The organism is Pelagerythrobacter sp. Soil_C_18 (assembly GCF_057657235.1).
The window spans coordinates 1-115343 of record NZ_JBDGIU010000001.1; the positions used below are offsets into that span (position 1 = coordinate 1).

A 115343-nucleotide genomic window follows, 5' to 3' on the forward strand; every position below is an offset into this window, starting at 1 on the left:
GCCCCCCGCGCCGTGGCCGCGACGCCGCCGAGACCGGCAGCGACCGAACGCGTGCCCGCCGTCTCCTGCCCGAGCCGGTATCCGCTCGCCGCGGCGCTGCCCATCGCTGTGCCCGCGCGCAAAGCTCCGAGCGCAGCGCTGCTGCCAGCGCGGGCAAGACCAAGAGCCGCCCCGCCGCCGACGATCATCGTACCGGTCGCGGCGGCCGCGGTGCCGGCAGCGGCGCCGGCGCCAAGCTGCGGAGCGCCGGCGACGAGGCCTGAGGCGATTCCCGGGCCGAAGATGCCAAGGCCAAGCAGCGCGAGCGATGCGAGGGCGAGCGACATGGCGCCGGCCAGATCGATCTCGCCGCCGCCGAGCAGGCCCGCGAGTTCGGGCAGAAAGCCCGAGCCGATGCCGACGATGACGCCCAGCACCATGACCTTGACGCCCGAGGCGACGACGCTGCCAAGGACGCGTTCGGCGAGGAACGCGGTGCGGTTCCAGAGCGCGAAAGGAACCAGGGCAAAGCCCGCGAGCGTGGTCAGCTTGAACTCGATGATCGTGATGAACAGCTGCACTGCGAGGACGAAGAATGCGAGGATGACGATCAGCCAGGCGATCAGGAGCACGGAGATGGTGAGGAAGTTCTCGAAGAAGGCGATCGGACCGAGGAGTTCGCTGATCCGCACCAGCAGCGGATGGGCCGCTTCGAAGCCGGCCGCCGCCAGACGTCCGGGCTTGAGGAGCTCGTCGGCCGTGATCGCGCCGCCCCCAGCGGTCAGCCCGAGGCCGGCAAAGCTGCGGAAGATGACGTCTGCAAGCGCCGCAAATCTGTTCAGAATGAACGCGAAAACACCGACATAGAGGATCTTCCTGAGGAACCGCGCGAGAACGTCGCTTTCGCCGCCGAGGGCCCAGAACAGGCCCGCGAGGGTGATATCGATGCCGATGAGCACGCTCGTGAGGAAGGCGACGTCGCCGCCCAGCAGCCCGAAACCGCTATCGATATAGCGGATGAAGATCGCCAGGAATTCGTCGATGATGCCGAGATCGTCCATCGCTTCGCTTTCGGTGAAGATGCCGCGGGGCCCCGGGGGGAGCGGGCGGAGCCCCGCGGCGGGCGGCGGCGGGAGCGGGACAGCCCGGCCGCCCATGAGGAAGGATCAGTCGCCGCGATAGGCCGTGCCGTCGCCGAGGAAGCGCTGGGTTGCCCCGTCCGCCTCGGCTTCGATCTGTGCGGCGCGAGCGCGCTCGAGACTCTCGGCCTGGAATTGCGCGGCCATCATCTGCTGGAGCTGCATCTGCTGTTTGGTAGCGAGCGCGAGGATCTGGTTGGTCGCTTGGGTCGCTGCGAGCGAGCCTTGGGCCGCGCTGCTGCGCGCGGCAAGCGCGGCGAGCCGCGCGGAATCCTCGCGCACATTGCCGACGATTTGCGCCTGCACACGCAAGGTGCGACGGTAGGCCGCGCGCGCCGCCTCGAGCCGGGCTCTCGCCCTGGCTGCGGGGGAGGCTTGGTCGCCGGTCTGCGGAAACAGGGCGTCGAGCCGGGCTTCGAACGCCTCGGCATCGAGGGCCGCGCCATCGGCCTGGCGCATGAGGGCGTCGATCCGCACCAGGTTGTCGCGCAGTTTCTCGAGCTCGGGAAAGTCGATCCTTTCCAGGTTCCTGCCCATCATGGCGAGCATCGCGGTTTCGTTCTGGAGCGACTGGATCTGCTGGTTGATCTGCCGGAGCGTGCGCGCGGCGGTGAGCAGGTTCTGCGCATAGTTGGCGCTGTCGAACACCGGGATGGCGCGTGCAGGCGCGCCCGGCAGGCTAGCGGCGGTGCCGAGCGCACCGGCCAGAAAGGCGAAGGCGAGCCTCGCGGTCATGATCGTTCTCCTGCGGAAGGGTATGGCGTGGGGGAAAATCCGGCGGCGAGGTCGGCCGCCCAGTCGAGGCCGGCCGCCGCGAGCAAGCGCGCCAGGAATTCGGCCCGCGGATAACGGGCAAGCAGCGCGTCGATGCGGTTGTGGCTGGCGGGATCGGACGCCCCGCACAGCGCCAGGGCGACAGGCCCGAGGCCGAGCTCGAACAGGCGGTTGCCGCGCGCGGATTGGAGGTAATAGTGCCGCTTCGCGCTGGCGCGCGCGACCAGCTCGATCTGGGCTTCGTTAAGCCCGAACGCGGCGTAGGCGGCCCGGCCCTGGGGTTCGGCCGCACGCGCATTGGGCAGAAGGATGCGCTGGGGACAGCTTTCGATGATCGCCGGCGCGATGCTGCTGCCCGCGATGTCGGCGAGACTCTGGGTCGCGAATACGACCGCGACGTTGCGCTTGCGCAGGACCTTGAGCCACTCGCGGATGCGGGCCGCGAAGAGCGGGTTCTCGAGGAAGACCCAGGCCTCGTCGAGGATGAGGAGCGTGGGACGGCCGTCGAAGCGCGCCTCGATCCGGTGGAAGAGATAGGACAGCACCGGCTCGGCGGCCCCGCCCTCCCCGAGAATGCCTTCGGTTTCGAAGCACTCGGCATCGCCGAGGTCGAGGGCGTCCTCGGCGGCATCGAGCAGCGCGCCGTGCGGCCCCTCCAGCGTGTAGGGCTGGAGCGCCGTCTTCAGTGCGTTCGACTGGAGCAAGAGCGAAAGCCCCGTCAGCGTGCGTTCGCCCGGAGGGGCGCTGGCGAGGCTCGCGAGCGCCGACCAGATGCTCTCCTTCACCTCGGGCGTGACGGAAACCTTCTCGTACGCGAGCAGGCCTGCGATCCAGTCCGCCGCCCAGCTTCGCTCGGACGCGAGATCGATCGAGCGCAGCGGCTGAAAGGCGAGCGCGCCCTGCCCCAGGGGGTGATGGGCCCCGCCCATGGCGAGCGTCGCCGCGCGCGCCGAACCGCCCTTGTCGAAGATGTAGACCTGAGCGCCGGGATAGCGCCGGAACTGGAGCGCCATGAGCGCGAGCAGGACCGACTTTCCCGCGCCCGTCGGCCCGGCGACCATCGTATGGCCGACATCGCCGACATGGAGCGAGAAGCGGAACGGCGTCGAGCCGCCGGTCTCGGCGTGGAACAGCACCGGTCCGCCCAGGTGCGCGTTGCGCGCAGGACCCGCCCAGACCGAGGACAGCGGCATGAGGTGCGCCAGGTTCAGCGTGTGGACGAGCGGCTGGCGCACGTTGGCGTAGACGTGGCCGGGGAGGCTGGAGAGCCAGGCCTCGACGGCGTTGACGCTTTCGCGGATCGCGGTGAAGCCGAGCGAATGGACCACGCGCTCGGCCGCGCGCAGCTTCTCTTCGGCCCGCGCCCTGTCGCAGTCGGAGACCGTGACGGTCGTGGTCAGATAGCCGAAGGCGACATGGTCGCCGCCCAGCGCCTGCAACGCCGCATCGGCGTCAGCGACCTTGTTGTCGGCGTCGCCGTCGAGCAGCTGCGCGGGCTGATTGTAGAGAACCTCGCGCAGGAGCGCCGAGACCGACTTGCGCTTGTTGAACCACTGGCGGCGGATGCGCGTCAGCGCCGCGTTCGCCTCGTCCTTGTCGAGCGCGATGAAGCGCGCACTCCAGCGGTAATCGAACCCCTGCCGGTTGAGTCCATCGAGGATACCGGGCCGGCTGTGCCCGGGAAAGCCGAGGATGGTCAGGCTCCGCAGATGCCGGTCGCCGAGCATGGGCTCAAGCCCGCCGACGAGCGGCGTGTCGGCGAGCAGCGCGTCGAGGTAGATCGGCGTGGCCGGGACCGCGAGCGCCTGGCGCACGGTCGATACCGTCCGGTGGAGATAGCTCAGGGTCTCGGCGTCATCGAGCGCGCGCACCTCGGGCATGAACCCGGCCATCAGGTCGCGCGCCCGATCGGTCTCGGCGACGAACCCGGCCAGCGCCTGGCGCCAGTCGCGCCCCTTCGCGTCTTCCGGCCGGTCGACCAGCACGCGCCCGGCCCGGTCGGTCTGATCGACCGGCGGCATCCACACGAGGGTCATGTGGAACCGGCTTTCGAAGTGGCGCCCGGCCGCGGCGTCGAACGCCGCGCGCCGCTCCTCGTCGACGAGCCACGAAGCCGCGTCCGGAAAACACGAGGGAGGATAGCCGGCGGCGGCGCTGCGCTCGGCCTCGAAGAACAGCGCCCAGCCCGACCCGAACCGGCGTAGCACGTTGTTCATGCGTGCGGCGACGCTGACGAGCTCGGCCTGGGTGGCACTGTCGAGATCGGGCCCGCGGAAGGCGAAGCTGCGCTGGAAGCTGCCGTCCTTGTTGAGGACGACGCCGGGAGCGACCAGCGCAGCCCATGGCAAGTGGTCGGCCAGCCGATCGGACCGCTGGCGGTATTCGGCGAGGTTCAGCATGTATAGCCGCCCTTCTGCCGCAGGTGCCGCATGAGAATCGGCGCGAAGTCGGGATCCCGCCGGGCGGCGAACACGAGGAAGGTGTGGCCGAGCAGCCAGACGGCGAGGCCGGCGATCCACTGCTGCAGCCCGAGACCGAGCGCGGCGGCCAGGGTCCCGGCGAGAATCGCAAGTCCGCGCGGCGCGCCGCCGAGCAGGATCGGCTCGGCGAGTGCGCGGTGGACCGGCACCTCGAAGCCCTCGATCGGCGCATCGCTCATGCGACGAGCGCCCCGCCGCCGAAGCTGAAGAAGGAGAGGAAGAAGCTCGAGGCGGCAAAGGCGATCGAGAGGCCGAAGACGATCTGGATCAGCCGCCGGAAGCCGCCCGAGGTCTCGCCGAACGCCAGCGTGAGCCCGGTGGTGATGATGATGATCACCGCGATGATCTTCGCGACCGGTCCCTGGACCGACTCGAGCACCTGCTGGAGAGGCTCTTCCCACGGCATGCCCGAGCCTGCGGCAAGCGCCGAGGCGGCCATTGCGAGCCCGAGCATGAGCCCGAAGAGCGGCTTCACCGGTGATCGAAAGGCAAGGCGGTTCAGGGACATGGTCATTCTCCTTCAGGAGTTCTCGAACATTCGATGGGGAGCGCCGTGAGCGCGTAGGCACCGGCCCGATCGAGGCCATCGACACGCGCGAGCGTGGCGATGCGGCGGCCGGTGCCCCGCCCCGCGATGAAGACGACGAGGTCGATGGCCTCGGCGATCAGTGGCCGCGGAACGGTGACGACGCACTCCTGGACGAGCTGCTCGATGCGCGTGAGCGCCGATGCCGCGCTGTTGGCATGCAGCGTGGCGATGCCGCCGGGATGGCCGGTGTTCCAGGCCTTGAGCATGTCGAGGGCTTCGCGGCCGCGGACTTCGCCGACGATGATGCGGTCGGGGCGCAGACGCAGGGTCGAGCGCACGAGATCGGCCATCGAGACGGCGCCGGCGCGCGTGCGCAGTTCGACGCGGTCGGGGGCCGGGCATTGCAGCTCGCGGGTGTCCTCGATCAGGATGACCCGCTCGTCGATGCTCGCCATCTCGGCGAGCAGCGCGTTGGCGAGCGTGGTCTTGCCCGAGCTCGTGCCGCCGGCGATGAGGATGTTGCGGCGCTCGACCACGGCCAGCGCGAGCAGCCGCGCCGCTTCCGGGCTTGCGATGCCCGCGTGAACATAGTCGATCAGCCTGTGGACCTGCGCGGCCGGCTTGCGGATCGAGAAGCATGGGCCGCAGCTGACCGGCGGCAGGATGCCTTCGAAGCGCTCGCCCTTCCCTTCGGCGTGCGGCGGCAGCTCTGCGCTGACGATCGGCGCGCCCGGGTGGACTTCGGTGCGCACGTGGCTCGCCACGAGCCGGACGATCCGCTCGACCTGCTCGGCCGGCAGGCGGACGCCGGTGTCGATCCGCCCCTCGCCGAGGACGTCGAGACGCAGGGCGCCATCGGGATTGACCATGATCTCGGCGACGTCAGGTCGCGCGAGCGCGGCGGCGATCGTCGGGCCCATCGCCGAGCGCAGCATGGCGCGGCGCCGCTCGGTGGACAGTTCGGCGCTCATTGCTTGCGCTCCACCCCGAAGCTGCCCCGCCCCTGGCGGAAGGCCTCGGTCACTTTCATGGTGAACCACTCGAAGCGCTCGCGCCCTTGCGCGCGCGCGACATCGTCCCCTTCGGGCACCGGCGGGACCGACGCGAGCACGTAGCGCACGAAAAGGGCGAGGATCTCGATCTCGATCTGGGTGTTGCGCTCGACCCGCGCGAGCTGGCGGCTGAGCCGGTCGAGGCGCATGCCGAACCGCTCCTGAAGCGCGTCCGCGCCCTTGCACGCGAGCGCGTCGCTCAGCGCGTCGGCGAGGATCGCGGATTTGGTGACGCCGGGCTCGGCCGCGAGCGCACAGAGGCGCTCGCTGAGCTCGGCCGAGAGGAACAGCTGGTGGCGGACCTTCCGCTGGCCGCGCGCGCTCATGGCGTGAACTCCAACCGGGCACCGGTTTCCTGCTCGAGCGTGCGGGCCGCCTGGACGGGCGCCAGCGGATGGGCGCGTACAGTCATTCGCGGGAGCTCCTGATCGTCGTCATCATCGATGTTGCAGGGATTGGTCCGGCGCGCGGGCGGCTTCGCGCCTGAATCAACCGCGAGCTCGGGTTCGCGCGCGCGCTGCGAACCGCCGGACGGCTGCGTGCGGGATGGCGGCTCGTCTTTCTCCGGCGAGGCGGCGTCTGCGGGTGCTGCGCGCTGCGTCCAGTCGTCGCTGCGCGGCGGCGGCCGGCGGCACGCCTGGGCCTCGTCCGGCGAAGGCGCAGCCAGGAGCCGCGGCGTGAAATTGGCGTCCTCGTAGTAGCGCAACTTGCGCGCGCGGATCGGCGGGAGGCCGGAGACGAGCACGAGCTCCTCGTCGGGCGGGAGCTGCATGACCTCGCCCGGAGTCAGCAGGGCGCGCGCGGTCTCCTGGCGGCTGACCATAACATGGGCGAGCCAAGGGGCGAGCCGGTGACCGGCATAGTTGCGCATGGCGCGCTGCTCGGTCGCCGTGCCGAGCGCGTCCGAGATGCGCCTGGCGGTGCGCTCGTCGTTGGTCGCGAAGGCGATGCGGACGTGGCAATTGTCGAGGATGGCGTTGTTCTCGCCGTAAGCCTTGGCAATCTGGTTCAAGGATTGGGCGATGAGGAAGGCGCGGATGCCGTAGCCCGCCATGAAGGCGAGCGCGGTCTCGAAGAAGTCGAGCCGTCCGAGCGCGGGGAACTCGTCGAGCATCAGGAGCAGCTCGTGCCGGCGCCTGGCGGAGCCGGGTTCGCCAAGCCGTTCGGTCAGGCGCCGGCCGATCTGGTTGAGGATCAGGCGCACGAGCGGCTTGGTGCGGCTGATGTCGGACGGCGGAATGACGAGATAGAGCGACACCGGGCATTCGCCGCCGGTGAGATCGGCGATGCGCCAGTCGCAGTGCGAGGTGACCGCCGCGACGGTAGGGTCCCGGTAGAGACCGAGGAACGACATGGCGGTGGACAGCACCCCCGACCGCTCGTTGTCGCTCTTGTTGATGAGCTCGCGCGCGGCCGAAGCGACGGTCGGATGGACTTTGGGCGCCTCGGCGGTGCCCAGGTGATTGGTGCGCATCATTGCGGCAAGCGTCGTTTCGAAGCTGCGCGAGGGATCGGACAGGAACCTCGCCACGCCAGCGAGGGTCTTGTCCTTTTCGGCATAGAGGACATGCAGGATTGCGCCGACGAGCAGCGCGTGCGCGGTTTTCTCCCAGTGGCTGCGCCGTTCGAGCGCACCTTCGGGATCGACGAGGATGTCGGCGATGTTCTGGACGTCGCGTACTTCGTCCGCGCCGCGCCGGACTTCGAGAAGCGGATTATAGCGCGCGGACCGGATGTCGGTCGGGTTGAAGCAGAGGCAATGGGAAAAGCGCGCGCGCCAGCCGGCGGTCAACTGCCAGTTCTCGCCCTTGATGTCGTGGATGACCGCGGAGCCGGTCCAGCCGAGCAGAGTCGGCACGACCAGCCCGACGCCCTTCCCGCTTCGGGTGGGCGCGAAGGCCATGACGTGTTCGGGCCCGGCATGGCGCAGATAGTGGCCGCGCAGCTGGCCAAGGAAAACCCCGGCATCGCGGGTAAGCCCCGCGCGCGCGATCTCGCGCGGACGTGCCCAACGGGCGGAACCGTACGTGGTGACCAGACCACGCTGGCGTGCGCGCCAGAGCGATCCGGCAATCGCCGCAGCGCACCCGGCAAACCCGCTCGCGGCGGCGAGCAGGCCCGCCTTGTCGAAGACCCCGGGGGCATAGGCCTCGTAGTGGTACCACCAGCGGAACAGTGCCCAGGGGTGATAGGCCGGCATGCCGCGGATGCTGAACCAGGGGGCGCCGAGCGCGTCCTGGTAGCCGAGCATCGCGGCGGCCCACTGGGTGGCCGTCCAGAGCCCGAGGATGACGATTGCGATGACGACGAGGATCTGGCCGATAAGCAGTTTGGTCGGTGTCATGGGCAGCTCCCTCCCGGATGAGACGAACCCCGGGCTTGCCGGCAGATCATCGCGCGGCAGCCGCGGATCGGACACTGCCGCTCCGCCGCACCGAACTACGCCTCCGCCGCAGCTCGAACGAGAAGCCGAGCTCGGTCTGGCCGCGCGGCGCCAGATGGGTCATATCCGCCGACATGAGCCTCCTGCTTCTCGCTGCCGCGGCCGTGGTGCCTGCGGGCCAATCCTTCGAGTGCACACCGACGCGCGTGTGGGACGGCGACGGCCCGATCTGGTGCGCGGAGGGTCCGCGCGTTCGCCTGTCGGGGATCGCTGCGCGCGAGATCGACGGCACCTGCCGCGCGAACCAGCCGTGCCCTGACACAGACGCCAGGCAGGCGCGCGACGCCCTGGTCGACTTGGTAGGACATCCGCGCGGCCGCAGTGCGCAAGGGCACGTCCTGGTCAGCGGCCCCACGATGCGCTGCCGCAGTGTCGGTTCGGGCGGCGGCGACAGGACAGCCGCATGGTGCGTGTCGCCTCGCGGCGGCGACCTCTCCTGCGCTATGGTGACATCCGGCCAGGCGCTGGTGTGGAAGCGCTACTGGCGGAAGCACCAATGCGACTGAAGCGCCCGATCGGGGGCACTATCGAACTTGTGGTCGTCGGCGGAGTCGTGGCTCTCGGGGTCGCTACGACGCTCGCGGCACTCGCCGATCACCTCGTTCGTCTGTTGGCCTGGGCGACTGCGTAGGGCGCCAGCGCTCTGACGAGCGCACGTGGCGTTGAGGCGCAGCCTGGCACACGGGAGAGCGAGCCGAGACAGCTCGTCAGGGCGAAAGCCGGTCCCCCAATGCCCGCCGCGCGAGGTAGAGCGGATCGTCGCCTCCCGGAACATCGGGATGAACGGCCGAGCTTTCCCGGTTGGCGCCAGTTGCGCGCGCGCCGGGGCGCGAACCAGATGCTGTGCGGTGCGTGTATCGCCCCCTCCGTTCCCTCTCAGATCGATGATGAGACCTTCGTGTCCGACAGCAGCGCCGCAGCGCCCTCCAGTTTCGGCTTGGCAAGGCCCAGGGATAAAAAGCTCGAGATCTGCAGACAGCCGACATTCCCCTCCAGCACCCTCACCTCGCGGACGCCGGCGTTGACGGTTGCGCTTTCCGCACGCCAAGCCCTCAGTTCGCGAAAGGCCGGCGAAAAAGCATCGCCCGCCCATCAGGCGTGAGCTACCAAAGGGTTATGGACACGACCTGGCTTTCGGATTTTCTCGCGCTGGTGGAGCACGGCGGATTCTCTCGGGCGGCGGAAAGCCGCTCGGTGAGTCAGCCAAGCTTTAGCAGGCGGATCAAGTCGCTCGAAGATTGGATTGGCGCTCCGCTGATCGATCGGCGGACGCATCGTATCGGCCTCACCGCTGCCGGAGAGAGTTTCCGTCCGGTTGCGGAGGAGACATTACGGCGCCTGCAACTCGGACGGGAAGCCGCCCGGGCCGCAGACAAGATCGACCAGGAAACGCTTCATTTTGCCTCAACCCACGTTCTATCGCTGACCTTCTTCCCGCGCTGGCTCCGTCGTCTTGAGGAGGAGAAGCCGGTCGAGGCAACAATCGCCCTAACGGCCGATCACATGGTCGCCTGCGAGCGGCGAGTGATCGAGGGCAAGGCACAGTTCCTGCTCTGCCATCACCATGAAGGCGCGCCAACGCAGTTCGGCACTGCTTTCCGATCCGTGCAGCTAGGTCACGATCGTCTGTTGCCGGTCGCCGCGCCCTCCCTCTTGAAGAGGTGCGATCCGGCGGATGCGCCGCAGCTCGCGTTCACGGCCGAGTCCGGGATGGGCCGTATTCTCGCTTCGGCATGGGAACGGGAGAACAGGCCCCGTCCCGCGCAACCGGTCTTCTCATCTCACTTGGCCAGTGTGTTGACGGCGATGGCGCGCGACGGCCGCGGTGTGACCTGGACGGCACTGAGCTTGATCCAGGAGGATCTGGACGAAGGGCGACTGGAGCGAGCCGGATCGGAAGCTGAGGACGTGGTCATCGAGATACGTCTCTGGCGTCCGCGGACGCGCCAGTCGCCCGCCGCAGAGAAGTTCTGGTCCCGAATCGTGAGCAGCGGATGTACGACGGGGTCGTAATCACTCCGCGCGCCGGACTGCCCGAACCTCGACGCATCAATTGATCGGCTTTCCGCATTGGTCTGGCGCTGGGCACGTCCCTAACAATCCTCGCGCAGGTTACCGCGAAGGGAGTTGTCATGCATAGCCGGCGTGTCGTCGTCACCCAGCGCTTTTTCGATGCAGAGGCGATTGCCTACCTTGAAAACCACGGGTGCGAAGTGTCGCTCGCTCAGCTGCCGCCTGGGAAGGCAGATGGCAACCTCGAACATGGCGATTTGGTGCAGCTACTCGAAGGTGCCGCAGGCTGGATCGTCGGCCATGCGCGGGTCACCAGAGAGCTGCTGGAAGTGCTGCCCCAGTTGAAGGTGATCTCGCGCCGCGGGGTCGGCTACGAACGAGTGGATCTCGTTGCGGCGCGCGATCTCGGTAAAGTCGTGTGCATCGCGGCGGGCGGTAACGATGCGTCGGTGGCCGATCACGCAATGGCGCTGATGCTGGCCGTCGGCCATCGCTTTCGAGAAACGCAGTCGCGGATGGTCGCGGGTGACTTTTCCATCCTGATGGGCCGCGACTTGTGCGAAATGACTGTCGGGGTCGTCGGCTTGGGACGCATCGGGCGCAGGCTGGCCCGGCGGCTCTCCGGGTTCGACTGCCGGATCCTCGCGGCCGTGAACGGAGCGTTGCCCGGGGAAACACCCGCCGGTGTCGAGCCGGTAGCCCTCGACGCGCTGGTGCGAGAAAGCGACTACATATCCATCCATGCGCCGTTGACGGCCGAGACGCGGTTCATGTTCGACGCCGACCGGATTTCGCGGATGAAGCCGACGGCTTTCCTTATCAACACCGCGCGGGGCGGGTTAGTCGACGATGCGGCTCTGCTCTCCGCGCTGAAGGCGGGCACAATCGCAGGCGCGGGTCTGGACGTCTATCTTAGCGAGAGCGATCCTTCCTACGAGCAGGTGACGAAGGAGCTTATCAGCCTGCCCAACGTGGTTGCGACGCCCCACGCGGCGGCCTCGACCCACGAAGGCTTGGCGCGAACGAACATGGTGGCAGCGCGTTCCGCCGTGGCGATCCTGGATGGGGGAAATCCCGCTCCCGGATGCGTCGTCGCCGACGGGCGCGCGCCGCATGATCGAACCCCGAGTTGACGCCGTGACGGGCGCGACGAGCGATCAGGACGGCGTCGGAGCATCCTGCCCTCGGCGGCAGCTGCTCCGCCGTCTCTTCGATGCGGCGGTCGCGAGCGCCCAGCCGGATCGCTGCGTTCCACCAGCACTGCCGTCGCCACCCAAGGGACGCACGATCGTCATCGGCGCGGGTAAGGCGGCAGCGGAAATGGCGCGAGTGGTCGAGCAGCACTGGCCGCGGCCCGTGGAAGGCCTTGTCGTCACGCGTCATTCGCATGCGGCCGCGTGCAAGCGGGTAAAGGTGCGCGAGGCAGGGCATCCCGTCCCCGACGGCGCCGGCCTCGCAGCAACCCGCGAGATGTTTTCCGAGCTCGCGGGCGTCACGCAAGATGATCTCGTGCTCTGCCTGATTTCGGGCGGCGGGTCGTCACTGCTGACGGCGCCCCCACCGGGCGTGGCGCTCGCCGACCTTCAATCGCTCACGAATGACTTGCTGCGATCCGGCGCCACCATCGCCCAGATGAACTGCGTCCGCAGGCATCTTTCACTGGCTGCCAATGGCAGTCTTGCCACTCGCGCCCAACCGGCCAGAATTGTGACGCTCGCCATCTCCGATGTGCCGGGGGACGATCCCGCGATGATCGCCTCGGGCCCCACGGTTGCGGATGGGAGCTCGGGCGAAGATGCTCTCGCGACGCTCGATTTGCTGGGGATCGCGCCATCCTGTGCGATCCGCCACTGGTTGGAAGGCGCGCCGCGAAGCTGCCTGGCAGACAGCTCGGACGAATTCCGCCTGGTCGCCAGCCCGCAGCTGGCGCTGGATGCGGCGGCGAGGGTCGCACGTGAGGCAGGGTATACCCCGCTGATCCTCGGGAGCGCGATCGAGGGGGATGCGCGCGAGGTGGCGAAGGTCCATGCCGGCATCGCCCTCCAAGTAGCGCGCCGCGGACAGCCGCTTGCACCGCCTTGCGTGCTCCTCTCCGGCGGCGAAACCAACGTGACCGTGCGCGCGAGCGGTCGCGGGGGCCGAAACAGCACATTCCTGCTGTCCTTGTTGCAGGCGCTGGACGGCGAACCCGGCATCTATGCGCTCGCTGCAGACACGGACGGTATCGACGGAACGGGCCCTCACGCCGGGGCGTCGCTCGGTCCCGAGAGCGCCGCACTGGCGCGAACAATGGCGATATCTCCCGAGAAATCGCTGGCCGCGAGCGATTCCTACGCGTTCTTCGAGGCCATCGACTCCCTTGTCGTCACCGGCCCGACATTCACAAACGTCAACGATTTTCGCGCCATCCTCATCGAAGCGGCGCCTGGCGAAAGGAGCCGGTCTGAATGACACGATCGCACGCACACCGCATTGCCGTCCTCGCCGGGGATGGGATCGGACAGGAAGTCGTACCAGAGGGCCTACGCGTGCTCGAGGCTGTTACTCGAAAATTCGACTGCGCGTTCAACTTCGATCATTTCGAGTTCGCCTCCTGCGACTACTACCGGGAGCACGGCAAAATGATGCCCGACGACTGGAAGGCCTGGATCGGGGGGCATGATGCGATCTTCTTCGGCGCGGTCGGCTGGCCCGAAACGGTGCCGGATCACGTCTCCCTCTGGGGATCGCTCATTCAGTTCCGCCGCGAGTTCGACCAGTACGTCAATCTCAGGCCTGTCAGGCTGATGCCGGGCGTGCCCACGCCGCTGGCGGGACGCGTGCCGGGCGACATCGATTTTTACGTGGTGCGAGAGAATACCGAAGGAGAGTACTCCTCCATCGGGGGGCGGATATTTCCGGGCACAGAGCGCGAGGTCGTGATCCAGGAGACTGTCATGACCCGCGTCGGCGTCGATCGTGTCCTTCGCTATGCCTTCGAGCTGGCGCAGCGCCGTGAGAAGAAGCACCTGACATCCGCCACCAAGTCCAACGGCATCTCGATCACCATGCCCTACTGGGACGAGCGGGTCGAAGCGATGGCTACCGATTACCCTGAGGTGCACTGGGACAAGTATCACATCGATATTCTGACCGCGCACTTCGTGCAGCATCCCGACTGGTTTGATGTCGTCGTCGCTTCCAACCTGTTTGGAGACATTCTTTCCGATCTCGGGCCGGCGTGCACGGGAACGATCGGGATTGCCCCTGCGGGTAACATCAATCCGGAGCGGCGATTTCCGTCACTCTTCGAGCCGGTGCATGGATCGGCTCCCGATATAGCGGGTCAGCACATCGCCAATCCCGTGGGGCAGATATGGGCGGCCGCACTGATGCTCGATCATCTGGGCGAAGGTCCGGCGGCGGCGGCCGTCGTCAGGGCTATCGAGGAGGTCCTCGCGGTGCCGGAATACCGTACCCGCGATCTGGGCGGAGAGGCGAGCACGGCAGAGTGCGGCATGGCAGTCGCCGACGCAATCTGCGCGTGAACGCAGAACGAGCGGCGGTCTATTGGTCCGAACCGCGCATCGCAGCGAATAGCAGTTCGAAGCTCGTCTGTTGCTCGAGAGCGTTCGCGAACCCGAGCACCCGGTCCTGCGCTGCGGGCGAAAGGTGCGGCGCCGCCATCTTGCGGAACTTCCGTTCGAAATCCCCATCCGTCATCGGCCTTTCGGGTGTTCCCGGACCCGTGAGCACCTCGCGGGCCAGGATTTTGCCGTCTGCCATTTCTACGGTGACGCGGTTTGCCAGATGCTGCGGGAACAGCGCCGTCAGCCGCGTGTCCTCGAAGACGGTTGTCATGTCCATGAGCGCGCGGACGTCGGCAGCACCGATGTTCTCGGCCGTATAGGATTCTAGCGTGATGTCTCCGTCAAGGAGCGCGCGGGCCACATTGTACGGTAAGCTGTGGTCGGCGGTCTCCCGGGTCTCGGGCCGCCACTTCGCTTCGTCGGCGAGGACGCGGCGGTTGAACGCCGATGTGTCGATACGGATGCTCCGTATCGCTGCCAGGTCAGAGATCCTTTCCCTTAGATCGAGCGCCGCCCAGATCGCCGTGTGCAGCTCGCCATTGGTGGGAAACGACTTGGTGAGCGATCGAAGGATCGCGTAGTCGCCGTTGGCCGGATTGCCGAACGCATCGACATCGAGCGTGAGCGGTCCGCTTACCTGCTCGAAGAAGCCCATTTCGCCCTCGAAGATCGGCGATGGGCCGGTAAGCCCGCCGCGCGCCAATTGGGCCGCAAAGACAGCGTTCCTTGCCGCATTCGCGGCCGAACATCCCTTCCAGTCCGAAAGCGCGCCGCACCGCGCCTGACGCATCGGAATATGACCATTGAGCGCTAGGTTGATGGCGTGGGTTGTCCGCGATGCATCCAGCCCCATCAGGCGCGATGCTGCGGCGGCACTCGCCGGGAGAACATAGCAGGTATGATCCCATCCTCGCTTGTTGAGACCGGCTGCGTCCTGCAAGCGCATCTGAATCTCGTAAGCGATCACCACAGCGGCTATGAACTCCCGCGGGCCAGCCCCTTCTGCCTCCGCCACTGCCAGGCAAGCTGCGATATTGTCGCTCGGGTGCCCGGGCTCCAGGCCCATGTAGCCGTCATTGTAATCGAGAAAGCGGATCATGACCCCGTTCGCAAAAGCGGCGAGGTCCGGGGTTGTACGATGAGGCGCACCAAACACGCTCGCGCCCTCCACCGGTGCCGCGGCCGCAACTTGCCTCGCCACACGAACCGGTTCGGCATCATAGGCCCCGAGCGCGCACGCGAGGCTGTCGAGAAGACGGCGGCGCACGCATTCTACGACCGGCGCGGGTAACCGCTTCGAATCGAATGCACCGGTGTACCGCGCCAACTCATCGGCGAGCATGACGCCCCCTTTTCCGCCCACGCCGACCTCCTCAGTCCAGATCCACGTCGAGGATGCGCACGTACTGCTGACCGGAGTGCATGTCCCGCTCCTCCATCCCCCCTTGGGGGGTGGCCCGCGGATAGGAGATCTTCACCATCGAGAGCCCCTCCACCGGGATGCGTTTCACCAACGTCGCATCGGTTCCGTAAAGGCGCGCGAAGAGCGGCGGCGAGAGCGCGGGGCTGTCGTGGTATTTCCGATAATTCTCCGGTCCATCGAAGAAGAGGTCGAAGGTGACCCAGAACGGGCCCGCGTTCTTGGAGCGGACATGGCGGCAGACATCGCGAACCTTAGGCATGGGCGGCCTCTGCAGTTGCTACCCGTGTGGCCTGCGGCGTGACCCACTCGGTGCGAACCAGGTCCCGCCAGTCGTCCACTTCGACGACATGGTTCAGGCGGAATTCGTAGACAGGTCCGCGAGGTACGTCGGCGGGGCTGAACGCGAAGCCGTAGCTCGGCAGTTCCTTGTCCATGACGCTTGGATAGTGGAAGAAGTAAGGGTTGCAGGCGTGGGCGATGCTGTTTGCCAATTCCTGCGTATCTGCCGTGGCCACGAACAGCATGCCGATCTCCGGGGGCGGCGAAGTCCGCGGTGCCACTGACACACCTGTGACACCGTTCCAGCCGTACATGCGCAGGGAAATATGGAACGTTCCGAGCTCCTCGGCGGGAATTGCGCTTCGCGTGCGCTGGTAGAGAGCCGCGAGCAAGCGGTCATGGAAGCCTTCGATGTCGCGCAGCACGTCGGGATCCTGAATGCCGACAAGCATCAAGGTCTGGTACTGCCCCCTCCCCGCGCCTTCGAGCTTCATCGTGTAAGGTCGCGGCTCCCACATGGATCCGGTGACACCGACCGAGCGCTCGTCGAGCTGGACGTAGCGCGCCTCGCCGACATCCAAGACGCCGCCCGGCTCGACCAGCCGGAACGGGTCGGTGTTCTCATAGAGCATGTGAGCCGAGACGCTTTCGGGCGTGCAGCGGTTGCTCTCGCTCAGGGGCTCGACCTCGAACGAGTCCGCGTTGACCGTCAGCAGAACCCCTGAGCTTTCACGTTCTTCGGTGCACTGGGCGCCGCACTCACCGATCTTGCCGGCGTGCCACGCGGGACCCCACGGCGCCCCTTTCCAGATCGGATATGCGGCGAGCACTGCCGTATCGGTCGATCGGCCGCCAAGCACGATGTCCGCTCCGGCTTCCAGCGCAGCGACGTAGGGCTCCACGCCGAGCACGGCCACGATGTGATCGCATGCATCGATGGTCGAGTCATCAAGCGGACCGAGCGGCGACAGAGGTTTGACCCGGCCGGCAGCGTTGAACTGCTTCACGGCCTCCCTGCTCTGCTCGCAGCGAAGCAGCGCGATCCGAGGAGAAAGGCCCATCTCGCGCGCCAGTTCGAGCACGATGTCGCGGGTCCAATCGAGGTTGATGTCGCCTCCAGCCTGTCCGGCGGTGCCGATGATGATGGGCATTCCCGTGTCGGCTTGCGCCTTCATCAGTATGGCGAGATCGCGTTTCACGGCGCCGCGATTGTTCTTCGACTTGCCGGTCGCGAGGTACGCCGCGCCGCTGTCGGTCGAGCCCGCATCGCACGCGATCACATGGGCGCCGCGGGCAAGGCCGTAGGCGACCTCGTCCTCCCGAACCCCTGCCCCCAGCGAGCCGGTGGGCACCAGAACCTTTACGCCGTCGGCGAACCGTTCATCCATCCGCAAATCCAACTCCATCTCTGCTTGTCATTATCCGGGTTCCGCCTGCGTCAGTATTCCCACCGCAGCGTCGCACCGTAGGTCCGCGGAGGATTGAAGGCGGCAAAGTGCGCGCCGAGGAATATGGCCTGCCAGGTTCGGGTCCGCTCGTCGGTGAGGTTCTTGCCCCACACCGACAACGAAAGGTGGTCGGCGATCCCCTCGATCATGACGCGGGCGTCAACAAAATGCGTGGCCGGCCTGATTTCCGGCGGCTGATTGCTGTTGTCGTCGAAGATCAGGCTCTCGTAACGGTAATCCGCTGCGAGCGTGAGATCGACACCGCTTGGAAAACTGTAGGTGTAGGACGGGGAGACCGAAACTTTGTGCCTAGGTGTCCGCGAGATACGGTTGCCCGAAAGGTCGACTCCGTTCTCGACGTAGTCGTCGAACGTGGCGTCGGTATAGGCGTAAGCGAGCGAAAGATCGAAGCCGTCGAAAGGACGGGCAAGGAGCTGTGTTTCGTAGCCTTTGATAGTCGCAGCGCCGGCGTTGGTGGTGAAGATGCCCCCCGTCGCCGGGTCCGTCTGCCGCGTCTGCAGGTCCTTGTAGTCAAGGTAGAACAACGTGTTGTTCCAGATCAGCCGGCCGTCGATGATCGTGCTCTTCTGCCCGATCTCGTACTGCGTTGCGGTTTCGGGCTCATAGGCCGTTGCAGCATCGATGGCGGACTCAGGCGTTTCCTGGAAGCCGCCGCTTTTGAAGCCTCGCGACACCATCGCGTAAAGCAGATGGTCCGGTGCCGGTTGGAAGTTGATGCCGGCCCGGTAAGTGAGCGCATCGAAATCCGCCGAGGTGGTGACGTCGAAAAATTCGCTGCCACGCAAAGGCACATCGCTGCGGGTGTTCGCGACGTGGTAGCTCTTGTCGTCACGCGTATAGCGTAAGCCGCCGATCAGCGAGAGGCTGTCGGTGATCGGTACGGTCGCATCGCCGAACACCGCGACGCTGTCGAGGGACGAGCGCTGGTCATATATTTCGGTCAGCGGAATCGGCGCGATCGCGGCCGTATCGAGGATAAAGATGTCCTCACGCTGGACCTGCTGGTTGTAGTGGTAGAAGCCGACCACCCAGTCCACGCGGCTGCCGGGAAGCGAAGCGATCCGCAGTTCCTGGCTGCTGAACTCGGATGTCTCGTCCTGCCCGCCGCCGATGTTCACGCCGTTGAAGGCAGGCGAAGCCGGGTCTGCGTTGCCCCCGTCGAAATCGTAGCGCAGACCATAATCCAGATCGCGGTAGGACCCGAGGAACGTCACTTGGGCGAACGGCAGATCGTAGCTGATCTCTCCGCGAAGTCCGATCGTGTCGCGATTCTGATAACCTGGTTCCGAGCCGTAGGTGACCTCAGGATCAGCATTGATGCTGTAGAGTGCCGATATCGGGTCGGACGTGTCGCGCCCGACGACGTGATTGGCGGGGCCGGTGGCACGGTCGCGGGTGCCGTCGAGTGTCAGGTGGACCCTCAGTTCAGGCGTCGGCTCGCCATAAAATTGAACTCGCCCGCTGAGTGTCTCCTGATCCGCGACGCGCTCGCCGAGATACGCGTTGCGAACATAGCCGTCGTGGCTGCGGTAGGCGCCACTCACCCGGATTGCGCCGGTGTTCCGGGCAAATGGGACGTTGACGAAGCCGGCGGTGTCGATCCGATCGTAGTTGCCATAGGTCGCTTCGACCGAAGCATCGAAGGCGGACACGTCGGGCTTGCGGGTGATCACGTTTATCGCACCGCCGACCACGTTACGGCCGAACAAGGTACCTTGCGGCCCCTTTAGAACCTCGATCCGTTCGATGTCGAACGCGTCGAACGCGATTGCCGCCGGACGTCCCAGGTAGATGTCGTCAAGGAATACCCCTGCACTGGGATCGCCCGCGGCACCGCGGTCGGATGAACCGATCCCGCGGATGAAGAGCCGGGGCTGTGCAGAGGGAAACGCATCGAAGCTCAGCCCGACGGTGCGAGTGACGATATCGTTGACCGCCTGAATGCGCGCGGTGGCGACTTCCTCAGCGCCGAACACCGTCACGGTCACCGGCACGTCCTGCAGATCCTGGTTGCGGCGCTGAGCGGTGACGACGATGACAGGCGTGGGCGCGGCTTCATCCTCTACCTGCGTGGCGGCCGTCTCGCCTACCCTTTGCCGAGTCTCCTCACCCTCCTGGGCGTGTGCCGCGCTCGTCCACGCCAGCGCGCCCGTTGCCGCGCAGAGTAGGAAGCGCGTTGATCGTCCGTTCATCGTCACCCTCTCCTAGTCACGTCGCCTTTTTTGGCGTCCGGAAGACGGGAGAACGACATCGCATCCGATTTGTCAATCTTTTGGATTCAGTTTTAGATTTCTTCGCGCACCAATCGACGCCTCACGCGCCTTCGGAGGAGGTCGCGATCCGCAATATGCATCAAACTATGTGAGAATTCCTAGGGCGTCGGCGCTATTCCGCTTTCAACCGGACTCCCAGGAAAAATGGATTCAATCTTGACGGATGAAGCGCTGAACGACAGGTCCGAGATCTATCGCCGGATTGCTACAGCCGCCAGCCGATGCTTCGATTTCAGCACATGAGCCAGCATGGACCACTCTGCACGTTCCGCTTCCTCGCTCGTGATCGCATCGAGGATGTCCTCGTGATCGGCTTGCGATTCCAGGATATGCTGCGGGGGTGTTTCCGGCACGGCACGGTAACGCTGCGGCACGTATTGCGACACGGCGGGGCAAAGCCGTGCCACGTCGCCGAACACTGGATAGATCAGCGTCATCCTGATCGCGTTGCGAATTGCCGCATTGCGCGACGCGCTGACGATCAGCGAATGAAAATCGCGGTTCGCCTGATACCACTTGCGCTCGAGCGCCTCGGACCATTCTCCGGCAGCGACGATTGCGGCGCCCTCGGTCACTGCGACGCGAAGCAGTTCGAGTTCCGAAGCCGCCCAGCCGTAGTCGATCGACAATCCGCACGCCCTCGCCTCGAGAACGGCCCGCGCTTCGATCGCATCGAGCACGTCGCGAAGTTCGATATGGCGCACAGCGTAGCCGCGGTTGACGTGGTACGAAGCCAACCCTTCGGCCGTCAGCACCGCAAGCGCGCTGCGCACCGGAGTCCGCGAGACGCCGAGGTCCTTCGCGATGGTTTCGGTCGTCAGGCGCGCGCCGGCAGGAATTCGGCCTGTCACGATCAGCTCGCGCACACGCGTGAGGACGGTCAAGGTGGCCGGCTCGGCGTGCTGCCCGGGTTCCCTTGCAAAATGATCGGTCGGCTTGGTTTTCTGCATGGTCGGAGCGCTGTTAGCACCGCCATACCGGCTTACGAAATCCTGATTTCGTACGCCGACCGAGCGCGGATGGCCGCAAGGCGATAGAAACGGAATATCGGGAGAGAGAACAATGAACCTTGCCGTCCTCGGCTTTGTGACGGTGGCGACATTCATCGCGCTGATCATGACCAAACGACTTTCAGCCGTTGCGGCCCTGATTGCCGTTCCCATCCTGTTCGGTTTGCTCGCGCAGGGAAATGCCGATCTCGGGGAGATGATCGTAGAGGGCATATTGCAGGTGGCGCCGATCGCCCTGCTACTCTCCTTCGCAATCCTCTTCTTCGGAATCATGATGGATGCCGGCCTGTTCGACCCGCTTGTTCGCCGCATTCTGCACCTGGTTGGCAACGATCCGCTGCGCATCTCTATCGGAACCGCAGCCCTGTCGGCTTTCGTCTCCATGGATGGTGACGGCACGACCACGGCGCTGATCGTGATCACCGCCCTGCTTCCAGTCTATCGTTCCGTGGGCATGAACCCGCTCATCCTGGGAACGCTCCTCGGCTTGGCAAATGCCGTAATGAACTGGGTGCCTTGGGGAGGACCATCGGCGCGGGCCGCCGCCGCGCTGAACGTCGACCTCGTCGATGATCTTTTTCTCCCGCTCCTTCCTGCGATGGCCGCCGGTCTTGCGGCGACATTCGCCCTCGCCTGGCGTTTCGGAATTACCGAGCGGCGCCGTCTCTCTTGGACGCCCGCCCAGATGAAGAGCGGCGCTCTGGTCGAGATGGCTTCCTCGCCGGAACGCCGCCCTCATCTTTTCTGGCCGAACCTGCTACTTACGATCGGCCTCATGGCTGCGATGTTTACCGGGTTGGCACCGCTTCCAGTGCTGATGATGGGCGCGTTCGCGATAGCGGCGACGATGAATTATCCGAGCCTGGCTGCGCAACGCGAGCGCATTGAGGCCCATGCAGGAAATGTGGTGATGGTCGTCGTGCTCATCTTCGCAGCAGGCTCGCTGACAGGAATCTTGAATGGCACCGGCATGCTCGAGGCTATGGCGCGGTCGCTCGTCGCCGCGGTACCCCAAACGATGGGCCCCTATCTGGCCTCGGTCACGGCCGCGCTGAGCCTGCCGCTGACGTTCGTGATGTCCAACGACGCCTACTACTTCGGTATCGTTCCGGTCCTTGCGGAGACTGCCGCATCTTTCGGCATCGCACCCGAGGTCATCGCCCGCGCATCGATGATGGGGCAGCCGGTGCATCAGCTCAGCCCGCTGCTCGCACCGGTCTACCTTGCCTGCGGTCTGCTCGGCCTCGAGGTCGCCGACGTGCAGCGCTTCGCGCTCAAGTACGCGGCGCTCCTCTCACTGGTCCTTTTCGCAGGCGCGCTGGCAAGCGGAGCGATACCTTTGCCACCCCCAGTGCCGAGCGAGATGGCAGCGTAGATCGGGAAGTCGACACGAGCCACAACGCGACCGAGCATCGAGCGAGATGCGCGCATCGGCCCCGGGCGTGCCGAAAGCGATCGATGCCCCCGCCTATCGGTGTGCAGCGACACGGTTGCATCGGGGAACTACTCGGCGCCCTCCGCGGCTTGTTCATTAACAGCGTGCTCGATGGCCTTCTGAAGCTCCGCGTCGCTTTCCGGAATGTCCTGGACATTCAAACTCTGCAGATAGGTGCGGATATCGTTCAACTGAGGCGCACTTAGCGAAGCGAGCGCAGTGGCCGGCATCGTCAGGTTCTCAGCTGTTTCGCCAACATTTGCCCACATGGCCGCGAGCTGGGATGCTGACAAAGGTTTGCCGGCCGTGCTTTGGTTCAGCGCGAGCTGGCAAAGATAGAAGTACCCTGCATTTGCATATGCGGTTTGAACGCTGGATGCATTGAGCGCCATAACGGCCTCGGCAAAGTTCACCGCACCGTTCCCGCGAGAGTCAATCTTGTCGACAGCCGCTTCCAGCGCAGCCGAGAATGCCATCGATTTGGCTGTAAGCGCGCCTTGAACGCACAGGCCACGCGAGTTTCCGACGCCCGCGCTGTAAGTGGAATCCCACGCAAACACGCGTGAATACGTCGCTTCCTCGTCCTGGACGCGATCCGGGTACGATGTGGTACTTCGACGACGGTGGGCCCGCCCGCCCGGCCTGCGACGCTGCCATCATGGTACTGATCGCACTCCTGGCGCTTTCCGAGCTGCGACAGCTTTTCGCAGGGAGCATTCTTGTCGGAGCCGTCGAACCACAGGAGGATCTGCTGCGGTCCATTCTCGCGATTGCCGTCGCGCTCGGATTTCTCGGCTGGGGCGCGCGATCGGGACAGCGAAGCTGGCGCATCGGCTCGCTGGTCCTGATGCTGCTCGCCGTGTTCAAGGTCTTCATCTTTGATGCGGCCGGCCTCGACGGACTGGCGCGGATCGCGTCGTTCCTCGCCCTGGGCGTGTGCCTGATCGGGATCGGCTGGTTCTATTCCAGGCAGCTTGTCGTCACTCGTGGTGGCAACAGCGGTGTTCACGCGCCGGCGCAGAGTGGACAAGCGGCCGTCGGATCCTTGTGACCGAGGAGCGCCGAGCGCACAGGTCCGCTCCTGCCATGCGAGTGTTCCGCCTGCGCGACACGCAGGTCTCGTGTAGCTCCTATTGTGGTGAGGAGGGCAATAGGGGAGGATTTCTGTGAGCAAGATTAGAGTTTCGACAGCCGTTTGCGTGCTTCTGATGTCGGGCGCTGCCCACGCCGGGGGACCGTATGAGTTTCCGCTCCGCGCTAGCGATCTCAAGCCGAACGAGCGCTATTCTACGGTCGATCATGGAGGAGACATCCAGACCGAAGGAAAGGATATCGGCGCTCAACGTCATCAATCCGGCTCGACCTGGTCGCATCTGAAGACGGACGGCGCCGATGATGCCCTCAATGCAAACTGGCTCGTGTACGGCAAGCCTTTCTACGCGATGGCGCCGGGCACGGTGGTCGCCTGCTGGCGCAATGCGCCCGACGATCCGGCCAAAGGTGACCACCCTGACTCGGGGCGAATGCCGTCATCCGGCAACCATCTTTGGATCCTGCAAGACGATGGGGTCTACACATTGTATGCCCATGCGAAACCAGGCTCGATTCCTTCGCGCCTATGCCCGCACAACGCGGCGCTGCTTACCAGTATGGCTCGTACGAAAGGAAATCCCGCAATGCGTCTCGAGGCGCAGGTCACCAATGGCGCCAGAGTCAAAATTGGCGAACGGCTTGGAGAAATCGGCAACACGGGCAGCTCGGGAGGTCCCCATCTTCACGTCCATATGGAAAAGGACGGCAAACCCGTCGCCATGATCTTCAAGCGCGGCATGACGACATCCTTCGCCGACTGGAAGGGCAACATCAACGGCCCGTGGAGCCGGTTGGCCGGCAAGGCGATATCGAACGATCGCGTGCTGGTCTGGGCACCCAGAGGAGTTGGAAACTACACGTTCAAGGGTGTTGCAAGCGCCAACTACCAGCGCATGGTCGAGCACCTCAGGGACTCGGGAATGATGCCTAATCTCATAACCTGCAAGGCCAACGGGGCGAGCTATGATTCCACCTGGGTACCGGCCAAGGGCAGCTGGGCAAGCTTCCACGGAATGACGGCGGCCGAGGCAGCGGCGAAGCACGCCGACTACACCGCCAAGGGCTTCAAGCGGACATCATCGTTCACATGCGGCAACACAAGCGTCGCTGTGTGGCGGAAGAGCTAACACGCCCGCCCGAGCGTCGGACGGGGTCATGCCGAAACGCGCCCTAAATCTGCGATAGAATGTCGAAGGTTCAACCAGTCCAACTGCGAACGCGATATCGGCGACGGGAACCGCCGCCCAAGTGGGACTGCGCAACCGTTGCCAGACGCGGGCCAGCCGCCGCTCGGTAACGTAGTCGGAGAAGGTGGTTCCTTCGGACGCAAACAGCCGGCGGATGTATCGCGGACTCAGATTGAGGCCCCTGCCCGCCGTCTCCGCGGATAAGCGACAGTTAGCCAGATGCTCTTCGATATGTTGCTTCAGCGACCGCAGACGCGCCGCGCGGATGCCGCGCTCCTCGGCATTGTGCCGCGCGTCCTTCGACGTTCCGATAGAGACCGCCAGCAAGTCGAGGATATGCTGCGACACGACTGCTCGCAGCGCCGGTGTCATCGGCGCCCGGCTGACTGCCGAGACATAGTCGAGAAGCAACCGGCCTTCAGGCGTGTCGCGGCCGATCGCTTCGGCGGGTGCATCGTCGATCCCTTCGATGAGCGGGCGGAGCGCCGAACGCGGTATCTGGAGACAATAGGTCCAAGTGCCATCGAAGGTCTCAGCCCGCCACCGGCGATCCATCGGCATGATGCAGGCGGCGCCGGGCGCGATTTCGACCGTCTCGCGTCGGCCACGATCAAACCGGTATCCCCCCGCCATCCAGGAAATAGCGATGTCGTCATTGGCATCGTTCATCAACGCATCGGTCCGCTCCCACGACATCGGCGCAACCGCGCCGTGGGTGAGGCGCAGGTTCGGAAGCTCTGTGGTCGACGCGTCGAGACGAAGGTGCGACTGTGCCGCGGGCTGGAGATCCAGCCGCATGCAAATGCGACCGTAGAAATCCCTGATCATCGCATCGCGCTCCAGAGCGGCGATCTCGTCGGTAGAAAGGGTGATGCGCTGCGGAGGAACGTCAGAATTTAGGGGCATGCCAACACCTCCCTCTGATGTCGTGCGATATGTGTACGCTAAGCCAGCGCTCCGCGCTAATGTTTGGGACAGTGCACAGGAGCGGCAAGCTATCCTCGATGCACTGCCTCCTGGCTATGTGTTTTCGAATTGTGATGATGCTCAAGCCGCAGGTGTAGCCCCTCTCTATAGGTACGATCGAGGCTCTTCTGGACGTCTAGATGGCGACGGAGACCGGATCGGCTGCGAGCCTTATCGAGGCCGGTAACGCCGACATAGCCGTCGTTCAGCGGCCCAACTCAGCTCCCCGATACCCGTCGTCTATTCATCGTAAGATTAGGCAATGAGATGCGCATGTTTGGCCCGGAGTGGACTGTCGTGCCACACGCGGTCTTCAGGACTTGGAACCCCGGCCCGTCCGGATTTACACTCCACAAATCCTGCGGACGGAGGCTGCTGATGCCCATTACAGTGATCCAGTTCTTTTCCGTTCTGTTCACGGCGCGTGCGCTCGTTCCAGTTGGTGATCACCTTCTTGAACTCCCAAAATACCCGTCCAACGCTCGTAATGGAATGCGCGAAGGTGGGTAGCGACCTATCAACGGCTTCATGGCGGCCGTCTCACGCGACGGTCAGCGTTCGGCGATCCTGATTTGACCTGGCAAGACGCGGTCCCCAAGGAATCCAGGTCGGGCTCTAGGTCAGAAGTGACTGATAGCTTCCGACCGGGCGAGTCTCGACAAAGCATCTCAGCGTTGTTTCGATGCTCGATAGGATCGAAGCCTTGGTTACGTCGCCAGGATGCACGGCCACGCGAACCGTTCGCAGCGGATGAAGCACTTGGCGGGCGAGCCCCGCGAAGGCCAGGGATGACGCCATCCTTGCAGTCGATCTGCTGGCCCAAGTGATCACCGGTCCGCGTGCCACGACCTGACCTGTTCGCGGGATCCAGACTTTTATGTGATCCTCGGCGATATCAAATGTGCTATCGCGCAAGGCGTCCATGGCTCCCGACCCATAAAGCCATGCTGGTGCGATGAATCCGGCGGTTTTTCGGCCGATGATATCCTCGACGAGCGCCCGCCCGTCTTCCATTCTGCGTGCCGCCTCGCTGTAGGAAAGGCCGAGAAATTCGCCTTCGTTCGCTGTCATGTATCTGGCCTTCAGGCCGGAGAAGCCGGGATGCTCGACGGTGTCCTTGTGATACCAGCCATGAACAAACATCTCGATTCCGCTGTCGGCCCATGCCTTGAGACGGCTGGCGAACGGGCTGCCCGAACGGATCGGGTGGCGCCCCCAATGATCGGGCACGACGAGCATGGCAAACCTGGAACATCGGAGCGTATCCGTCAGCAGTCCGGCGAGCCGGTCAACTTCCCGTTCGACCCCAGGGCTGACATCGTGAATCGATGCAAGGAGTGAGCGGCTGTCAGAACCGGGCATCGATCCCGATCCTGACCGTCCTCGGCCTCAATGGCGTGCGCTGATTCCCATCCGCTACGGAAAAAGGGTTGCCGTACGAGAAGCGATTGGCCCGACTGTCCAACAGGTTTTCGATGTCCAGCGAAAGACCCCAGCGTCCAAATTCGGCCCGTGCTCCGATTGCCGCCTCGATATAATCTCCTTGCGAAAGATCGAAGGGAGCGCTGACACCCAAATACGAGGTGCCGATGTAACCGACCGTGCCGTCGAGAGTGATTTTCGTATCCGCGATCCCGGGTTCGAAACGACCCGTGAGCCGCCAGCCGCTGTCGGCTATGTTGGGCAGCCCTCCTTCCGCGTCGGTTTCGAACCCAGGTGCAGGTCGATCAAGGTGGCTGGTCGTGTAAAAACCGGACGTTTCAAGGCTGAGTTCCGGTGTGGGCTTCCAGGCGAGATTGGCCGATATGTAGTTCACCTGCGCCGAGCCGAGATTGGCGACATAGGGAAAGCCGGCACTCGTAACGAGATCGGCTTGCACCCTGCTCCACCTTGAATAGGCGTAAGAAAGTCCGCCTGACAGCCGCGAACCGGCGTCGGTGCCAAAGCGCATGCCAATCTCGGCCGTGCGGACCGCGTCGGGCTGGAAGCGGGTCACCGTGGCTTGATCGCCGCTTCCTGTCAGCTGCTGCGCTCCTGGCCTGAACCCTTCCTGATAGCGTAGATAGCCAATCATCCCGTGCCGGGGCTTCCAGGAAAGTGCAGCGGACGGCAGAAACCTTATCTCGAGACGGTTTAGGTCAACCGGGTCTCTGTCCGATTGGGTATTGAATTCATCGAATCGTGTAAAAAGCGACAGGCGCCCTCCCCCTGTGATCGAGACATTACGCCAGAGAGGCAGCGTCGCCTCGCCGAACAAGGCAGCGTCCAGGGTTTCCGATTGAACATTGGAGATTATCGCGAGCGCACCTTCGGGACCGAGAAACCGATCTATGTGATTGATGTTGTGGGCAAACGAAAAGCCCGACACCCAGTTCGAAATCCCGTCCCTAGATCCCGAAATCCGCGTCTCGTGGGTCAGCAGCTTTACCCGCATGCCCTCTTCAAAAATTGTCGGAACCTGCGTCGTGGGCGGCGTGGCGTCGAACACCGTGTCGATCGGGTGATAAGTATAGGAGGTGTTCGACACGAGCTTGGCGAAGCCGACGCCGGCCCGGAGAGTTCCAAACATGAGGCGGTAGTCATTATCGAACGGTTGGGCGAGAAAAGACCGGCGCGTGAGCGCGGACGACCGTGGGTCGTCGGCGTACTGGCCGTCGTCGCTTCCGATGTCCTGCGACACGATTCCGGCATCGATGCTCAATCCGTCATTGAGCTCCATTCGAAAGGTTGCCCGCACTCCAAACACGCTCGTGCGGTTGACGTCGGACAGGCCACGTCTGACATCATCGATGTAGCCCGGACGGAGAATGCGATAGCCGACAAGTCGGACGGCGGCGCGTGCGTCAATCGGAATGTTGACTACCATGGCGCCGTCGCCACCCAAGTTCTTGCCGGTCACCCCAATCGCTGCGGTTCCGCTGGCCGAGAACTCGCCAGGCACGGGAAGACGAGGCACAATGCGGATTACACCGCCCAGCGAGCCCGCGCCATAGAGGGTCCCCTGCGGGCCTTCGATGACTTCGACCTTCTCGATATCATAGAGCGCGAGGTCGGGATCAGGAGCGCTGTATGTGAGTCTGCTTTCTCCGAAATATTGGCTAATTGTCGATTGCAGCTGGCCGTTGAAGCTGCTGTCGGCAATTCCCCGGACGAATACCTTGTTGCGACCGGAACCAAGATTGGTTGAAGCCAAATTCGGAAGCTCTCGAAGCAACGCCTCACTGCCCCTGTTTCCGGAACGGAGGCTTCGTGCTTCATCGAAAGAAGCGGCATTGAATGCGCCGGGGTAGTCGGTCAGCGCAACATTCTGCTTACTTGCAGTGACGATGATCGGTTCGGGCGGTGGATGGACCGGGCGCGGAGGCAAAGGGGAGGTCGCGGCCCTTCGCCGGTCAGGAAGCGTTGGTTCGGCGCGACGGGTAGGCCGGCGAAGCACCCTCACCACGTTCCCGCGCGAAATGCGAAAATCGTATTCCGTACCTTGCAAGAGTCGGCGCAGCCCTCCGCGAAGTGTAAAACGTCCCCTCAGGCCACCAACGCGGACCGCTCGTAGGGCCGGATCACTGGTGTCAATGGAAACGCCGGCCTGAGTGGCGAAGGATATCAGAGCGGCATTCAGTGGCCCGGCAGGAACATCGAAGGCCATCTCTTCGGCAGCGTGCGCCGGGTAGATCGCCGCTGCGCAGACGATCGGCGCGCTCGCAAGGAGCCATTTTCTGCTCACCGAGCTTCGACGGACCAGCGTGCACCGTCAGCGACAATTTTCTTACCGATCAGTTCTTCCAGCCTGGCGCGCACTGCATCCCGTTCTCCATCAGTCTGGATCACGCCTGAGAACTTGTTGGAACGCATTGCCCGTGGAAGCTCGAGCGATATGCCGATCGACCGGGACAGATCGTCGGCGACTTGTTCCAGAGGAGCCTGATCATAGACCAGTACGCCGTCCGCCCAGCTTCCAATCGATGCGATCGGACGCTGCGAAATTTCGATCCTCCCGCGATTGTCTGCTGAAAGACTGTCGCCGGCGCGAAGCTCGACCGTTCGAGCCATACCTTCATAGCGCACCGCGCCTTCCGCCACGCCGACGCGAAGCTGACGATCGGTACGAACCACATTGAACACGGTTCCTATATCGACCAGACGCTGCTCACCAGCGACGACGGTGAACGGATCAGCGTCGTCGTGCTTGACGGCAAATCGTGCTTCGCCCCGGGCAATCTCCACCAATCGCGTGTCGCTCTTGTCAAGGACAATCCTGGTGCTGCCGTTGAGCTGGATTTCGCTTCCGTCCGCGAGTGAAACGGTTCGCGTCTCCCCCACCGACGTTTCGATCGGATAGGTCGCGTTCCAGTTGGGCATGATTTGAATCCCCAGGAGACCTGCCACCGCTATCGAAGCGGCAAGCGCACCCCAGCGCCACGGGCTCCGGCGAGCAACGTCGCCTCTGCCACCGTAAGACGGCGCATTCCGGTCACTACCGAATTCTGGTGCTCGCTCATGGTCATCGCTTGCCGGGAAGGCTGCTCTCTCGAGCACAGGCAACATACGCTCATCACCGTCCGCGACGGCTTCATAGACGCCGTTATGGGCCGGATCGGCGCTCAGCCATTCAGCGAATTCAATCCACGCGTCCTCGTCCGCGTCCTTGAGCCGAAGATGCCAGGCTATGGCCTGCTCCACCATTGCGCGATCAGGAAAAGCTGACATCGTCGGCCTCCTTTTGCGAGAGCTGAGGGGTGCCATCCAATTCTTCGCGCAAAAGCAGGAGCTTTCGATAAGCCCGCTGGAGATGCTTTTCTACCGCGCTCAAGCTGAGGTCCAAGCTATTGGCGATAGCCTTTTGCGACATACCGTCGAGCCGATACATCTTCAAAATCTGCGCGGTCCGGTCCGGCATCAGCGCAATCGCCTCATTGACCCGGTGAAGTTCATCGCGCGCGATTGCGCTCTCTTCCGGCGAAGGTCCGGCGTCCTTTTCAGGGTCGGATCCGATCTGATTGCGCGCCCATTGATCGTCTCGCGCCTGCTGTCGTCGACGCCCGCGGCGATGGTCGTGCAGGAGGTTGTTCGCCATCTGGTAAAGATACGCACGCGGGTTGCTCACAGGACCGGTACGAACGATGGATAGTTTTACGTACAAGTCCTGCAACAGATCTTCTACTTCGGCAGGGTTGCATTGGCGCACAAGCATGAAACGCAGCAATTCAGAACGCATTTCGTCCAGTAGTTGCGTAAGGCCCGCCTCGCCTGTGCTAAATTCTTCATACCCTCGTGCCATAGGACTTCCATAAGAGCGGGGCCACCACTTGGACAATGCTTTCGATGTTGAGGCGAGCTCTTGAACAGCTTCCGGCATCACCAGCGGACCCTGTCAGATATCATAGCCGATGTACCCGACCTTGCGGCGGTACTCCCACGGTCCACTCGGAGCTTGAAGTTCGCCTCCTCCCGGTCATTGCCTGGCCGAAACTCAAATCTTCCGATCTCGATCACGGCGCCTTTGCGCGCTGCAAGCTCTCCGGTCGCACCTGCAGACCATCCACCGTTATCGAAGGCGATCACTCCGATGCAGGAAGAGTCGCCTATCTGCACAGCGCGATAAGCCTTTTTTGCTACAGTTTTTGTCGGGTTGGTGAGCAGAGGGCCTTCAGCCACTGCGCTGCTTGTGGGATCGAGGCCTGCTGCGGCTTGAAAGGCGATACCCGCAACTGCCCCCTCCCCGACACCCGCATCTGCCGCACATGCCCGCTGCCATCGACTTCCAAGGCGAACGATATCGGTCGGCTTGCTCCCCCGCTTCGGAGCTTCCCCCCGCAGCGCGAAGCCACCTGTCCCCCGGTCGGGCATGTCCGACAGGACATTCCTGCGCAGCTGGCCGCATCCGGATATCATGGCGCGCGCCGCTCCTGAAACGGAACTGTGGCTCGTGTATCAATCGAGATCCGGTCCATTGCGTTCGCATTCTCCTGCGCCAGTGCCGTAGCGCCCGAGGAAGAGAGCGACAGCACGCCGAGCGCAGATATCCAGCCCCAGTCGATGCTGCCCATACCGGTCCCCATGGCGGTCCTGGCCTCTAGACGCCGCCGACTGCGCAGAACCGCACTTGCAGGGAGACGGTGCGGAAATCGGCCGAGGATGGCGTCTTGCGCTCACGAACTGCCGAAGACGCAAGAACATGATCGGTCTCAGAACTCTTGCCTTGTTCACGACAGCGACTCTTCTGGGTGCGTCGGCCGCGTCGGCACCCAGCTATGACGTCGCACTGCCTGACAAGTCCACATGGCCGGCACCAGCCGGATCACTCTCGATCATGTCGTACAACATCAAGGGCCTGCCCTGGCCGATCGCCGTTGGCCGCGAAGACGCCATTTCCGCGATTGGACAGCTCCTTGCTGCCATGCGGTCCAGCGACGCCCAACCCCATGTCGTCGTGTTGCAGGAAGCCTTCGGTGACACCGCGAATGCGCTCGGCCAGGCTGCCGGCTATCGATTTGTGGTCACTGGCCCTCAAGTCTCCAGCTCCCAGGAATCGCAACCGTTGGGACAGGCGTTCGCCGAGAGTGCACAATGGACCAAGGGTGAGGAGAGCGGCAGCCTGATCGATAGCGGACTTGCAATTCTCTCGGATTATCCAGTCGTCAGGATCGAGCGCTATGCCTTTCCCGAAGGCGCATGCGCAGGCTACGACTGCCTTGCAGCAAAAGGCGTTCTTGTAGCGTGGATCGATGTGCCCGGCGCCGGCGAACCGATCGCTGTTGTCGATACCCACCTTGGTTCGCGCCGCGCAACGCATGTGGCGAGCGAACGGGCTGATCGTGCCTACACCTGGCAAGTCGCCGCAGTGCGGAAATTCCTGTCGGGCGTGCTATCGTCCGGCACCCCCGTCATCTTCGGCGGAGATTTCAACACAGGACAAGCGCCCGCGCGCGTCGCGGCCGTATCGCAGCCGTTTGTCGATGGCGCTCAGATCGATGGTCTCAGGACCGTTCTTGCTGAAGGCGGGGTCATCGCCGGCTCGCAGAATGAAGCGCAGCGGATAGCGGACCGGAACAAGGACAAGATCCTCTTCCGCGATGGGGAGCGGGTTGCGCTGCGACCCCAACGAGGGTGGGTCCCGTTCCCAGTCGCCTCGCAAGAGCCCCTCTCCGATCATGCCGGTTTCGTGATAGACATCTCGCTCGAACGATGATTCAGCCGGCGCTTGCGATTGTTTTGGAAAATCGTGATCGTGCTGGCGTGCGAAAGGACTGAACCGAACAGGTCAGCATCGACCTGCTCGGAGGCTCGCCATGAATTCACGCGTTCGGGCGGCCGACGTTCTGGAGAATCCGACTGGCCCAACGATCGACAAAGCCCTGACCGAAGACCTCCTCGGCTCTGATCAGCGCGTAAACGATTAGGCCCCAGCTTGCGAGAATGCCGGCCGCCAGCGCTTCGGGTTGGTTCGAGTGACCGTCCATCAACGGAGTTACCGTCCTCAGACCCAGCACCAGCGAGATCACCCCCACGAGGATTCCCACCGCTCCCGACTCTCTTCTCGGTGGCTTGCCCAGGCTCAGCGCCAAGGGCGGCAAAAACAATACGAGCGCCGCCCAGAGACATCGTCCATAGACAGCCGAACGACTGGACGCGGAGCCGTTCGCCCAAAGCAATCCGATATCGGATTGCTTTAGAGAGTTGTCCTTGGGTTCCTCTTCCAGGGCGCCCTCCAGCCCCTCAATGCGGTACCGGAAGCGGGCAAAGTCGAGGACTCTTGCAAAGCGTTCTTGAATGACCTGTCCATCGCGCAATTCGATTACTGTCGTGCCGGAGGGAAGCCGCCAGAAGCGGCCACGCCGAGCGGTGAAGATGTTCCCTTCTGTCCGGAGGAACAGCCCGAGAAGTTCGCCATTTACCGCATCGACTTGCTGAAACTGCAAAACGCTTCCGGATCCAAGGTCGATGAGCTCGCCGGCTGGTAGCCGATGACCGAATTCGCCGGCCTCCATGCGCTTGCCGATTTTCGCAAGTTTGCTCTCGCCGGCGGGCATCAGCCAGCCTTGATTTATTATCGTCGCGATACTGACCATCGCAGCGAGGGCGAGCGGAAAAAGCATCCACCGTAGAGGAGTAATTCCGCACGCCTCGATCACGTCCAACTCTCCGCGAAGAGCAAGCCGGCGGACCGTCAAGGCGATGCCCAGAAACAGTCCGACAAGTAAGCCGATGCCGCCATACTCCGGGAGCAAGCCGGCAACAGTATGCACGACTATATATCCGCGGTGCCCAGAGAAGCGCGTGAGTTCCAGGAGACGGGGAAGGTGCTCAAGAACCATCAGCGACATAACGACGGCCAGCACACCGCACATCGTTCCGAGCATTTGGCGCAGGATATAGCGATCGAGGACAAGGGGCCGAAAGGCCATTGCCGCGCTCACGCCGCGAGGGAGACTTCGCCCGAGTTCAAGTCTTGGTAGATCGCGAACAAAGCTGCAAAATGGTCGTCCATCGCTCGCGCTGTGCAGCCGCTCGAGCGGGCGACAAAGCGGTCTGGCAGGGCAAGAATGGCGCGCACCAGGTCCGCATGATCCGCCGCACGATAAGACAGCCCCATCTCGCCCTTGGCGAAGTCGGCAGCACCGCCGCGATCAGGTACGATCACCGGGACGCCGCTAGCGCTTGCCTCCGCTGCAGTCATACAGAAGGTTTCTGCTTCACAGCCATGCAGAAAGGCGTCGGCACTCGCCAGAACGCTGGCAAATCTCTCCCGGTCGCGTTCCGGACGAAACAACCGGATATGGGGATTCCCTCCGATTGCCCGCAGGACGTTTGTATCGTCTCGTCCTTCGCCGAAGATCGCCAGCCCCACCTGGCGATGCCGACCAGCGATCGTCACCGCCTCGACCAGCATCGGCAAGCGCTTTTCTGGCGCAAGCCTGCCGGCGGCAACGAGCAATGTCGCGTCGGGGTTGAGCCCGCATTGGGCAAGAAGGCTTGCGCGCAGATTCTCATTGCGCTTGCCTGTTGAGAAGCGTTGCGCCTCGACACCCATCGGGACCGTCACAACATTCCCCACGCCGCCTGCCTTCATGCGCGAAGCCAAGTCGTCGCTAGCACAAACGACGGCGTGATAAAGGCGTCCAAGCTGCCGCAAGTGATCCCAGTATCTCACAAATCGTCGGTCGATCGCCTCACGACTGCAGAGGGGTTCCAGCCACCGATAAGCGTAGGCGGACAGGGGATCGGCGTGCATGATAAGCGCCTTTGGTGCCCCTGGCCGCCAATTTGCCACCATGAGGGGGCTTCGCCACGGCGAGGAAGCTTCGACGATATCGGGTGCCAACTTGTCGAGCGCCGCGTGGAGCGCTCGCTCATCTCTGAAATACCAGTATTTACGGTCAAGTGGGAAACGCGGGGAGGCAATCGTCTGTATGCGAGCGCAGGGGCCGATCTCGACAACGGCATCGTCGTCGCCAGGGGCCACGATAGTGATATCCTGCTTCATTCGTTCTGCCATCGCCAGCTTCTGGCCGACATAGGTTTTCACACCGCCGCCTCTGGGTGAATAGAACGCGCAGACATCAACGATCTTCATCGGCAATTTCCTATTATCGGATTGGGCGCATGCTGAGGCCACGGCGATAGTTCATCACGATCTCGATCCGTGTCGGGCCCGCGCGAGCCACCGCGCTGGCGTCGGAAGCGTCAGGCTTGCTCCATCCGAGCTTGGGATTGCCGGCAAATCCAATTCCATCGACGCGCCAGCCGAACTTCCGGTTGCCGTCCCGGTCATGCAGCAGACTCACCGCATAGCGACCTGCCGCAGGAACCCGCACACAGAGCTGCACCGGTCCCGAAGCGGGGATTGACTGTTCAACCCTGCGGAAGGTCTTGCCAGCTGAAACCAAGACATTGTCGTCTTCCAAGAAGTCCGCATCATTGGCGGGGTAGACTTCGAGCTTGAGCTTGCCGCGCCGGTCCTTGAGCCCTTCGACGTTGACCAGGAACGAGGGACCAAGCTCATTGGAACGGCACCTGCCTTCAGCCGTCCCAAGGTCCGGCGTCGACGGAATGGTAGCGGCAACCAGCAGGGGGATGGCAGCGAGCCCAAAGAGCGGGCGTTTCATGGCTTTTTCCCCTTCGAAAGCAGGTCTGCAAATGCGAAGCTCAGCCCGACAAGCACATGGGCCGCGAGGATCAACCCCGCCATGAGCGCCATCAGTGCGGACATTTCGGCTTCGCCGCCGAGTGCGAGGACCGCTATTCCGGCGAACACGACGTCCTTGTTCGGAACGAAGGGCAGCCGGGAGATCAGAAGACGGATGGTCGCCAGAACGAGCCACCACCCGAGTGCGACCTCCGGCAGCACGAGATGCCACAGCGCTGCCGAAAGAACGGTCGTCGCAAGAATTCGGAAGAGATGGACCGTGACGACCATCATGAGTTCTCTTCTTTCGAGCGAAAAAAGAGAACGGCGCAGCAGCATGACCGCAAGCGAGGTCCCGATCACGAACGCGAGCGACCAACCGATTGCGTTCACATGGTCGTGCAGAGGCAGCAGCTTCATGAACGGAAACGCCGCAGCGAGGAAGGCAAGGGTCGTTACATTGCCGGCGACAGCCGACAGCACGGCCACGTCCTTGACCGCTCCGAACGGGGTGGTCACGAATTTGAGGTTATGGCGTGCCCAACCGTAGAAATAGACCTCTCCGAGGTACCCCACCAGCATTTCGTTGTAGATGAGCTTGCGGATCAAAGCACCCAAGGCGCTGGCCCCCACCCCCCAGAGGCGTTGGAAAATGAACCAGTCGCTTGCCGGTCCGATCAGGTAACTGATGGCGAACAGGCCCCAGAATGTCAGCGAAGTCGGTACAAGCCCGAGTATCTTCGCAAAATCGAGGCCCCGCGCCTGGTAGATTGCTGCCCCGACCACGATGAGCGATAGGATCGTGCCGACAACTCTTTCGCCAGTTGGCATTGGCTTGCGATCCTGCGGTTCGAATGCGTACGTTTCAACCGGCGCAAGCGCTAGAACTTGATTGGGCATTCCTGAGCCTTGCTCATTGGTAAGGCCCGCTAGACGCCGCCATCGCGCCATACCCGCACACTGCTGCACATTTTCTCCAGGCGCTGACGGTGAGCATCGCTGACCAGAGCCGTCAGCTCGGACAGATAGAGCTGACCAGAGCTTTCCAACGTGAACCTGGCGGCAAGGCGTTGCATGGCGCTTCGATCCGGCCGCAGATGCCTCGCGGCGTTCATCGCTAAGCCTAGCGTAGCGGGATCGCCCGGAGGAACTACCACGCCAAATTGCCCGTAGCCTGTCAGCCACTCCATGCTGGTGCAGCAGTTCGTCGCAGCGATCGGCAGACCCGCAGCCAGCGCCTCCAGAATAGCTGCAGGCACTCCTTCGTAGCGGGACGAGAGGACAAAGACGTCTGCTTGTGCGTACAGGGCTCGAACATCGTCAACGTGCCCGACAAACCGGACTTGCGATCGCAGGCCTGAAGCGTTTGCCCGTTTGAGCAATCGTTCGCGCTCGGGACCATCTCCAGCAATGACCAGCGTGTCTTCAGGCCGGGCATGGCGTGCGAACGCCTCGAGAAGCAGTATCTGGTTCTTCTGCGCGGCAAGCCTTCCGACCGTGAGGAAGCGGCAACCAGTTTGCGAATTCCTGGCCAATCTCGAACCAGCCAGCCGATGCAGTTCGAATTCGGACAGCGCCGGGTCGGGAATGACGCTGACCCTGTTTTCCGGGACCGCCAATTCGCGCTCGAGTTCGGCACGCATCGGGTCCGCGATCGCTATGAAGCGCTCGAGGACTGCGCCCTGGACTCTTAGCCACCAGCGATAAAATGGCCGGACAAACTTTGGGAGATCGCGCCGCTCCAGATCGTTGCTGATCTTGACGAGAACAGGAGGGCATCTCTCACCGTGGAGAAGCTTCATAGCCACGCAAACAACGGTGTAGGTGTTGCCAGGACAAAAAACGGCATCGACCTTTTCCGCAAGGAGAAACTGGAAGAATGACCAGATCATCCAGATCGTCTCCCACCCGTCGGTTGAAAACGGTTCTTTCATGACACGGTAATGGAGGTCAGGAACGGTAGCAGCACATGCTCCGCGGCTTCGGCCAAGGATAATGACAGGATCATGCCCCGCGTCTCGCCAATGTTCGGCAAGGCGCAGCGCCACACGCTCGACCCCTCCTGGTTCGAAGCTATGGATGGGAATGGCGATCCGCATGCCGACTAGACGCCGACCCTGTCCGAAACCCGCAATGCATTGCGGCGCGCATCCGGAGTCCAGCTGCCAAACGACGTCCGAGCGCATCGATGATGACCCGGAGACGATCTGCTTCGGCGCGGCGGATTACCAGTTGGCCGGCGCCGTCGACAATCCGGTCGTTTAGCTGCCCGGATCGTCCTTTCGAAACCGGCCACACGTTCACGCAGAGATATCGGGCGGCGACTGCGCGCGCTTAGCGGCAGAATTCAGGTGGTTATGCGACAGGCCGCCTTCGGACGACGGATTGTGATAGCGGCCGGTCCGAAAAGGATGATGAAGCGGGGAAGGCTCCGTCCCGGCGCTACTTCCCAACCGTTGCCTTGTTGAGGAGGACATCCATTCGGTAGACGTGGGCAGGATACGCGAGGATCTCGTTCATCCGGGCGTTGTCGCGGAAGATGTCACCGCCTCCACCAGCCACGTGCGCGTCTCGGCCCCTGATGTTGGGGAACGCCTCGAAGATACCGAAAGTCGTCTGCGAGTAGCGGACACCGAACCACGGGCCGGTTGCCGGTTCATCCACCACACACCCGTAGATGTCGCGCAGCATCTGTACGACATCGTCTTCCTTGCCCGGCCTGGCTTCGATGTGGATGTAGAACGCCTTGCGTCCATCCTCGCCGTTCTCGCCCGTCACGAGAACACCCTGGTGAGGAGCGTTTGATGATTGTTCCGGATGCTGGATCGGGCCAGGCACGGTGGCATGGTCTTCGGGGCGGGTTGAAGGCGGAGGGGCTTTCGTCATGGCTACACCTTTGCGGATTGTAGGCCTTCACGGCCTATGAAATCATAAGCTAGGCCTGTGTTCAGCTACCATTGCGAAGCTCGACGCTGCCTTTCACTTTTTGCAAGTCAGCAATGGTGCTAGCGTCACCGTCGATGCATCTCCCCTCCACCCGTACCCTTCAGGCGTTCGTTACAACGGCACGGCTCGGCAGCCTTGCTGCCGCAAGTGCGCGTGTCGCCATGTCGGTACCAGCGTTGTCGCGACGGCTCGCTCGCCTGGAGAAGGAGTTGGGTGTCCGCCTTCTGGAGCGCGTGCCGCGGGGTGTGGTGCTGACCAGCGCCGGCAATGATTATCTGACCCACGCGGTCGCGGTTCTCGACCGGCTGCAGGCCGCGGCCGCAGAATTGAAGCAGGACGCCGCGATCGTGCGGGTGACGACGATCCCTGCTTTCGCAACGCGATGGCTGCTACCACGGCTGCCGGCATTCAGCGCACGGCACCCCGGCATCGAAGTGGACGTGCGGACCTCGATCGCATTTGAGCGGCTCGACGTCGGGCAGTATGACTTCGCCATCCGCCTGGCGCTCGATCACGAGATGACGACAGAGCCGTTGCTGCCGATCCACCTCTCGCCGGTCTGGAGCGCTGCCCATCCGCGCGCGATCAAGTACCCCAAGGATGTGCTGCATCATCCGCTACTCGGACCGGATCATCGACCAGAATTTTGGCAGGAATGGCTTCGCGGTGTCGGGCTGGGGGATCAAGCGGCTCGACCGCGCGAGATCGACGCCCTGCTTCTATACGAGCAAACCTTGAGCGGTGCCGGCGTCGCAATCGGAATCGAGCCGCTGATCTCGGGTCTACTACGCGACGGGCGACTGAATGCGCTCGAAGCGCACCGGCAACGGTCGGCACGCAGCTTCTTCCTTGTCGAACCTCCCGAGACGCGCACACGCGCCGCGCGTCTCTTTCGCGGATGGCTACGGAGTGAAGCACAGGACTGACCGATGCCCGCAAGGGACCGCCGCCGGTGAGAAGAACGGCCGCCTTGAGGCAGCCGTGCCGCTCTCCGAACGGCCGGCCCAGATCGCGCTGTCGAAACCGGCCGTAGGTTCACACAGAACACTGTGATTCCAATGACGGGTATCAGGCAGATCCTGGGGCACGCTCAACGGTCAAGCGGCCTTTTTGCGCGAAGTGTGTCTTTGAACAGTTGGAAGGCCGTCGTGCCCTGCCGATCGGGGTAATAAAGGTGGTAGCCGGCGAACGGCGCGCACCACGGCTCCAGCAGGCGGGTGAGACGCCCATCGGCAATCGGCGCCGCCACCAGATCCTCCAGTATGTAGAGGATGCCGAAACCCTCAAGCGCGGCGGCCACCAGCAGGTCGCCGTCGTTGAACACCGGCCCGCGGCCTGGAGTGACCGTCACCGCATGGCCGTCACGCTCGAACGACCAGGGAGACAGGTTGCCATGCGCGTCGCGGTAAGCGATACAGCGATGGCCTGTGAGGTCGGCGGGATCCATCGGCGCCGGATGGTCACTGAGATAACCGGCAGCGGCCACCACCGCAACGCGCAGCGGAGGCCCGACCGCCAGCGCGATCATGTCTTTCTCCAACCGCTCGCCGAGCCGGATGCCTGCATCGAAGCGCCCCGCCACGACGTCGGTCATACCGCCCTCCACGCACACCTCCACCTCGATGCCGGCGTGGCGGCGCATGAAGGACGGGAGCATCGGCCACAGCACAGTGTCTGCGGCGTGCTTGCCCGTCGTGATCCGGACGGTGCCGATCGCCGCCCCGGACGCTCGGGACAGCGCCTCGATCTCGTCGTTCAACCCGGCCAGCGCCGGCGCCAAGGTGGCGAGCAGGCGCTCGCCGGCAGCGGTTGGGGCGACGCTGCGCGTCGTGCGGGAGAGCAGACGAAAGCCGAGTTGGCCCTCCAGCCGCTTCATGGTCTGGCTCAACGCCGACTGCGTGACTCCGAACCGCTTCGCCGCACGCGTGAAGCTGCGGTCGGCGGCAATCGCAGCGAAGACGGCAAGGTCGCCGAGCTGATCCGGGCGCATTCATGATCCCAGCTACTGGGGCCCATTACTGATTAGGCGGTTATCTTGATCCATTAGCATGTCTACTTGAGTTGTGACAGTTAAAGGAAACGAGGAGCAGGCGATGGGCAAGGTCTGGCTGGTGACGGGCGCAAGCCGAGGGCTTGGACTCGAGATCACGCGTGCGGCGCTCGGTGCTGGCGACGCGGTCGTAGCGACGGCACGCTCCGCCGATGCGGTGCGCGATACTTTCGGGGGTGAACACGATCGCCTGCACGCGCTCGCTCTCGATATCACCGACGCCGAAGCCGCGAATGCGGTCGCCGCCGAGACCGACAAGCAGTTCGGTGCGATCGACGTGCTGGTCAACAATGCCGGCTATGCCGAACTCGGCTTCTTCGAGACCTTCGCCGATGCCGCGGTGCGGCGCCAGTTCGAGGTCAACCTGTTCGGCACGATGAACGTCACCCGAGCGGTCGCCCCCTATATGCGTGCGCATCGCTCAGGCCTCATCGTCACCATCTCGTCGGTCAGCGGGCTGGTATCCAACGCCGGAGGAGCGGTCTACTCGGCGTCAAAGTTCGCGGTCGAGGGGTGGATGGAGGGCTTTGCGCAGGAACTTGCACCGTTGGGCGTCCGTTCGCTTCTGGTCGAACCGGGGATGCTGCGCACCGACTTTATGGACCGGAAGTCAGCGAGCTTCGGCAGCATCGACATTCCCGACTATGCCGAGGCGATCGCGCAGTATCGCGCATTCGTGGACGAAGCCAACGGCAACCAGCCGGGCGACCCGAAGCTGCTCGCCACTCGGATCGTGGCGCTTGCTTCACAGGACGATGTGCCATCGCGGCTCGTGTTCGGCGACGATGCCCGCGAGTGGGGCGGCGCGAAGGTCGAACAATTGCGGCAGGAGATCGCCCAGTCCGCCGATCGCGGCTGACACGACAGACGGGAAGGTAGGAGTAGAAGATTGCCCGGTACTAGTCGTCACCCTCGGACGCTTCCGCCGATAATAGCGGCCGTTCAGACCGAGACCTTGGCTTCCCAATAGCTGCCGTCGGTTCACCTTAGTCTATCGACCGCTCTTAGGAGTTGACGCGCTCGACACGCATGGCGTGATTGTTGTGGGAAGGGGACGTTCCCGCAATCACCGTTACTTGGTATCGCGGTTGGATGCGTAGCAAACTTGCTTTGGTCTTATCGGCACTTTTCGCCGCGGGGTGCACGCCCGATCAAGACGCGGCACGCTATGTCGAGGCGATAGAAATTCCACTTGAGGTTACTACTGAGCGAGAAGAACTGGTGGATTTGTTAAGCGCCGAAGCTCGTCGGCATCCGGGGCTTCACGTAGACGATGTTAGCATTCGTTATGCACGCTACCATGAAGATATTGATCTACTAGAACCTAGTCAGCGCCCGACCCTCTCCATCTCTGTTTGGCGAGGAGAAGACGATGATGAATTGGTCGCCACAGTCGGCGATGTTTTTCATCGAGGTAGGGTTTGGGCGACATTCCTTCGCGGCGAGAACCCCGATCAAGAGACACCATTTAGAGAAGCGGCCATTGAACTGATCAGAGAACGATGGCCGAACAGCAAATCATTGCCAATTCTCCCCTCAGGCGGGCTTCCAAACGATGAACACTTCGTCCTTACCGATGAAGGATACAAGCTTCGTAGGTCGGAAGCGCACAATTACGACCTACCACCGGATTCCGAACTTTTCGCTGCAAACTGACCATGTCCCAATGTCCGCAATCAGGTCGGCTCCGGCCAGGCAGGTTATCAGGTGAAAACCAGAGAAGCGGTCGTTCCCTTTCGCCATGGCTACTCGGTCAGCAGCCGCCGACATAGCCGACATTCGCTGGCTTAGAGTGGATCGTCGAAACCTGCCCTACATTCATATTTAGGCTGAGGCCGCAACGGGACTGCTTGCGATCGCGGCTGGGAGCTATATCGACGGCCTCGCGGCGACTGAGGGCGAGAGCCTCGCGGCGATGGCGCTCTAAGCAGGTTAGCCAAGCGAACGCCGTACCGTTAGTTCTTGTAGAAGCTTCGCGATATGATCCTGGCCTTCTGAAGCCGGTTCAGAGCCCGATACCTATTGCCGCTCCTTCCGCCCAGTCATGGCTCCGCCCGTGGGTCTGCAAAGAGAAGCTCACTCTGGCGGAACGCAAAGCGCCATCTCCCGTCTTTGCCTCGCTGAAACACTTCGCGATACTCCCCCACCGATCCCGGTTCTGCCGGAAACGGCGGGGTGCCGCCGTCGCCGCGAAAATAGAGGATAGTCCGCGTTCCTGACGCGCGATCAGGAGTTTCGAAGACAAGACGCAGGTTCGTCGAGATGTGCCGCGTTGTCCGCGGCTCCGTGGCGCGTTGTGCAAAATAGGCGCGAATGGCAGCGTGCCCTACGGCTCTCAATCCTACATTCGGATTGTCGAATACCGCATCGGACGTGAACAGGGCAGGGATTTCTGACGCGCGCCCGTGATCCAACAGATAGTAATACTCGATCACTAATCGCTCTATCGCTACACGGTCCACCATCTCGTCGCGCACGACTGCAGTGGTGGAAGATCGATCTTGAGCATTCAATCCGCAGACAGGCGCAAAGCTTGCGCATAGAGTCAACAAGACGGCTCGTCGACAAACCCAATTCTTCACAAAATCCACTTCACGCTCTCCTTTCCGCGTATTTCTCGCGCCCGGAGGCTGTCGACTGGTCGGCGGCTACGGCTCTCTAGAAACGCAAGCGAGCTCCCACGGTGTAGCGACGTCCGATCTTATCGTAATATTGCCCGTTCACTGGCGCATTCAAAACGAAGTAGGGCGTCGCACGAGGATCCTGATTTAGCAAGTTGTTAACGGCCCAGAAGAATTCGTACTGCTTTTCAGTTCCAGCAAAGAACCTGCCGTTCAAATTGAAATACCAAGTTGCTGGTACATGGTTATTATTGATCGTCGGCCCATCAGGCGTGTTATAGGTGGTGTCCTGAACACCAGAGCTAATGTAAAGCGTCTGCAGCGATATCTGCCAGTCGTCGTTGCCCAAGGTCTGCGACAGGTCGCCACGGAAAGTGGGGATTGCGCCGAGTGTATAGGGGTTCATCGCTCCGGCATGATCCAGGGGAGTCGATCCGACGGTTCCCAGATCGACGATCGAATGAATCACGTAAGTACCACTTGCGGAGGCCCGGTAACTGCCGCCAGATCCGAGAAATCCGACCTCGGTGTTGTAGCCCAGCGTCATGTCGATTCCTTCTTGCGAGAAAGAACCGAGATTGAGGGTACCGGCAAGAAGCGCGGTGTGGATACGTTCGCCTGGGTTGGCTGGGTCGGGTCCGTAAGTAAACGCGTTGCAGAAGGCTTGATCACCCGCGCTGCATAGGGCCGCAACTTGAGCACCGGTCGGATTGGAGATCGCGTCCCTGATATCGATCTTATAGTAGTCTATCGACAGACCCAATCCCCGAAGGGCGCCGCTGCCTTGGTAAGCAATCCCGGCCGTCCATGTATCGGCGAGCTCGGGCTTAACGTCGGGATTTCCCGCAGTGGCGTTCTGCGGAATGATATTCGTCTTGCTGACGCCGTCGACGACCAAAGTCAGCGGATTGATCACCGGACTGCCAGGGCCGAACAGTTCGTTTAGCGCAGGTGCGCGAATATCGCGCGATCGCGAAACACGGAAATTCAGCCCATCAATGGGCTCATAGACCGCACCCGCTTTCCATGTGGTCTGTCCGCCAGCCGTGCTGTAGTCAGCGTATCGCACGGCGCCGTTTGTGGTGAATCCGGAGAAGATCGGAACGGTCGCTTCAAAGTAGCCTTCTTTGACGTTGAAGCTGCCGTTCCAGGCTGCAGCATTGCCGGCGCCTTCATAGCCGTTGGCAAGGGCGATCGGGTCAGCCGTCAACTTTTCGGTTTCCTTGCGATATTCGCCGCCGATGGCCACCCGGACAGGGCCGGCGGGAAGATCGAAGATGCTGCCCACAAGGTTGGCCGCGACGGTGAATTGCGTATATTTCACGTCGGACATGGGCTCGCCCCAGATATAATCACGGGCTGCGGCGCTCGTGTTGCCTTCGCCGAACAGATTGAGTGGCGCGCATCCGGCCGCGTCCGGATTACCCTGAGCGACGGCACGGCACACGATATTGCCGTTTGGAGTCCCGGTCAGGAACTGGCCTTCGTCCACGGCATCGATGGCAAAATCGAGATTGTCGGAGATCAATACTCTTGAGGCGCGCAGCTTGTTGTAATTGACGCCGTAACTGCTGTGTGCATCCCAGCTCCAACTATCGCCGAGTTCGCCTTTCAGCCCGACCGTGCCGTGCGGGGACTCGTTGCTGACCCGATATTGGTTGTTGCCGATGTCGAAGCCGATACGACTGATATTCATCGTCTGATCAGCCGGAAGTTGCGCCCGGACCTCCGCGGGAAGGAATGCATTGTCGCCGTGGATTGGCTGACGACTAAGGCGCAGAACCGCGCTCGTGATCGTGCCATCCGCCTTCGACCACCCCCCCTCGACATAAGCGGTGAGACTATCCGAAATGTCGTAATAGATACTGCCGTAAGCTGTTATACGCTCGACACCGGGGACGGTGTCTGTTTGCGCATTGACCGACTTGCCTTCACCTCCAACCATAACCCGGCCGTCGATGGGACTGCCGTAATCGAACGGCCGCAAGGAGCCATCCGGATTGAAGGTCATCCCGACCAGGCTGGCCGGTCCGGAGATGATCACACCGCCCGCACCAAGCGAGTTCACGACATTGTCTGCCAGCAGGAGCTCAGTCGCACCTCCAGTCCGATCGGTGACGATCAGCTGCTCACGTCGGCCCCAATCTCGGGTGTAAAAGCTGCCGACTCCCTCAACCTTCGAGTAATCAATGCTGACAACGACGTTTCCGCGGCCGCTGGAAAAGTTCGTCCCGGCAAGGAAGCCCGCGCGGATTCGCTGATCGTCTCCCTCTTCTGAAATACCGGTCTGCACTCGGGCATCGATGCCATCATATTTCGTCTTCAGGATCAGGTTGACGACACCCGAGACCGCATCCGAACCGTACAAGGCCGAGGCGCCGCCGGTCACCACGTCGACGCGGTCGATCATGATCGTCGGAATCAGGTTGAGATCGGTCGTAGTCGGCACGCTTCGGTTAACTGCCGGAGCAAAAGGCACGATCCGTGAGCCGTTCACCAGAACAAGCGTTCGCTGACCGCCTAATCCCCGCAGATCAGCAGTGGCCTGCCCCGGGCTTGAAAGATTGGTGGCATTCGCGTTGGGTGATCTCGACGCTTTGAATGCCGGGTTCTGGTTCAAGACGTCCATGACCGTCTCCGCCCCTTGGCGATCGATGGCCTCCGAACCGATAACCTGCGTCGGCGTGGGTGCATCCAGGCCGCTTTGCGCGGTGCGCGATGCAGTAACGATGATCTCACCACCGCCTGCCGGCTGCGATTGCGAGGCCTCCTGGGCCTGCGCGACCGTGGGATAAGAAATTGTCATCAGGACTCCGACGAGTACGGCCCCCATCCGGTCTCGGTTACGAAAAATGGAACGCGACGCGCTACTATCCTGCATGATCAATCCTCCCCTTTTAGAAGCAGTCCGGACGGCTTCGGCCGCTCTCTATCGATCGAAATATTCTTGAGCCGATTAGGTCCGACCAGACCGAGTGCTCCGCCGCCCGGCTCCGCTATTCTGGCTGTGGCAGGCCAAGCAGCGCCGCCGGGTTTTCAACCATCATTTGGTGGAGTTCTGCGGCCGTGAGACCTTTGGCGCGCAGTTGACCCGCCACCAGCGCGATCAGCTCGTCGGGCATATCGCGGCGACCGAGCTGCCCACCATCGCTACTCAAGATGACGTTCGCGGGGCCAAGCGAGCGAATTGCGTCGTGGTATTGCTGCACGGTAAAACTGGCTCGCTCGCCGACGAGGAAGCCCGCGACGAACTCGATATAGGCACCTAGACCAACCGCTGCCTTCATCTGCGACATTGTCATGTCGATGGGATGGCCGATCGCATGGGTCACAACGATCCGCTCGATCCCCTGCCTCTTAGCCTCGCGAACCACCATCAGCGCCTCGTCCGCCGAGACATGACCGGTGGCGAGCGCCAGTTGCGCATCGCTGTCGCGGATCTTGGCGCTCGCAATTGCGGCGATGGCCGCCTTGGTCGCGGGAAGTAATTGGCCGTTGCTCGACACCGGCACAAAGGCCCTGTCTGGATTGCGGGACGAGCGCACATAGTTCTCACTGTCCCATGTCGGCATGCTCACGATGCGCGCACGGCCGCCCTTCACCTCCCCGAAATGATAGATGGCGGCCGGATTGAGGCCTCCCACCGTCAGGTTCAGACATAGTTGGCCGAACACCTCCACCCCGGGTACCGCCTTGTTGGCGAGGTAAGCGAGTTGCGCGCTCTGGTCGTAATGCTGCTTGACGACAAAGCCGCGCATACCCGCTTGCTCCGCGCGCTTGGCCATATCGATCACGTCGAGACCTCGCCGCGCCTGAGAACTGTGGGGACCGAAGCTGTCGGGATCGAGATGAGTGTGTATGTCGATCGCATCCTGGAGAAGGGCCCGATCGACGTCGGTGGGCGGCGGAAGATCGCCAAGCGGTTGGTCTTGCGCCGTCGCCGTGCTCGCCACGAGCAAGAGCATCGGTGCAAGAATCGCGGTCATCCTCGTGTTCGCTCGGTCCGGCATCTTCGGTATCTCCCTAGTTTGTCTGCGCGCAATCGTGCCGTCGCGCTCGTCCCGTCTGGCGGATCGGCTACCGGTACTCCGCTTTCACGGCCGGCGCCGGTCACAGCCGCAATCGAGCGCCGATGACGAAGAAGGTGCCCCGATTGTCGAAGAACGGCGAGTTGGCGATGGTTGGCGTGGTGATCCCGTTGGGCGCGATCGGCGGATCGACGTTGAACAGGTTCTCCACGCGGCCATAGAGCTCCGCCTCGGGGGTCAGTTCATAAGATGCGGACAGATCGACATAGCTGCGGCCGGGAACGGTGTTGTCGATCAGATCGAGCCTGTCGATGTTGAAACTCGTGTCGAATTTGCCCCCATCGATATACCGGTAGCCCACTCCCAGTCGGAAGCCATCGATCGAATAGTTCGCATCGAGATTGATCCGCCATTCCGGAACCCCCTGCGGGGGTCCCGGACTACCGGCATGCCCGACGTAGTCCTGGGTTTCTCCGTCCGAGGTGATCGACAAATCGATCACATAATTCGCCAGGCCGCGCAGGCTGACCTCACCCTCGCCGAGGCCGAAGCGATACTGCAGTTCGCCATCGATCCCGCTGGTCTTGAGCGAGTCGGCGTTGAACGGGATAACGTTGATCCGGGTGATGAGCCCAGAGGATGGGCTGCGGATCACTCCCGAACAATATTCGGTCCGGCCGGCTTCGCAGAAGTCGACGATATTTTGTGGCGCGACCGTGGTGATCGCTTCGTCGATCGAGATACGATAATAATCGATCGACGCTCTGAAGCCGGGAATAAAACTGGGCTGAAAGATCGTGCCGACCGTGAATGTGTCAGCCTTCTCGGGCTTCAGAGCGGGATTTCCGCTGGTGATCTGAAGGGTGTTGCGGCCGAGATTGTCGCGCGGATCCACGATCGAGTTGATGACCTGTCGACCGCGTGAGAACAGTTCGAAATTGTTCGGCGCGCGAATATCCCGCGACACCGTCGCGCGAAATCGGAGATCGGGGATCGGAGAATAGTTCGCTCCGAGCTTCCAGGTCGTCACGCCGCCGCTCAACGAATAATCGGTGTAGCGAATTGCACCATTGAGCTCGAGGTTTTCGGCGAAGCGGCTGCCGCTCGCCAGCGGCACTACGACTTCGGCATACCCTTCCTTGACGTCGAATTCACCAGTGAAAGGCTGGGAGTTGATGGATCGCCAGCGGCTCAGCGCCGAATCCTCGTCAGCGGTCATTTCGGTGAATTCGCGGCGATACTCGGCGCCGACCGCCAATTTCACCTCGCCCGCCCAGGTCGAGAAAGGGCTGCCCGAGATATTCGCCGCGAACACATCCTGCTCCTGGCGCGATCGCGTCCAGGACGTGCCCCGGTAATAGGCCAGCGCGCGTCCGTCGATCGAGCCGGCGCCGAACAGATTGATGGGCACGCAATCGCGTATATCCCGGTAGGGATCCTCCGCGTCGGAAGGATTTGGATTGTTCAGCAGCGCACGGCAGATCGGCTGGCCAGTCACGGGACTAATGACGGCGTCGGTACCCAAGGTCCAGCGATCGGAGATGCGGTTGTAATGGCTCAGCGATTCGTAGCTGTTGCGGCCGATCTGTCCCGAGATATCCCAAGTCCAGCCATCGCCGAACGTGCCCTCCAGGCCAAAGGTCCAGCGGCGGACTTGCGTCGTGTTGTCGAACACGGAAATTTGATCTTCCATGTTCATGCGCCCGAGGGCAACCGTCGTCAGGCCGGCAGCCGCCATTGCATCGCGAACCGAATTTGGAAGAAACGCATTATCTGTGCGGATGGTAATGCCGCGATCGTCACGGTTGGGCGACAGGTCTGATAGGACATTGACCCGCGAATAGAGAAAATCGGCGAAAAACGTGACACTGTCGGTGACATCGAAACGCAACCCGCCGTAGCCGGTGAAACGTTCGATCTCCGGCAGCAGATTACCGTTGTCGACCTGCGAAGCGCCATCTCCGCCTGTCATATAGGTTCCGCCGATATTGGTTCCGTAGTTGAACGGGATCGGGTTGCCGCTCACGTCGAACTGGACCCCCGTGCCTGTGGGGAAACCCAGCTGCTGGGCGATAATGAGACCTGTCGCGCGCGTCAGCACACCACCTTCGGTCATCTGCGTGTAGCGCGCATTGTCCGAAATGATCAGCCGCGGCTCGCCGTTGGTCGGGGTGTAGGCCGGGTTGGTGAGCAACGTCGTGCCGTTCCGGCCCCACGGCCTGGAAGCCTGCATCGTCTGCCCGTCGTTGTGCATGTAGTCGCCGGCGACCGTCAGATGCAGCCGATCGTCCATCAGGCCGACACCGTAGGCAGCGCTGACGGCCGGACGATGATAATCGTCGTAGGTCGTTTGACCGTAGGATACGTCGAGCTTCAGTCCGTTCAGGTTTTTGTCGAGGACGAAGTTCACGACGCCAGCGACAGCATCGGAACCATAGGCCGCCGACGCGCCTCCGGTCACGATCTCTACATCGCTGATCAGCGCGACGGGGACGATGTTGGTGTCAATCGTGCCGGCCGGATCGGTAAAGGCGACGCGGCGACCATCGATCAATACCAGTGTGCGCTGTGTGCCGAGCCCCCGCAGGTCGGCGTTAGAACCGCCAACCGGCTCACTCGACTTGCCGATGTTCTGATTGATGCGCAATTGAGGTACATCATCAAGCAATTCCGAAACCGTGCTGACAGCCTTCGCCTCGATTTCCGCTTGGCTTATCGCCGTGACAGGGGTCGGCGCGGTGAAGCCGCTGATGCGAGTGCCCGTGACCACGATCGGATCGCCCTCAGCGTGGTTTTCAGGAATGGGCTGTGTTTGCTGCTGCTGTGGTGCGGCGACGGAAGCTTCCTGAGCCTGCGCTGCGGCAGCGGACAGCGTCGGCATGCCTGCGAGGACAGCGCACAGTGCGGTGGTTTGGAGCGACCGCGTTCGCATGGGTGCCGAACGTAAAACCTGTCCCCAGGCGACTCCATCGCCAACAATCTGGCGCACGAACGCCGTCCGTACATCGCTCGCCATTATCCACTCCCATGCTTTATTCGTTTTTATCAGGCTACATTTGTCTATAGCGAATAGTCTAATGCTGATTTCGCTGGCCACCAATGCCGGGGAGGCATCATATGAACGGCTAACGCGCCGGCAACGTCTTCACACGCCGGGCGAGTCCGCGGAGCGAGAGCGCAGCAACGTGCTGTATTATCCAGATAATCTGGTGGGTCGCGAACCGACCTCATCCCGGCTGCCGCGCCGGCGGCCGGGGCGGAACTTCCGCAGCAAGTCGGATGTGAAGCGCGCGCTCACCGCGCCAAGCTCCTTCGGTCACCGACGACACAAGCATCTACCTCTCGTTTGCTATCTCTTCCCAGTCCTCGTTGGTACGCCGAATGAGGTATGCGTGGATCGCTTCAGCATCGGCTTGGGTCAGCACATCGCCAAAACTTGCCATTCCAGCCTCGCGGCGTGTGCCGCGCAGGACGATATCGTAGAACTCGGCATGGGTCGCGCTGGTCATGCGGCGCAAGTCCTTGACGCCGCCGCGCGCTCGCTCACCATGGCAACTCGAACATTGCTGCGCGTAGACTTGTTCACCCCGCGCGATCACGCGAGGCTCGACATCAAGCTCGGTTGGCCGGTCCAGCGCGAGCGCCTCGCCATCAATCGGAGGAAGCGCTTCAGTTCCGCCGAGCCTGAACACAAGCAAGCGTGGGTTGGACAGCGGGAAGCCCAGCGACTTGGCGCTGGTCGAATGTGTAAGCCCGCCTCCCCAGCCAGCGTTAACCGCAATGTACTGCACCCCGTCCACCATATAGCTGACGGGGCCCGCGATCGGGACCTGCTGGACGGGCAACTCCCAGACTTTCTCGCCGGTGTCAGCGCGAAAAGCGGCGAACGTACCGCCAACTGTCCCCTGGAACACCAAGTTGCCACCGGTCACCAACACGCCGCCGCTGCCACGCATCGGGTAGGGAACTCGCCAGCGTTCCTCCTGCGCAACGGGATCCCACGCCGTGAGCCAAGCTTTGTTGTTGGCAGCGGCGAAATCGGCGGCGGCCTTGCGGGTCAGTTCAAACCCCGTCGTCGAGATTCCAAGTTGGCCCATGTTCCCTGGGGTCTGCTTAAAATCGGGATTGACCGAAAACGCGGCATACATCTCAGTTACCGGAAAATAGGCCAGCCCCGTCTGGGGACTAAACGCCATCGGATGCCAGTTATGGCCACCCCCCGGGCCCGGTGTGACAATAACGGGTACCACGCCGTACCGAGCCTCCGGGTTCACGATCGGACGGCCGGTCGCCATGTCGATGCCTTCAGCCCAGTTCATTGCGACATAGGGTTTGGCGGAAATCAGCGCTCCCGTCGCACGATCGAGGACGTAGAAAAAGCCATTCTTTGGCGCCTGCATCAGCACCTTGCGCAGCCTGCCATCGATGGTCAGGTCAGCGAGGATCATCGGCTGCGTCGCGGTATAATCCCACTGTTCGCCCGGGGTGGTCTGATAATGCCAAACGTACTCGCCGGTGTCGGCCCTGAGCGCGACAATCGAGGAGAGGAAGAGGTTGTCGCCGCCTCCCGGGCTGCGGTAGACTTGTGGCCAAGGTCCCCCGTTGCCTACTCCAATATAAACCAGATCCAGTTCGGGATCATAGACGATTGAGTCCCAGACCGTGCCGCCGCCCCCGCGCTTCCACCATTCGCCCGTCCAGGTCTTGGCCGCCATCTCCAGGATTTCGTTCTCCTGCGGCTTCGACGGGTCGCCAGGCACGGTATAGAAGCGCCATTGCCGGTCGCCGGTCTCTGCGTCGTATGCTGTCACATAACCGCGGGCTGCACCTTCAGCGCCAGAATTGCCGATCAACACCTTGCCGTCGAACACGCGCGGGGCGCCCGTAATCGTATAGGGCCAGACCGGCTCGAGTGTGTTCACGCTCCACACCTGTGTGCCGGACTTCGCATCCATGGCGATCAGCCGGCCGTCGAGTGTCGCTATGATGATCATGCCGTTCCAGGCTGCTAAGCCGCGCGTCACGATATCGCAGCACGCCTGGCGCCCCTTTTCTCGATCAACCTGAGGATCGAAGCGCCACAGCTCTTTGCCGGTCGTCGCATCATACGCTGCGGTGACGTTCCATGGCTCTGTGTTGTAGAGCACGCCGTCAATTACCAACGGCGACGCTTCGACTCCCCGGTCGATCGGCAGATCCGCATACCAGGCGAGGTTTAGCGCCGAGACGTTTGTATCGTTGATCTGGCTGAGAGGGCTGAAACGCTGTTCGCCGTAGGTTCGGCCCGGTGCCATCCAGTTCCCGGGGACTTCGTCTGCCGCAAGCATCCTTGAATGATCGACATCTGCCGCGCCATCTACTGCAGTCTGGCCGATGCTTTGCGCCGCGAAACCTGCGCAGCCCAGTGCAAGAGCAACGCGCCAGTGCGTCCGTGCCATGTCCTATTCCCCTTCCCTAGCCATCGTTATCCGGCCGCGGTCGCTCACAAGCCGTCGGTGCAGCGCCACAAGGTCGCGCCGGTTGCTCACACCCAGCTTGCTGTAGGCACGACGCCGATAGGTAACGACTGTCGCGGGCGAAAGGTGCTTGGCCTTCGCGATCCCAACCTGGGTTTCACCCAGGATGAGCGCCGCGGTGATCTCAGCCTCGCGTGCGCTGAGACCGCAGTTAAGCGTTGTGAGCGTGCCGGCGAGTGTCGCCTCGTCGATCTGCCCAACCACGGCGAGCCCGGCGCGCAAGTGTTGACGCAGTCCCGCGACCAGCAGACTGGCATGCAGTTCAAGTCGCTCGACATCCCTGGGAGCGAACGGTGCGCTTCTCACTGAGCGATAGCCATTGATGATGAGGCACGAAGGCTCCGATGATATTATCGATATGCGTTCATCGACCCGAGCGCGATCGTAGCAAGCCGTGCGATAAGCGGGGTCAGCAATATCGACCGCGCGCCGCCGGGCCAGCACCGGTTCGTTTGCGGACAACCTCGCTAAGCGCTGCAATTGGCGGTCGGAGCGCCAGAAGCGACGGGAATAGGCATGTGACGCCTGCGAGGTGAATTCAGGAAACCCAGGAAGTTCGCCGTTCGCAAAGATGAGGTCGACTTTCTCCGGATTGCTGCGTTCGAATACCGAGCAAAGCTCCACACCTCCCAACACATGCAAGGTAGCAAGCAGCCGACGCGGAAACTCCGCGCTATCGATCGCAGCTACGAAATCGGCAAGCGCGCGAGCGATCACGCGATCGTCCACCTCAGCGTGTGTCGCACTGGCCGATTGGTGAGGCGACAAGCCATCGCTCATGGCGCGAGCCCTTCTCACGCCTCAAGCAGTTCCTTGCGTCGGCTCCATCCTATTACCGCAGCGAGACAGTCAGCGAGGAGTTGCGGCTGACCGAGGTAGTAATGCGTCGCCCCCTTGAGCCGGACGTATTCCTTCTCCGGGGTTGCCAATGCCTCGAAAATCGCGGGATTGTGCGTCGCCGGAACGGCTTCATCAGCCGTATTCTCGATCAGCAGAACGGGCGTTCGATGTATCTTGGCGGCGTTGAGCGGCCCCTTGGCATTGGATTTGTCGTAGCTCCACTGGCTCAGCCACGACCGCAACGTGGTGAAGCGCGCCAGCCCTACCGGTCCGACATTCACCGCGCGTGGATCACCCATATAGGTCCAGCCAGGCCGCCGGTCGGACGGATCGACCTTGGGATCAAGCCACCGCACGTCGCACATGGTTCGGTGGACAATGAATGCCCGTTCCTGTTCGGACCCACCGACGGCTTTGAGACGTGTCAGTTGCTCTTCGACCCATGAGGTGATTTTTCGATTGCGAGCGATTTGCGCAGCTCGAAAGCGCGCGACGAATTCGGGCGAGTACGGTGGCTGGTGTGGACAGTCGGACGAGTAGATGTCGAATTCAGGATCGCGATCATCAGGATTCAGTTCGTTGACAACCGAAGGATCGAGCCATTCGGTCAGCGTTTCCGCGCGGGAGAGATGCGCCGCGATAAAGATCACGCCATCCGCCGGCTGCAGCCCCGCATCAATCAGGTTGGCCGGATCACCGGCCGGGGTTTCGGTGATGCTCGGATTCTCGGCCTGTGCTTGGTAAAAAAGCGAGAGGGATCCTCCCCCCGACCAGCCGAGAAGCACGACCTTTTCATAGCCGAGTTCCTCGCGCGCATATGCAATCCACTTGCCCAGATCGATCGCCACTTTTTCCTGAATTAGAGCAGTGTCGTTGCGTGGATAGCGGCTGGCCGCGCAGAGCACGTCGAGTCCTGCATCGGCGAGAGCAACCGGCATCGGCAGTAGATGCAGGATCGAGGTTGGATGCATGAAGATGTAGACGGTGCGAGAGGTAGAATCCGGGCTTCGCATCAACTGCCCTTCGAGATTCACATGCCCCGAATTTCCGGCAAAACCATAGGTTTCATTGAACTTCGGCTGGTCCGGGAAGGACAAGATAAGCGGTGTACGCTTCCATCGGGTTGTGGGCTCGGCTGAAAACATGGGCAGTCTCTTGTGGGTGGTCATGCGGCGGCGGATGCTAACGGGACGCCCGTCGGATCATACTCGAACAGCCATTCGTAACGCTCGACGACCTTCTCGGCCGCCCATTGTTCGTCGACGTAGATTTGCGCACCCTGGGGATCCGCAAGCGTCGGGTTGTGGAAACGCTGCGTATTCGCGATCGCCCCTTCAACCGCGCGCGTCGTGCGAGGAATCCGCATGCGTTGATAAGATTCCAGCGCAGCGTCGATCGTGTCGAACTCCTCGAATGCGCGAGCGAGGATGCATGCATCCTCCAGTGCCATCACAGCGCCCTGCGCGAGGAAGGGTAGTGAGGGGTGACACGCATCGCCGAGCAGTGCGACGCGACCTTGCACCCACTCCTGCATCGGTGGTCTTGCGATCAGCGCCCATTTGAACGGTTGCGGAATGGCCTGAATGTAGGCGTGCACGTCGGCATGCCAACCGGGATAGTCGTCATGATATTCTTGGTTGGTCCCGGGAGTGGACCAGGACTCGATCTTCCAGTCCTGTCGTTCGATCACACTCGTGAAATTAATGAGCTCGCCGCGGCGGATGGGATAGTGAATGACATGCCCGCCAGGTCCGACCCAGTTGGTGCCGATCGGCCGAGTTAATCGCTCCGGGAGCAGCTCCGCCGGTATCACGCCCCGCCAGGCAACGATGCCTGTGAATCGGGCCGGGCCAGCACCGAATAGAATCTCGCGCATCTTCGAGTGGACACCGTCGGCGCCGATCACAACGTCGAAATTTGCAGACGGTTTGTCATGAAACGCCAACGCTACGTTCTTGTCGCGCTGCTCGACGTCGACGAAACGGTGATCGAGTCGGATCGTCTCGGGCGAAATCGCCTCGATCGCCTTGACCAAGGCTTGATGCAAATCGTTGCGGTGGACGGTGATATACGGAAAACCATAGCGCACCTGTGATTCAACGCCGAGGTCGAACAGCTTCCAGGTGTCACCTGTGTTCCAGAGGCGGATTTCCTTGCCTTCCGGCTCGAAGCAGATCGCGCGGATTTTGTCCTCAAGGCCGAGGTCGAATAATACGCGGACACCGTTGGGACTGATCTGCAGTCCAGCCCCTACCTCCTGAAGCTCGCGAGCCTGCTCAAAAACTGTGACGTCGTGTCCCTTGCGCAGGAGCGCGAGCGCGGCTGTCAAACCGCCAATGCCGCCGCCAACGATTCCAATTCCGGGATTGGTCCTCAAAGCGAAACCCCCTTGCTGCGTGCGATATCGCCATGACGAACGACGTTCGTCAGATTTCTGAAGCGCGAGCGAAATTCTCGGTGCATCTGTGGTCCTGTTCTTCTGGATTCCCGGGGTTGCGCCTTAGAGGGCGATCGCCACCGCTTTGGTCTCGGTGTAGGCGTCGATTCCCTCGCGTCCGTTCTCTCTGCCCCAACCCGAGTGTTTGAAGCCGCCAAAGGGGAGCGCGGGGTCAAGTCCGCCACCATTCACCCGCACTGTGCCGGCCTTGATCTTGCGTGCGAGCCGATGCGCAGCGGAAAGATTGTTGGTCCACAACACAGCGCCAAGTCCGTAATCGGTGTCGTTTGCCTCCGCTGCGATGCGATCGAGATCCTCGTTGCCGAAGGACATCGCGCACAGAACTGGGCCGAATATCTCCTCTCGCCGAACAGACATCTCGGCGCTCGTGCCGGTCAGCACAGACGGTGCGACGAAAAAACCATTGCCTTGAATCGGACTCCCGCCCGCGCGCAGCGCCGCCCCCTCGTCCAGACCTTTTTGGACGTAACCCATGACCCGCTCGCGCTGTGCAGCAGAGACTAGCGGCCCCATTTGCGCATCCGGATCGAAGCCGGACCCGAGTTTGATCGAATCTGCGATCTTGGCGACTCCGTCCACCACCTCGTCGAACAGACGTTCGTGAACAAACAGTCGCGAGCCCGCGTTGCAGACCTGCCCCGCATTGGTAAAGATTGATCGAGCAGCGCCCTCGATAGCACGGTTCGGATCGGCATCAGGCAGAACGATCACCGGCGTCTTGCCTCCCAGTTCCAGCGTCACCCGCTTGAAGTTGCCGGCAGCAGTACGAAGGATCAGCCTCCCGACTTCGGTCGAACCAGTGAAGGTCACCTTGTCCACTGCCGGGTGCGCCGTCAGGGCTGCGCCGGCATCCTCGCCGAAGCCGGTGAGCAGGTTGAACACGCCATCGGGAAAGCCGATCTCCGCGATGAGGTGCGCGAGACGCAGTGCGGTCAGAGACGTCTCTTCGGCGGGTTTCAGGATTACCGCGCACCCCGCGGCGAGCGCCGGTGCGATCTTAGCGACGGCCATCGCGAGAGGCGCGTTCCAGGGCACGATCTGAGCCACCACGCCGACCGGCTCGCGCAGTGTGTAAGCGTGCCAATCTCCCATCCCCGAGAGGGCGATCGTCTCCCCGTTCAGCTTCGTCGCCCAACCGGCGTTGTAGCGCAGCGTTTCGACGGCGTGGGGAATATGGAAGTAGCGGGCATCGCGCAGCGGCATCCCGTTGTCGAGCGTCTCAAGGGCCGCGAACTCGTCCGCGTTATCTTCTAGAGCATCGGCGAGCCGATTGAGTAATCGCGCACGCACTGCGGGCTTCATTTCGCACCATTCGGCACGCTCCATCGCGGCGCGCGCGGCTCCCACTGCGACCTCAACGTCCGCAGCACCAGCCTCGGGAATGTCGGCCAGCCGGGCGCCGGTGGACGGATCGTATGTCTCGAACCGACGGCCTTCGGCGGGATCGACCCACCGTCCGTCGATAAACAGCGCGTGCCGACCGGCTGCGAACGCCAGGGCCGCGTCCCTTGGTGTCGCCGAAGCATTCATCATTTCCGCACCCATGTCCTGCCCCTCACTCTGTCGCTGCACCCGCATCTCTGTGGCACCCGCATCTCTGTGGCACCCGCCAATTGCATCATAACCAACGGCATTATATCTTGTCGAATGCAATTTGCTATGTCAGAACGAAATTCATCCCAACGAAGGAGCAAATATGCCGTCCTACGGAGAGAAAATGAGGGCTCCGGGAGCGTCCGAGGTGCTGGACTGACGTGTCCGCAGAATTCGACTATGTGATCGTGGGTGGAGGCTCTGCCGGGTGCGTCCTCGCCAATCGGCTGAGCGAAAGCGGCCGTGATTCGGTCTTGCTGCTCGAAGCCGGTGGTGCGGACGATAGCTGGCTGTTCCGGATGCCGCTCGGCTTCATGATGACTGCGAGCAATGCCAACTGCGACTGGGGATATACCAGCGAGCCGAGCGCAGCACTGGCTGGCCGGTCGCTTCCCATCCCGCGGGGACGCGTGCTGGGCGGCTGTTCATCGATCAACGGCATGATCTACATGCGGGGTCACGCTCGGGACTATGACGAATGGCGTCAGATGGGCGCGTCCGGCTGGAGCTACGCGGATGTCCTGCCATACTTCCGGCGGATGGAAACAAGTTGGCGGGGGGAAGATCGCTACCACGGCGCCGAGGGGCCGCTGGCAGTAACCCCTGTGCCCGGGACGCATCTGCTGACCGAACCCATTCGTCAGTCCGTGCGCGCCGCAGGCTTTGCGGAGAGCGATGACCTGAGCGGTGCCCAACAAGAGGGATTTGCAGCTTGCGAGGTAACGGTCGACGGCCGCGGCCGCCGCGCCAGCACCGCCGCTGCCTATTTGCGTCCTGCCCTGAAGCGCCGCAATCTGGTTGTCCTCACCAACGCACAGGCAACGCGCGTGATAGTGGAGAGTGGTCGTGCCGTGGGGGCCGAATACCTCCATCGAGGCCAACCGGCAGAGGTTCGCGCGCGCAAGGAAGTCGTACTAAGCGGTGGCGCTTATAACTCCCCGCAACTGCTGATGCTGTCGGGCATCGGACCTGCTGCGCACCTCGCCGACCAGGGCATCCCGGTGTTGGTCGACGCGCAAGAGGTGGGGCGCAATCTATCCGAACATCCGCTGGTTTACATGACATTTGCTGCCCGCGAGCCGACCACATTCCTGCAGGCGCTGCGCGTCGACCGCGCGGCGCTGTCGGTGCTGCGCTGGGCCCTCACAGGCACGGGAGCCTTTGCGAGCCAGATTACGAGTGGCGTACTCATGCTCCGGACCAGGTCGGAACTGGACCGGCCGGACATACAGCTCGTGTTCCTTCCGGTCAGGTTAGACGCGAAGTTGTGGCACCCACTGGGCACACAGCAATCGCACGTGCTTTCGGTGATGGTGATGCAGCTCCATCCTGAAAGCAGGGGGACCGTCACTCTTCGCTCCGGAGATCCGCGTGACAAGCCGTGCATCGACCTCAACCTGCTTTCAACTCCGCGGGACTTCGCCGACATTCGGGGTGGTATAGAAGCGGTACGGCGCATCTTCGCGCAGCAACCGCTCCAACACATGATTGAGGAGGAGATGCTCCCCGGCGAGCAGGCGAATCTGGATGACTTTATTCGCGCGAACCTGAAAATCACCCAGCATCCTGCGGGAACCTGCCGCATGGGCGACGACCCCGAAGCTGCCGTCGATAGCGAGTTGCGAGTCAAAGGGGTCTCGGGCCTACGCGTCGTCGACGCGTCAGTGATGCCAAGCGTACTGGGCGCCAACATCAACGCTGCGGTTATCATGATAGCGGAACGCGCGTCGGATTTGATCCGCGGCATCGCCCCCCTGCCCCGGGAAAACTGATCGACCTTCAATCCACCGCCAACAAACGCCGCTTCTCCGCGAAAGTGCTATACAACGACGCACAAAGAGGCCTTTGCCCTCGGTAGCGATGGCCTGAGATCCTAACGCGCGCCTTTAAGGCTGCCCGTTCTCCTGCCTATTCACCAGATCAAGAAGCATCCGCGACGCCGTGACCGAGGCGGGCCAGGACGAATAGAAGGCCAAGTGCAGAAGCGCCTCCCCCAGTTCCTCCTTCGTTACGCCGTTTTTGAGTGCAAGACCGAGATGAGCCTCGAGCTGTTGGTGACGATTGGCAGTCATCAACGCCGCCACGGTCAAGAGCGACCGATCCCGCTTCGACAGCTGTTCGCGCTCCCACACCTCACCATACAGGATACGGTCAGTCATCTCGACGAATGCGGGGACGACACTGGCAAGCTCGTCCCCGCGGGCGGCGCTGGGTCGCTCCATCGCGTTACTCCCCGTCCCGTTTGTAGTTGCCAAGGCCCGGCTTGTAGGTCTTTTCGTCAAGGAACTGCTTCATCCCCTTCTCGCGCCCCTTTTCACGATCGACGAACGTCGTCTGGTCTCCCTTCGCAGTCAGGTACTCGGCCGCAAGTTCCCAATCCATCTCGCGGGCGTATTTATAGGCCATACGCGCCTGCCGCAGCGTCGTGGGATTCTTGTCGAGCAGCTCCTTGGCTAGCTCGCGCGTACGCTCCTTCAGCCGATCGGCTGGCACGGCCTCGTTTACGAGCCCGAGTTCTTTCGCGCGGCGGCCGTCAAACTGTTCGCCCGTCATGACATAATACATTGCTTCGCGATCGCCCATAAGCGTCGAGATCGCCTTGGAGACAACGCCGCCCGGGATGATGCCCCAGTTGATCTCGGACAGCCCGAACGTCGCCGCTTCGTCGGCAATCGCGAGGTCACAGCAGATCAGCGGCGTGAATGCGCCGCCGAAACACCAACCATTGACCATGGCAATTGTGGGCTTGGCGTAGAACATTAGCGTACGCCACTGCCACGCGCGCGTTTCGCGGTAGGCCCGGTGTCTTTCGACATCGCTCACCGCGTCCGATGCGCGAAAGAAACCTTTCAGATCCATGCCGGCCGAAAACGCTTCGCCCTTACCCGTCAATACGATCACACCGCAGCGGTCGTCGAGTTCCAGCGCATCCAACACCTGATTCATCTCGCGAGCGAGTTCGATGCTCATGGCATTACGTTTCTCCGGTCGGTTGAGATGGACCCAAGCGATGCCGTCCTCAAACTCCACCAGTACATTCTGCCCGCCGGGCGCCGGCCTGCTTTTGGTCGCTTCCATGGTCATTTCCATTCTCTTGCCTCTCATTTACTCGCCGGTCACGATCAGCGCATCGAGCGCGACGGCACCCTCGCCTTCTGCCAAGACCATCAGCGGATTGATGTCGATTTCATCGATACTGAGCCCTGCCCGCATAGCGGCACCGACCTTGACCACGACGTCAGCGACAGCGTCGACGTCCCGGGCAGGGCGGCCGCGAAATTCGCCGAGCAGCCTAGCGCCGCGCAGCTTCCGAATTCGCTCGACCGCGCGAGAGTGCGAAATATCGGCCGGCAAAAGCTCGGCCGCGTCGAGTGCTTCGATCAGCACGCCCCCCAACCCGACCAGGACTGAAGGCCCCCACTCGGGATGATCGCGTGCGCCGACCACGAGTTCGAGACCCGGCGCAGACATTTGCTCGACCAGCACCCCGTCGACAGGCGCGCCATGCAAATTGCCCATCAGTCGCGCCCATCCGTCTCGAAGCCCGGCTTCGTCTTTCAGATTCAGGATAACGCCTCCGATGTCGCTCTTGTGGCTGAGCGCCGCCGCCTGGGCCTTCAGCACGACGGGAAATCCGATATCGCCAGCAATGCGCGCCGCTTCATCGGGCGTCGTCGCAAGCCCGCCCTCCGGCACCCGCACGCCGATGGCGCGCAGGAACGCTTTGCCAACGTACTCAGGCTTCACCCCGGCTTGCGACCAGCCTGTTAGCCCCGTGGCGGCCGGTGTGCGGTCATCAGTGTTTTGGAGCGCATCGGCGTAACGGCGCGCTGCGCCGAAGGCGCGCATCGCCCGTTCCGGCGAACGGAAGAGCGGCGTCTCGCTTTCCTGCATCGCCTTGATGAAATCGGCGTCGAGCGGAGACTGATCTCCCACTATCGCGACCGCCACCGGTTTGGACGAGCCGAGCGCTTCGGGGATGATTGCCTCACTTTTGGCGCGCTGCTGGGCCGGCCCTCCCCCCGCCATCGGCAGCAGCACGCCGCTCACTGCCGGGTCGGCGAGCATCACCGCCGTCGAAAGCCCGAAGATGTCGCCCTTGGCGAACCCCGTCGTTCCGACATCGAGCGGGTTATCGATTTCCATACCTTCCGGCAGCAATGCGGCCAGCCTCTCGCGCGTCGCGGGCGCTATGTCGGCGATCTGCAAACCAATATCTTCAGCGAAGTCGAACGCCATGCCGCGGATCGCGCCCGAATTGGTGACGACACCCAGTTCGCCGGCAGCAGGCGAGGGAAACCGGTGCAAGAGCGCGGTGGCATCGAACAGCTCGTCCATTGTGTCCACCATCACCACAGCCTCATTTTCGACCGCACCGCGCATCAGCGCATAATCACCTACCATCGATCCTGTGTGCGACTGCGCCGCCTCCTGTCCGCGCTTGCTTCGCCCCGGGTGGAGCATGATCACCGGTATTCCGGATGCACGGGCGCGCCGCACCGATACGAGGAAGGCCGCGGGATCGCGCACCTGCTCGCAATAAAGGGCAATCGCGTCCGCTCGCCCTTCCGCGACGATGAAATCAATCAGGTCGCTCGCGCGCACCACTGCTTCGTTGCCCGTCGCAGCCTGCAGAGCAACCGAGATGCCGCGCCCCTGCATCGCTGCGCGGATGCACGATGCGGTTGCGCCGCTCTGTGCGACGATCGCGACACTGCGGCGGTCGCCGAGGGGCTGCGGGTGTACCGGCTCGAATGTGAGCGCCATGCCGCCATTGTAGTTGACGTAACCCATGCAGTTGGGACCCATCAGCGCCATGCCGGATTCCCGGCAAATGGCGGCGATCGCGTCTTGTTCGCGCCGCCCGTCCTCGCCGCTCTCGGCAAAGCCTGAGGCGAACACGATGACTCCGCCTACCGCGCGTTCGGCGGCCGCTTCCACGGCCGGCAGGATCGCCGCGCGCGGCACATTGAGTACCAAAGCGTCGGCGCCCGTCGGCAGATCTTCCACTGAACGAATGCAGGGACGCCCGTTAATCTCGGCGCGCGTCGGGCTGATCAGATGAACATCACCCGGGAAGCCGAAGCGTTCGCAATTTGCGAGGATCACGCCTCCCATCGCCGCTGAATCGGGCGAAGCGCCAGCGATCGCGACCGACCGCGGCCGGAGCAGGCGTGCCAAAGCGTCCCTCCGGCGATCCTGCGCGTTCGTGACGTCCCCGCCGTTACAGCGCGCTTCAATGTCCTGCGACAAGCCTTCCTCCCGCCTCGACTAGTATCAGCTTGCCTGCTATCTTGGCCCGGTTCACGGCCAGGTCCAATGCCTATTTTGCCGCCGTACGATAGGATCACGATATGAATCCTCATCGGATATTCCGATACCGCCAAGGCATCAGGCGATCCTTCACAAGGAATTAGACGGAGACGGAACGGGGACTCTAGATTGAACGAAATGCCGCGGGCCGAGGATGCCAGGCGGCGAGAGGAGAGCCGATGTACGGGCGCAATGATCTGAGAGCCAGCCTCGCACCGCAGTCGACGACGCCTGCGCCGACAAGCTTCAAGCGTGCCAGCTACGCGCGCTTCTATGGGGAGCCGCCCCAGGAAAGCTCCGATATAGTCCAGACCTGGCTCGCTCGGGGACAGACCATGATCGTGGCGTACAGCGAAGTGCAGCCGGGCGCGGTGCTCGAACGCACAGGCCAGCCAGACGAATATGCCGTCGTGCTGCCGGACGAAGGCACCGAGATTGAAATCGCCATCGAAGGAGGTAGCGAGGCCGCGCGGGGCAAGAGTGTCGCGTTCATTCCTGCAGGCGACAGCAAGATTACTGTGGTGAAGGGCGGCCGCGTGCTCCGTCTGTTCACGGTCAATGCGGCCGATCTTGCAGCCAAATGCGTCAATGCGGCGACCTATGCCGAACCGGATCCCAACGTTGCGCCATTTAAGGCTTGGCCGGACCCGGTCGGGGGACGCAAGGTGCGGGTCTATTCGGGCAACGTTGCCCCTGAACAGGGGAGGTTTGGTCGTCTCTACCGCGGATCAACGATTATGGTGAATTTCGGCGACGGCCGGGTGGGGCCACGCGCCGCGGACAACCTGTCGCCCCATCATCACGACGATTTCGAGCAATATTCGATCGCTCTCGACGGCGACTACATCCACCATCTTCGTTGGCCTTGGATCAGCGATTCGACCCAGTGGCTGCCCGACGATCACGAGCAGATCGGCGCCCCCTCCGTCGCAGTGATCCCGCCGCCGTCGACGCACACGTCACAGGGAATTTCCGAGGGGCTCAATCGTCTGCTCGATGCGTTCTGTCCCCCGCGGCACGACTTCTCGGCCAAACCCGGCTGGGTGCTCAACGCAGACGACTATCCAATGCCGAACCAGGAGGACGATGCACAATGAGCGACCGGATCAGCGAGCTTCTCAAAGGCGCGATCGACCTGCATTGTCACAGCGGCCCTTCCGTGATGCCCCGGCGGCTGAATCACGTTGAAGCGATCAAGGAAGGCGAGGCGGCGGGCCTGCGGGCAATCCTCTTCAAGGATCACTACTACTCGGTCACACCCGTCGCGGCGTTGCTCGACGAGGTGATGCCCGGCAAGGTCAAGCTGCTCACTGGCGTGCCGTGCAACAATACGACGGGCGGCATCAATCCCTATGCAGTCGAACACGGCTTCAAGCTTGGCGCGCGGCTGGTGTGGATGCCGACGTTTTCTGCGGCCAACCACATCCGCCACTCGCACCGCAAACAGTTCCTTCCGACCAAGGACAAGATGCTCGATCCCACCATGCTGACGGTGGTGGACGAACGCGGCAAGCTGAAGGACGAGCTCCTGCCCATTCTCGACATGATCGCGGAATACGATGCCGTGCTTTCGGCCGGACACCTGCACATCAGCGAAATCTGGCCGTTATTCTCCGAGGCCAAAACGCGAGGCGTGACCCGACTTCTGGTCAACCACCCAACGTTCCTGATCGGCTGCACCCCGGCCGATATGGCGGAACTTGCAAGGATGGGCACCTATCTAGAGCATAGCTGCTGCATGTGGGCCGGCGTGCAGGGCAAGAACTACTCTCACGACAGCTTGCAGATGTGCATAGAGGCTGGCGGCGTTCCCAATACCATTATCGGATCCGACCTGGGGCAGGTCGGCAACCCGACACCCGTCGAGGGGCTGCGGTACGTGATCCAGATGCTCATCGACCTCAAATACGATGATCACGACATCCGCGCGATGATCGGAGGCAACGCATCGAAGCTCATGGGACTCGACGATGCAGCGAACGGTACGAGCGCTGCGGTACAGGAGGCGCTCCCGGCATGAGCGTCGACCGCGAATTCCGACTGCTCATCGATGGGACGCTGCAACCTGGCACCGCAACCTTCGAGGTCGTCAATCCGGCAACGGGTCAGCCCTTCGCGCGGTGCCCGAAGGCGGATCCGGCGATCCTCGAAGCCGCAGTGGCGGCCGCAAAGCGGTCCTTTCCAGCTTGGGCTGCCATAGCTGCCGCGGAACGATCGGCGCTCGTGGCGCAGCTGGCCGACGCACTCGACTCGCGTGCGGAGGAGTTTGCCGCGCTGCTGACGGCCGAACAGGGCAAGCCGCTCGACCAAGCACTCAAGGAAGTCCGAGGCTCGGCATTCGTCCTGCGAACCTTCGCCGGCATGTCTCTCGTGCCCAGAGTACTGCGCGACCAGGGCGGCAACCAAGTAGTCGAGCACCGCACGCCGCTCGGGGTGATTGCAGCGATCACGCCGTGGAATTTTCCGCTGATCCTGCTGGCGAACAAGGTCGGCCCCGCCCTCGTTGCGGGCAACACCATGGTCTGCAAGCCCGCTCCGACCACCCCGCTTACCACTTGCATGTTCGGAGAACTCTGCGCGGAGATCTTTCCGCAGGGCGTGATCAACATCATCTGCGACGAGAATGAACTCGGGCCAGCGCTGACCACCCACGCGGATATTGCCAAGATTTCGTTCACTGGATCGACTGCGACCGGAAAGAAGGTTCTCGCCTCTGCCTCCGCGACGCTGAAGCGGGTGACGCTCGAACTCGGAGGAAACGACGCGGCTATCGTGCTCGACGACGTCGACCCGCTCTGGGCGGCGGGGAAAGTATTCGAAGGCGCCATGCGCAACGCGGGACAGATTTGCGTCGCGGTCAAACGTGCTTATGTCCCCTCCGCGGTTTACGACGAGTTCTGTGCAGAACTTGCCCGGCTGGCCGGCGAGCTGGTGGTTGACGACGGCGCCAACCAGGGCGCGCAAATGGGGCCAATGCAGAACCGGCAGCAGTACGAGAAGGTGGCCGCGCTGATCGAAGAGAGCAAGGCCACCGCGAATGTGATCGCGGGGGGCGCGCCCCTCGATCGGCCCGGGTACTTCATACCGCCCACAATAGTTCGCGACATCGCCGACGACGCGCCGCTGGTGCGCGAGGAGCAGTTCGGGCCCGTTCTACCGGTGCTCAAGTACGACGACATCGATGCCTTGCTCGATCGTGTGAACGGCACCGATTACGGTCTAGGTGGTACGGTCTGGGGCGGCGATCTCGCTCGGGCGATCGAGGTGGCCGGACGCGTGACCACTGGCACCGTCTGGGTCAATCAGCTGATGGCGATCGATCCGCGCATCCCGTTCCGCGGCCTCCGGCAGTCCGGCATGGGTACCGAAATGGGCCAAGAAGGGCTGGAAGAATATACCCAGGCCCAGGTCATCAACGCGGTGCCATTGGAGGCGGCCTGACGCTTCAGAAGAAGTAAAAACGCAAGGCGGCATCTGACATTCGCCGCCGGAGACGCGCATCGGGCACGATGCGATAGAAGGTCTCAAGCGTCGCTGCGTAGGAGACGCGATTCTCTGCTCCCACGAACGGCGCGTCGCTGCCCCAAAACAGACGCTCCGGTCCGGCTTCAGCAAGCAGCCTTGCAGCGTACGCTTCCAATCGATCGGCCGGAAGCCGAAAGCCGGCGGACACTTTGATCCAGGTTCGCCCCCGCGCCGCTGCGCGCAGCAACGCAAAAAAGCCAGGCCCTTCCATTTCGCCTTCGCTGCGCAGCAGCCCGAAGTGATCCACCACCACCGGGACCCGATGGTCCGCCAGGGCGGGCAACATCTGCGCCAATTGTTCGCCGCCCAGGTTGAGCTCGAGATGCATCCCGGCATCCGCCAGCCGCGTCACGAAACGCCGAAACCGATAGCCGCCGAGGTCCGGAAGCTCAGCCCGTAGCGGAATCTGAAACCGTACGCCGCGCACGCCGCGCGCGCGCAGCGACGCAAGTTCTGCGGGGCCCGTATCAGGCTCGAGCATGACCGTCGCTCGCAATCGCTGGTGCTGCTCCAACGCGGCGAGCGTGTAGTCGTTATAGTCGCCGAACAGGCTCGCGGCGGTCACTACGCCGAAGGCAATGCCGTTTGCGTCAAGATCGGCGAGATATGTCTCGACTGGATAATCGTAGTCCGGACGTGCCCACGCGTTGTCAGTAAATGGCATCGCGCGGGTAAAGATGTGAGCGTGGGCGTCGACAACGGGCGGATCGGCGGCGTCGATCATCGACCGGCGCGGCCGGCGAACAGATGCGCGCCGTTCGTGCAGAGCACGCGCTCGCGGGTCTGCTCGTCCAAAAGCCGCGTCGCCTCGATCGCCTGACGTACCATTTCCGGATAAGTGGTCTTGGTATTGCCGTAATCCGAGCCCCACATGATGCGGCCCGCCCCAAAGGTGTCGACGAACTGCTGCACGAATTCGGCTATATCGATTCCGACATCCGCCAGGCGATTGAAGTTGATCTGTGTGAACTTGAAATAGATGTTGGGCACGTCGACGAGCGTGCGGTGCTCGGGTCCGATCATCCCCGCCACGCCTCGGTCGATGTTCGGCCAGCCGCAGTGATCCAGCGCGATTGCGGTATCCGGGTACCGTTTCGCCAGCGCCACGATGCGCCGCAGAGCAGCCTCCGACGGCACGCCCGGTGCGTACATCAGCACCATGTGCAAGCCGAGTTCTGCCACGACATCCCACGTGGCGAGCGCTGCGGGGGAATCGAGCCACGGATAGTTCCTGTCGCTGTCGGGGTAGCCGAACAGCCGCAGTCCGCTGACATTGTGCTGCGTCGCAATCCGGCGCAGCGTCTCGGGCGTAGCCGGATCGCCGGCGGCCAGGATCAGCACCGCCGACACGCGATCGGGGTGGGCGTCGGCGACATCGATCGTATAGCTGTTATCAGTCTTGTATACTGTGTTGTACTGGACAGCGGCACCGCCGGCGACGCCTGCCTCGTCCCACAGTGCGAGCAGGCGCTGCGCGGTAGCCGCATCGTTCTTCAGCCGTTCCATCATCGCGTCGGAACCCTCGCGCGCAGCAGTCAGATCGACCGGGTAACGTTCGGTGTCATTGGTGAAGAAGTGTGCGTGGGTATCGAACAGCTTAACGGGCGGGTTCGGCATCGAGTTCTCCTGGAACGGCTTCGCCTCCCCGATGCGACACGCGCGCCGCGATCCGGTAGGCGTAATACATGGTGACGACCGGGATCACCGCGATCGCCGAGAAGATGAAGTAGGTGTCCATCCGTCCGAATCCCGCACTCAGGAGCAACCCCCCGATCATCGGCCCGGCGATCGCCCCGATGCGACCAAAGCCGACGACAAAGCCGACGCCGGCGTTCTGGATTCCCGGTGGATACATCAGCACCGCCACGAGGAAGAGACCGGTATAGGCCCCTACGATGAAGAAGGTGGTGAGACCGGCCACCGCGAGCAGTGCCACCGGAATGGGCGGCTGCAGGCCGAAGATCACCAAGGTCACAGCGGCGGCTGCGAAGAAGATTGTCGTCAGCCGCCCTTCCCCCACGCGCCGGCCCCATACACCCATTGCTAGATGGCCGAGCGCGCCGCACGCGCCTGTGATAATGCCGCTCGCGGCGGCCAGGGACGGGGTAAGGCCCGCGTTGGCCAGGATCGTGGGCTTCCAGTTCATCAGGAAATAGCCAACGATGGCGTAGGTCGCCGACGCGACCCAGATGAGGATGGATTGGGTTCGCATCTCGGGGGCTAGCATGGCGCGCAGGACACCGCCGCGCCGCTTGGCATCCCGTGGCCGCGGCGGCATTTCTGCGAGCTGTTCGATGCCCATCTTGCGATGCAGACGGTTGAGCCGTCCGAGGTCGCCCGGCGCCTGCCGCTGCACCAGAAACGCGCGCGACTCGCCGAGCAGGAAGGCGCTGAGCACGAAGGTCACCACATTTAGCGCGCCAGCTGCAAGAAAGATGGGCCGCCATCCGGCCATCTCGAGCGCCAGCGCGGCAATCCCGCTGCCCAGCATCATTCCGATGGTGAAGCCGATATGCATGATGGCCAGAGCCATGTTGCGCGCCTTGTCACTGGCATACTCCGCAACCGTGGTGTTCAGGCATACGACAAGCGTGCCCAAGCCGACGCCGGTGATGAAGCGGAGGACGAAAAGCTGCCAGATATTCGCGGCAACGCCGCTTAGCAGCAGCATGGCGGCAAGAGTACCAAGCGCGCCTAGCATTACTGGCCGCCTCCCGATCTTGTCCGCTAGCGGAGCAATCAGAAACGCGCCGATCGCCAGCCCTACCGCCGCCGCGCTGAACATCGCACCGAGCAGAGCGGGATCGACCTGCCATTCATCGGTCAAGACCGGTGCCGCTACGGCGAGCGACACCACATCGAAGCCGTCTGCAATGTTGATGAGGCAGCACAACGCCACGACGGCATACTGATAGGCACTCATCCTTGCCGGCGCCGCGAGCACCCCGCCCTGATCCACCGCTGCCGCCACAATCGCTCTCCTTTTCCGTGCGCCGCTTCCACGTCGGCACCCCTGGATTCTTATGCGTTTATACCTAATGTCGTTCAGCGATAACCGATTTTTTTTGCGTCGGCTAGCGTGATCTGCGATGAAGCGGAAATGACGGGCAGGCGGATTCGAACGAGGAGGAAATGGGTGGCGCGGAGCAAAGCACCGATTACTGCACTCACTTTCGCGATGCCTTTGCTGGCGCTCGCGGCGGGAGCCAGCGGCAGCTTCGCCGCGAATCCACGAGGCGCGCCCACGCCGCCCCCGGGATTTGCTCAGTGCAAGGCCTGCCATACCGTAGAGCGTGGAGGGAGGTCCGGGGCCGGGCCCAATCTGTTCGGTGTCATGGACACCCCGGCGGGAGCCAAGGCCGGCTACGCCTATTCCCCTGCAATGAAGGGGGCGAACATCCGATGGAATCGCGCGAACCTCGATGCCTTTCTGGGAGATCCCAGAGGCTTTATGCCAGGCACCAGGATGATGGCGCCGGGAACCAAGGATGCGAACAAGCGCAAGGCGATCATCGATTATCTTGCGACTTTGAAATAGCTCCGGTTGCCGCAACACTCACAGGGGGAGACGAAGGATGAAGCGAGGCTTGCACTATTTTGCGGCGGCTGCGCTTTGTTTTGTCGCGCCGGCGGCAGCGCAAACTGCGCGGCCTGCTCTCGACTATGCGAGCGCCGCAACGATCCGCGATACCTGCGTCGCCTGGGCGAAGCAGCGGGATCTCAATGTCGCAGTGGTGGTGCTCGAACGGCACGGCCTGGCGGTTACGCTGGCGCACATGGATGGGGCTTCGACAGCGGCGGGCGAGATCGCGCAGTGGAAGGCGGTGTCGGCTGCCAAATTCGGCCGTGCCACCGGCGAGATGACGGCGATGAACCCGCCTGCGAACATGCCAAACGTCGCAACCCTGCAAGGGGGTGTGCCAATTTACACAGCGGAGGGCGCTCTCCTTGGCGGAATGGGAGTGTCGGGCGCGAAGCCCGCCGACGATGCGGCCTGCGCGGCAGCCGGAATCGAAGCGGCAGGGCTACAGCCCGCCCGTCCGGCTCAGTAGGCGTCGATCTCCTTGAGCGCTTCTGCCGCAAGCGCCCAGCTTTCGACACCACCTGCAACGCCGATGTAGAGTGTCGTCTGTAACAGCACCTCGCGGATATCCTCCTTGGTCGCGCCATTCTCCACAGCGCATTTGACCAACCGCTTGAGCGGGGTTTGCCGGTTAAGCGCAGCGCAGATTGCCATCGTGATCAGGCTGCGTTCGCGTAGCGTGAGACCGGGACGGGTCCAGGTTTCACCGAAGCAGGCCGAGGTGACGTAGTTTTCGAGCGGCTCGTGGAAGTCATCGGCCTGCTCCATGCGTTCGACACTGCCCGCGCCGAACAACTGCTTGCGCATCTCGCGGCCCGCTTCGAAAGCGGGATCGCCGGTCTTGAGAGCCATTTACGGTTTCCTTGCTGGTGGGAGTTGGTTTCGAAAAGCAGCCCCGAGCCATTGCATCTCTTCGCGCGCGGGCGCCGAAAAGCGCAGGGCGCGCAGAAACCCATGGCACATGGCACGCGCGATGCGCTCCTCCACGGCAACGCCTGCGGCACGCAGAGCGGTCGCATACTCGCGTCCTTCTGCGACCATGGGGTCATGCTCGGCATCCAACAGGACCGCCGGGGGCAGGCGCGACAGATCGTCAACCCCAAGCGGCGCCAGCGTCGGCTCCCCGTCGCGCTCCTCGCATTGATGATAAGTCGCGATCATCGCTTCGATTACCGACTTGGGAAGAACTGGATCCAGCGTACTTGCATAGGCTTTCCGGCCCGGATCGAGATCGTAGACGCCGTAGCAAAGAAGCTGGCAGACCAGCGACGGTCCGCCGCCATCTCGCACCCGCATCGCGAGGTGAGTGGCAAGGAATGCTCCCGCGCTATCGCCCGCCACGGCTAAAAGCGCGGGATCTATTCCGAGCGGTCCGGCCATTCGTGCCATCCACTCCAGCACCTCATGGCCCTGTGCGATCATCGTGCGCGGTGTCGACTCGGGCAGACGCGCGTAGTGAACGCTAACGACACAGGCGCCGGTGGCCTGTGCGAGGGCCGATGCGAGGCAGTCGTAGCTTTCGATGCTGCCCGTGGTGAAGCCGCCGCCATGCAGGTATAGGATCGCGGGCCCCGGTGCGGCACGGCCGGGCCTATAGATGCGAACCGGCGTTTCAATCGCACTGCCTACGACATAGGTATCTGTAACAACCATTCCTGCAGGATGCGGGCAGGCGATGCGATGTGCATCGCGATCTGCAATGAGCCGCGCGGCCTCCATCGATGCCGCCGCTTCAGGCGGACGACGGACGGCGGCGAGATAATCCGGTAGCCCATCGGCGAGCGGGGTTTCGGTCATTGCTATCTCTGCCTTGCCATTGCCCAATAGGCGAGAAACCACCCCCGCTCCACATACTCTCCTGTCGAGATTCCAACGCATCTGGTATCTGCGCTTGGCTTACCCGAAATTGAGTGCCATGTTGAATGCCGTTTGTAAATAGCAAGTGCAGGAGAGATGGCCCGTGTTCAATTCGGAGGTGAAGCGCAAGCTCGAGGCAGGGGAGACGGTGTTCGGTAGTTTCCTCAAGGTGGACTCGCCTGCCATCGCCGAACTGTTCGCCTTGGCCGGGTTCGATTTTCTCATCGTCGATGCAGAACATGCGTGCTTCACCCACGGCCAGATCGAGGGCCTCATCCGTGCGTGCGAGCGCATGGGCATGAGCACGGTGGTCCGCACGCCGGACGCGCAGGAAGCCAACCTTCTGCATGTTCTCGACAGCGGGGCAAGCGGTATCCAAGTGCCCTCGTTGAAGAGCGCAGCGGACGTTCGCGAAGTGATCCGCAAGGCCAAGTACTGGCCGCTGGGCGAGCGAGGCTCGGCCCGGGCCTGCCGTGCTGCCGGGTATGGCACCGTCGCGGATTACGAGCAGCGGGCGAACGCCGAAACGATTGTGGCCGTACACATCGAAAACAAGGAAATGGTCGAGGATATCGAGGCGCTGTGCACAATCGACGAACTCGACGTGCTGTTCATTGGACCGGGGGATCTAAGCCAATCGCTCGGCCATCCCGGGAATGCCGGCCACCCTGACGTGGTCCGAGCGATCGATCGTGTCATCGAGGTCGCGGCGGGGCGCAAGCATATCGGTACGGTGGTCGGCAATGCGAAGCAGCTCGAGGCGTATGTCGCGCGCGGCGTGCATTACATCGCTTGGCTTTCGGATCTGGGTATGATCCGCGGCGCTCTCAACGCCGCGGCGGGCAATTTTGCGCCCTTCAGGGGTCAGGGAGAAGCGGGATGAAGAGACCTTCGGGCGGCCGTGGCCGCGAATTGGCAGATGTTGCGCCACTGCTGGACCAGCTCACCCAGGAGATCCTCTACGACAAGGTGTGGGAGAGGGCGCAACTTTCGGCCCGCGATCGCAGTCTCATCACGATCGCGTGTTTGATCGCGCTCGGACGAGAGCAAACTCAGGGCCACATGGAGCTGGGGTTGGAGAACGGCTTGTCCGTCGAGGAACTCGGAGAGGCGATTGCGCATATCGCATTCTACGCCGGTTGGCCGGTGGCGGTGAGTGCCGCGCGCAAGCTCAAGACCCTCGTGGATGAGCAGAAAAACTCCGCCGCCTAGGCTTCCGGGCCTACCCTCGGCCGAGAAACGGGATTTTGTTTTGTACGACCAATGCCTCGTAAAAGTTGAGGTGGTCAGGCATGTCCGCCATATGGACGATCACATCGGCGGCGTCTTCGGGTTGTGCCACCAAATCATCGGGCAGGCTGCTGATCCCCCCACCCAGCTCCGTGGCGACAATACCGGGATGGAAAACTGAGACCGCCACGTTGTGCGCTCGGCAGTCGATGGCCAGGGCGCGCGTGAGCCCGTCCAGGCCCCACTTGCTTGCGGTGTAGGCGGGGCTGTGCGCGCGCGGCACCTTGGCGGAGATCGATCCGACATTGATGATGCGGCCGTGACCCTGCCGCTTCATAATCGGGATGGCCGCCCGCGCGCATAGGAACGCCGACGTCAGGTTGGTATCCATCACCTTACGCCACAGAGCGAGCGGCGTTTCATCTGCCGGCGTGCTGTCGGCAATGCCGGCGTTGTTTACGAGCACGTCGACCGTTCCGAACCGGTTTAAAGCCCGGTCGAACAAGCTGGCTACCGCCCGTTCGTCGGTCACATCGGTGCCGACGGAGAGCGCCGCGTGGCCGGCATCTGCCAATCGTGTCGCCAAGGCGTCGATCCGCTCGTGCCGGCGGGCCGCCAGCACAACCTTCGCCCCTTTCGCCGCGAATGCAAACGCGCAGGCCTCGCCGATGCCCGAACTCGCGCCGGTTATCACAACTACGCGGCTGCTGAGGAGGCTCATTTTGCCGCCTTCTCCGCTTGGTCCGATACCAGCGCGAGCGGATCGTCCGCCACCACCGCGAGGCCGCCGCCGCGGTCCGAGCGAGTGTTCTCGAAGGTTCCGGCCTCCTTCTTGCGCAGACCGTAGGAGCGTACCGGCTCGATATCCTGCTGCGCGATCGGTGCCATCCGCCGCTTCCGCTTGAGCGCCGCTTCGATGTAGGGCGCCAACTCCGCCTGCTTCTTCGCTTGCCGTTCCGCTTCGCCTTCCTTCAAGCGCGGCATCGCTGTCTTCGCGAACAGTTCCAGCGACTGGCAGATATACTCGTGGTTTGCCGGTCCCGTCTGCTGGACGAAGATGATCTGATCCACCCCGACGTCCGCATAAGCCTTGCAGTGCTCGTAGACCTGTTCGGGCGTTCCGATGCCGCCGTTCCCGTGGTTGTCCTCGATCCCGGCTTCAGCCTTTTTGAACCCTTCCCACACTTTCGAGTGGCCGGGCACGTGCTTGCCGAACGCAGCATAGAAACCGAGCGAGTAGCCGAAGTACTTGAACCCCTCAGTCCCACGCGCGATTGCCTCCTGCTCATCCTCGTTGACGGACAGAGCGGTGACGATTGCAACGTTCGCGTTTACCGCATGGCCAATCGGGACGCATTCCTCCGACTTGATGATGTCATAATATTCCTGAACCCACTTGCCGGCCTGCTCCGGCGCGGCGAAGCCGAAGACGAGCGCCCCCATGCCGTTGCGAGCAGCGTGCAGGATCGTATCGCGTCGCGAGCACGCGACCCACAGCGGAGGATGCGGTGCCTGGATCGGCTTGGGAACAATGTTCCGCGTCGGCATCGAGAAGTGCTCGCCGTCGAAGCCGGGATAAGGCGTCATGGTGAGCATGTTGGCGCATTGCTCGGTCGCTTCCCGCCACATCCCCTTCTTTTGATCGGGGTCGACGCCGAAACCTTCGAGCTCCATCGCCGTCCCGCTTTCGCCCGTCCCCCAATCGATGCGACCGTTGGAGAGAAGATCGAGCGTCGCGATACGTTCAGCGACGCGCGCGGGATGATTGATCTTCGGCGGCATCACGCAGATGCCATGTCCAAGCCGCATGCGCTTGGTGCGCTGACTCAATGCGCCCAAGAACACTTCAGGCGCCGAGCTGTGCGAATACTCCTCGAGAAAGTGGTGCTCAACGAGCCATGCGTAGTCATAGCCCAGGCGGTCGGCCAGTTCGAGCTCGTCTAGAGCGTTATGGAAGATCTGCCGGTCTTTCTCGGCACTGAAGGGGGCAGGAGACTGATGCTCGTAGAACAGGCCGAATTGCATGGTGTTTCCTCCGCTCTTTCTCCGCGCGACTGAGCCGCCGCCTATAATGACAGCCTAGCTGATAACAGCTTTGCTGACATAAGGGAAGGGATAAGCAGCCAGGCTGATACTAAAGGCGTGCGGCCCTTGCGTATCCGCCGTCGAGATAGATCAATGGATCAACGGCGCCGGCGATACCGACCTCCCGCACCGCGCCAATCACGACCGCGTGCGTTCCATACTCGAGGTGGGTTTCGTATTCGCAGAAGAAGCTTGCTTGAGCTCCACGCAAATAAGGTGTGCCGCATGATCCGGCGCCCCACTCGCCCTCACGGAACCGCTCTTCCCCCTTCAGCTTACCGCTACATGCCTGCGAGACGTTGAGCTGCTCACTATGAAGAATATTGACGCAGAAATTGGCACCGCCGGTAAGCGGGCCATGTAGACTAGCGCTCTTGTTCACGCAGACCAGCAGCGAAGGCGGGTCCATGCTGAGTTCGCTCACCGCGGTCGCGGTCATCGCCCAGCGACGTTCGTCGTGCCATGCGGTGATGACCACCACGGCCTTGCCCAGGCGGCGCAGTCCCTGCCGCAACTGGTCTGCCATGAGAGGGACGGCAGCGTTTGCAGACTCGCTCATCTACGCCAGTCCTTCTCTATCAACGATACGCAATCCGTAACCCTCTATTCCCGAGAGCCGCGCTTCACTGTCGGTCAGAAGGGCAATATCTCTCACACCAAGGTCGAGCAGGATCTGCGCCCCCGTGCCGTAGTCACGAATGCGTTGATCGCGCGTGGGGGTGAGGCCATTGCTACGCCGTTCGGAAATCGCACTGGCGGAGGGATCGCGGATAAATACGATCACACCTGCTCCGGAGCGCGCGCCAATCCGGGCCAGGGCACGCTGTACATATTCGCGCCGCTCGTTCGGCGGTCCGAGCATGTCGGATACGAAATCAAGCCGGTGCATCCGCACGAGAGTCGGGACATCCGGCGCTATCCGACCGCGTGACAGTGCGACGTGCTCGACATTGTCGATCAGGCTGCGGAACACCGACAGCCGAAAATCGCTGCCGTAGACCGTCTCGAACGCTTCTTCATGAACGCGAACAACCGAACGCTCCGTGCGGCGGCGATAGCTGATGAGATCAGCAATAGTGCCGATCGGCATTCCATGTGTCCGGGCAAAGGGGATGAGATCGGGCAACCGCGCCATTGTGCCGTCGTCATTCAGCACTTCGCAGATCACGCCCGATGGCATGAGCCCGGCGAGGCGGGAAACGTCTACCGCGGCCTCGGTGTGACCGGCGCGCACTAGAACCCCGCCCGGCCGCGCCACCAGCGGAAAGACATGCCCGGGAGAAACGATGTCATCGCATCCCCGCGACGGATCTATCGCCACAGCGACCGTGTGCGCGCGATCATGCGCGGATATGCCGGTGGTAATTCCCTCCCGCGCCTCGATCGACGCGGTGAACGCGGTGCGTAGGCCGGAGTTATTCTCGGCTACCATGGGCGGCAGGCGCAATTCCCGTGCGCGCTCCTCGGTCATGGCCAGGCAGATTAGCCCTCTCGCATGGCGCGCCATGAAGTTGATCCGGTCCGGGGTGGCGAACTGTGCGGGGATGATGACGTCACCCTCGTTCTCGCGGTCCTCAGCGTCGACCAGGATATAAGGCTGGCCGTTGCGCGCCGCTTCGATGATTTCCTCGATCGGGGCGATGTCGCTCTCACCGCCCTGACGCGGCGAACTGAACTGGACGGCCTCAGTAGGCATCGGCCGCCTTCAGCGCTTCACGTGCGTGACGCCAGCTATCCGACCCGGCGGGCAACCCGACGTAAATGGTCGCGTGAAGCAAGATTTCGCGGATTTCTTCCTTCGTTACTCCGTTGGCCAGGGCGCCGTTGATGTGATTCTTCAACTGATCTGGCCGCGACTGGCCAACCAGGATCGCTATGGTGAGCATCGATCGCGTCTTCCGATCGAGCTCTGGCCGGCTCCACACATCGCCGAAGCACATCCGCGTGACCAGATCCTGCAAAGGCTCGCTGAAATCGTCGGTATTATCCAGACTCGCTATACCCGGCTCCCCAAACATTTCGAAGCGCATCGCGCGGCCGCGTTCGTAGCTGTCGTCCAATTTCATTCGATCAAACCCTCGATGATAGTGCGTGCGGTATTGGCTGCCTGCTCCAGCTCCTCGCGCGCGCCCGGTGATACGGCCACCGCGCGCAGAAAACCGTGGATCATGCCGGGTGCGATGCGGACAGTCGTCGCGACGCCTGCAGCTTGAAGGCGTGCGGCAAGCTCTTCCGCTTCGCTGCGCAGTGGATCGTGCTCGGCCGCGACCAGGTGCGTCGGAGGTAATCCGGCGAGATCGCTGCGATCGATCGGTGCGGGGCTGCGAAGCAGACCACCCCGGCTGCGGAACAATTCGATGTATTGCCTTACGCGTTCCCCGCTCAGCAGCGGATCCCGGCTCTCGGCATAAATCGGCCGTTCCGGATCCATTGCGAACGTGCCGTAGAAGAGGACCTGGAACGCTGGGCCCGCTATTTGCTTATCACGCAGATTGGCGGTGCAGGCGAACGCAAGCAGTGCGCCCGCGCTGTCGCCCGCGACACCGGTCAGCGCGGGATCTATGCCCAATACTCCGGCTTGCCGCATCAGCCAGGCGAAGGCTTCCTCGCAATCGTCTAGTGCGGCCGCGTAATCCGCCTCGGGCAAGCGGCGATAGTGGACGCTGACGACGACCGCTCCGGTAGCCTCGGCGAGCGCGGCGCAGGCGATATCGAAACTCTCGACGCTGCCCATCGCGAAGCCGCCGCCATGGAAATAGCAGAACGCCGCGCGCCGCCCGTCACCTCCCGGATCGAAGAAGCGCAGCGGGATCTCGCGGCCGGCCGCAGCGACATAACTGTCGAACCGTTCTACGTTGGGCCTATAGCCTCGGGCGAAGCGTCCAGCAGTCAGGTCGCCTGCTAAGCGCATCGTCTCCAGATCGGACGCCGGCGGCGGCTGCCGGAACAACTCGACATAGCGGGAGATACCTTCGCCCAGATCGGGCGGATGTCCCGCGATTTGCGCCGCATCAGCCGACGGCTGCATCGCGCACCTCGAATGGGATTCCCGCCAACTCGGCCAACCGCGGAGCGACTTCGCGCGCCACCAATGTCAGGTTATCGGTGGTTTGCGCGTGGTCCAGTTCACCCGCCTGTCCCATCATAAGCAGGTTGCCGAACCCGCCGGTTTCGTCGTGGAATTGGATGAGCTGATCATATACCTCGTCCGGCGTCCCGACGAAGAAAAGTCCGGCATCCATGTATTGCTCGATCGATCCATCGACCGGCAATGGCTGCCCATTGCGCATGCGCGGGCGCATCGCCGCTGGCCCGGCCTGCAAAGCGCGAACATTGGCCTCGACCGGATTGAACCCAAGGGGATTGCGAAATTGCGGGTCGAGGCGTGCCGCGGTGGTGAAATAACTTTTCATCTGCTCGGCGCGGCGGAAGGCAGTCGCCGTGTCGTCGGCGCAAGCGACCAGCGCCAGATAGGCTAGCTTGTCCGGCGACGGCTGGCGGCCATGCGTCTCTGCATAGGCTTCGCGGTAGCCGGTGAAGACTGAACGCGCGACCGCACCCGAGAGGAATGTGGCGCAATGGTAATCGCGCCGCCCGTATTCTCGCGCGCTCGACGCGCTCGAGGCGGTGCCCCAGATCGGCGGATGTGGCTGCTGGATCGGCCGTGGCCACAGGCTGGCGGTGCGGTAGTGGAAGTGCTCTCCTTCCCACGAGAAGTTGTCGCCCTCGTTGGTCATGGCCGCAAGGATCAAGTCGTGCGCTTCCCAAAACCGATCCATGAAACCGGTTGGCTGCCGATTGGACATAAACAGTTCGTACGGTGCGCCTTTGACCAGCCCCACCTCCAGACGGCCGCTCGAAAGGCAGTCGACCATCGCAATCTCTTCCGCCACTCGTAATGGGTTGGAGCGATTGGCGAGCGGGACGCCGAGCGCAAGCAGACGGGCCTTGCTAGTCTGCCGTGCGAGGATCCCCAGCGTGGTCATGCACGAGGTCGACATGCAGGTGGCCGCAGCATGGTGCTCGTTCACCATGATGTTCAACCCCAGCTCGTCGGCCAGCAGGTACTCGTCCAAGTAGCGATTGAGCAATCGGCCCGCCTCTTCGGGGTCGCAATGATGCTGCGGAAGAGTAACCCGCATCGATCCCGCGACGTCGAAGGCGGGATGATAGGCTTGTTCGCTGAATTGCCAGATCTTCATGTCGTGTCTCCGATCAAGCGTCAGCGGCGAAGGCGATGATGCGCGAAGCCAGGTCCGCGGGGCGATCGGCATGCAGCCGATGGCCGGCCTCGGCGATTGTCTCAACGCTTGCTTGCGGCAGCGCCGCATCCCACGCCTCCCGATATGCGGGGCGGACGAGGGCGTCGGCCTCGCCCCACATCACCAGCGTCGGCGCGGTGATGCGATGCAGTCGGTCCCCCAGCTTGGGATTCGCCATGTAAGGCGTCCAACCGTAGAGGCTTGCGGCCTCGTCATTTCGCATAATGCGGCGAATGCGGTCTTCCGGCAGTTTTGTCAGCACCGCCATGTCGCTGCCCGGCAAAGGGTCCCCGGCCTGCATGCGTGCACCAAGCTCTTGGCGCGAGAGCATGAAAATGTCGGCGACATGCTGCTCGCGCCGGTTGGCGGTCGGCAGCCCAAGCGGCGAGAGGAGCACAAGCCGTGAGGCCCGCTCCGGCTCCTTGGTCAAAATCTCCGCCGCGACCCACCCGCCGAACGAGGCGCCCACGACCACGGGACGGTGCAGCGACAACAGGTTCATGAGGTCCAGATAAAAATAGCCCAGGTCGTCGACCCGATTGAGGCGCGCCGGGCGCTCCGAACCGCCAAATCCCGGGTGTGACGGCGCATAGACCGTGAAGGCCGCGGCCAGTTCGCGCAGGGCGGCCGCCGAGCCTTCCACACCATCGAGTCCATGAAGGAACAGCAGCGGCGCGCCGCTTCCGGCGGTGAACAACTCCACTTGGGTACCAAGAATATCGACCGTGGACAGCTCGCCGAAGTCGAGTTCATCGAGGGCGGCGGCTTCCATCGCTCTCCGTTCAGATTCACGTTCCATGCCCGAAGAGTGTTTTACAGCGATCGATACGTCCAATTCTTTGTTCTTGAGCGTTTAATGCCCGGTGAGTATGGATTAGAGATGGAATTGAGGCATCTGCGCTATTTTCGCGCGATCGGACGTGAAGAGCATTTCGGCCGCGCTGCGCTTGCGCTTCGCGTTGCACAGCCCGCTTTGACGCGGCAAATTCGCGATCTTGAAACCGAACTTGGCGTGGAGTTGTTTGAGCGATTGCCGCGGGGGGTGCGCCTTTCCGGTGCGGGCCGCGCCTTTCTCCAGGAAGTCGAGGATATCCTCAAACATGTAGACCGTGCGGTTGACCGCGCGCGTCGCATGGGCAGCGGGCACCTGGGCACAATTCGTGTCGGCCTCAGCGAGATCATCGCTGCTTACGACTTCATCTCCTATGGTCTTTTCCATTTTCGCGAGAACGAGCCCTCAGTGGTGCTCGATTTGCGTTCGATGGGCTCGCTCGCCCAGCTTGCTGCGATAAAGGACGGGGCTCTCGATGTAGGATTGGTCTATGATGCCCATATCGACGAGCGTGACCGTGATGCGCTCGAGCGTGCCCCGATCGGACTTGGCCAAACTGTACTTGCCGTTCACCAGAGCCATCCCTTCGCGGACCGCGAAAGTGTCGCGATGGCAGAGATCGCAACAGAGCCCGTCCTGGGCCCGACGCGCGCGACGGCCCCTGGGTATTACGACCGCTTGATGGCAGCGTGTATTCGTAGCGGCAATGCGCCGCAGTTTGTGCAGGAATGCACAACCCATTCGATCTTATTCAGCCTAGTCGCGGTAGGCATGGGCGTGGGGATTGTTACCACGGCCGGATCGCGTGCGCCCAGCCCCAACATTCGCCTCGTTCCGATTTCCGATCTCGATTTAGAATTTCAGGTGATGCTTGTATGGCGCGCGCGCGACCGGTCCGCTGCGCTGCGTCGCTTCGTCGAGGTTATGCTCGAACACGCGGCGCAAGCGCGGTGAACCTGTTGCGCGTGTCATCCCGCCAGGGTGACACGAGTGGTTCGCGATACTGCTATCTTCGGTGAAAATGGAGATAGCCGTGACCGATCCGAGACCGCTTAAGGGTCTGTATCATTTCGCCTACCCTTGTCGCGACGCCGAGGAGACTCGCCACTTTTACGAGGACATATTGGGCTTGCCCTTGGTGAACTGCATGCTCTCAGAGCGTGTGCCCAGCACAGGCGAGGAGAAACCCTATGTCCATTTCTTTTTCGAGTTGGGCGACGGCTCGTACATCGCTTTTTTCGATCTTGGCGGAGACGAGAAGCCCGCCCCATCCCCCAACACGCCGGAGTGGGTGCAACATTTTGCTATCGAAACAGGCTCTGCCGAGGATGTCGAGGCTATGCGAGCACGGCTCGACGAGCATGGGGTGAAGAGCACCCCGCTGGTAGATCACGGGTTCGTTCGCTCGATATATTTCTTCGACCCCAACGGTCTTCGGCTTGAGATTGCCGCGCGCACCGAGGCTCCGGGTTTTCTCGAGAGAGCCGCCGGCGAGGCTCATGCCATGCTCGCGACGTGGAACGCCCGAAAACACGGATAAAGAGCACATTCTCCATCTGGCGCGTGGACAGAGCGGCCCCCGCTTGGCAGGAGGAGCCAAGGCAAGATCAGTGTTCGAGAGGCCAATGGCAGAGGCAGAGCAATCACGGCGGCGGGTCCAGTCGATCGAAGTTGGATTTCGTGTCTTGCGCGTCCTGCGCATGGCGGAAGGACCGCTACCGCTGCGCGACATTGCGGCTCGCGCGGGGATGCCACCGAGCAAAGCGCACCTCTATCTCGTCAGCTTCGTGCGAGAAAACATGGCTTATCAGGACGCGCATACGGGGTACTATGGTCTCGGCTCGTTTGCGATTCAGCTGGGGCTCGCCGCAACCCGGCAGCTCGACGTGGTTTCGCTCGCTTCGACATCGCTCACCGAGCTGCGCGACAAGACCGACTGCGCCATTTACCTCTCGCTTTGGGGCGATCGCGGACCATGCATTGTCGCCAAAGCCGACGGCAGGCTTCAGGGCGCGTTCTCCGTGCGGCTCGGATATATTCTTCCCTTGACCACCACGGCCACCGGTCTGGTTTTCCTCGCGCATTTGCCAGAATATGAACTCGCCCGCGCCCGCGCCGCGCAAGATGCCTACGACGCTGGCAGCGCGCGAGCGCCCTCGGAAAGCGAGATCGCGGAAGCGGTCGAGAAGATCCGGAAGGTTGGCTATGCATCGACGGTCGGCAGGCTAAACCGCAACTTCGCGGGTCTTGCTGCGCCGATCTTCGACTACAGCAACAAGATTGCTGCCACGCTCACGCTACTGGGCCCCAGCGAATACATCGCCCGTGCCAAGCAAAAGGAATTCGTCCGCGCCCTGCTGAGCGCCGCAAGCGAGGTTTCACAGAGCATGGGCGCTCTGGCCGCGTCGGAAGATTAGCGCAGACGCCTCTAGACACGGACGAAGTCGGGCGCGCGCCTGCCTGCCGCAGCGGCATCGAGCCGCAACTGCCGTGCTTCGGCGCGCTTGGCGTCATCGAGCCAAGCTCGTTCGTGTCCCCACAAGCTGGGACCGTGGTCACATTCAAAGGGTCGCCAGTTCGAAGGGTCGATCGACCGCCCACCCCAACCGTATTCGACCATAAACCCTGACGGCGTGCGAGCATAGAACGAGGTCATGAAGTCGTTCGAATGCCGCCCCAGCGTTACGCCCACGCACCCATCTTCAAGCAGCGCGAGATCGTAGGCTTGGCCTACATCATCGAGCGAATCCAGCTCAACCATGAGATGGTGAAATCCGTCCACGCCCGTTTCTATCGCCGCGAAGCTGTGATGGCGGCTATTGAGGTGGAAGAACGACGCCTTGAACGGCCGCAAGGCGTAGTCGCTGAGGCGGAAGCCAAGTAGATCGGTATAAAAGGGCAGCAACGCATCGAGCGAACTTGTGGTCAGAACGACATGGCCGAGCCCTAGCGAGCCGGTCCGGAATCCGCTTAGGGCTCGGCCGGGCACGAAGGGAGCAGTCGCAGCCGCCGCGCCATGAAAGAATTCGAGCCTATTACCCGCGGGATCGTGCGCCACGAGTAGCGCTGCCACGCGCCTCTGCTCGATCTCCAGAGTCGTTCCCAGCCTTACATCATGGCCAGCATCACAAAGCCGTGCCGCGAGCGCGGCAAGCGCATCGGCGTCCGCCACCTCCCAGCCCATCGCGCTGACCTGCTCGGAATTTGCGCGTTCGACGAACAGTCGCCGGTCACGCTCATCGGTACGGAGGCCGAAACCGGTTGCGCCGCGGTCCACGACTTGCATGCCCAGTAGATTCGCGGCGAATTCCGCCCAAGCGGTATCGTCGCGAGTGGCGATGGCGATATAGCCGAGAGACTGGAGCAACATCGCCGCACAATTCCACAGAATTGAACGCCGATCAACATTGCTGAACAAAGGTTATGCTTCGCGAACCTACAGTCGTTGAACCCCCGCCCGTCGATACTCTGGTGTCAACTCTTCGATCTCACCAGCATCTGCGGTCTTCTCACCCGCCCCGCTGAGCGACTGCAGCAAGCGTATCAGGTAGTCGCGCATGATCGCCTGCTCTTCCTTCGAGAGCGGCTGGAGCAGCTTGCGCTCAAGGGCGCGCGTATCCTTCTGTAGTTGTTTCAAGGTTGCCAGGCCGGCATCGGTCAAGCGCACTTCAAGCAGCCGCTTGTTCGCTTCGCTCACGCGCCGCCCGATCAAGCCCTTCGATTCGAGCAGTGCGATCTGCTTTATCATTGTCTGCGGCTTCACGTCATAAAGCCGTGCGAGCTCGGCGGACGACATGTTGGGGCGTGTCGATAGTGTTGTCAGGATGCGAAACTGTACTGCCGTCACCTCGAATGGGCTGAGCACGGACTCCAGTTGGACGTACGCCTTGTACTGCACCTGCTTGACCAGGTGGAGGATCGAAGGTGCGCCGCTCGCGGATGCCTGACCAACGGATTTCCCCATAATTCCCCTACTGTCCCATCGTCCTTAGCCTGTCCAGCGCCAGCAACGCTCATTCGCGAAGCTTGCCGATGCCGTGCTGAGAATACGCTCTGGACGGAATATCCATTCTCAGCCAAGCTGACAAAAGCGCATCTATCGTTTGCATATGTCAAATGGCATATGATAACGATGATTGCGACAATAAACATCGCTCCCGCCTTATGGCGGATGAGGCGGAGGGGAAGAGATGATGTCGACAGCAGGCCAGCCTACAGACGTGGACACCTTCCTCGATGGATTGAAGTTCAACCGCTTTCATCTCACGGCTCTGATTCTGTGCACAATCCTGACCGCGATTGATGGATATGAACTCTACGTCGTGGGCTGGGTTTTGCCTGACCTCGCACGGGATTTCGGCGTGCCGCGTACGGCGATCACCTCGGCAATGGTCGCTCAGCAGATTGGTATGCTGGCCGGCGCGTTCGTTATCCCGCCGATGGCAGATCGGATTGGTCGGCCACGCCTGCTGCTGTTCTGCTATTCGGGCCTGGCGCTGAGCGCATTCGCAATCCTATTCACCAGCTCGCTGGTGCCTTTCGCCATTTGCCGCTTCGTGGCTGGTTTCTGTGGCACCGCGATGATTCCGATTCTGGTGTCGATCGCGTCGGAAACAGCGCCTCTCCGCCTGCGTTCGACGATGAGCACCATCACCGTCAGCGGCACGATGATCGGCGCGCTGCTCGGCGCGTTGATGCAGGGCTTCGTCCTGGAGCCGTTTGGCTGGCGCGGCGGCTTCTGGATCGCGGTCGCGATGCCAGCCATCATGCTGCCTTTCATTTATTTCCTCCTTCCTGAGTCGCTCCGCTCGCTTGCAGCGCGCAACCCTGACGATCCGAGGATCCAGACGCTCGCCCGCAAGATGGACCCCGGCCGGGAAGCGCCGGTGATGCTGGTCGCGCCGCCAAAGTCGGAAAAACCTGCAGGGGCCGTACTGCTCGGCGATATCCTCGGCCCCGGTCAGCGGATGAAGACATTCTTGATGTGGGCGATCACCATCTCGAGCTTCGTCTTCATCACCGCGGGCGTTTGGAAAACCACGATCTTCAAGGACGTGATAGGCCTGGAATGGTCTCAGGTGGCGGTCATCAACGGCGTAAACACCATTGCAGGGTTCTTCGGCATGCTGCTCATCGGCTTCTTCATCGATCGACTTGGCTTCAAGCGGGTGATGACGTCGGCTTTCTTGCTTGCCGGCCTTTTCGCGGTGTTGGTGGGTGCGTTCGCGCCCACGATCGGCATGTTCATAGCGGTCGGATTCATGGCGATGTTCCAACACGGCGCGCAGGCGAGCATCCCAGCGCTTGCGGCGGCGCTCTATCCGCCACGCAGCCGCGCGACCGGCATCGGCTGGGCCTATGGCGCGGCGCGCATTGCCTCAATCTTCGCCCCACTGTTCGGCACCTTCGTGTTAAGTGAGGGCCTCGGCCCGATCATGATCTTCGCGCTGCTGGGCGTACCGCTTATCTCAGGGGGCATTTTCACCTTCTGGCTGATGAGCCTCAAGGGCGCGCCCCAACCTGTACGGGCGGGCCATGGCCACTGAAGCGCCGGCTTCGACAGCGGCTCCGCCCGCAGTCGATGCGCATGCGCACGTCTTTACGCGGGCAGTGCCTTTTGCAGAAGATGCGCATTCTAGGCCGGCCTACGACTATGGCGTGGACGCATGGCTTGCCGATCTCGACCGGCACGGCATTGCCAAAGGGGTGATTTCCGCGGCGAGCCTCTTCGATGACGGGAACGCATATACCCTCGACGCGCTCGCTGCTTACCCGGAACGATTGCGCGGCACCGTGATCGCGAGGCCAGAGATAGAGGAACGGACGCTGCGCCGGTTCGCCAGCCAAGGCGTCGTCGGCGTGCGTCTAATCTGGCGGCGCATCGATGAATTGCCCGATCTCGCGAGCGAGCCGTATCGCGGTTTCCTGCGCCGGATCGCCGATTGCGGTATGCACGTTGAACTCCTGAGCCGTGGCGCCAGCCTCCCGCAGCTGCTCCCCGCGCTCGGCAAGGCGGGTGTCCGCGTTGTGATCGACCATTTCGGTGTGCCGTCGCGCGATACGGCAGAGCGCATGAGTGGGACTGACGCACTTTGCCGCTCCCTTGAAAGCGGCCGCACATGGGTCAAGCTCTCCGCCGGATTTCGCATGCCATTTGCGATTGCTGCAGAAGTGACGCAGCGGCTACTCACGAGCGCCGGACCGGAGCGATTGCTCTGGGGAAGCGATGCGCCGTTTGTAAATCATGAGGCGAGCACCCGCTTCGCCGACACGCTCGACCTTTACCGCCGTCTCATGCCCAATCCGGCTGCCCGCAGTGTGATCGATCAGACGGCGCTGGCCTTGTTCTTCAATCAGGGGATTGACCGATGAATCGACGCGAACGTGCCGCTGCTGCTGCTGAGCTTGAGATGGGACTGGCGGATTTCTGGCACGACGTCGACACCAATTGGGGCCGCAACGCGGGCACCTACTACGCGCCGGAGGCAGTCTACAGCTCCGGCAAGCTGCACCTGGAGGGGCGTGAAGCGATCCAGGGCTTCTACAGCTGGCGGGAGGCGCGCGGGGACCGCGTCGCCGTGCACGCCTTCACCAACTTTCGTGCCGAGTTCGACGATCGGCGCGGCGCGACAGCGACTTGGTACATGCTGCTTTGGGCAGCCGATGGAGCAGCCCCGCAGGAAAGCGTGGCTCCGACGCGGATCAGCCGCGCTACGGAGACATTCCGCTGGGACGAGGGTGACCAGCGCTGGCTGTGTACCCGCCGCGAGCTTGTCAATCTCTTCCGTGGCGGTGCGCAGCTCAACTTCAGTTAGCAAAAAGGAGGCACCTTTTCAGGCGCCCCCTTCTTCGATCCATGTCGATCAGAATCGCGCGCGGGCTCCGACCACGAAATTGCGTCCAACCTTGTCGTAGTATTGCCCATTGGTCGGGAAATTCAGGATTGTGTACGGGCTGGGCGGTGGATCCTTGTCTAGCAAGTTGTTGACCGCCCAGAATAGTTCGTAGCGCTTATCGTCTCCTACGAAGAACTTTCCGAACAGATTAAAGTACGCCACCCCAGGGATACTATTGTCGTTGATGGTGTTGGTTGGCAGCGTGTTGTAGGTCACGTCCTGCTTCCCGGCGCTGATATATATCGTCTGGAGCGTGAGCTCCCATGCGTCGTTTCCGATGGTCTGCGACAGATTCCCGCGGAAAGTGGGGATCGATCCCAAGTTCGACCAACCGTTCTCGCCCGCACGGTCGACCGGGGCGGCGCCGGTACCGGAATCGACGTAGGCATGGAGGATGTAAGTCCCGCTGGCCGCCAGGCTGTAGCGCCCTCCATCGCCCAGAAAGTCGGCCGTGCTGCTATAGCGCAGCGTCATGTCGATGCCCTCCTGCTCGAACGCGCCGACGTTCAGTGATCCGGTGATGAGCCCTGTATGAATGCGGTCATCGGGGTCTGGCGTGCTCGTGTCCGGGCCGTAGGTGAACAGGCTGCAGAAGTAAGTATCGCCATTGCTGCACAGATTGGCGATGTTGACGGTCGATAAGTTGGTGATCGCATCGCTTATCTTGATGTTGTAATAATCGACCGACAGGCCGACGCCGCGCAGCCCACCGGTGCCGCGATAGGCAGCCCCCACCGTGAGCGTGTCTGCGAATTCGGGGCCGACGTCGAGATTGCCGCGGCTGGTATTCTGCGGGATCGACGCGTTCTTCGTCACGCCATCAACAACCAGCGTGACCGTATTTCTAACGTTGCTGCCGGGGCTGAACAGTTCGTTGATGGCAGGCGCGCGAATGTCGCGCGAGCGGGCAACACGAAAGTTAAGCCCGTCGATCGGCTCCCAGACGCCGCCGATCTTCCAGGCGGTCTGTCCGCCGACAGTGCTGTAGTCGGCATACCGGAACGCGCCGTTGATGCTCAGATCACGCAGGAAGCGAACGTCTCTCGCAAGAGGCACGGTTGCCTCAACATAGGCTTCTCTGACGTCGAACGATCCGCTGTACGGCACGGCATTGCCGGCTGTGAGGAATCCGTTTGTCGAGCCAATTGCGTCGGAAGTCAGCTTCTGCGTCTCGCGCCGGTATTCGCCGCCAAATGCCACCGCGACCGGACCGGCCCAGGTGGAGAAGGGTTCACCGACCATGTTCGCGCCGAACGCGAGTTGATCGTATTTCACCTTGGCCAGACCTTCGCCCCAGATATATTCGCGCGCCGCGTTGCTGAAATTGCCCTCACCGAACAGGTTGAGCGGCTGGCAGCCGGCGGCCGCCGGATCACCTTCCAGGGTTGCCCGGCAAACGATTTCGCCTGTCGCCGGATCGCGCACGGCATCGATCGCGAAGTTCAAATTGGCACGGATCGGGTTGCTGAATGTCGCTGAGGAATAGTTGTTAACACCGTACGAGGCGTGCGCGTCCCACTTCCAGGAACCGCCTAGCTCGCCCTCGAGCCCGACGACGCCGTGCGGCGTTTCGTTGGTGATCTCATAGAAGTTCTGCCCGATATCGTAAGCGATCCGGCTGATATCGAAGGACTGTACATCCGCAGGGAGGCGCGCGAGCACAGATTCAGGGATAAAGGCATTGTCGCGCTGGATCGTCTGGCGAGGCAACCGGATGGCTATGCCGTCGAGAAACCCACGAGAGCGGGAGAAACCACCCTCGATGTAGCCGGTCAGCGTATCCGAGAACTCGTAATAGATACTCCCATAGGTGGTGAAGCGTTCAACGTCAGGCATCTGCGCCACGCCCTTGATGATCGACTGCCCTTCGCCGCCAATCATTACTTGGCCGCCGAAGATCGCCCCCTTGTCGAACGGGCGGATGGATCCATCGGGGTTGAACGTCATGTTGGTGAGGCCGGGGATGTTGCTTACGATAACCCCGCCGGAGCCCAGGCTGGCGTGCACGTTCGGCGACAGGATGAAGGCCGGCTGGCCGAACCCGGGCGTACCTTCGACCGTGCGCTGCGCGTTGCTGACGATCATCCATTCCTCGCGCCCCCAATCGCGCGTGTAGATATCGTTCAAGCCGTTGTTGTTCGAATAGTCGGCGCTGAGGACGATATCCCCACGCCCTTCATTGAAGCTCGTACCTGCGATGAAGCCCAACCTTTGGGTGGCATAGTCTCCACGCTGCGAGATACCGGCCTGCCCGGTGAGCTCCAGGCCATCGTATTCCTTCTTCATGATGATGTTGACGACGCCTGATACAGCGTCTGAGCCGTAAAGGGCGGATGCACCGCCAGTCACAACATCGATCCGCTCGATCATGTTGGTAGGAAACAGGTTGAGGTCGGTAGTCGTGGGGACGCCTAGATTGCTGGCAGGCGCGAAGGGCACAACCCGAGACTGGTTCACCAGCACCAGCGTCCGCTGTCCCCCGAGTGCCCGCAGATCAGCAGTCGCCTGCGCCGGACTCGACGTGTTCGTCGCGTTGGCGCCCGGGGACCGCGTCGCCTTGAAAGCGGGGTTCTGGTTGAGCACTTCCATCACGGTTGTTGCCGCTTGGCGTTCGATCACCTCCGAGCTCACGATCTGAGTTGGTGTCGGCGCATCGAGGCCGCTCTGCGCGGTACGTGAGGCCGTAACCACGATCGCTTCGGTTTGCGGACCCGACATTTCAGAGGGCACGTCCTCGGGAAGACCCTCCGGTTCGGCCTGTTGTGCGGATGCGTTCGCGCTCGCTAATGCGATCGCCATAGTCCCGGTGGTTGCCAGCAGGCGGCGCGGCCAGGTTGCGCAACGGTGGTCCTTCGAGCCAGTCATATCGGCTTTCCCTCTCTCCCAGACGTGGGGTCGGCTGCAGCCGTTCTCCCACCGAATGCGTCGTCCAACTGACTCTTGCCCGCGCTGTGCCAGTGGCGACAGGCAACGACAGCTGGCCAACGCGTTCTAAAATAACGAACGCCGCTTGCTTATATCACATAAGCCAGGCTGACAACCAAAATTCGACAATTACGAATGATGTTAGTTGTAATATAATTGCCGAAATTTATCGGGCGGCATCCGCGTAGATGCTGGGATCGATCAATCGCGCCAGCTCCTCGCGGGTCCGCGGCGGCCGTTGCTCCTGCGCCGCAAGCCATGCTTCTTCCTCGACCAGCACGTCCAGTAGATCGTCTGGCAGGTGTGCGACAAAGCCCAGGGTTGGCCATGCACGCGCCACGTCTTCGCGAACGATACCGGCGGTTTCCGCTACGAGATCTTGAGCGGCCGCGGGATTGCGCTCGATGGCTCGCGAAGCATCGACGATGGCGCGAACGAAAGCGACGATACGCGCCCGCTTCTCAGGGTCGGCAAGATCCGCGGCAGTCGTGTTGAGATTGAATAGCTCCCGGTAGACGCCATCGCCGGAAAACTCGATTGCATCGCCGGCCAAGGCCTGCACCGCATTGCTGGCATGCGGCTCCCATATCGCAACCGCGTCGACGTCATGCGCCGCCAGGGACTCCGCCATTTGCTCGATTGGAGAAATGCGAACAGCTTCGATATCCTCGAAGCCCAGCCCCTCCCGGGCAAGCATCCGCGACAGGAAATAGCCTGCTGAGGTCGTCGCGAGTGTCGCGACCCGTTTCCCCTTGAGATCGGCGACAGCGGCGATACCGGCCGAACGGCGCGCTACGATCCGGTATTGTCCTTCGGTGACGGTCAGGATGATGCGGATATCGGGATGCTGCACCGAATAGCGCAGGGCCTGGGTCTCCGCGTGGGTTGCGACATCTGCTGCACCCGCCTCGCCAAAATCGCCCTCTGGTGCCGCATCGACGAGATTTCCGATTCCCCCGTTTCGCACGACAGCACCGGCTGGATAGTAGTCCCGAGCTGCAAGCAGCACTGGAGCGATCTCAAGCGTGGCCGTGCTGCCGCGCACCATCAGCGGGCCGAGCTCTTGTCCCCCACGAGACATTTCCTGCTTCGGCGCGCAGGCAGTCAGCGACACCGTAATCGCGGCCAGGGCTGCATATATCCATCTCCACCGGTTGCGCATTCACCTCTCCGTTATCAGTCTGGTTGATATCATAGCTCTCGCGCAGGCGGCCAGGATTATATAAGCATGGGTGATACTATCGATGATTGCACCTGAGCAGGTGAATGCGGAGCGAGGCTCCTCGAAGCTTGTTCAGCGGGATGCTGGACCTACGGCGCGCCGCAATCTCAGAGCGCTGCGCGCACCATCTCCGCGCCCTTCACCATCGCGCACATCTTGCCGAATGCAATCTCGCGCGGGACATATTTGAAGCCGCAATCCGGTGCGACAATAATCCTGTCTACCGGCACCGCGGTCATTGCTCGCCGAATGCGGTTCGCAACAGTCTCCGCCGTTTCAACTTCCGGATCATTTAGATCGATCACGCCGACCATGACGTGTTTACCTTCGAGCGACCGCAATTCGGCAGGATCCAGGCGGGGCTGTGCCGTCTCAACCGACACCTGGTCGACACGCGTGCTGGCGAGTTCGCTCAGGTAGTCATAGCCCTGCGGACGCTCGCCATGGATAATGGCGGCATAGCCAAAGCACAGGTGAAGCGCCGTGGTGCCCTCGACGCCCACCAGTGCACGGTCGATCGCTTTGGGCCCATATTGGCGCGCCCTGTCCGGCCGGGCCTGTAAATACGGCTCATCGATCTGGACGATATCTGCACCTGCTGCGAACAGGTCCCGGATCTCGGCATTCACCGCCGCGGCATAATCGAGAGCGAGTTCATCCTCGTCATCGTAGAAATCGTTCTGCGCCTGTTGGGTCATCGTGAAAGGGCCCGGCACGGTAATCTTGATCTTGCGATCGGTATAGCGACGGAGGAATTCGACGTCCCGCACCTGCACCGCATGCTTGCGACGGATGCGCCCGATAATGCGCGGCACCGGATTGGGATGCCCGCTACGGTCGATCGCGGTTCCTGGATTGTCGAGATCGACGCCCTCGAGCGCTGTTGCAAAGCGGTTGGAATAGCTCTCGCGCCGCATCTCACCGTCCGTGATGATATCGAGCCCTGCTCGCTCCTGCATATGAATTGCCACGATCGTGGCGTCGTCCTGGGCCTCGTCAAGAAACTCCGGCGCCGGCCGCCATAACTCGCGCGCGCGCACCCGAGGCGGAAAGCGCTCCGCGAGGCGCGCCCGGTCGATCAGCCATTCGGGCATCGCATACGATCCGACCAACGTTGTGGGCAGCAGTACGTTCATTCTGATCTCCCGCGTCCATGCGCCGCCAGCCGGATCATGACTACCGAAAACCAAGGCGCAAACGAATGCATTTCGATAATAGCAAATACCCGTCTTTGAAAGGGCGGCCGCCGTATCCCGCGAAAACGATACACGACGGCGACGGGCGCCACTTCCCGTCGCAGTCATCCCCGTTCATTTGCGTCTAGGCGTGGCGGCGATGATTTTCTCGAAAGCTGCGACCTGGGTCTCGGTGTCGAGAACGTGATCCAGGCCCATCGCTCTGGCTAGCCGATAGCGATCACGACCGCGCTCAACGATCGCTTCCTCCAGCACATCCCCCCTCTCCCAGAGAACCTCGCGCTTCGCGCGTGACAGCCGCCCAAGAGCCTTGAACATACGCGCGCAATGGAACCTGCGGCATGTCCAGGGCGCCCGGCCATGGATCGTGCATCCATCATCACCGAGATAGACGCAGTACCCGGTGCGCGGATCGCGCTTCAGGGCTGGCACCTTTCGCCCGGGGTAGAGCGCGCTTGCGATGTACTCGAGTTCGTAGAATGACAAGTCGTCCCCCGCCTCGGGCCGAAGAATGACCTGGTCGGTCTTGCAACATGCCACGCAGCCGTCGCAGGGAATGGCATTCTGGTCGCGTTCCGGTTTTGTCATCGGCCGCACCCCGAAAGACCAGTACGCTGGACGAAGGGTCTATTCACGCCGCGCGAGCCCAAGTGCTTCGCGAAGGACCGACCGATCAATCAGCGTGGCAAGCAGCTCTCGCGGGCGCGCCGGACGATTGGCCTGTGCGGCGAGCCATTGTTCCTCCTCCACCAGCACATCGAGGATGTCGTCCGGGATGTCGGCCGGGAAGCGGTGATGAGGCCAGGATGCGCCAATCAGGGCGACGGGATAGCCGCTCGAGTCCGCGAGCAGGGGCCAGATCTTCTCGGGCTCGTCGGTGGCTACTTGCGCGGCCGAGATCAGGTGGCGGACGAAGTCGACGATCCGAGCTCTGCGCGCTGGGTCGCTCAGCGCGTCTGCGGTGGTGTTGAGGTTATAGAGTTCGCGATAGACCGATGGGTCAGCGAAGGTGATCGCATCCTCGCCCAAAGCCATCTCGGCGCGTGCGCTTTCGGGTTCCCAAATGGCGATCGCATCCACCTTGCCGCTTCTCAGCGCCGGCTCCATTGCGCGCGGCCGCAGCGGCACACGGATTACCTCCGTGGGTGCGATATCCGCATTGTCGAGAAGCCGATCGAGAAAGTACGCGGCGGAGGTTCGCTCGAACACCCCGACACGTTTACCGCGAAGGTCGCCAACTTGCGAGATTCCGGCCGAACGCCGAGCGACGATCCGATATAATCCCTCGCTAACGGTCATGATGATCCGAAGATCGGGGTTCGAGACCGACGCGCGGAGTGCCTGCGTTTCGGCCTGTCCGGCAAGGTCGGCGTTCCCAGGCGCATGGTCAAATTCATCGGTCGGGGCATCCCCCTCAGCCTTAAACAGATTGTCGACACCGCCGCTTGAAAAAGCGGCGGAATGAGACCCCGCCTCGTGAACCGCGAAGAGGATCGGCCCGACTTCCATCACATCATGTCGTCCCACGACGCGCAGAGGTGCCTCCGCAAGCGCCGTATGGCGGCTCGCCGATATCGTTGAGCACGATGTGAGGACAAGTGCGGCCGCCCCGAACAGAACCCTCCACCCCTTTTGCATCACCCTCCTGGCCCTCGCTTTATGTGTTCTATAATGTATAACATCGTTCAGCATGATACCGCAAGGGCATCGGTTGTCTCGCAACAAACGATTGGACAGCCAGGCCCATCTTCGTGCGATTCTAGGGGAATAACGCGGCCACCAAAGGCTCGCGGCCGACGGGAGAAATGTGATGCAGAGCCGGCAAGGAACTCAGGGTGTGTGCGGGGGCGTAAGCCGGAGCCTTGGCTCGGCAGTGGCACTCGGCGCCTTGGCAGTGGCATCCATGACCCCCGAGTCCGCATTCGCGCAAAGCGAGGGCGCCACCGCCGATGTGGCTCCAACGGAAAATACGGAACCCTCCCAGCCCAGCGCTTCCGCCCAGCCGGAGATCATTGTGACCGGCACCCGGGTCAGTGGCTTCAACGCACCCACGCCGGTGACGACGATCGGCCAGGAGGAGCTCCAGACCCGCGCAGTTCGCAATTTGGCGGATATCATGTTCGATACACCGTCGCTCAAACCGGTCCAGAACACCGGGCAATCGAGTCAGCCGATCGGCGCAAGCAATTTCGATTTGCGCGGTCTGGGACCCAACCGAACGCTGGTTCTGGTCGATGGGCGCCGCTTTCCGGCCACCGACCCGACGGGCGGTATCGACGTCAACGTGATTCCTGCTGCGCTGATCAAGCGTCTCGAGATCGTCACGGGCGGCGCGTCCGCCGCCTACGGCTCAGACGCAGTATCCGGGGTGGTCAACATCGTTCTCGACGACCGGTTCGAGGGCATAAAGGGCTCGGCGCAATACAGCCAGTCCACTTACGACGATCACCACAAGCCGGGGGTGTCGCTTGCCTTCGGCAAGAAGCTCGGCCGCCTGCACATTGTTGCGGCGGGCGACTATTTCCGCGACTCGGGTCAGCTCGAACAGGCCTCCCGGCCCTGGGCGCGCGACAACTACGCGGTGCTTACCAATCCGGAGTATCCGGGAACGCCAGGCGCCACCCGCTTGATAGTCGCGCCCGATGCGCGTTTCTCGCAGATGACGCTGGGCGGCGTTACCGCACTCAACAGCATTGCGCCGCTCCGCAATCTCCAGTTCGGTCCAGGCGGAACGGTACTCCCCTTCAATCGAGGCACCAGCGTCGGTACGACTTATATGTCGGGAGGCGACGGCGCGACTCTCTCCCCCACGTCGAACATCTCCCCCGAAATCGAACGCGCAACGGCATTCGGCCGGCTGAGCTACGACGTCAGCGATTCCGTGACCTTCTATGCTGACGCACTTTATTCGCGGGCTGACATCTTTTCCGACGGCACCACTGCCACGGATAATGGCAACATCGAGATCCACAGCGACAACGCGTTTCTTCCCACCGAGATTCGCGATATTCTGATCGAGAACGGGCAGACCAGCTTCAGGATCGGTCGTATCGGCGGCGAGGAAGGGGCGTATACCAACACCGTCGACAATACACTGCAGCGATATGGCCTAGGGGCGAACGGCGATCTGGGAGGAAGCTGGCGTTGGGACGCATCCGCGCAGTTCAGCCGGGTGGGCTATTACCGTGAGGACGGGAACAACCGCAACAACGCGCGCTTCGCGCTCGGTGTCGACGCGGTCGAGAACCCCATCACCGGACAGCCGATCTGTCGCGCACTGCTTGAAAATCCAGATCCGACGGCAGCAGAGGATCCCTATGGCGACATTCGCAGCTGCGTGCCCATCAATCTGTTCGGCGCCGGATCCGTCTCGCAGGCTGCGCTTGACTATATCGGCGGCACTGCAGTTCTTGATTCACGCCAGGAGCAGGACGTTTACGCCGCGAATATCGAAGGCTCACCATTTGCGACATGGGCCGGCGATGTCTCGATCGCACTTGGCGCAGAGTATCGCCGCGAAGCCATACGCGCCAAGAACGACGACATCTCGAAGCGCTCCGGCTGGAAGACCGTCAATCCCCAGGCGCTGAGCGGATCGCTCAACGTCAAGGAAGCCTATGCCGAAGTCGTCGTGCCACTGCTGCGAGATTCCGCCGTAGGGCGCTCTCTCGACATCAACCTCGCAGGGCGGATCACCGATTATTCCACTAGCGGCACCGTGAACACCTGGAAGGTCGGCGCCAATTACCAGCCCATCGACTCAATCCGCCTGCGCGCGACCCTGTCACGCGACATCCGTGCTGCGAACATCAACGAGCTGTTCTCGGGCCAGAACCAGTTCTTCAATACAATCACCAATCCGCTGACGAATATTGCCTTAACGACATTGCAGCTGACGGGCGGCAACCCCAATCTGCGTCCGGAAAAAAGCCGATCATTCACCGGCGGCATCGTCTTCCAGCCCGACTGGCTGCCAGGCTTCCGCGTGTCTTTCGACTACTTCTCATTCAAGATAGACGATGCAATCACATCCCTCACCGGCCAGGAAATCGTCGATTCCTGTCTGGTTCGAGGCCAGACCGACTTGTGCGATGCAATCACATTTGACGGCGACGTCATCACCAGCGTGGAAGCGACGCTGATCAACGCAGCTCAGTCGACCGCCAAGGGCTTCGATCTCGAGGCGATGTATGGCTTTCAGCTAGGCGGCGGCAGGATCTCGCTTCGCGCTCTCGCTACTCATATCGATGAACTGACCGTGACGAGCAACGGCATCACGACCGATTTCGCAGGCACAGTAGGCCGTACCGGAACTTTGGGTCCCGCAGGCGGCATTCCGAAGTGGCGCGGGTCGTTCTCGATCGATTACTCAAACGATATAGTCGGGCTCGGTGCCTTGGTGCGGTACGTCGATGGCGGAAAGCTCAACGTGAGCTACGTCGAAGGGATCGACATCCCTGACAACCATGTTTCGTCGCGCACCTATGTCGACCTTAACGCCCGCGCAAACCTAACAGACAATATCGAGGTTTTCGGTGCGATCGATAATGTGTTCAACGTCGCACCGCCGCTCACTCCAAACGCGGTGACTGCGCCGAGTTACGCCTCATCGGCCTTTTACGACCGCATTGGCCGCACCTATGCACTGGGCGCGCGGTTCCGGTTTTAAGCGCCGCAAAAAATCGTGCCGGGCGCGACCGCCTACAATCGATCGAACGCCCGCGATGGCGCATTGGCGGCTTGACGCGTCCGTCTGCTATCAAGAACTAAAGAGGGCGCATTCGGAAGCGGGGCGCAGCTCAGGGCGATCATCCGCGCGCTGTGGCAGCGCATACCGCCAACATCTCGGAGCGTCGCTGACGCACTTAGCCCGTTGGAACGTCGTTCATGCCCGGCCGACGATGATGGGACAGCAGCATCGCGACTTACCGATAGGCGAGATTACAAGGTCGGAGTGCCGGTCAACATGCGCTCAAGCAAAAGCTATGAGCGGAAGGGACCAGACTTTGAGCGCAAGCTTCGAGACGCGCACGTGCCCCAGCGAGCTTATGTGGCGAGCCGATCAACAACATCGGAGCTTCACATGGATCTGGAAAACAAGACAATAATCGTGACTGGTGCCAGCAGTGGTATCGGGGCAGCAGCTGCTGTCGTGCTTGCGCGCGCGGGTGCCAACCTCGTTCTTGGCGCACGTCGGGAGGAGGAGCTTGCCGCGGTCGCGACCCGCGCGCACGATGAGGGGGGACGGGCGGTAACCTTGCCGGGCGACGTCACGGAGCCCGGCTATGCCGATGCCCTGGTCGCGCTGGCTACGGCCGAGTTCGGGGGACTTGACGGCGCCTTGAACAACGTCGGAATCGTGGGAGACATGGTCTCCACGCCCGAGATGTCGATCGATAACTGGAACAAGGTGATAGCGACCAATCTCACAAGTGCGTTCTTCGCGGCGAAGGCGCAAATACCAGCGCTTGTCGAGCGCGGACGCGGTGCGCTTGTCTTCACGTCTTCGTTCGTGGGCGTGAGCAACGGCGGACTTGCCGGCATGGGCGCCTATGCAGCGTCCAAGGCCGGGCTGGCGGGCCTGGTTAAATCGCTTGCCTCGGACCACGCGGCAGAAGGCGTGCGTGCAAACGCCCTGCTCCCCGGCGGAACTGTGACGCCGGCAGGAGGTGAAGGCAATCCCGAGGTACTCGCATTTATCTCAGACCTGCATCCAATGAAGCGTATGGCCGCAGCCAGCGAGATAGCAGAAGCAGCCCTGTTCCTACTTTCTGAACGATCGAGCTTCATGACCGGATCGGCCATGCTCGTCGATGGCGGGGTTTCGGTCCGCTTGGCGTGATGCTGGTGGGCGCCCGCGTCATCACATATGCGACGCGGGCGCGCCTCTCACGAAATCTGGTGCTCACCATCGCAGCGAACCCATGACAGACAGGGCGTCCGCATTCGCGCGTTACCTCTTTAATCGCCTGCGCTGAACCATCGGTTGTTGCCGGGCACTCGCGAACAGCCAGGAGCACGCTCGCGGTCAAGGTGCTCGCCGGTGCGACATGGTAAATGCCGCCGACATAGCCGCCGTTCAAGCACTCAGAGTGGTCCGTCGGAAGCCGACATACATTCATGCCCTGTGGAAGACTTGAGTTGCGCCGGCAGCGGACTTGTAACTCGCGCGCGACTGTGGCGAAGCTGAAGCTGTATGGCCATCTTCGCCCGTCGCCGCCTCCAGTCTATGCTCGACGAGCTCGGCCCGCTGATGGACAACATGCGATCTCGCGATCTGGTCCAGCGCATGGAAAGCAAGAAGATCGACCAAGCATTGAATGCCGAAATGGAGCTTGGCCTTACTTGGGCGATCGCCAAGCTGGGGCCGGTTGAGATAGAGCCGGCGTGGTATAGCGAAAGGCGCCTTCCTGATCTGTTCTCCGATGATCTCTTCCCAGGCCAGGAAACTATTATAGAGATCACCGCGCTGTCCGACGCGGTACTGCCCGCCGATCAAGGTATGCGCAATGCATCGCGCAAGCTCTCCCAAGAGGCCGGTAAAATCCGACGCGGCGCCGGGCGACAGCTCTCTTACTATTTTTGGGAGGAAACCGCGCGGATCGGACGGGATTCGATCCGACGCGTATGCGTCCCACGCGATTTAGTCGTATCCGACGCCATTCGGACACAGCTTCGCCACTGGCTCAAAGATCAGGACCGGAAGGACGGTGACAAGCTCCAGCTGGTCGAGGGAATGCTGAAGGTCGTGTTGACATGGCATGACCGCGCGCAGAGCCGCTACAATTACACGACTTCGATGCCGCCCGAAATCCGGCACATCTCTGATAATTATGTCTTCCGCGCGCTGGAGGCGAAGGCCAAGCAACTCCGCAATGCCCATTTCCGAGGTATCCGGTGCGTGATCTTGGCGGACGTCGGGAGCACCGCACTGCACCGATTCGATCAACCCGACTATACCGGACGCGTCTACAATGGCAGTCAGATCGCCGGCCATTACCTTAGCACCAAGGCGGACCCTGGCATCGATGTCGTTGCGATCGTTACGCCGAGCCGCAGAAGCTCAGGCTTGACCGGCTATCACGACACGATCGAATGGAAGATCGGACTATGTTGCCGGCCCGGTGTCAAAATCGATCCCACCGGCTTTGATCGTCTCGTCGCGACCCTGCCCCAACCGCGGCGGGAAGGGTATCAAAGCAGACAACTGCACGAGCAATCTATCTTCGTGCCCACAGCGAAAGGACGGTATTTGAGCACCAGCATATCGTGGCGGAAAGGCGACAAGACGGAGATCAAATTCTCCGCCCGCGCGTTCCTCGATCTGCTCGCCGGCCGGATCACGCCGGAGCAGGCCAAGCGGATCTTCGACTCCTCGGGCGGCATTGCCGTCAAAGCACATCTCGATCGTGGCGAAACAATCGCCGATCTGCGCCTGGAGCCGGGCGGACCAGATGCCGACGACGACCATATCGTTGTTACCTTCAGTGATGACCCTGCTGCACGCCAGCTTAAGGCGTAGAGGTGCGTTGATTTGCAGAAGTGACCGAGCCGCACAGTGGTCAGCGTGAGTCTCTTCTGACCGCACGGTCAGGGAGCAGCGGCCGGTTTCAGTGTCAACCCAGCTATAGCTGAACGGCCGAGATTAGCGCGAAGCAGCCGGTGGTCCTCGCTGACATACGGCGCCTCCGGCAAACCTGTTGAAAGCTTCCGCTGGTCCATACCCACCGGGAAGGCAGGAATTCGGGCCGAGGCCGTCCGGCAGCTTTTGATCTCCACTGGAGGATGGCAAACCTTCGTTCCTGTGGCGGTTGTTTCCTTCGGCACCGTATCGCGCCGACTTTGGATCAGCCTTGGGAAGTCAGCGGAGAAATGGCAGGCATAGTGTCGGCGCCAGGAACATGAGTAATCTTATGCATATTAGCGACCAGCGGCTCCCTGATAAGCCGAGCCTTGAGATTCACCCGGACGTTCTGTTGCGGCGGCCGCACCTCGCGACCTTCTTCGGGCCTATCATCGCGACGTGGGCGGATATCGAGGGCAGGTTGGAAGCGATTTTCCTTCTGTGCGCGAAGAATAAAGCCGCGCTGGCCGAGTTGCAGATGATTAGGGGCTGGGATGCACGCAGCAAGTTCTTCGTTCGCCACATGCAAACCCATCAGGGAGACACCTTCGCGATCGAAGTCCGGGCGATATTGCGACAGGTCGCGCTGCCCGCAAAGAAGCGGCACGACGTCGCCCATGGCGTATGGGCCGTGTGCAAAGAGTTACCCAATGACTTGGTCGTCGCCACCTCGGAAATTTATACTGTGGCGATGGAAGAGGCACTACGCGCCGAGACCAAAGGAACCCCCAATTTGGTTCTAAACGAGGATCGCATGCTAAATACCGCACGCGTGGTCACCACAGCGCACCTCAGCCGGTTACTTACCGAGCTCGGCGAGGCTCGAAACCACCTGCACAACTTCATGATCGAGAAAACCCCGACGATAGCCCATGTTCACAACAGGGAAGCGTTGCCACGCACGGCTGACCATCCGGACATCGCTAAGCGAATCCGCAACGCGAAGGTTGGCATCAAAAAGCGAGACAAGCGGCGGCGGTCAGTCGATTGAGGCCCATGGAGCGGCAACCTAATAAAGGTAGCTGCCGCTCATGTCGGCAACACAGCTGAATGACTTTTGGGCGCGACGTACTGGACAATCGGTTCCGCCGATAAGAGCGGACGTTCCCGGCTGCAGATTAGTTCTCCGAGAGCTGCCATACATTCAGGTGCTCGCGAGTGACGGCACCGGAGCCGTCTTCTGCCTGTCTGGTTTCAGAACTGAGAATTGAGAAAGCTGATGGGGTGGACGCCCCCCGGCGGCATCGATGTGCCAAAGTGGGGGTGTTGAACACCACTTGAAGGAGGCGTCCATGTCAGAGGTTACCACGATCGGGTTGGATATCGCTAAGACTGTTTTCCATGCACATGGCGCGGATGGAACGGGTCGGACGGTTTTCAGCCGCAGGCTCACGCGGGCCAAGCTGCTCGACTTCTTCGCGGCGCAGCCGGCGTGCACGATCGCGCTGGAAGCATGCGGCGGGGCTCATCACTGGGCGCGGCAACTGACCCATTTGGGCCATGACGTGCGGCTGATGCCGCCGGCATATGTGAAGCCTTTCGTGAAGCGGCAGAAGAACGATGCGGTCGATGCCGAGGCGATCTGCGAAGCCGCGCAGCGGCCGGGCATGCGCTTCGTGGCGACCAAGACCGAGGAGCAACAGGCCGCCGGCATGGTGTTCCGCACCCGCGATCTACTGGTTCGCCAGCGCACGCAGCTCATCAACGCGTTGCGCGGTCATCTGACGGAGTATGGCTGGGCCGCGCCTCGTGGCAGGGCGCAGGTGCTGATGCTGGCCGATCTGCTCGACGAAGAGGAAATGGCATCGTCCCTGCCCGAAGCGGCGCGCGATATGTTCAAGGTGATGGTCGATCATCTCTACCGGCTCGATGCGCAGATCGCCGATCTCGACCGCGAGATCGAGCGCCGGGCGCAGGCAGACGAGGCGGCCCGCAGGCTGATGACTATCCCCGGCATCGGCGCTCGCGGTCAGGACGAAGGATCAGGCTGGCTGTTGGGGGGCGCTTGGAAAGTGACTGTCGGATACGGAAGTCAAAGAGAAACCCGCTAATATACCATCACCCGTACTTTTGCCTGTCAACGCAGTCCCGGTTAGCAAGCATTTTGTCGATTATCTCAAGTGCCTAGTCCCGCTTGTTTGGCGGGATCAGTGTACTGCTTCTCCCATAGAGGTCGATCCAGTTCGAAGGGGGCAGACCAAGCGGCTGGCTGTCATCGGTCCGCGCCGGTTGAAACGATGCTTCAGGTCGGGCTGACCGAATTTGCTCGAGCCAGAACACGCCGTCGAAGCGGCCACTGTTGCCCCTTGTGGAGACGAGATCGACATCGCCGTCGCCGTCCATGTCGCGCGCGATGAACTGATCGAACATGCCCCGCACGCGGCGCAAGATGTCGTGGCGTGTCCAATGGCCCGACGGAACGCCGGGGTTCGCGAACCATGCGATGCGACCGGTCGTGGACGCGCTGGTGACGTCGGGATGATCTTCCTCGCGCGTCGCGCCGGTATAGCCGCCGGTGAGGATATTGAGCCCGGAATAGCCGCCGGTAACCACGTCGAAATCGCCGTCGCCGTCGAAGTCGGCGAGTTCGATGGCGATCGCGATGTCGGGAAGGATGTCGCCTATCCGATGATACTCCCACGGATCGTCCAGCGTTGACGGTTGGCGTAGCCACCCTAGGGCTGGCAGGCCGCCCGGCGCGCGCGGATCGCTGCACTTCTCCATCACGCCCACGACGAGATCGAGCCTGCCGTCGCGATCGAGGTCGCGGAACTGCGACTGGAAGGCGGTCGAGGCGACGGTGCAGCCTTCCGGCACGCCCGGACCGTCTATCCTCACCGGATGGGGCACGATCCCTACCAAGCCGGAATCCGCCACACCGACGTTTTCGAGCACGTACATCTGCTCGTCGACCCGCGCAGCCGCGAGAATGTCGAGATCGCCGTCGCCATCGATGTCCACCGGCATCGCCGTGTTGGGCACGCCTTTCGCGAACAGGGCCTGTTCCTTCCAGGCCGCTCCGTCAAGCGGGTCGCCTTCTATGGTGAACAGCGAGGTGGTCCGGTCGGCGCGCGGCCCGCCGGGATCGACGATGTCGCTCGCCCCCTTGTTGGCGGCGGTCACATCGGCCCGGCCATCGCCATCGATATCGGCGATGAACACCCGCAGCCACGAGCCCCGGCCCAGCGTGGCCTCGGGAATTGCACTGGCCCAAACCCCCGCGCGCGCGTCGCGCGGCGATCCGGGATTCTGGAAATAGGAAAGGTGCGCTTCCTCGTTGGCCGCGACCAGATCGGGCCAGCCGTCGCCGTCGAGATCGCCGACCGAGACGTCCTCGATCGCGGCGACGATATCGCCGGAGGCAACGGTCGTCAGCATCCAGCGATCCGGATCGCCGCTGCCGAACGCTATGCGCAAGTGGCCCGAATCCTCGTGAACCGAGACGATGTCCATGAAGCCGTCGCGATCGATGTCGGCCATTTGCAGGCCGTCGCCGCCGCGCAGTGCGATGCCGCCGTTGATGCCTTGATCGTCCACCAGATGTTCGCGCCATGCGATGTACTCGCCGCCCGGCGTCTTTGCGCTGCTAGGCGTGTCGGCGACGCTGGACGGCGCGGGATGGGAGGCTCCCCCCGACACGCATCCCGAGACCAACAACGCCGCCGAGACGGGTCCAGCCCATGGAGACCGCGCGCCGAACATTACGACACGCCTGGGGCTGCGGTCCTGCGGCCGGGGCTCGCATCGAGGTTCGCACGAATGTGCCGCGCGGCGAAGAGATAGTGCAATCCTCCCCACAGCGATGCGGCACACCCCACGACCAGCATCGCCGTCGCCAGCGGCGCATCCGTTCCGTCCGCAGCGAGGGTGTCGCTGAGGAACCCTACGATGAGCGGTCCGAGACCCAGGCCGATCAGATTGATGAAGAAGAAGAACACCGCCGAAGTCAGCGCGCGCATCCGCAGGCCGACCAGTCCGTGCGACACGGCCAACGCGGGCCCCAGATAGGACGCGGACAGGAAATGGAACACGCCCGTCAGCACCAGCGCCAGCGTCAGATTGCCAGTGGTCAGCATGACCAGGAGGACCGGCGTGATCGCGAATATCAGGAGGGCGGAGCCCCACACGTACCAGCGCCTGTCGCGCTGCCCCAGGCGATCGGCGAGCCAGCCGCCGAAGAACGATCCGCTGCCGCCTCCGAAACCGGCGGTCAGCGCCATCCACAACCCCAGTTCCGCGAGGCCGATGTCATGATTCCGCAGGAAGAACGAAGGTAGCCAGTTGCCCACGGCATAGATCACCATGGCTTGGAGGCTTCCGGCGATCGCCAGGTTGCGAAAGGTCCGGCGCGACCACAGGAATCGCGTAACCTCGAGGAAGGGCGGCGCTTCGCCAGCCTCGGCTTCGCGCTTTTCGGACCATCCGCGGATGGGTTCCTGCACGGTCAGGCGCAGAAAGATCGCGACCGCGATCCCCGGCAGGCCGACCACGAAGAATGCCATTCGCCAGCCGAACGCGTCGGCGATGAACCCGCCCAGCGCGAAGCCGGTGAGGATGCCAATGTAGATGCCGATCGAATAGATAGAGAGCGCAGTCGCCCGTTCCTTCTCTTCGAAGATGTCGGAGATCATCGAATGCGCTGGCGGGCTCCCCCCCGCTTCGCCGACACCGACACCGATCCGCGCGAGCAGCAGGTGGACGTAGTTCTGCGCTAGGCCGCTGATCGCGGTCATTCCGCTCCATACCGTGAGCGCCAGCGCGATGATGCTGCGCCGCGATCCGCGATCCGCCCAGCGCGCGATCGGAATGCCGCAGGATACGTAGAACAGCGCAAAGGCAAAGCCCGACAGCAGGCCGAGCTGGGTGTCCGACAGCTCGAGTTCGACCTTGATCTGCTCCTGCAGGATCACCAGCAACTGGCGGTCGACGAAATTCAGCGCGTAGACGAGCGTGAGGACGCCCAGCACGAAATAGCGATAGGAGCGCCTGGTGTAAGGCGTTTCCGTCAGCGGGACGGCGGCCGGACTGCTGATATCGGTAGTGCTCATGATCGGGCTCTCCCCCCCCTGTTTGCGCGCTATTGCTGTTCTTCTGATTGCGGCGTCGGATCGAGGCCGACCGGGATTCCCCACGGGTGGCCCGCTGCACGCTGCCGAATGCCGAACTCCTCGAGCAGTTCGAACATCCCCGGCTTGAAATCGTGACCGGCAATCGGCTCATCGGCAAAGCGAATGTAGTTCTCCGCCGAACCGTAGGGCCGCCAGTCCGGGCGATCCTTCGCCTCGGGCCGACCGCTGGCGGCAAAGCTGGTCCAGTAGTCGAGCATCGCGTTCGAGACCGTCTGGTCGTGCTCGCCATCGGGCACCGGCCAGCGATCGGGCATCGCGTCGGCGTCGAGATTGCCGAAAGTGAACGGCACTTCGCTCGCATGGAAAGCACACAGATCGCGCGCTTCCGCTGACGGATAGCAATAGTCGAAGACGTAGAAGTAGGATGCGAGGCCGAGCTCTTTCTGGCTTCGCGCGATACGCTCGCCCGACCAGCCGAAAATCGTGTCTCCGGTCGCATCGAGCAAGGCGTCGTCGCCTTTATCGTGCGGGTAGAGCCGGAGGAATTCGGGCGCCAGCTCGCCGTACACGCTTCCGATCATGGCCTCGTATTGCCGCGCCATCTTCGGCATGCGCAAGTCGATGCCTTCGACGGGGCGACATTCATGCGCGTTATAGCCCACGATCACGGGCACCCGCGCCTGTTCGCCGCGGTCGAAGATGTCGATCAACTGATCCGGCAGGACCGCGCCGTCGATCGTTCCCTGGGGTGCGAATCCGGCCAGCGTCGCGTGGTTCGTAAGATCCTGCGCATCGATGCTGCGCGCGGCAGCGATATCCGCTGCGTTCAGTTTGGCCAGCAGACCCGCGCCGATCTCTTCGGCCGAAGGCATTCCGTTGCTTGCCTGGGAAAGTTCGGGGAAACTGCGCACATTGGTGCTCTGGATGATCGCCTTGTCGAACAGACCGCGCGCTTGCGGCGATACCATCAGATAGGTCGCGCTCAACGCACCGGCCGATTCGCCCATGATCGTGACATTGTCGCGGTCGCCGCCGAAAGCGGCGGCATTCGCGCGCACCCATTTCAGCGCGGCGATCTGGTCGAGCAGACCGTAATTGCCGGAGATTCCTGCATCGGACTCGGCGCTCAATTCGTCATGCGCGAGCCAGCCAAGCGGCCCGAGACGGTAATTGACCGAAACGAACACGACCCCGCGCCGCGCATAATGCGCGCCGTCGTACATCGGCAGGCTCGAACCGCCGATCCGCAGCGATCCGCCGTGAATCCAGACGACGACCGGTGCGTTCTCGGCGTTCTCGGGTGCCCAGACATTGAGTGTCAGGCAATCTTCGGAAGTCGCGGAGGGCGGGTCGTTGTACAGGCTCGTGTCCGGCACAGGAGGCTGGATGCATGCCGGTCCGAACGCGCTCGCATCACGCACGCCGTCCCAGCCGGCGGCCGGTTGCGGTGGAGCCCAGCGGAGCTCGCCCACCGGCGGGGCGGCGTAGGGAATTGCGCGAAAGACGTTGAGCTCTTCCTCGGCCGCACCGCGCAAGTCGCCATGCGGCGTCGTGACCACGGGGGCGTGCGGCGTGCCCGGTGCATCGGTCACGCTCGCGCAGCCGCCGAGCATCAAGGTCGCAGCAAAAAGTCCGTGCAAAGGGCCTGGACGGTTCATGCCTTCATCACTCCTCTCCTCGCGTGGGCCCGGCGGGATTGCCCCGCTCGCGGCCCGACGCTCTCGATCAATCCACCGGGGCAAGCGCCTCCTCGGACCTGCCATTGGCCGCTTCGACTTCGCGCTCGGCCTGCGTGAAGCCGTATTGCGGGATAATCTCGCCCGACCTGTCGACGATCTCGCTCCAGCCTGCCGCGACGCGCGCAGCGGCGTCGGGCGATGCGCCGACCTGCACGCCGTTCGTCAACGTCACATGCGCCGCTGCAAAATGGCCCGCTCCTGCGCACAGGATCGCGCGCGTGGGCGCGTCCTTGCCCGCGAGATGCACCACGCCCGGGCTGACGAGCGCCGGGTCGAGCCGGGCGAGCGCGTCTTCCGCCAGCACACCGCCGGTCATCTGCGTCGCCGCCGTAGGCGCGAGGCAGTTGACGCGGATGCCGTATTTCTCGCCTTCGATCGCCAGCGTCTGCATCAGGCCGACGAGCGCCATCTTGGCAGCGCCGTAGTTCGCTTGGCCGAAATTGCCGTAGAGGCCGGAGGAGGACGTGGTCATGATTACGCGGCCGTATTGCTGGCTGCGCATCGTCTCCCACACCGCCTTGGTGCAGATCGCCGCGCCCACCAGGTGGACGTCGACCACCAGGCGGAAGTCGGCCATGTCCATCTTGGCGAAGCTCTTGTCGCGCAGGATGCCGGCGTTGTTGACCAGGATGTCGATCCGGCTCCAGCGATCGAGCGTTTCGGCGACCGTCGCGGCGACCGCGTCCTCGTCGTTCACCGACGCCGCGATCGCAATCGCATCACCGCCCGCCGCGCGGATTTCGTCCGCCACGCCGTCCGCGTCAGCGCGGCCGAGATCGTTGACGACCACTTTCGCCCCGTGCCGTGCGAGTTCGAGCGCATGGCAGCGGCCGAGCCCTCCGCCCGCTCCGGTGACGATCGCGACCCGTCCCGCCAGGTTCATCGTTGCTTCTCCCTCGTTCGACATATCAATAACTCACCAGTGAGTGAACAAAAGTTTCACCACGGCGCTGCGCATGTGTTTCATCAACAAGCGCAGCCCCTCAGCCGTCCTGTCGGCGGCCAGGTTGCCCGCAGATGTCCCGAAATCCCGCCGCCATGAAGCGCGCCATCCGCGCCTTGACCGCCTCGTAATCCTCCGATCGGCACAGGCCGTCCGACAGCTTGTCGATGCGCCCCGTCCGCGCCAGCGTCAGCATCAGCGCGCCGGTCACGAAGTGATAGCCCCAGAAGATGTCCCGCTCGTCCGCCTCGGGCAGCGCCTTCTTGAGTATCTCGATCAGCCGCAGCACCACGGGATCGAAATACTTGTCCATGAAGGCAGCGCCTTCGGGGCTGTTCGATGCCTGCGCACCGAACGCGCCGTAGTTCTTCCAGCCCTCGCCGCCCTGGATGTAGAGATCGAGGTCGGTGTCGAGAAAGGCGTGCAGCGCGCCTTCGACCGTAGGCTTGCCGGCGGCCTCGCGGTCGTAGTCGTCGAGCGCCTTCATCCGCTTCTCGATCGTGACCACCGCACGCCGTGCGAACACCGCATCGAACAGCGTCTGCTTGTCGTCGAAATAGTAATTGACCAGCGTGTGGTGCACCCCGACACGCTTGGCCACGTCCTTCAGCGTCACGCCGTAGAGCCCGTGGCGCGAGAACAGGTACTCGGCCGCGTCGAGGATCTGCTCAGTCGTTTCCGCGCGCCGCTCGGCCTTGGATTGCGGCTTGGTTCGCGGTTTCCTGGCTGCCGGCAAGTTGGACCCCTTTTCGGAACTGGCCGCCGGGGCGGCCGCAAGATCGATGTCGTCGATCATGCCCTGCTATACTCGGTCCGCAAGCGCAACTTGTCGATCTTACCGGTCGCCGCCAGTGGCATTTGCGCGAGGCGCACCACCTCGTCGGGTATCCACCAGTTGGCGACCTGACCGCGGAGCGGCGCGAACAATGCCTCGTCGCTCAACGAGCGATCCTCGCGCAGTTCGACCAGCAGCATCGGCCGCTCGCCCCACTTGGGGTCCGTTCGTCCGATCACCGCTGCCAGCGCGACCTCGGGCAGCGAGGCGACCAGCGCCTCGATTTCAGCCGGATTGATCCATTCGCCGCCCGACTTGATCAGGTCCTTCGAACGGCCGGTGATCTGCAGATTTCCGTCTTCGTCGATTGCAGCGAGGTCGCCAGTATCGAACCAGCCACCCTGCGTCGCGGGCTCTTCCTGACCGAAATAGCGCTCGACCACCGATGGGCCGCGCACCCACAGGTGTCCTTCTGCGCCCCGCTGTTCGGGCAGCGGCGCGCCGGTATGGTCGGTCAGCAGAAGGTCCATGCCCTGCGCAGGGCGGCCCGAAAGCGCCGGGTTGCGCGGCGTGGCGGCAGGCGGCGTGGCCGTACCGAGCGGCGAGAGTTCGGTCATGCCCCAGGTCGTCTGCACCTCGATCCCGCGCGCCTCGATCCGCGCCATCAGCGCAGGCGGCATCGGCGCCCCGCCGACCATGACCCGCTGGAGCGAAGGCACCTCCGCGCCGCATTCATCGAGATGGTCGAGCAGCCCGAGCCAGACGGTGGGCACGCCGACCGCGATCGTCACGCCCTCCTCGGCGATCAGTCTGGCAAGGCTCGCACCATCCGCGTGTCGTCCGGGCAGCACCAGCTTGGCACCGGTCGCGGGTGCGGCGAAGGGCAGGCCCCAGGCGTTGGCATGGAACATGGGGACGACCGGCAGAACGACGTCGCGCGAGGTGATCCCGGCGACGTCCGCCTGCAACTGGCGAAGCGTGTGAAGGTAGTTCGCCCGGTGCGTGTACGTGACGCCCTTCGGCGCCCCCGTCGTGCCCGAGGTGAAGCACAGGCCGCACGGAATGGTCTCGTCGAATCTGCCCCAGGGAACGTCTCCCCCGGCGCTCGCGAGCAGTTCTTCCAGTTGCTGGCCGATGTCGGCCGCTCCGTCGATCGTCAACACGTGCCGCACCCCGGGTGCGTTGGCAGCTATCTCGCGGGCGAGCGGCGCGAGATCGGCGCTGGCGATCAGGATCGCGGCGTCGGACTGGCACGCCATCCAAGCAAGTTGCTCGGCGGTGAGGCGCGGGTTGAGCGTGTGGCACACCGCGCCCATGCCCATGATCGCGTACCAGCTCTCCAGATGTGCTTGCGTGTTCCAAGCCAGCGTCGCCACTCGATCGCCCTGCGCGATGCCGAGTTCCGCAAGCACGGCCGAGACCCGCTTCGCCCTCTCGCGCAGCGCCTCGTAGCCGATCCGGCGCGTCTCTCCGTCGTCCAGCGCAGTGACCACCTCCTTGCGGGGGTGCCACCGGGCTGCATGATCGAGGAACTTGTCGAGCGTGAGCGCGAAATCCTGCATCGCGCCGTCTTTCATCGGCATTGTGGCACTTTCGGGGGCAGCGGCGGGGAAATCACGCCGACGTTCCAGTTCCACTGCTGATCGCCCGCCGCACGGCGGCGGCAGACCGTCTCCTCGTAGAGATCGTAGCGGTCGCCGAGCACGTCGCGTGCGACCTTCGGTTCGTCGTCGAACACGATGAACGCCTGATCCGCGCCAAACCGCGGCCAGTCGGGATGCCCTTCGGCGACCGGGCTGCCAGTGCGTGCGAACGAGGTCCAGTAGCCGACCATCGCGTCCGACAGCGCGCGCTGTTCTTCGGTGCGCGGTATTTGCGGCCAGCTTTCCGCCGTTTCCCAGATCGTGCCGAACATGAACGGGATTTCGGCAGCGTGGAACGCATGCAGCCCTGCTTCGTCGGCCGCGGGGTATCCGTGATCGAACAGATAGAGATAGGCAGGCAGCCCGGCTGCGGCGTGCTTGGCGCCCATGCGCTGGACGGTCCAGCCGTAGAGCGCGTCGCGGGTCGCGGCGAGCATGCTCTCGTCGATCGTGTCGGACGGGTATGCCGCGAGATAGCGATCCGCTTCCTCGCCATAGGCGGCTCGAATCTTAGCCTCGTATTCTTCCGCGTCCTTGGGTGCGGGCGGCAGCAGACGGCGCAGCGAGCGGATCTCGCCGCTGTTGAACCCGGCGAGCAGCGGCACTTGCGCCTGCTCGCCCGCATCGAAGACCTCCACAGTCTGGCGCGGAATGACCTTGCCATCGACAGTGGCCCAGGTCGGGTATCCGGCAGCGGTCGAGCGCTCTGTCAGGTCCCGTGCGCTCATCGCACGCAGTTCGGCCAGGCCGTCCGCTTCCAGCTGGCCTTGCAGCCAGGTTCCGATCGATTCGCTCGAGGGATGCCCGTTCTGCGATTCGTTCAGCGCCGGGGTGGAGACCATGTAGGCGCTCTGCATGATCGCCTTGTCGAACAAACCCTGCGCGGGCGGCGAGGTCATCAGGTACATGACGCTGAGCGCGCCCGCGGATTCCCCGGCAATGGTCACGTTGTCGGGATCGCCGCCGAACGCCGCGATGTTGCGTTCGATCCAGCGCAGCGCCTCGATCTGGTCGAGCAGCCCGTAGTTCCCCGAGATGCCCTGATCCGATTCCGCGCTCAACTCGGGATGCGCGAGGAAACCAAGCGCCCCGAGCCGGTAGTTGAGCGAGACGACGACGGTGCCTTCCTCGGCGAGGTGCGTGCCGTCGTAGGTGCCGAAGCTGCTCGCCCCCGCCACCAGCGCGCCGCCGTGGATCCACACCAGGACTGGCGCCTTCTCAGCATCCTCGGGCGCCCAGACGTTGAGCGTCAGGCAATCCTCGCTCATCGGCGCGAGTTCTTCGGCGTAGATATTGCTCGCGGTCGGGCGCGATTCGGGCTGGAAGCACGGCGCGCCGAACTCGCTCGCGTCGCGCACGCCGTCCCACTTGGCCTTGGTGACCGGCGGCTTCCACCGCAGATCGCCGACCGGGGCTTCGGCGTAGGGAACGCCGCGGAACACGCCGATCCCTTCGTCCGAGGTGCCGCGCAACGCCCCACCGGTCGCTTCCACCACCGGGGCTGCATTCCGGGCTGCGGATGCGTGGGCGCACCCCGTCAGCGCCAGTCCCGCAAGGCCTAGGAGCAAGTATCGGGTGCGACCCGATTGCGTTGCCTTCGCGTCCCTTTCCTCTTCGCCGCGCATCAGAATGCGTAGTCCAGCCGCACGCCCACCGTCCGCGGTCGCATCCGGGCGTATCGGCTATCGAGGAAGGCTTCGGGATGGACGTACGTGATCTTGCTGTCGTCGAGGACGTTCTCGACGTACGCGCTTACGCCCAGAGCGCCGAACTTCGTCCCGGCGAACAGATTCACATTGGTCCAGGCCTCGGTGAAATCGAACGTCGGGGCCACGGCCGCCGGATTTCCGGGGACATTGGGGAACTGGTTCGGGAATGACCCTACGTGGGAGACGTTGACCGAAGCGAACGCATCCGCCTGCTCGCCGATGGCGAAATCGTAGCGCAGCGTCCCCGATCCCTGGAACTTCGGCGAAGCGAGCCGGGTGCCAAGTTCTGCGCCCGAGATCGCCGCTTCGCTCGGGGTGAGTTCGGTCACCTTGGCGCGGTTGAACGATCCGTTGACCGAAAGGCTCAAGCCCTGGACCGGCCGCGCGATCACTTCGAATTCGAGGCCGTAGCTCTCCGCCGCGCCGATATTGGTCGCGAACTGGATCGTGTCCGACACCCGGTTCGCCTGAACCTGAATGTCCTGCCAGTCGATGAAGTAGGCGGCGATATTGGCGGTCAACCCACCATTCAGCCAGTTACCCTTCACGCCGGCCTCGTAATTGGTGACGCTGTCCGACTTTGCGCCGTCCGGGATAACGATGTCGTCCGGATCGAGCGTGCTGACCAGCCCTGCACGCGCATTCACGACCGGGGTGCGGAACCCGGTCGACACTGTCGCGTAGGTGGTGATCTCCGGCACCGGCTTCCACGAGATGCTGGCCTTGTAGGACAAGCGGTCGTCGGTGACCTTCAGCCCTTCGGCGTAGGGAATGTCCGTTACCGTCAGCGGAATGTCCGACAGGCCGGACAAAGCTAGCGCGAGATAGTTGCTGTTGTAGCCGCCTCCACGCGTGAAGGACTGGACCTCTGTACTACCGTACCGAAGGCCGCCAGTTATCCAGAGACTGTCGCTCAGATGGAGCGTCACCTCGCCAAAGCCGGCGATCTCGGTCTGGTCGGTATAGCTGTTGAAGCGCTGGTAGTATTCGTCGGGCAAGCCCGTCAGACCGCGCGCATCGAGGAATTCCTGGCTCGACCGATAGGCGAAATCGACCGTGCGGCGCTTGTCGTAATAGAAGAAGCCCGCGACCCAGTCGATCGGGCCTGCATGGCGTGAAACCAGACGTGTCTCTTGGACGAAAAGGTCGTCGAAACCATAAGCGTCCAGCGCGAAGGGGATAGTTTGCGCGAACGTGCCGGCAAGGTCGACGTAGAACGACGCGTCGTAGTCCGACAGTGTGGTCGAGCTGATCAGCTCCGCGAAGTCGAATTCATAATTGAGCGTGACGTTGTAATTGGTGAGCTTGCCCTGAAACAGGTCGGGCCGGTCCGAATTTCGCACGAACTTGCCGAGCAGGGGGTTCGTCAGCGCCGAATCCGCCGGCTTGCTGTTTTCGTAGGAGGCGAGCAGCTTCACCTTGAAGCGATCGGTCGGCTGCAGCAGCAGCGTCGCCCGGCCGCCGAACGCCTCGAGGCTGTTCGAATCCTCGACCCCGGTGCCGATATTATCGACCCAGCCATCCTCGTTGCGATAATACCCGGTGACTCGCAGGCCCGCCTCATCGGTCATCAGCGGCACGTTGATCATCGCGTTGTAGCGCTGGCGGACCGAGCTCGAGTTGGTCAGGCCGATGTCCGCGCTAGCCGAGGCTTCGAAATCGTTGAGGTCGGGGCTGCGCGTGATGATCCGCATCGCCCCGGCGAGCGAATTCGACCCGAACAACGTCCCCTGCGGCCCGCGCAGGAATTCGACGCGCTCTACATCGTAGAGGTTGGGATCGAGGATTGTGGAATTGCCGTTCGCGGAGATCGGCAGCTCGTCGACGTAAATCGCGACCGCGCTCTGGAGTCCGGCGCTATAGCCGTTGGTGTTGATTCCGCGCGCCGTGAAGTTGTTGAAGTTCTGCGTCGGCCGGTTGACCACGATGCCCGGCGTATTCTGCGCGATGCCCTCGTAGCCCACTATGCCGAGGTCATCGAGCTCTTCCTGGCCGAACGCCGTGACGCTGATCGGCACGTCCTGCAGGCTCTGCTCTCGCCGCGTTGCGGTGACGATGATGACCCCACGATCACGATCCCCGGCTGCCGGGGAGAGTTCTTCCGTGGTCTGGGCCCCGGCTCCGTCCGACTCACTGCCATCCTGAGCAAGAGCCACACCCGGCACGAACGCAACCGCCACCGCCGATGCGGAGGCAAACAGCCATCCCTTCAACATCTCTCTCTCCCATCAATGGCGCCTTTCACTGGCGCCTTGGGACGGCAAATTACCGAAAAGGGGACCGCTGTCAATGTTCACTAACGTGTGTGTGAATATCTGTGATTGATAGGTGCGGAGTCTGCGAACAGATCAGTCCCGGAAAGAGCGGCCCACCCCTTCGCGCATTTGCCATTAGGCGGTTGGAAACCAGTAAAATCCAGCCGACCCTGCCTACCGACGGTTCGCCTCCATAGTGGCTTCGGCCCTGACGGGTACTGGCGTGATTGTGCAGCGAGACGCGCAAAACGAATCTCCGGTCTACCGTGCTGCGGGGGGAGAGGGGGCAAAGCTATCATCGGCGAACCTCCTGGCGGGAAGGTTGAGCCGACATCACATTTGCGATGCTAGTTCAGCGCCTGAAATTAGGTGAATCTGCACGGTAAGCGCTCTTGTCGCTCAGCGAAATTGGCAACGACAGGTCGAACAGGCATTCGACCCTTCCAAGATCAGTACGCCACGGCGGCCGAGCACCCAACAGGAACGGCCGATGTCGGTCACACGATTCTCTGGCGGTCAATTGCTCGTCCGTCGATTGGCGACAAACTTCAGACTTCGAAATTGCGGCAGCTTTTTGGACCAAACCACCGCGGGTCGAATGACCGAAATCGGGGCGCGAAGCTGACATGCTGGTTGAACGTCTGGAACGTCCGCTATCCCAATCGGCATTCCTAAAAGCAGTCCTTCCGGATCGTTGTCTAATTGATTTTCTCATGAGCATTCCTTCCTCCCGGTGCCAATGGTTGTCTTCGAGGTCATCGGACGGCGTTTGATAGCTGTATGTCCGAGCCTCATGATCGCGGCCGGGCGAGGTAGATGGGTGTCTCTGTGTCCAACTCGAGGTGGTGCCTCTACGATCCGGGCGAGATCACCCTGGCATGGCTGACCGAGATGAAGGCGCTGGCGTCATGTCCAGCGGAACTCCGTCTCGTTCAGCCAAAGCGAATGCAGCAGCACGGCTAGCTTGCGTGCAACCGCAATCCTGGCACGCTTGTTACCTTTCGATTCTGCGATCGCCTGGCCCCATTGCTGAAGAGCAAATGGCCGCTGCACGCGGCACAACATGATGTTCGCGGCCTCGTAGAGCGCTCGTCGCAACATCGGATCGCCAGCCTTGGATATATTGCCGCGAACATCGCGTTCGCCGGACTGGCTACGCCGTGGCACAAGTCCGGCATATGCCCCTACGTCTTCACTGCGGGCAAAGCGGTGTGGATCCTCAACGCTGGCGGTAAATGTCAGGGCGGTGATCGGGCCGACGCCGGGAACACTCATAAGCCGACTGCACACCGGGTCATCTTCTGCACGGCTTTCCAGCAGCCGATTGGAAGCACGCAGTTGCTCTTCGATGACTTCCATGGATGCCACCA

The 115343-nt window shown here is 62.6% G+C and carries 100 protein-coding genes and 1 pseudogene (1 of these 101 running past the window's edge); 33 read left to right on the top strand and 68 right to left on the bottom strand.

Annotated features, from left to right (window positions below):
• The 8 genes from trbL to AC3A5N_RS00040 all read right to left on the bottom strand — a co-directional run.
• On the bottom strand, positions 1–1040 hold a 1040-nt coding region (trbL, locus tag AC3A5N_RS00005; RefSeq protein ID WP_487735251.1), incomplete at its 3' end, for a P-type conjugative transfer protein TrbL.
• 105 nt (positions 1041–1145) lie between these two features.
• On the bottom strand, positions 1146–1853 hold the full coding sequence (gene trbJ, locus AC3A5N_RS00010) for a P-type conjugative transfer protein TrbJ (protein WP_487735252.1): 708 nt from the start codon (positions 1851–1853) through the stop codon (positions 1146–1148).
• On the bottom strand, positions 1850–4291 hold the full coding sequence (gene trbE / locus AC3A5N_RS00015) for a conjugal transfer protein TrbE (RefSeq protein WP_487735253.1): 2442 nt from the start codon (positions 4289–4291) through the stop codon (positions 1850–1852). The genes trbJ and trbE overlap by 4 nt, the downstream gene beginning before the upstream one ends.
• Complete coding sequence (locus AC3A5N_RS00020; RefSeq protein ID WP_487735254.1) at positions 4285–4551, bottom strand: VirB3 family type IV secretion system protein; 267 nt, start codon at positions 4549–4551, stop codon at positions 4285–4287. Before AC3A5N_RS00020 ends, trbE begins: the two co-directional genes overlap by 7 nt.
• Positions 4548–4880 (bottom strand): TrbC/VirB2 family type IV secretion system protein, encoded by a 333-nt coding sequence (locus AC3A5N_RS00025; RefSeq protein WP_487735255.1) that lies wholly within the window; start codon positions 4878–4880, stop codon positions 4548–4550. Before AC3A5N_RS00025 ends, AC3A5N_RS00020 begins: the two co-directional genes overlap by 4 nt.
• 2 nt (positions 4881–4882) lie before the next feature.
• Positions 4883–5872 carry a P-type conjugative transfer ATPase TrbB gene (gene trbB, locus AC3A5N_RS00030; RefSeq protein ID WP_487735256.1) on the bottom strand — a complete coding sequence of 330 codons (990 nt, stop codon included), beginning with the start codon at positions 5870–5872 and terminating at the stop codon, positions 4883–4885.
• Entirely contained in the window at positions 5869–6279 is a 411-nt protein-coding gene (locus AC3A5N_RS00035; RefSeq protein ID WP_487735257.1) for a CopG family transcriptional regulator, read from the bottom strand. The genes trbB and AC3A5N_RS00035 overlap by 4 nt, the downstream gene beginning before the upstream one ends.
• Positions 6276–8297, bottom strand: a complete 2022-nt coding sequence (locus tag AC3A5N_RS00040; RefSeq protein ID WP_487735258.1) for a conjugal transfer protein TraG — start codon at positions 8295–8297, stop codon at positions 6276–6278. The genes AC3A5N_RS00035 and AC3A5N_RS00040 overlap by 4 nt, the downstream gene beginning before the upstream one ends.
• 173 nt (positions 8298–8470) lie before the next feature.
• Here AC3A5N_RS00040 and AC3A5N_RS00045 point away from each other — a divergent pair, with 173 nt between their 5' ends.
• The 6 genes from AC3A5N_RS00045 (at position 8471) to AC3A5N_RS00070 (ending at position 13936) form a co-directional block, all read left to right on the top strand.
• The gene (locus AC3A5N_RS00045; RefSeq protein ID WP_487735259.1) at positions 8471–8902 is read left to right on the top strand and encodes a thermonuclease family protein; all 432 of its coding nucleotides are present in this window, start codon (positions 8471–8473) and stop codon (positions 8900–8902) included.
• Entirely contained in the window at positions 8893–9027 is a 135-nt protein-coding gene (locus AC3A5N_RS00050) for a hypothetical protein (protein WP_487735260.1), read from the top strand. Before AC3A5N_RS00045 ends, AC3A5N_RS00050 begins: the two co-directional genes overlap by 10 nt.
• A 485-nt stretch (positions 9028–9512) precedes the next feature.
• Positions 9513–10409, top strand: a complete 897-nt coding sequence (locus tag AC3A5N_RS00055) for a LysR family transcriptional regulator (RefSeq protein WP_487735261.1) — start codon at positions 9513–9515, stop codon at positions 10407–10409.
• Positions 10410–10528: 119 nt separating this feature from the next.
• Positions 10529–11542 carry a phosphoglycerate dehydrogenase gene (locus AC3A5N_RS00060; RefSeq protein ID WP_487735262.1) on the top strand — a complete coding sequence of 338 codons (1014 nt, stop codon included), beginning with the start codon at positions 10529–10531 and terminating at the stop codon, positions 11540–11542.
• Positions 11523–12860 carry a glycerate kinase type-2 family protein gene (locus tag AC3A5N_RS00065; RefSeq protein WP_487735263.1) on the top strand — a complete coding sequence of 446 codons (1338 nt, stop codon included), beginning with the start codon at positions 11523–11525 and terminating at the stop codon, positions 12858–12860. Before AC3A5N_RS00060 ends, AC3A5N_RS00065 begins: the two co-directional genes overlap by 20 nt.
• Entirely contained in the window at positions 12857–13936 is a 1080-nt protein-coding gene (locus tag AC3A5N_RS00070; protein ID WP_487735264.1) for a tartrate dehydrogenase, read from the top strand. The genes AC3A5N_RS00065 and AC3A5N_RS00070 overlap by 4 nt, the downstream gene beginning before the upstream one ends.
• A gap of 19 nt (positions 13937–13955) precedes the next feature.
• Here the strand turns inward: AC3A5N_RS00070 and AC3A5N_RS00075 are convergent, their stop codons facing one another.
• From AC3A5N_RS00075 to AC3A5N_RS00095, 5 genes are all read right to left on the bottom strand, one after another.
• Positions 13956–15320: an MmgE/PrpD family protein gene (locus AC3A5N_RS00075; RefSeq protein WP_487736298.1), complete on the bottom strand. Its 1365-nt coding sequence runs from the start codon at positions 15318–15320 to the stop codon at positions 13956–13958.
• 31 nt (positions 15321–15351) lie between these two features.
• Positions 15352–15660, bottom strand: a complete 309-nt coding sequence (locus AC3A5N_RS00080; RefSeq protein WP_487735265.1) for a DUF4387 domain-containing protein — start codon at positions 15658–15660, stop codon at positions 15352–15354.
• A complete protein-coding gene (locus AC3A5N_RS00085; protein ID WP_487735266.1) occupies positions 15653–17068 on the bottom strand; it encodes an acyclic terpene utilization AtuA family protein in 1416 nt (471 codons plus the stop codon). Before AC3A5N_RS00085 ends, AC3A5N_RS00080 begins: the two co-directional genes overlap by 8 nt.
• Before the next feature lie 50 nt (positions 17069–17118).
• Positions 17119–19341: a TonB-dependent receptor gene (locus AC3A5N_RS00090; protein WP_487735267.1), complete on the bottom strand. Its 2223-nt coding sequence runs from the start codon at positions 19339–19341 to the stop codon at positions 17119–17121.
• 272 nt (positions 19342–19613) lie between these two features.
• Positions 19614–20540, bottom strand: coding sequence for a GntR family transcriptional regulator (locus AC3A5N_RS00095; RefSeq protein WP_487735268.1), 927 nt, complete (start codon positions 20538–20540; stop codon positions 19614–19616).
• On the opposite strand from AC3A5N_RS00095, the gene AC3A5N_RS00100 reads away from it, so the two are divergent.
• On the top strand, positions 20485–21807 hold the full coding sequence (locus AC3A5N_RS00100) for a CitMHS family transporter (protein ID WP_487735269.1): 1323 nt from the start codon (positions 20485–20487) through the stop codon (positions 21805–21807). The two genes, AC3A5N_RS00095 and AC3A5N_RS00100, sit on opposite strands and share 56 nt — an antisense overlap.
• 128 nt (positions 21808–21935) lie before the next feature.
• Here the strand turns inward: AC3A5N_RS00100 and AC3A5N_RS00105 are convergent, their stop codons facing one another.
• Positions 21936–22343, bottom strand: a complete 408-nt coding sequence (locus AC3A5N_RS00105) for a hypothetical protein (RefSeq protein ID WP_487735270.1) — start codon at positions 22341–22343, stop codon at positions 21936–21938.
• A gap of 128 nt (positions 22344–22471) precedes the next feature.
• On the opposite strand from AC3A5N_RS00105, the gene AC3A5N_RS00110 reads away from it, so the two are divergent.
• Positions 22472–22918, top strand: coding sequence for a DUF2339 domain-containing protein (locus AC3A5N_RS00110; protein ID WP_487735271.1), 447 nt, complete (start codon positions 22472–22474; stop codon positions 22916–22918).
• Positions 22919–23075: 157 nt separating this feature from the next.
• Positions 23076–24086 carry a M23 family metallopeptidase gene (locus AC3A5N_RS00115; protein WP_487735272.1) on the top strand — a complete coding sequence of 337 codons (1011 nt, stop codon included), beginning with the start codon at positions 23076–23078 and terminating at the stop codon, positions 24084–24086.
• Here the strand turns inward: AC3A5N_RS00115 and AC3A5N_RS00120 are convergent.
• A complete protein-coding gene (locus tag AC3A5N_RS00120; protein ID WP_487735273.1) occupies positions 24036–24974 on the bottom strand; it encodes a helix-turn-helix transcriptional regulator in 939 nt (312 codons plus the stop codon). The two genes, AC3A5N_RS00115 and AC3A5N_RS00120, sit on opposite strands and share 51 nt — an antisense overlap.
• A 76-nt stretch (positions 24975–25050) precedes the next feature.
• Here AC3A5N_RS00120 and AC3A5N_RS00125 point away from each other — a divergent pair, with 76 nt between their 5' ends.
• On the top strand, positions 25051–25299 hold the full coding sequence (locus AC3A5N_RS00125; RefSeq protein ID WP_487735274.1) for an excalibur calcium-binding domain-containing protein: 249 nt from the start codon (positions 25051–25053) through the stop codon (positions 25297–25299).
• Positions 25300–25727: 428 nt separating this feature from the next.
• On the opposite strand, the gene AC3A5N_RS00130 is transcribed toward AC3A5N_RS00125, so the two are convergent.
• The 5 genes from AC3A5N_RS00130 to AC3A5N_RS00150 form a co-directional block, all read right to left on the bottom strand.
• Entirely contained in the window at positions 25728–26474 is a 747-nt protein-coding gene (locus AC3A5N_RS00130) for a DUF2334 domain-containing protein (protein ID WP_487735275.1), read from the bottom strand.
• Positions 26461–28836 (bottom strand): TonB-dependent receptor, encoded by a 2376-nt coding sequence (locus AC3A5N_RS00135; RefSeq protein WP_487735276.1) that lies wholly within the window; start codon positions 28834–28836, stop codon positions 26461–26463. Before AC3A5N_RS00135 ends, AC3A5N_RS00130 begins: the two co-directional genes overlap by 14 nt.
• Positions 28833–29819: a FecR family protein gene (locus AC3A5N_RS00140; protein WP_487735277.1), complete on the bottom strand. Its 987-nt coding sequence runs from the start codon at positions 29817–29819 to the stop codon at positions 28833–28835. The genes AC3A5N_RS00135 and AC3A5N_RS00140 overlap by 4 nt, the downstream gene beginning before the upstream one ends.
• Positions 29803–30390 (bottom strand): RNA polymerase sigma factor, encoded by a 588-nt coding sequence (locus AC3A5N_RS00145; protein WP_487735278.1) that lies wholly within the window; start codon positions 30388–30390, stop codon positions 29803–29805. The genes AC3A5N_RS00140 and AC3A5N_RS00145 overlap by 17 nt, the downstream gene beginning before the upstream one ends.
• Positions 30391–31000: 610 nt before the next feature.
• Entirely contained in the window at positions 31001–31171 is a 171-nt protein-coding gene (locus AC3A5N_RS00150) for a hypothetical protein (RefSeq protein WP_487735279.1), read from the bottom strand.
• Between the two features lie 116 nt (positions 31172–31287).
• Between AC3A5N_RS00150 and AC3A5N_RS00155 the strand changes: the two genes are divergently transcribed.
• Positions 31288–32301: an endonuclease/exonuclease/phosphatase family protein gene (locus AC3A5N_RS00155; protein WP_487735280.1), complete on the top strand. Its 1014-nt coding sequence runs from the start codon at positions 31288–31290 to the stop codon at positions 32299–32301.
• A 106-nt stretch (positions 32302–32407) separates the two neighbouring features.
• Here the strand turns inward: AC3A5N_RS00155 and AC3A5N_RS00160 are convergent, their stop codons facing one another.
• The 6 genes from AC3A5N_RS00160 to AC3A5N_RS00185 form a co-directional block, all read right to left on the bottom strand.
• Complete coding sequence (locus AC3A5N_RS00160; RefSeq protein WP_487735281.1) at positions 32408–33529, bottom strand: LptF/LptG family permease; 1122 nt, start codon at positions 33527–33529, stop codon at positions 32408–32410.
• Positions 33526–34686, bottom strand: coding sequence for a glycosyltransferase (locus tag AC3A5N_RS00165; RefSeq protein ID WP_487735282.1), 1161 nt, complete (start codon positions 34684–34686; stop codon positions 33526–33528). Before AC3A5N_RS00165 ends, AC3A5N_RS00160 begins: the two co-directional genes overlap by 4 nt.
• Before the next feature lie 13 nt (positions 34687–34699).
• On the bottom strand, positions 34700–35218 hold the full coding sequence (locus tag AC3A5N_RS00170; protein WP_487735283.1) for a DUF2141 domain-containing protein: 519 nt from the start codon (positions 35216–35218) through the stop codon (positions 34700–34702).
• Entirely contained in the window at positions 35215–36138 is a 924-nt protein-coding gene (locus AC3A5N_RS00175) for a hypothetical protein (RefSeq protein ID WP_487735284.1), read from the bottom strand. Before AC3A5N_RS00175 ends, AC3A5N_RS00170 begins: the two co-directional genes overlap by 4 nt.
• 29 nt (positions 36139–36167) lie before the next feature.
• Positions 36168–37337, bottom strand: coding sequence for a glycosyltransferase (locus tag AC3A5N_RS00180; protein WP_487735285.1), 1170 nt, complete (start codon positions 37335–37337; stop codon positions 36168–36170).
• A 343-nt stretch (positions 37338–37680) separates the two neighbouring features.
• Positions 37681–38124 carry a hypothetical protein gene (locus AC3A5N_RS00185; protein WP_487735286.1) on the bottom strand — a complete coding sequence of 148 codons (444 nt, stop codon included), beginning with the start codon at positions 38122–38124 and terminating at the stop codon, positions 37681–37683.
• Positions 38125–38258: 134 nt separating this feature from the next.
• Between AC3A5N_RS00185 and AC3A5N_RS00190 the strand changes: the two genes are divergently transcribed.
• Positions 38259–39110 carry a LysR family transcriptional regulator gene (locus AC3A5N_RS00190; RefSeq protein WP_487735287.1) on the top strand — a complete coding sequence of 284 codons (852 nt, stop codon included), beginning with the start codon at positions 38259–38261 and terminating at the stop codon, positions 39108–39110.
• A 164-nt stretch (positions 39111–39274) separates the two neighbouring features.
• Here AC3A5N_RS00190 and AC3A5N_RS00195 read toward each other — a convergent pair whose 3' ends face one another.
• Entirely contained in the window at positions 39275–40174 is a 900-nt protein-coding gene (locus AC3A5N_RS00195) for a LysR family transcriptional regulator (protein WP_487735288.1), read from the bottom strand.
• 103 nt (positions 40175–40277) lie between these two features.
• Here AC3A5N_RS00195 and AC3A5N_RS00200 point away from each other — a divergent pair, with 103 nt between their 5' ends.
• Both AC3A5N_RS00200 and AC3A5N_RS00205 read left to right on the top strand, forming a co-directional pair.
• On the top strand, positions 40278–41093 hold the full coding sequence (locus AC3A5N_RS00200) for an SDR family NAD(P)-dependent oxidoreductase (protein ID WP_487735289.1): 816 nt from the start codon (positions 40278–40280) through the stop codon (positions 41091–41093).
• Positions 41094–41326: 233 nt separating this feature from the next.
• The gene (locus tag AC3A5N_RS00205; RefSeq protein ID WP_487735290.1) at positions 41327–41890 is read left to right on the top strand and encodes a hypothetical protein; all 564 of its coding nucleotides are present in this window, start codon (positions 41327–41329) and stop codon (positions 41888–41890) included.
• A gap of 386 nt (positions 41891–42276) precedes the next feature.
• Here the strand turns inward: AC3A5N_RS00205 and AC3A5N_RS00210 are convergent, their stop codons facing one another.
• From AC3A5N_RS00210 to AC3A5N_RS00250, 9 genes are all read right to left on the bottom strand, one after another.
• Positions 42277–42825 (bottom strand): nuclear transport factor 2 family protein, encoded by a 549-nt coding sequence (locus AC3A5N_RS00210; RefSeq protein WP_487735291.1) that lies wholly within the window; start codon positions 42823–42825, stop codon positions 42277–42279.
• Between the two features lie 67 nt (positions 42826–42892).
• Positions 42893–45661 carry a TonB-dependent receptor plug domain-containing protein gene (locus AC3A5N_RS00215; RefSeq protein ID WP_487735292.1) on the bottom strand — a complete coding sequence of 923 codons (2769 nt, stop codon included), beginning with the start codon at positions 45659–45661 and terminating at the stop codon, positions 42893–42895.
• Between the two features lie 190 nt (positions 45662–45851).
• Positions 45852–46841, bottom strand: a complete 990-nt coding sequence (locus tag AC3A5N_RS00220) for a DUF6282 family protein (protein ID WP_487735293.1) — start codon at positions 46839–46841, stop codon at positions 45852–45854.
• Positions 46842–46965: 124 nt separating this feature from the next.
• Positions 46966–49899 (bottom strand): TonB-dependent receptor plug domain-containing protein, encoded by a 2934-nt coding sequence (locus AC3A5N_RS00225; protein ID WP_487735294.1) that lies wholly within the window; start codon positions 49897–49899, stop codon positions 46966–46968.
• Between the two features lie 319 nt (positions 49900–50218).
• Complete coding sequence (locus tag AC3A5N_RS00230; RefSeq protein WP_487735295.1) at positions 50219–52321, bottom strand: PQQ-dependent dehydrogenase, methanol/ethanol family; 2103 nt, start codon at positions 52319–52321, stop codon at positions 50219–50221.
• Positions 52322–52324: 3 nt separating this feature from the next.
• Complete coding sequence (locus AC3A5N_RS00235) at positions 52325–53128, bottom strand: helix-turn-helix transcriptional regulator (RefSeq protein WP_487735296.1); 804 nt, start codon at positions 53126–53128, stop codon at positions 52325–52327.
• 65 nt (positions 53129–53193) lie between these two features.
• Positions 53194–54408 carry an alpha/beta hydrolase family protein gene (locus AC3A5N_RS00240; protein WP_487735297.1) on the bottom strand — a complete coding sequence of 405 codons (1215 nt, stop codon included), beginning with the start codon at positions 54406–54408 and terminating at the stop codon, positions 53194–53196.
• Positions 54405–55616 carry an FAD-dependent monooxygenase gene (locus AC3A5N_RS00245; protein WP_487735298.1) on the bottom strand — a complete coding sequence of 404 codons (1212 nt, stop codon included), beginning with the start codon at positions 55614–55616 and terminating at the stop codon, positions 54405–54407. Before AC3A5N_RS00245 ends, AC3A5N_RS00240 begins: the two co-directional genes overlap by 4 nt.
• Before the next feature lie 123 nt (positions 55617–55739).
• Entirely contained in the window at positions 55740–57242 is a 1503-nt protein-coding gene (locus AC3A5N_RS00250) for an aldehyde dehydrogenase family protein (RefSeq protein ID WP_487735299.1), read from the bottom strand.
• Positions 57243–57451: 209 nt separating this feature from the next.
• Here AC3A5N_RS00250 and AC3A5N_RS00255 point away from each other — a divergent pair, with 209 nt between their 5' ends.
• Positions 57452–59062 (top strand): GMC family oxidoreductase, encoded by a 1611-nt coding sequence (locus tag AC3A5N_RS00255; RefSeq protein ID WP_487735300.1) that lies wholly within the window; start codon positions 57452–57454, stop codon positions 59060–59062.
• A 114-nt stretch (positions 59063–59176) separates the two neighbouring features.
• Here the strand turns inward: AC3A5N_RS00255 and AC3A5N_RS00260 are convergent, their stop codons facing one another.
• The 3 genes from AC3A5N_RS00260 to AC3A5N_RS00270 are packed head-to-tail and all read right to left on the bottom strand — an operon-like array spanning position 59177 to position 62543.
• The gene (locus tag AC3A5N_RS00260) at positions 59177–59512 is read right to left on the bottom strand and encodes a carboxymuconolactone decarboxylase family protein (protein WP_487735301.1); all 336 of its coding nucleotides are present in this window, start codon (positions 59510–59512) and stop codon (positions 59177–59179) included.
• Positions 59513–59516: 4 nt separating this feature from the next.
• Positions 59517–60368, bottom strand: coding sequence for a p-hydroxycinnamoyl CoA hydratase/lyase (locus AC3A5N_RS00265; RefSeq protein WP_487735302.1), 852 nt, complete (start codon positions 60366–60368; stop codon positions 59517–59519).
• 27 nt (positions 60369–60395) lie between these two features.
• Entirely contained in the window at positions 60396–62543 is a 2148-nt protein-coding gene (locus AC3A5N_RS00270) for an acetate--CoA ligase family protein (protein WP_487735303.1), read from the bottom strand.
• 239 nt (positions 62544–62782) lie between these two features.
• Between AC3A5N_RS00270 and AC3A5N_RS00275 the strand changes: the two genes are divergently transcribed.
• Genes AC3A5N_RS00275 through AC3A5N_RS00285 form a run of 3 tightly spaced genes read left to right on the top strand, consistent with a single transcriptional unit; the run spans position 62783 to position 66044 of the window.
• Positions 62783–63700: a cupin domain-containing protein gene (locus tag AC3A5N_RS00275; protein WP_487735304.1), complete on the top strand. Its 918-nt coding sequence runs from the start codon at positions 62783–62785 to the stop codon at positions 63698–63700.
• Positions 63697–64623 carry a DUF6282 family protein gene (locus tag AC3A5N_RS00280; RefSeq protein WP_487735305.1) on the top strand — a complete coding sequence of 309 codons (927 nt, stop codon included), beginning with the start codon at positions 63697–63699 and terminating at the stop codon, positions 64621–64623. The genes AC3A5N_RS00275 and AC3A5N_RS00280 overlap by 4 nt, the downstream gene beginning before the upstream one ends.
• Positions 64620–66044 (top strand): aldehyde dehydrogenase family protein, encoded by a 1425-nt coding sequence (locus AC3A5N_RS00285; protein WP_487735306.1) that lies wholly within the window; start codon positions 64620–64622, stop codon positions 66042–66044. The genes AC3A5N_RS00280 and AC3A5N_RS00285 overlap by 4 nt, the downstream gene beginning before the upstream one ends.
• 4 nt (positions 66045–66048) lie before the next feature.
• Here AC3A5N_RS00285 and AC3A5N_RS00290 read toward each other — a convergent pair whose 3' ends face one another.
• The 3 genes from AC3A5N_RS00290 to AC3A5N_RS00300 are packed head-to-tail and all read right to left on the bottom strand — an operon-like array spanning position 66049 to position 69099.
• Positions 66049–66852, bottom strand: coding sequence for an amidohydrolase family protein (locus tag AC3A5N_RS00290; protein WP_487735307.1), 804 nt, complete (start codon positions 66850–66852; stop codon positions 66049–66051).
• Positions 66849–67745, bottom strand: coding sequence for an amidohydrolase family protein (locus AC3A5N_RS00295; protein WP_487735308.1), 897 nt, complete (start codon positions 67743–67745; stop codon positions 66849–66851). The genes AC3A5N_RS00290 and AC3A5N_RS00295 overlap by 4 nt, the downstream gene beginning before the upstream one ends.
• Positions 67726–69099: an MFS transporter gene (locus tag AC3A5N_RS00300; RefSeq protein WP_487735309.1), complete on the bottom strand. Its 1374-nt coding sequence runs from the start codon at positions 69097–69099 to the stop codon at positions 67726–67728. The genes AC3A5N_RS00295 and AC3A5N_RS00300 overlap by 20 nt, the downstream gene beginning before the upstream one ends.
• A 165-nt stretch (positions 69100–69264) precedes the next feature.
• Here AC3A5N_RS00300 and AC3A5N_RS00305 point away from each other — a divergent pair, with 165 nt between their 5' ends.
• Positions 69265–69666, top strand: a complete 402-nt coding sequence (locus tag AC3A5N_RS00305) for a c-type cytochrome (protein WP_487735310.1) — start codon at positions 69265–69267, stop codon at positions 69664–69666.
• A 37-nt stretch (positions 69667–69703) separates the two neighbouring features.
• The gene (locus AC3A5N_RS00310; RefSeq protein WP_487735311.1) at positions 69704–70180 is read left to right on the top strand and encodes a GlcG/HbpS family heme-binding protein; all 477 of its coding nucleotides are present in this window, start codon (positions 69704–69706) and stop codon (positions 70178–70180) included.
• On the opposite strand, the gene AC3A5N_RS00315 is transcribed toward AC3A5N_RS00310, so the two are convergent.
• Positions 70174–70563, bottom strand: coding sequence for a carboxymuconolactone decarboxylase family protein (locus AC3A5N_RS00315; RefSeq protein ID WP_487735312.1), 390 nt, complete (start codon positions 70561–70563; stop codon positions 70174–70176). The two genes, AC3A5N_RS00310 and AC3A5N_RS00315, sit on opposite strands and share 7 nt — an antisense overlap.
• The gene (locus AC3A5N_RS00320) at positions 70564–71508 is read right to left on the bottom strand and encodes an alpha/beta hydrolase (RefSeq protein ID WP_487735313.1); all 945 of its coding nucleotides are present in this window, start codon (positions 71506–71508) and stop codon (positions 70564–70566) included.
• 178 nt (positions 71509–71686) lie between these two features.
• Here AC3A5N_RS00320 and AC3A5N_RS00325 point away from each other — a divergent pair, with 178 nt between their 5' ends.
• Positions 71687–72451 (top strand): HpcH/HpaI aldolase family protein, encoded by a 765-nt coding sequence (locus tag AC3A5N_RS00325; protein ID WP_487735314.1) that lies wholly within the window; start codon positions 71687–71689, stop codon positions 72449–72451.
• Positions 72448–72780: a carboxymuconolactone decarboxylase family protein gene (locus AC3A5N_RS00330; protein ID WP_487735315.1), complete on the top strand. Its 333-nt coding sequence runs from the start codon at positions 72448–72450 to the stop codon at positions 72778–72780. The genes AC3A5N_RS00325 and AC3A5N_RS00330 overlap by 4 nt, the downstream gene beginning before the upstream one ends.
• A gap of 10 nt (positions 72781–72790) precedes the next feature.
• Here the strand turns inward: AC3A5N_RS00330 and AC3A5N_RS00335 are convergent, their stop codons facing one another.
• The 8 genes from AC3A5N_RS00335 to AC3A5N_RS00370 form a co-directional block, all read right to left on the bottom strand.
• Complete coding sequence (locus AC3A5N_RS00335) at positions 72791–73519, bottom strand: SDR family oxidoreductase (protein ID WP_487735316.1); 729 nt, start codon at positions 73517–73519, stop codon at positions 72791–72793.
• Positions 73516–74823, bottom strand: coding sequence for an LLM class flavin-dependent oxidoreductase (locus tag AC3A5N_RS00340; RefSeq protein WP_487735317.1), 1308 nt, complete (start codon positions 74821–74823; stop codon positions 73516–73518). The genes AC3A5N_RS00335 and AC3A5N_RS00340 overlap by 4 nt, the downstream gene beginning before the upstream one ends.
• 109 nt (positions 74824–74932) lie before the next feature.
• On the bottom strand, positions 74933–75442 hold the full coding sequence (locus AC3A5N_RS00345; protein ID WP_487735318.1) for a flavin reductase family protein: 510 nt from the start codon (positions 75440–75442) through the stop codon (positions 74933–74935).
• The gene (gene ribB / locus AC3A5N_RS00350) at positions 75443–76579 is read right to left on the bottom strand and encodes a 3,4-dihydroxy-2-butanone-4-phosphate synthase (protein WP_487735319.1); all 1137 of its coding nucleotides are present in this window, start codon (positions 76577–76579) and stop codon (positions 75443–75445) included. It lies immediately after the preceding gene.
• Positions 76569–76949, bottom strand: coding sequence for a carboxymuconolactone decarboxylase family protein (locus AC3A5N_RS00355; protein ID WP_487735320.1), 381 nt, complete (start codon positions 76947–76949; stop codon positions 76569–76571). The genes ribB and AC3A5N_RS00355 overlap by 11 nt, the downstream gene beginning before the upstream one ends.
• Positions 76946–77911 (bottom strand): alpha/beta hydrolase, encoded by a 966-nt coding sequence (locus tag AC3A5N_RS00360; protein WP_487735321.1) that lies wholly within the window; start codon positions 77909–77911, stop codon positions 76946–76948. The genes AC3A5N_RS00355 and AC3A5N_RS00360 overlap by 4 nt, the downstream gene beginning before the upstream one ends.
• Positions 77895–79085, bottom strand: a complete 1191-nt coding sequence (locus AC3A5N_RS00365) for an LLM class flavin-dependent oxidoreductase (protein WP_487735322.1) — start codon at positions 79083–79085, stop codon at positions 77895–77897. Before AC3A5N_RS00365 ends, AC3A5N_RS00360 begins: the two co-directional genes overlap by 17 nt.
• Positions 79086–79098: 13 nt before the next feature.
• Positions 79099–79917: an alpha/beta fold hydrolase gene (locus AC3A5N_RS00370; RefSeq protein WP_487735323.1), complete on the bottom strand. Its 819-nt coding sequence runs from the start codon at positions 79915–79917 to the stop codon at positions 79099–79101.
• 108 nt (positions 79918–80025) lie between these two features.
• Between AC3A5N_RS00370 and AC3A5N_RS00375 the strand changes: the two genes are divergently transcribed.
• The 3 genes from AC3A5N_RS00375 to AC3A5N_RS00385 all read left to right on the top strand — a co-directional run bounded on the left by AC3A5N_RS00375 (position 80026) and on the right by AC3A5N_RS00385 (position 82394).
• Positions 80026–80931 (top strand): LysR family transcriptional regulator, encoded by a 906-nt coding sequence (locus AC3A5N_RS00375; protein WP_487735324.1) that lies wholly within the window; start codon positions 80026–80028, stop codon positions 80929–80931.
• Between the two features lie 67 nt (positions 80932–80998).
• Positions 80999–81517, top strand: coding sequence for a VOC family protein (locus AC3A5N_RS00380; RefSeq protein WP_487735325.1), 519 nt, complete (start codon positions 80999–81001; stop codon positions 81515–81517).
• Between the two features lie 85 nt (positions 81518–81602).
• The gene (locus AC3A5N_RS00385) at positions 81603–82394 is read left to right on the top strand and encodes an IclR family transcriptional regulator (RefSeq protein ID WP_487736299.1); all 792 of its coding nucleotides are present in this window, start codon (positions 81603–81605) and stop codon (positions 82392–82394) included.
• A gap of 11 nt (positions 82395–82405) precedes the next feature.
• On the opposite strand, the gene AC3A5N_RS00390 is transcribed toward AC3A5N_RS00385, so the two are convergent.
• Positions 82406–83347, bottom strand: a complete 942-nt coding sequence (locus tag AC3A5N_RS00390; protein ID WP_487735326.1) for a VOC family protein — start codon at positions 83345–83347, stop codon at positions 82406–82408.
• Positions 83348–83413: 66 nt separating this feature from the next.
• A complete protein-coding gene (locus tag AC3A5N_RS00395) occupies positions 83414–83941 on the bottom strand; it encodes a MarR family winged helix-turn-helix transcriptional regulator (RefSeq protein WP_487735327.1) in 528 nt (175 codons plus the stop codon).
• A 226-nt stretch (positions 83942–84167) separates the two neighbouring features.
• Between AC3A5N_RS00395 and AC3A5N_RS00400 the strand changes: the two genes are divergently transcribed.
• From AC3A5N_RS00400 to AC3A5N_RS00410, 3 genes are read left to right on the top strand one after another with little or no spacing between them, the layout of a single operon-like run.
• Positions 84168–85523, top strand: coding sequence for an MFS transporter (locus AC3A5N_RS00400; RefSeq protein WP_487735328.1), 1356 nt, complete (start codon positions 84168–84170; stop codon positions 85521–85523).
• Positions 85513–86349: an amidohydrolase family protein gene (locus AC3A5N_RS00405; protein ID WP_487735329.1), complete on the top strand. Its 837-nt coding sequence runs from the start codon at positions 85513–85515 to the stop codon at positions 86347–86349. The genes AC3A5N_RS00400 and AC3A5N_RS00405 overlap by 11 nt, the downstream gene beginning before the upstream one ends.
• Positions 86346–86792 carry a nuclear transport factor 2 family protein gene (locus tag AC3A5N_RS00410; protein WP_487735330.1) on the top strand — a complete coding sequence of 149 codons (447 nt, stop codon included), beginning with the start codon at positions 86346–86348 and terminating at the stop codon, positions 86790–86792. The genes AC3A5N_RS00405 and AC3A5N_RS00410 overlap by 4 nt, the downstream gene beginning before the upstream one ends.
• A 48-nt stretch (positions 86793–86840) precedes the next feature.
• On the opposite strand, the gene AC3A5N_RS00415 is transcribed toward AC3A5N_RS00410, so the two are convergent.
• The 5 genes from AC3A5N_RS00415 to AC3A5N_RS00435 form a co-directional block, all read right to left on the bottom strand.
• Positions 86841–89738, bottom strand: a complete 2898-nt coding sequence (locus AC3A5N_RS00415; protein ID WP_487735331.1) for a TonB-dependent receptor plug domain-containing protein — start codon at positions 89736–89738, stop codon at positions 86841–86843.
• Between the two features lie 226 nt (positions 89739–89964).
• Entirely contained in the window at positions 89965–90960 is a 996-nt protein-coding gene (locus AC3A5N_RS00420) for an ABC transporter substrate-binding protein (RefSeq protein ID WP_487735332.1), read from the bottom strand.
• Positions 90961–91127: 167 nt separating this feature from the next.
• Positions 91128–92156, bottom strand: a complete 1029-nt coding sequence (locus tag AC3A5N_RS00425) for a 5-methyltetrahydropteroyltriglutamate--homocysteine methyltransferase (protein WP_487735333.1) — start codon at positions 92154–92156, stop codon at positions 91128–91130.
• Positions 92157–92330: 174 nt separating this feature from the next.
• Positions 92331–92804, bottom strand: a complete 474-nt coding sequence (locus AC3A5N_RS00430) for a YkgJ family cysteine cluster protein (RefSeq protein ID WP_487735334.1) — start codon at positions 92802–92804, stop codon at positions 92331–92333.
• 39 nt (positions 92805–92843) lie between these two features.
• Positions 92844–93908, bottom strand: coding sequence for an ABC transporter substrate-binding protein (locus tag AC3A5N_RS00435; protein ID WP_487735335.1), 1065 nt, complete (start codon positions 93906–93908; stop codon positions 92844–92846).
• Positions 93909–94119: 211 nt separating this feature from the next.
• Between AC3A5N_RS00435 and AC3A5N_RS00440 the strand changes: the two genes are divergently transcribed.
• From AC3A5N_RS00440 to AC3A5N_RS00460, 5 genes and pseudogenes are all read left to right on the top strand, one after another.
• On the top strand, positions 94120–96885 hold the full coding sequence (locus AC3A5N_RS00440; RefSeq protein ID WP_487735336.1) for a TonB-dependent receptor plug domain-containing protein: 2766 nt from the start codon (positions 94120–94122) through the stop codon (positions 96883–96885).
• A gap of 285 nt (positions 96886–97170) precedes the next feature.
• A complete protein-coding gene (locus AC3A5N_RS00445) occupies positions 97171–98058 on the top strand; it encodes an SDR family oxidoreductase (protein WP_487735337.1) in 888 nt (295 codons plus the stop codon).
• Between the two features lie 354 nt (positions 98059–98412).
• On the top strand, positions 98413–99738 hold the full coding sequence (locus AC3A5N_RS00450) for a hypothetical protein (protein WP_487735338.1): 1326 nt from the start codon (positions 98413–98415) through the stop codon (positions 99736–99738).
• 379 nt (positions 99739–100117) lie between these two features.
• Entirely contained in the window at positions 100118–100831 is a 714-nt protein-coding gene (locus tag AC3A5N_RS00455) for a hypothetical protein (protein ID WP_487735339.1), read from the top strand.
• A gap of 301 nt (positions 100832–101132) precedes the next feature.
• A pseudogene (locus AC3A5N_RS00460) lies at positions 101133–101801 on the top strand (IS110 family RNA-guided transposase); the annotation flags it as partial.
• 163 nt (positions 101802–101964) lie between these two features.
• Here the strand turns inward: AC3A5N_RS00460 and AC3A5N_RS00465 are convergent.
• The 9 genes from AC3A5N_RS00465 to AC3A5N_RS00505 all read right to left on the bottom strand — a co-directional run.
• Positions 101965–103479 carry an FG-GAP repeat domain-containing protein gene (locus AC3A5N_RS00465; protein WP_487735340.1) on the bottom strand — a complete coding sequence of 505 codons (1515 nt, stop codon included), beginning with the start codon at positions 103477–103479 and terminating at the stop codon, positions 101965–101967.
• A 62-nt stretch (positions 103480–103541) separates the two neighbouring features.
• A complete protein-coding gene (locus AC3A5N_RS00470; RefSeq protein WP_487735341.1) occupies positions 103542–104888 on the bottom strand; it encodes a spinster family MFS transporter in 1347 nt (448 codons plus the stop codon).
• Positions 104889–104917: 29 nt separating this feature from the next.
• Positions 104918–106501, bottom strand: coding sequence for a carboxylesterase/lipase family protein (locus tag AC3A5N_RS00475; RefSeq protein ID WP_487735342.1), 1584 nt, complete (start codon positions 106499–106501; stop codon positions 104918–104920).
• Between the two features lie 133 nt (positions 106502–106634).
• Positions 106635–107531, bottom strand: coding sequence for an SDR family NAD(P)-dependent oxidoreductase (locus AC3A5N_RS00480; protein WP_487735343.1), 897 nt, complete (start codon positions 107529–107531; stop codon positions 106635–106637).
• A gap of 100 nt (positions 107532–107631) precedes the next feature.
• Complete coding sequence (locus AC3A5N_RS00485; protein WP_487735344.1) at positions 107632–108387, bottom strand: TetR/AcrR family transcriptional regulator; 756 nt, start codon at positions 108385–108387, stop codon at positions 107632–107634.
• Positions 108384–109943: a long-chain-fatty-acid--CoA ligase gene (locus tag AC3A5N_RS00490; protein ID WP_487735345.1), complete on the bottom strand. Its 1560-nt coding sequence runs from the start codon at positions 109941–109943 to the stop codon at positions 108384–108386. The genes AC3A5N_RS00485 and AC3A5N_RS00490 overlap by 4 nt, the downstream gene beginning before the upstream one ends.
• The gene (locus AC3A5N_RS00495) at positions 109940–111505 is read right to left on the bottom strand and encodes a carboxylesterase/lipase family protein (RefSeq protein ID WP_487735346.1); all 1566 of its coding nucleotides are present in this window, start codon (positions 111503–111505) and stop codon (positions 109940–109942) included. Before AC3A5N_RS00495 ends, AC3A5N_RS00490 begins: the two co-directional genes overlap by 4 nt.
• Positions 111506–111633: 128 nt before the next feature.
• Complete coding sequence (locus AC3A5N_RS00500) at positions 111634–113934, bottom strand: TonB-dependent receptor (protein ID WP_487735347.1); 2301 nt, start codon at positions 113932–113934, stop codon at positions 111634–111636.
• Between the two features lie 945 nt (positions 113935–114879).
• A protein-coding gene (locus AC3A5N_RS00505) for an IS110 family RNA-guided transposase (RefSeq protein WP_487735348.1) crosses the window boundary here: on the bottom strand, positions 114880–115343 show its 3' end. It continues 553 nt past the right edge of the window; 464 of the gene's 1017 nt are visible here — the last part of the coding sequence; its start codon lies off the right edge, out of view; its stop codon occupies positions 114880–114882.

Coding starts and splice junctions, on each gene's coding strand:
- trbJ (WP_487735252.1), bottom strand. CDS start 1,853: ATGACCGCGAGGCTCGCCTTCGCCTTTCTGGCCGGTGCGCTCGGCACC.
- trbE (WP_487735253.1), bottom strand. CDS start 4,291: ATGCTGAACCTCGCCGAATACCGCCAGCGGTCCGATCGGCTGGCCGAC.
- AC3A5N_RS00020 (WP_487735254.1), bottom strand. CDS start 4,551: ATGAGCGATGCGCCGATCGAGGGCTTCGAGGTGCCGGTCCACCGCGCA.
- AC3A5N_RS00025 (WP_487735255.1), bottom strand. CDS start 4,880: ATGTCCCTGAACCGCCTTGCCTTTCGATCACCGGTGAAGCCGCTCTTC.
- trbB (WP_487735256.1), bottom strand. CDS start 5,872: ATGAGCGCCGAACTGTCCACCGAGCGGCGCCGCGCCATGCTGCGCTCG.
- AC3A5N_RS00035 (WP_487735257.1), bottom strand. CDS start 6,279: ATGAGCGCGCGCGGCCAGCGGAAGGTCCGCCACCAGCTGTTCCTCTCG.
- AC3A5N_RS00040 (WP_487735258.1), bottom strand. CDS start 8,297: ATGACACCGACCAAACTGCTTATCGGCCAGATCCTCGTCGTCATCGCA.
- AC3A5N_RS00045 (WP_487735259.1), top strand. CDS start 8,471: ATGAGCCTCCTGCTTCTCGCTGCCGCGGCCGTGGTGCCTGCGGGCCAA.
- AC3A5N_RS00050 (WP_487735260.1), top strand. CDS start 8,893: ATGCGACTGAAGCGCCCGATCGGGGGCACTATCGAACTTGTGGTCGTC.
- AC3A5N_RS00055 (WP_487735261.1), top strand. CDS start 9,513: ATGGACACGACCTGGCTTTCGGATTTTCTCGCGCTGGTGGAGCACGGC.
- AC3A5N_RS00060 (WP_487735262.1), top strand. CDS start 10,529: ATGCATAGCCGGCGTGTCGTCGTCACCCAGCGCTTTTTCGATGCAGAG.
- AC3A5N_RS00065 (WP_487735263.1), top strand. CDS start 11,523: ATGATCGAACCCCGAGTTGACGCCGTGACGGGCGCGACGAGCGATCAG.
- AC3A5N_RS00070 (WP_487735264.1), top strand. CDS start 12,857: ATGACACGATCGCACGCACACCGCATTGCCGTCCTCGCCGGGGATGGG.
- AC3A5N_RS00075 (WP_487736298.1), bottom strand. CDS start 15,320: ATGCTCGCCGATGAGTTGGCGCGGTACACCGGTGCATTCGATTCGAAG.
- AC3A5N_RS00080 (WP_487735265.1), bottom strand. CDS start 15,660: ATGCCTAAGGTTCGCGATGTCTGCCGCCATGTCCGCTCCAAGAACGCG.
- AC3A5N_RS00085 (WP_487735266.1), bottom strand. CDS start 17,068: ATGGATGAACGGTTCGCCGACGGCGTAAAGGTTCTGGTGCCCACCGGC.
- AC3A5N_RS00090 (WP_487735267.1), bottom strand. CDS start 19,341: ATGAACGGACGATCAACGCGCTTCCTACTCTGCGCGGCAACGGGCGCG.
- AC3A5N_RS00100 (WP_487735269.1), top strand. CDS start 20,485: ATGAACCTTGCCGTCCTCGGCTTTGTGACGGTGGCGACATTCATCGCG.
- AC3A5N_RS00095 (WP_487735268.1), bottom strand. CDS start 20,540: ATGATCAGCGCGATGAATGTCGCCACCGTCACAAAGCCGAGGACGGCA.
- AC3A5N_RS00105 (WP_487735270.1), bottom strand. CDS start 22,343: ATGGCATTCTCGGCTGCGCTGGAAGCGGCTGTCGACAAGATTGACTCT.
- AC3A5N_RS00110 (WP_487735271.1), top strand. CDS start 22,472: ATGTGGTACTTCGACGACGGTGGGCCCGCCCGCCCGGCCTGCGACGCT.
- AC3A5N_RS00115 (WP_487735272.1), top strand. CDS start 23,076: ATGTCGGGCGCTGCCCACGCCGGGGGACCGTATGAGTTTCCGCTCCGC.
- AC3A5N_RS00120 (WP_487735273.1), bottom strand. CDS start 24,974: ATGATCAGGGATTTCTACGGTCGCATTTGCATGCGGCTGGATCTCCAG.
- AC3A5N_RS00125 (WP_487735274.1), top strand. CDS start 25,051: ATGCCAACACCTCCCTCTGATGTCGTGCGATATGTGTACGCTAAGCCA.
- AC3A5N_RS00130 (WP_487735275.1), bottom strand. CDS start 26,474: ATGCCCGGTTCTGACAGCCGCTCACTCCTTGCATCGATTCACGATGTC.
- AC3A5N_RS00140 (WP_487735277.1), bottom strand. CDS start 29,819: ATGTCAGCTTTTCCTGATCGCGCAATGGTGGAGCAGGCCATAGCCTGG.
- AC3A5N_RS00145 (WP_487735278.1), bottom strand. CDS start 30,390: ATGGCACGAGGGTATGAAGAATTTAGCACAGGCGAGGCGGGCCTTACG.
- AC3A5N_RS00150 (WP_487735279.1), bottom strand. CDS start 31,171: ATGGGGACCGGTATGGGCAGCATCGACTGGGGCTGGATATCTGCGCTC.
- AC3A5N_RS00155 (WP_487735280.1), top strand. CDS start 31,288: ATGATCGGTCTCAGAACTCTTGCCTTGTTCACGACAGCGACTCTTCTG.
- AC3A5N_RS00165 (WP_487735282.1), bottom strand. CDS start 34,686: ATGAAGATCGTTGATGTCTGCGCGTTCTATTCACCCAGAGGCGGCGGT.
- AC3A5N_RS00170 (WP_487735283.1), bottom strand. CDS start 35,218: ATGAAACGCCCGCTCTTTGGGCTCGCTGCCATCCCCCTGCTGGTTGCC.
- AC3A5N_RS00175 (WP_487735284.1), bottom strand. CDS start 36,138: ATGCCCAATCAAGTTCTAGCGCTTGCGCCGGTTGAAACGTACGCATTC.
- AC3A5N_RS00180 (WP_487735285.1), bottom strand. CDS start 37,337: ATGCGGATCGCCATTCCCATCCATAGCTTCGAACCAGGAGGGGTCGAG.
- AC3A5N_RS00185 (WP_487735286.1), bottom strand. CDS start 38,124: ATGACGAAAGCCCCTCCGCCTTCAACCCGCCCCGAAGACCATGCCACC.
- AC3A5N_RS00190 (WP_487735287.1), top strand. CDS start 38,259: ATGCATCTCCCCTCCACCCGTACCCTTCAGGCGTTCGTTACAACGGCA.
- AC3A5N_RS00195 (WP_487735288.1), bottom strand. CDS start 40,174: ATGCGCCCGGATCAGCTCGGCGACCTTGCCGTCTTCGCTGCGATTGCC.
- AC3A5N_RS00200 (WP_487735289.1), top strand. CDS start 40,278: ATGGGCAAGGTCTGGCTGGTGACGGGCGCAAGCCGAGGGCTTGGACTC.
- AC3A5N_RS00205 (WP_487735290.1), top strand. CDS start 41,327: ATGCGTAGCAAACTTGCTTTGGTCTTATCGGCACTTTTCGCCGCGGGG.
- AC3A5N_RS00215 (WP_487735292.1), bottom strand. CDS start 45,661: ATGACAATTTCTTATCCCACGGTCGCGCAGGCCCAGGAGGCCTCGCAA.
- AC3A5N_RS00220 (WP_487735293.1), bottom strand. CDS start 46,841: ATGACCGCGATTCTTGCACCGATGCTCTTGCTCGTGGCGAGCACGGCG.
- AC3A5N_RS00225 (WP_487735294.1), bottom strand. CDS start 49,899: ATGGCGAGCGATGTACGGACGGCGTTCGTGCGCCAGATTGTTGGCGAT.
- AC3A5N_RS00230 (WP_487735295.1), bottom strand. CDS start 52,321: ATGGCACGGACGCACTGGCGCGTTGCTCTTGCACTGGGCTGCGCAGGT.
- AC3A5N_RS00240 (WP_487735297.1), bottom strand. CDS start 54,408: ATGACCACCCACAAGAGACTGCCCATGTTTTCAGCCGAGCCCACAACC.
- AC3A5N_RS00250 (WP_487735299.1), bottom strand. CDS start 57,242: ATGGGTGCGGAAATGATGAATGCTTCGGCGACACCAAGGGACGCGGCC.
- AC3A5N_RS00260 (WP_487735301.1), bottom strand. CDS start 59,512: ATGGAGCGACCCAGCGCCGCCCGCGGGGACGAGCTTGCCAGTGTCGTC.
- AC3A5N_RS00265 (WP_487735302.1), bottom strand. CDS start 60,368: ATGGAAGCGACCAAAAGCAGGCCGGCGCCCGGCGGGCAGAATGTACTG.
- AC3A5N_RS00275 (WP_487735304.1), top strand. CDS start 62,783: ATGTACGGGCGCAATGATCTGAGAGCCAGCCTCGCACCGCAGTCGACG.
- AC3A5N_RS00280 (WP_487735305.1), top strand. CDS start 63,697: ATGAGCGACCGGATCAGCGAGCTTCTCAAAGGCGCGATCGACCTGCAT.
- AC3A5N_RS00285 (WP_487735306.1), top strand. CDS start 64,620: ATGAGCGTCGACCGCGAATTCCGACTGCTCATCGATGGGACGCTGCAA.
- AC3A5N_RS00290 (WP_487735307.1), bottom strand. CDS start 66,852: ATGATCGACGCCGCCGATCCGCCCGTTGTCGACGCCCACGCTCACATC.
- AC3A5N_RS00295 (WP_487735308.1), bottom strand. CDS start 67,745: ATGCCGAACCCGCCCGTTAAGCTGTTCGATACCCACGCACACTTCTTC.
- AC3A5N_RS00310 (WP_487735311.1), top strand. CDS start 69,704: ATGAAGCGAGGCTTGCACTATTTTGCGGCGGCTGCGCTTTGTTTTGTC.
- AC3A5N_RS00315 (WP_487735312.1), bottom strand. CDS start 70,563: ATGGCTCTCAAGACCGGCGATCCCGCTTTCGAAGCGGGCCGCGAGATG.
- AC3A5N_RS00320 (WP_487735313.1), bottom strand. CDS start 71,508: ATGACCGAAACCCCGCTCGCCGATGGGCTACCGGATTATCTCGCCGCC.
- AC3A5N_RS00330 (WP_487735315.1), top strand. CDS start 72,448: ATGAAGAGACCTTCGGGCGGCCGTGGCCGCGAATTGGCAGATGTTGCG.
- AC3A5N_RS00335 (WP_487735316.1), bottom strand. CDS start 73,519: ATGAGCCTCCTCAGCAGCCGCGTAGTTGTGATAACCGGCGCGAGTTCG.
- AC3A5N_RS00340 (WP_487735317.1), bottom strand. CDS start 74,823: ATGCAATTCGGCCTGTTCTACGAGCATCAGTCTCCTGCCCCCTTCAGT.
- AC3A5N_RS00345 (WP_487735318.1), bottom strand. CDS start 75,442: ATGAGCGAGTCTGCAAACGCTGCCGTCCCTCTCATGGCAGACCAGTTG.
- ribB (WP_487735319.1), bottom strand. CDS start 76,579: ATGCCTACTGAGGCCGTCCAGTTCAGTTCGCCGCGTCAGGGCGGTGAG.
- AC3A5N_RS00355 (WP_487735320.1), bottom strand. CDS start 76,949: ATGAAATTGGACGACAGCTACGAACGCGGCCGCGCGATGCGCTTCGAA.
- AC3A5N_RS00360 (WP_487735321.1), bottom strand. CDS start 77,911: ATGCAGCCGTCGGCTGATGCGGCGCAAATCGCGGGACATCCGCCCGAT.
- AC3A5N_RS00365 (WP_487735322.1), bottom strand. CDS start 79,085: ATGAAGATCTGGCAATTCAGCGAACAAGCCTATCATCCCGCCTTCGAC.
- AC3A5N_RS00370 (WP_487735323.1), bottom strand. CDS start 79,917: ATGGAAGCCGCCGCCCTCGATGAACTCGACTTCGGCGAGCTGTCCACG.
- AC3A5N_RS00375 (WP_487735324.1), top strand. CDS start 80,026: ATGGAATTGAGGCATCTGCGCTATTTTCGCGCGATCGGACGTGAAGAG.
- AC3A5N_RS00380 (WP_487735325.1), top strand. CDS start 80,999: ATGGAGATAGCCGTGACCGATCCGAGACCGCTTAAGGGTCTGTATCAT.
- AC3A5N_RS00385 (WP_487736299.1), top strand. CDS start 81,603: ATGGCAGAGGCAGAGCAATCACGGCGGCGGGTCCAGTCGATCGAAGTT.
- AC3A5N_RS00390 (WP_487735326.1), bottom strand. CDS start 83,347: ATGTTGCTCCAGTCTCTCGGCTATATCGCCATCGCCACTCGCGACGAT.
- AC3A5N_RS00395 (WP_487735327.1), bottom strand. CDS start 83,941: ATGGGGAAATCCGTTGGTCAGGCATCCGCGAGCGGCGCACCTTCGATC.
- AC3A5N_RS00400 (WP_487735328.1), top strand. CDS start 84,168: ATGATGTCGACAGCAGGCCAGCCTACAGACGTGGACACCTTCCTCGAT.
- AC3A5N_RS00405 (WP_487735329.1), top strand. CDS start 85,513: ATGGCCACTGAAGCGCCGGCTTCGACAGCGGCTCCGCCCGCAGTCGAT.
- AC3A5N_RS00410 (WP_487735330.1), top strand. CDS start 86,346: ATGAATCGACGCGAACGTGCCGCTGCTGCTGCTGAGCTTGAGATGGGA.
- AC3A5N_RS00415 (WP_487735331.1), bottom strand. CDS start 89,738: ATGACTGGCTCGAAGGACCACCGTTGCGCAACCTGGCCGCGCCGCCTG.
- AC3A5N_RS00420 (WP_487735332.1), bottom strand. CDS start 90,960: ATGCGCAACCGGTGGAGATGGATATATGCAGCCCTGGCCGCGATTACG.
- AC3A5N_RS00425 (WP_487735333.1), bottom strand. CDS start 92,156: ATGAACGTACTGCTGCCCACAACGTTGGTCGGATCGTATGCGATGCCC.
- AC3A5N_RS00430 (WP_487735334.1), bottom strand. CDS start 92,804: ATGACAAAACCGGAACGCGACCAGAATGCCATTCCCTGCGACGGCTGC.
- AC3A5N_RS00435 (WP_487735335.1), bottom strand. CDS start 93,908: ATGCTGAACGATGTTATACATTATAGAACACATAAAGCGAGGGCCAGG.
- AC3A5N_RS00440 (WP_487735336.1), top strand. CDS start 94,120: ATGACCCCCGAGTCCGCATTCGCGCAAAGCGAGGGCGCCACCGCCGAT.
- AC3A5N_RS00450 (WP_487735338.1), top strand. CDS start 98,413: ATGGCCATCTTCGCCCGTCGCCGCCTCCAGTCTATGCTCGACGAGCTC.
- AC3A5N_RS00455 (WP_487735339.1), top strand. CDS start 100,118: ATGAGTAATCTTATGCATATTAGCGACCAGCGGCTCCCTGATAAGCCG.
- AC3A5N_RS00470 (WP_487735341.1), bottom strand. CDS start 104,888: ATGAGCACTACCGATATCAGCAGTCCGGCCGCCGTCCCGCTGACGGAA.
- AC3A5N_RS00480 (WP_487735343.1), bottom strand. CDS start 107,531: ATGAACCTGGCGGGACGGGTCGCGATCGTCACCGGAGCGGGCGGAGGG.
- AC3A5N_RS00485 (WP_487735344.1), bottom strand. CDS start 108,387: ATGATCGACGACATCGATCTTGCGGCCGCCCCGGCGGCCAGTTCCGAA.
- AC3A5N_RS00490 (WP_487735345.1), bottom strand. CDS start 109,943: ATGAAAGACGGCGCGATGCAGGATTTCGCGCTCACGCTCGACAAGTTC.
- AC3A5N_RS00500 (WP_487735347.1), bottom strand. CDS start 113,934: ATGTTGAAGGGATGGCTGTTTGCCTCCGCATCGGCGGTGGCGGTTGCG.